Raw genomic sequence first — 88,592 nt, 5'->3', positions numbered from 1 at the left:
GTACGAAAGCAGCTGCTTGACGACGTGCATGCAAATCACCACGTTTACCTAGAGTAATCATTTTTTCAACAGTTTTATTCTTGCTATTGCGCTAGCATCTATTATTTTCCGAACGATTGAACTTATCTGCAAGCAAACAGAAATTGTCAGCTTTAAAGATTCTCTTCGTGGCTTTCAAAGTGATTTGATCGGAAAGATCTTTGTAACAGTTCTTGTTAAATCATTATTACTTTTTCTATGGGGTCTAATATGGGCGCTGTCCATTATGACTTTCACCTTCGGGGTATTAATCTATGTACTGATGTGGTACATCGTAGTAGCTAATGGAGGAATTGAACACTGGGGTATAATAGTTAGTGAATCTTTTGAGCAGCTCCCTAATGCATTTAATAATGAGTACCTGCTAAACAACGGGTTGATCACCGTAGCAATCATTGCAATCATTGTTAGTATTCCCCTCGGTATCATTGGACTATCTATCTACCTGCCTAAATATTATGCATATTCTCAAACAGAGTGGGTTCTTTACGATCAGATTACTGAGAGACGTTATGCAGGGCCGCTTGGAGTTATTCGCGAGAGTAAATCATTGATGAAAGGCTACAAGTGGAAACGTTTCTGTTAGAAAAATAGATAAGTTATCTGGTTCCACCTTTTCCTTTAGCATCTCACGCCGGACAAGATCCTGCGAAATCACAAGCGTCCTACGACCAAAATGATTTTGTAATTTTTTAGCTAGGCTGGTTTCCCCAAAACCGGAATTACCCCGAATGATGACTAGTTGCGCCATTAGTCAATCTCCTTCACCAAACGATTGTACTCGCGCTTGATACAACGGTTCATGACGATATGATTGCGACCTGTCGCCCTCAAAAGCTCTTCCGCCTCTTGACTTTGAAGTCCCAACTGCGCCCAAAAAATCTTAGCATCTGTCTCAATAAAATCACGCGCCACACCCGGTAAAAATTCGCTCAGCCGAAAGACATTGACAATATCCACGGAAACAGGAATATCCTGTAAACGCGCATAAGCCGTCTCGCCTAAAATCTTTTGACCCACTAACTTGGGATTGACCGGAATGATCTAATAATCCAGCTCCTGCATGACCCTTGAAATACGATTGCTAGCCGTTTCTTCGCGGTCAGAAAGTCCAACTACTGCAATCACTTTACTCGTCTCCAAATAGGTCTGAATCATGTAATCACTAGGATTTTGAAATTCGTACATAAAACGCCTCACTTATTTCCTTATGACCAGTATAGCATTTTTTGAAAAAGGAGGTAAAGATTGGAGCTGGGATTTTTTTAGTAACGAATCAGCAAATAGAACCGCTATTTATGATATAATGGTTAAGTAGATAAAAATATAATAATCTTACCAGCGACAAAAATAACTGCTAACATCAAAGGAATATAATGAAAAAATTTTTTAATTTATTGACAAACTTAACGATTATAGCCGGTATCCTCATCATCAGTTACCCTGTTATTAGCCAAATTTATTACAATTACCAGACCAAACAAGAGGTTAAGGACTTTGATTCGTCTGCACAAAAATTAACTTCTGAAGACGTGACGGAACGGATAAAACTAGCTACTGCTTACAACCGCTCTTTACAAAATTTGACAATAACAGATCCCTATACCAAAGAAGAAAACGCTAAAGGGCAAGCAGAATATGCTCGAATGCTGACTGTTCATGAAAAAATAGGTAGAATCTCCATTCCTAAAATTGATGTTGACCTGCCTATTTATGCCGGTTCAAGTGAAGAAGTCTTACAAAAAGGGGTGGGGCACCTTGAAGGAACCAGTTTGCCGATTGGTGGTCAGAACACCCACACTGTTCTAACTGCCCACACGGGCTTGCCCAATAATCGCCTTTTTACCGACTTGGATAAAATGAAGGTAGGCGATAAATTTTTCATTCAAAATATCGCTGAAACACTTGCCTACGAGGTTGATTCCATAACGGTGATTGAACCGACTCAATTTGATTCCTTAAATATCGTACCTGACAAAGATTATGTGACTTTGCTGACTTGTACTCCTTATATGATCAATTCACACCGTTTACTTGTGCGAGGCCACCGGATCCCTTACAAACCAAGTGAAGAAAAAGTGAAAAGTCCGATTAGTCATATCTCTATTCCACCGCTTTATCTAGTCGTTTTCGCAATTCTATTCCTCATTTTCATTATTTTGGCTTGGAATAAGTGGAAATCGAAAAAAGCATAGAAAGAGCTATCATGTCAAGAAAAAAGAAAAACAAAAAATGGTTACAACTAAGCCATAAGATACTTACCATTCTGGGTTGCTTGATAATCTGTTATCCCTTTGTCAGTCAGATTTATTACCAATATGTGACTATGCAAGAGACAAAGCAATTTGATGACGAGAAAGGTAAATTAGTTGACCAAGATGTTGAAAATCGTATTGAACTCGCCAAAGCCTATAATAGCACCTTGTCCCCAGAAAAAATAGGAGACCCTTTCTCAAGCAGAAAAAAAGAGGAAGGTGTAGCTGAATATGCTCGCATGTTGCAACTGCAAGAAAAAATTGGTTATGTCACTATCCCTTCTATCAATCAAAAAATTCCCATCCGGGCAGGGTCATCTGAGAATGTCTTGCAAAACGGAGCAGGCCACTTAGAAGGAACCAGCCTACCCGTCGGTGGAGTTAGCACCCATACGGTCATCACCGCCCACAGAGGACTTCCCACAGCCAGACTTTTCACCGACTTGGATAAGGTAAAGGTCGGAGATGTCTTTTACATCACCAATATCAAGGAAACCTTGGCTTATCAGGTAGATAAGATTTTAACCGTTGAGCCTACCGATTTCAAACCAATACTGGTTAAAGAAGACGAAGATCGTGCCACTCTTTTGACTTGCACACCTTATATGATCAATTCTCATCGCCTACTCGTTCAAGGCAAACGCATACCTTTCCACGAAGCTGAAAAGGAGAAAAAAACAAAGATTGACTTTTTTGCCCAATACAAATGGTTTATCCTTCTTGCTACCGGACTCATCCTCCTACTCTTAGGCTATCTACTCTTTAAAATGTTAAGAAAGAAAGGAAAAGAAACATCACTTTCATGAAAAAGAAAAAACAATTACTTGGGCTGAGCCTCCTGTTAATTGGAATTGCGCTCTTCCTCTTTCCTTTTTTATCTATGATTAAAGAGGACATTTGGCAATCCAATGCTCAGCGCACCTATCAGCAGACCAGCGAGGAAACATTCCAAAAACTACGAACAGCCTTAGAACAAACCACTGTCACCGGAGCTATCCAAGATATTTTCCTAACAAAAAAAGAGACCGACGCCAAGCAAAAAACGCCCTACTCAGATCTGCTAGATACCAATCAAGTCGCTGGACGCATGACCATTCCTGCTTTAGGACAGCATTTCGACCTCTATCTTGACGCTGACTATGATAAGCTCCTAAAGGGCGTAGCGACTCTCGTCGGAACATCTGCTCCTCTGGGTATAAAAGGGCAACGACCGATTATCGCAGGACATAGAATTAATTATAATGACGTGTCTTTCTACTTTCTCCCCTCTCTCAAAAAAGGAGATAAAATTTATTTCGATATTCTTGGAAAAAATCTAGAATACGAAGTGACCGATAGCGAGATCATTGATGAATACGAAGGCGAAAAACTTAAACCAATCGAAAATGAAGACATGGTTACGCTCATGACCTGTATGAACGAACCAAGATATGACAAACGGCTCCTTGTCAATGCAAAAAGAGTTGTTTCAGATAGTGAAAAAAAGCAAAATGTATCTACTAATCCCTTGATTCCCTTTGTTAGCAACCAACATATTAAACTTGGTTTCAAATTACAAAGGCTTGCCCCTTATTTGATTGTGATTGTCGGAACAGCAATCTTTCTCTTTTTCAGCAAACGGCTATGGAATATCATAAAAAAACACTGATTCATCAGTGTTTTTTCTCGCTTTTATAAAGCTTATATCCTAGTCCGATTAAAACGACGGCAAATCCTAAAAACCAATAAATGGCTAAGGTTCCCGTTTTGATAATCGGTGTTCTTGGCGTAGTCGGTGGCACCAATGTATTGGTAATCACAGTGCCAGTTTTATCTGCCATGTTTTGATAAGTTGCTGTATAGCCATTAGGAACATCTTCTTCAGCTGTGTAGGTGTAATCTTTCCCTGCCGCATCTGTTTTTTCTAAATTCATAAAGGTATGTTCCCAGTTGTTGCTGTCATTCAGCTCAATTTCATCAATGACTTGCCCATTTTGTTTGAGATGAACAGTGATACTGTTTAGCTTTTTACCTTTCCATTCTTTCCGAACTTTAAAACTCGTCTTGTCTTCTCTCTGTTTTAAAACTTGCTTGGGATAGACATGAACGGCGTCATTTCCTACCGTGAAATAGCTGCCATCGGGTTTTGTCACAGGCAGTTCTACTTCTAATGGAACTGGTGTCGTATCACCCAACATCTGATTTCCTGCTAACTTTGATTTTTCTTTATTGACAACAATATAGTACTTACCTGCCTTCAAACCGCTAAAGATGAGACGACCACCATTTTCAGTTATCTTTGTTTGAACAAGCTCTCCATCCGCCTTATCCTTGTGAATATCAAAGGCAACGCCATCAATGGTTGAGGCCTCACCACCAAAATAATTCTCAATGTCTAAAGGTTGTCCAGAATAACTATCTTTTCCTCCACCTTTGGGCCAACCATTCAAATCTTTTAACTTAACCAAGGTTAACACAATATCGTAGGTTGCATCTGACGAGGCTTGATTTTCCTGAGATGAGACGGTTGTAAATGGCCGCAAAGCTACCAAAATAACAATGGCCGTAAGTATGGATAGCAGACTGCTCAATATACTTTTTCTTGTCATAGTATCCTCCTAAAACATAGCACTTGCACTCTTCACTAGGATATTCAACTCTTTTAAATACCCTAGTGAAGAGGTAAGGATTGTCCTTACTTCTTCATTTTATTACTTAGCTGAACGACGTTTCGCAATGAAACCTAAACCAACAACCAAGACACCCGCTGCAATCACGAGAGCAGAACCGATACCACCTGTTTGTGGAATTGTTACCTTGTTGTTGTTAACTTGGTTAATTCTACCTGTGTAAGTTGTTGAAGAGATGGTGAACTCAACTGGTTGTTGCAACAAAGCATAACCATTTGGTGCTTCAACTTCGACCAATTTGTACTTAGTTTCACCAGTGGTGTTGGCATCTCCTTTTTTACCATAAGGAAGCCCCTTAACTTCAAAAGTACCATCAGAAGCTGAAGTGAAGACTTTCGCACCTGCATTAACAGCAGCCTTAGCATCTGTAGCTTCAATCCACTCGTTTTTCGCAATAGTTGTTGCGGTTGCATCAGTCACTTTCAAATATTTGCCTTCTGCATTTGTAACAACAAACTTAGCCCCTGCAAGTTTAGCTGATGTCGCTTTGTCAATTTTTTCAAACTTAGCACCACCAGTGTGGAGTTCTGGAGTTTCATTAGGTTTAACTTCTTTTGTTGAATCTGGGTTAGTACCATAAGTCAACTTAACATCATTGGGGTTGGCTGCACCCATAACTGCTTCTTCATTGATGACTGCGTCATAAGTAATAGTGATAACATCTTTTGGAGATAGTGTTTTGATGTAATCTTCTTTGAAGGCAACATTGATTGCTGCGGCTTTTGTACCAGCTACAGACGTACCATCAGTTGAATAGTTAGAAGGATCTACAACAGTGTCACCTTTTTTTACAACAAGTTTACCTGTGTAAGTCAAACCTGCTGAGAACTTATCGGTGAATTTTAAAACTTTATAGTCTTTAATACCTTCTGGCATTGTAGAAGTGACCTTGAAGGTCTTTGTTTCACCAACAAGAGCAGTATCGTGTTTAGCGTCTTCGCTAACTACTTTGTCAATACTTGGTTTGTCAACGGTATTTTTGGGATAAACATGAACAGCGTCAGTACCAGTTGTGTACCATCCACCTGTAGCCTTAAAGACTGGAAGATTGATTTCCACAGGAACAGCAGCTGAGTTAGCCAATTGTTCATCTGAAGTAAGTGTTGATTTTGCTTTGTTTTCAACGATATAGTATTTACCAGCTTTGAGACCAGTAAATGTAACAGTACCATCAGCTCCTGTTGCTGCTCCAGCTACATGAGTACCTGTTGGAGTGTCTTTGTAGACATCAAACCAAACATTTGCCAATGTTTTAGCTCCAGAACCAAAATAGTCTGTCACATTCAATTTTTGACCAGTGTAATCTTCATTGTTTACACCAGTTTGTTTTGGCCAACCTGTCAAGTCTGACAGTTTAACCTTTGTCAAAACAACATCGTAGGTATCGTTTTCGCCAGGTGCGTTGTCTTGCGCAAAAGCTTTAACTGCTCCAAATGCTAAAAGCACGATACTAAGAGCTGCTAAGAACGAGAGGAAATATCGTTTTACGTTTTTCATTGTTTTGCCTCCTAAAAAGCCTTTCTGTTTTTTTGCATATAATGTAAAATTACTGCCAATGTTAATGTTAAAGTTCCCATCAAGATATATGGTAGGATACCTGAGCCACCTGTGTTTGGATAAGTCGGGTTCACCTTGTTTTTCACCGTCAGGGTTGCCGTTTCACTGATATTTGTATCTGTAAAGGTAACTTTCTTTTCAGAGGCATTACTGATTTCCAAATAATACTTTGGAACAACCTCCTCGATGTAGTAGGTGTAGTACTTACCGGTGGTCTTATCCTTAGGTGGGTAGCGTTTTGTAGCTTCCCATAGATATGGAGTTGTTGCAGTTCGTTCCAACTGAATTTTCTCAACAAGCTCTCCATTTTGAGTTTGCCCGTCCGTTGTCCGGTACAACTTAACCTCTAGTTTCTTCGGTAGCTGGTCATTGGCAATCGGATTGCTGTCCTTGTCATACCAGAGTTTCTGGATCTTGATTGACGGATACCTCGTGTTGGTGATGACAAAGCCATTTTGAGCGTCACCACTGTAATCGACATCATATTCAGGCGGAATCTCCTTTTCCCTGACCACGTATTTAAAGTCGGTGATTTTCTTCTCTGCTGCTTCTTTTTGTAATAATTTAGCGGCAGATTCTTCATCTGGTAGCGGACTAAAGGTATCTTTCCAGTTATTGTTTTCAGAGAGCTCTTTTTCTTCTTTAAGCTTTTCTCTTGCAACACCGTCTTCCTTCCAAGTCGCGTAGAGCTGTGCCGTTATTTTAGAATGTGTTGTTTCAGTGTCACGCCACTTCTTCTCAACCGGAATGGTAATCCGCTTGTTAACCCTGTTGGTAACTGCATTGGACTCACCAAAGTTTGGTCCGTTATTATACTTCACTTGGAAAGTATTGATAGCAATCTTGCCACCGATATTATTATCCTTATCATAAGCCGGAACTTTCATATCAAGAAGAGCATGGAGCAAGTTATCTTGAGGAATAACAGTGCCCGTTTTAGAAACAATCTTGATTGCGGTGACATCCTCCCAGTGAGTTGGAGTATTTGTCCAATTTGGACTATTCATCTCCGTAGCGGCGTTCATGCTCGGATATTTATCTGTCCGGTAATAAATATCAAACTGATTTGTTACGTCGTTTCCTGCCATTTCCAGCTTGACCGGTCCAGTCAAAGTATTGGAGAAGGCCGTACTCTCGGTTCCCTTCGTTCTACCATCACCGACATGGGGAAGAACATCATAAAACTCAACTTTAGTCAAAGATTCATTGATATAATTTTGAATTTGTAGGTCATATTGGAAGTGACCTGAATTAGTCGTTACACCACTATAATCTGTTTCAATCTCAGCTTTGGTGAAAGACCTGCCATAGTACAAAGCTCCACCTTCAACCAGTGGTTCTATACTACGGATATATTTGAAACTTTGTCGACTTGATACTGTATTCCCCAAAACTTTTGAAGTTGTTTTTAAGATTTTATCTGTCGTTTCGCCATTCATGTTGATATCTTTGTCGTCATCCACAATCTGACCCGAATCTGCTTGAATAGCACTTGGGAACGGTTCCCCATTGTCTTGGTAGAAATAAAGTTCATTATTGTTGTTAAAAGTTGTTGTCTCCGATGTTGATTTAATGATTTCATCGTTAATGACAAAATTCTTTAATTTAAAGCTGTAACCCGTACCATTATTTAAGTCTTTTACTAAACCTGATTTTAGCCTTATCTTTATAGCTGTACGACCCGTACCACCATAGTTTTCAATGACTGAAAATTTATCAATCATGCTCAGATTTGCTAGCCCGATTGCTTCAAGCATATCTTCTGCTTTTGTTGTGTCTACACCTGATGCAATACTAACCCCCTTAGGAAGAAGATCAACAAGCGTTGGATTCTTTAGATAGCGCGCTTTGGAAAGATTTTCTAACCCTAGACTTATTGCAAAGGTCAAAGATTCTCCTACTAAACCTGCTTTACCTGCTTGGTCAGTCGTTTTTGAAAGTTTAATCTTTTCTTGAAACGGTACGAATTGCTTACTCCATTTAGCGGATGTATTAATTGAAACATCTTGATTTTTAAAGTTCGTTACTTTAGCATCAAGGCTTACCACATTTTCAATGTTTTTTTCAGGAGAGTAGGAAACATGATAAGGGTCTTTGAAAGCCATATAGACGAAACCATCAATGTACTTTCCAACTGGTAATTCATATCCGTTAATAAAGTGGATAGTTATTTTAGTGTATTTTGGAGTGACAGCCGGCGCTTCCGATTCTGTCATTTCTCCATTTTGGATCTTTTGGGCAGCGGCATTTAGCTCATTTTGTGCTTCTTCATTAATCTGCTGTCCTGGCTTAAAAGTATCATAATTACCATCGCTCTTATAGGCACGGATTTCTATCTTGTCATTACTGATAGGAACATCCCCTGTTGAACCTCTTTCAAAGAAAGAACTGACACTAGTCAAATAAAGCCTTTTGTCGAATTTACTAGCATCTTCAGTCAGCACAATTTCTTTAAGTGGTTTTGACAGTTTATTTTCTACCTTAACTGTATAGTCTAGTCGCTGTGCATAAAGTCCCAGCACATCATAGTTTACTGTTTCATGTTCTGTTCTTTTTGCAAGAATCCCTGTTCCATCAAAATTGTCCGCAATGAGATTAAAAGTGATGTTGTCACTGGCAGTATATTGCTCATTTGATGATGGGTTAAAAGGAGTTGCTGTGATTTCTGCCTGATTTGTAAAATCAGGTTTGTCTCCATTATCCTTTTTGTATTGAGCATCTGGGAAAGACAGGTACAATGTAGCCTTGCTGACATCAATATTATGACGGAAATCTGTATCAAATTCACTTTCTGAAAAAGTCTTTGTATAGGTGACTGTCCCATCACCGTTATCTGTCCAATCCGGATTCAGACTCGGATCAAATTTAGCGGTAACCTGATGACCATGACTATCTATATAAGTTGGCAACTTGTCCTTGATGACAACTTTTTGCATCATCCGCTGCTGACCTGAGTTTGGCTGTACAGTGTAAGTAAAATTAAATGCTATTGGTTCTGCGCCTGTTTCAGAAATCCTAGTTGAATCCCCAATCTTAGCCGTCCCACCGTAGAAAAGTTGACCATCTTGATCGCTAACACCAACCACCTTCCTTAGGTTCATATCTGGATAGGTTGGAGTATACTCTTTATCCGTTGCCGTAGCTAAAATGTTCCCTTTCTTATTCTTTAGCGTAACTTTAGGTTGCAGTTTATAGTCTTTTGGAACTAGACCCTTAGTGAATCTGAAAACATAGGGCATGCTGATTTGAGCGGTTGAAGAGATCGGATTGAAATAAACACGAAAAATAGTTTTGTCGTTTTTCTTAATCAGTTCTGTATTTTTCACCAGACCCGGGTCAGCTGCATTCCCGCTCTTAGCGTCTCCTATGGCAATATCCTCTATATAAGCGTTGGTCTCTAACACCTTTCCTTTTGGATACAAAGCTGTTGGAATCTCAATATCTAGGTAAGCCCCCTCTAACGGTGTTGAGGAGCCTATCGTAGAGCCATCAATGTTAACGTAAGAGGTAATTGCTTCACCTGTTCGATAGGCTGACGGAGGGTTGGGAGTTATTGTTACTTTAGGAGCACCTGATATTGCCGTTGGCGTAGGAGGAGGGCCCGGTGGTAATGCATCGTCATCATCTTCTGATGTAGTCGCAGCTGGAGTTGTTTGACTCGTTGAGCTGCTACTTTCTTGACTAGAACTACTAGGGGTTTCCTGACTCACGTTGACAGTGCTTTTCTGAGTTTCACTACTAGAACTTTCCGAGCCTTCTTTTTTGGCAGTTTCAGCAGGATTACTTACTAGAGCAGAAGACGGGCTGGTCTGTTCTTGTGCGAAAGCAAGAGAAACACCACTCACTCCTTGTAAAATTGTGTTCATAAGCAGAATCAGAACTAAAAATATACTGCCTTTTTTCTTCATTGCCTCTCCTTTTCTAAAATTATTTCACCTTCCGGATGAAATTCATTTCTGTATGGAAGTTATGCTATTCCCTCTAGGACCTTGATTTAACGAAGCCCAAAAGAAAATCCCAACAAATGAGAGTCCCTCATGGTGTTTGTTAGCTGAAACAAGTTAACGCTTTCTTACACACTGGACACTTTCAATCATTGGTTGTGTTACATACTTATACAAGTGTGAAATCTTGATAAATATAACTCTAATTGCATTTTAGCACATTTATTTAATTAAGACAAGTCAAAAAAATTTAATCTTCAAATTATTTCTATATAATAAAAACGCCTGCTTACGAAGTTGTTCTTAAACAAAAAAACAATTTCGTAAACAAGCGTCTACCCTATCAAATGATGATGAGTGTTCCCGCTAGGACCGAAGTCCCAGCGGTAGACCAGAGCTAGACTAAGAGCACAAGACTCCATCATCATAACACTCAACAAAATTGATGATTTTATACTAATTCGATGATCGCCATTGGCGCAGCATCCCCACGGCGTGGTTCAGTTTTAAGGATACGAGTGTATCCACCGTTACGTTCAGCATAACGAGGTGCGATTTCTGAGAACAATTTTTGAAGTGCTGTAGTAGAAGTGTACTTATCAGTTGCTTCATCATAGTTTTCAGATGCGATTTCATTACGTACGAAAGCAGCTGCTTGACGACGTGCATGCAAATCACCACGTTTACCTAGAGTAATCATTTTTTCAACAGTTTTACGGATTTCTTTAGCACGAGCTTCAGTTGTCACGATTGATTCGTTGATCAAAAGGTCAGTTGTCAAATCGCGAAGCATTGCTTTACGTTGTGAGCTAGTGCGTCCTAGTTTACGGTAAGCCATGTATTCCTCCTTTATTTATCTTTTAATCCAAGACCCAAGTCAATGAGTTTGAATTTCACTTCTTCCAAACTCTTGCGTCCAAGATTTCGTACTTTCATCATCTCTGCTTCAGATTTTTCTGTCAAATCATGCACCGTATTGATACCGGCACGTTTCAAACAGTTATATGAACGCACAGACAAGTCCAGTTCCTCAATCGTACGATCCAAAATACGGTCATCCGATTCAGTATCAGCTTCTTTCATCACTTCTGCAGATTTAGCAATCTCTGTAAGATTTGTAAACAAATCAAGATGTTCTGTCAAGATACGTGCTGAAAGCCCTAAAGCATCTTCTGGAATAATTGTTCCATTAGTCAAGATTTCAAGGGTTAATTTGTCAAATCCATCATTGCTACCTACACGAGCAGGTTCAACTTGATAGTTGACTTTTGTAACTGGTGTATAAATAGAATCTACAGCAAGTGTTCCAACTGGTGCATTATCTTTTTTGTTTTCATCAGCAGGTACATATCCACGACCACTGTTAACAGTCATTGTCGCTTTTAGGGAAGAACCTTCACCGATTGTAAAGAGATAATGATCTGGATTTACAATCTCAATATCACTGTCAGTCAAAATATCTCCAGCTGTAATTTCAGCAGGACCTTCAACGTCAAGTTCAATGATTTTTTCGTCTTCAACGTATGATTTCACTGCAATCCCTTTAATGTTCAGAATGATTTGCATCACGTCTTCACGAACACCTGGAACTGTGTCGAACTCATGCAAGACACCTTCAATATTGATAGATGTCACTGCTGCTCCTGGTAGAGAAGCTAGTAGTACACGACGAAGAGAGTTACCAAGAGTTGTCCCGTAGCCACGTTCAAGTGGTTCGATTACAAACTTGCCATAATCTTTATTTTCATCAATTTTTGTTATATTTGGTTTTTCAAACTCAATCATTTAGTTACTCCCTCTTAAACGAAAAGCAGTGTAATGCGATGATTATACACGGCGACGTTTTGGAGGACGAGCACCATTGTGTGGCACTGGAGTCACATCACGAATTGCTGTTACTTCAAGACCAGCGGCAGCAAGCGCACGAATAGCTGACTCACGACCAGAACCTGGACCTTTTACAGTAACTTCAACTGATTTAAGACCGTGTTCTTGTGCAGATTTAGCAGCAGCTTCTGAAGCCATTTGAGCAGCGAATGGTGTAGATTTACGAGAACCTTTGAAACCAAGAGCACCAGCTGATGACCAAGCAATTGCATTACCATGCACATCAGTAATCATAACAATAGTGTTATTAAATGTAGCGTGAATATGAGCAATACCAGATTCGATATTCTTTTTCACACGACGTTTACGTGTTGGTTTAGCCAAGACTTTTACCTCCTATATTATTTTTTCTTACCAGCAATCGCAACAGCTTTACCTTTACGAGTGCGAGCGTTGTTTTTAGTGTTTTGTCCACGGACAGGAAGTCCACGACGGTGACGAATACCACGGTAAGAACCGATTTCCATCAAACGTTTGATGTTCAAGTTTACTTCACGACGAAGGTCACCTTCAACTTTGATTGCATCCACTTCACGACGGATAGCATCTTCTTGATCTGATGTAAGGTCACGTACACGAACATCTTCTGAGATTCCAGCAGCAGCCAAAATTTTCTTAGATGTTGAAAGTCCGATACCATAAACGTAAGTCAATGAGATTACTACGCGTTTGTCATTTGGAATGTCAACTCCAGCAATACGAGCCATGTTTTCTCCTTTCTATCTTATCCTTGACGTTGTTTGTGTTTTGGATTTGCTGGGCAAATTACCATAACACGACCATTACGACGAATTACTTTACAGTATTCGCAAATTGGTTTGACCGATGGTCTTACTTTCATTTCTTATCCCTCCAAGTTTTTCGATTATTTAAAGCGGTAAGTGATACGTCCACGTGTCAAGTCATATGGACTCATCTCGACAGTAACACGATCTCCCGCTAAAATACGAATATAGTTTTTACGAATTTTACCAGAAACTGTTGCTAAAATCTGATGTCCATTTTCAAGTTCAACCGTAAACATTGCGTTCGGCATTGTATCGACTACTTTGCCTTCAACTTCAATCACATCGTCTTTTGCCACGCAAAAGCACCTCCATAAATTTCGATTCGATGCCTCAAGACACAGAGGCAACAATTATAAGTCAGACTATCTCAGTATAACATTTGTCGCGATTTTTTGCAAGTATGAAAAACGCTTTATTTCAAATTTGTCAATACTTTTTCGATGTCTTTGAACACATCATTGATATCTTGATTTCCTTCGATATCATGAACTAAACCTTTAGCACGATAGTGAGCAATGATTGGTTCACCTTGTGCAATATTCACATCCAAACGACGTTTAACTGTCTCAGGTTTATCATCTTCACGTTGGTAGTAATCCTCTTCTTTGTAGTCAACTGGTGGATTGAAAACTTTGTGGAAAGTTTCACCTGTTTTGCGGTGAATGATACGACCACTCAAGCGTTCCAAGAGACAGTCTGGATTCACTTCGATGTTGATTACTCCTTCAAGTTCAATACCAAGTTCAGCCAATGTTTCATCCAAGGCATGAGCTTGTTCAATCGTACGTGGGTAACCATCTAACAAGAAACCTGTTTCTTTGATATCGTCCTGTGAAAGGCGTTCTTTAACAATACCATTTGTAACTTCATCTGGGACCAACTCGCCTTTGTCAATGTATGACTTTGCAAGTACACCCATTTCAGTTTGATTTGCCATTGCAGCACGGAACATATCGCCTGTTGAGATATGTGCAACATGGAATTTCTCCACAATTTTAGCTGCTTGCGTTCCCTTACCTGCTCCAGGTAAGCCCATAATCAAAAGATTCATGATAGGATCTCCTTATTTTGTATTTAAATAGAAGCAGAAATTTGTTTCAACCCCTATTTAAAAACAAAATAGAAGAGGGGAGACGAAAATCTCTCTAATCGATAGACCTTCATACTCCACTCTCTAAGCAAAAGTAATCTTGCTTTTATTCTGTTTTGTCCATGAAACCAACATACTTACGTTTCAATAGGTAACCTTCTAATTGTTTGATTCCTTCGATACCTGTCGAGATAATGATCAAAAGACTAGTTCCCCCAAAAGCAACTGCTTCTGAAAGTCCAAAGACATCTTTTGCCACAATCGGCAAAATTGAAATCACACCAAGGAAGAGTGATCCGACTGTCGCGAGACGACGAAGAAGCTTCGACATGAATTCTTCAGTACCCTTACCAGGACGGACCCCATGAATGTAGGCCCCACTCTTTTGCAAGTTTTCTGCTGCTTTCTCTGGATTGATCTGTACAAATGTATAGAAGAATGTAAAGAGAATGATTAGCAAGGCATACATAGCAACACCTATTGGAGATGTTGTAGATAACATTTCCTGTGCTGTACGTACCCAAGCCCAATCGTGACCTGTAGCACTCAAAAATTGAAGAATGGCTGCAGGTGCTGCTGTAATGGAGCTTGCAAAGATAACTGGGATAACCCCCGCTGGGTTCACCTTCAATGGAAGGTATGAACTAGATGGGGCACCTTGAGCAACTTTTGTATATTGGATTGGAATTTTATATTCTGCCTGTTGAACATAGGTTGTAAAGTAAACAATCAACAAGACAGCGATAATCAAAATAACGACAAAGATAATGGATGAAGTCAAACGGCTACTTGGAATATTGACGAAGTAGTCAACATAGATGCCTTTAATCATCTCAGGGATTGAAGCGACAATACCTGCAAAGATGATCATAGACACACCATTTCCGTATCCTTTATCCGTAATTTGTTCTCCAAGCCAAGTTACAATCATACTACCTGCTGTGAGGATAATACCAATGGTAACAAAAACCTGTGGAGTTAAAGCTGTCGTTAATAATTTCGCTCCAGATAGGGTATTAAACCCTGCTGTAATCCCGATAGATTGAACGAATGCAAGCACAAGTGCAATATATCGAGTAGCTTGGTTTAGTTTTCTCCGTCCTACTTCTCCTTGTTTGCCCCATTCTACAAACTTCGGTAAAATATCCATTTGTAGCAATTGAACAACGATGGAAGCAGTGATATACGGACTTACTCCGAGTGCGAAAACGGAGAAGTTCTTCATGGCATTCCCTGAAACAAGACTAAGCATGTTCAAGAAAGATAATCCGCTGAGAGCTTCCAAACTTTTCGCATTCACACCTGGAACAGTAATACTTGTCCCAATACGGAAAACAAGAATGATAAAAATCGTAAAGAGAATTTTTGATCGAACTTGTTTAACCTTGAGCGCTTCTTTTAATAATTTAAAAAACATGGGTCACCTCTCTTAGATGACTTCTACAGAACCACCTTTAGCAGTGATAGCTTCCTCAGCTGATTTAGAGAATTTAGCTGCTTTAACAGTCAATTTCTTAGTCAATTCACCGTTACCAAGAATTTTAACGCCTGATTTTTCAGCTTTCACAATTCCTGATTCGATAAGCACAACTGGAGTCACTTCAGCACCATCTTCAAAGACGTTCAATTGGTCAAGGTTTACAATTGCGTATTCTTTAGCGTTGATGTTAGTGAATCCACGTTTTGGAAGACGACGGAACAATGGAGTTTGTCCACCTTCAAAACCAAGGCGAACTCCGCCACCGCTACGAGCTTTTTGACCTTTTTGACCGCGACCAGATGTTTTACCGTTACCTGATGAAGTACCACGACCAACACGGTTACGTACTTTACGAGAACCTTCTGCAGGTTTCAATTCATGAAGTTTCATTTTTATTTTCTCCTCTTTTGTAAAATGCTAGCGCCGATAAGGGAGAAAAGGTTGTCTCCCTTATCAACTCGCCTATACGATGTCATCATAGATGACTATATCCAGTTTTAGGGGATGGTATACTGCACATCCCCTAAAAATCATTAGTTTACTTCTTCAACTGTTACCAAGTGAGATACTGCAGTGATCATACCACGGATAGCAGCGTTGTCTTCTTTGATAACAGAGCTGTTCAATTTGCCAAGTCCAAGTGCTACAACAGTTTTACGTTGTGATGGAATGCGTCCGATTGGAGACTTAGTCAAAGTAATTTTAATTTGAGCCATTTTATCCCCTTTCTTATGCCAAATCAGAAACTGAAATACCACGAAGGGCAGCAACTTCTTCAGCGCGTTTCAATTGTTTCAAACCTTCAACAGTTGCGCGAACAATGTTGATTGGAGTGTTAGAACCAAGTGATTTAGATGTAATATCTGCCACACCTGCCAATTCCACAACGGCACGAACCGCACCACCAGCGGCAACTCCAGAACCTTCTACAGCAGGTTTCAACAATACTTTAGCTCCACCGAATTCTGAAAGAACTTCGTGTGGGATTGTTGTTCCAACCATAGGAACTTCAATCAAGTTTTTCTTAGCATCTTCTACTGCTTTGCGGATTGCTTCTGGAACTTCTTGAGCCTTACCAGTACCAAATCCTACACGACCGTTGTGGTCACCGACAACAACAAGAGCTGCGAAACGAAGACGACGTCCACCTTTAACAACTTTTGTAACACGGTTGACAGCAACTACGCGTTCTTCTAATTCAACTGCATTGTCTTTAAATGCCATTTTCTAGTGTCCTCCTATTAGAATTTCAATCCGTTTTCACGAGCTGCATCAGCCAAAGCTTTCACACGTCCGTGATATAGATATCCACCGCGGTCGAACACCACTTCTGAAATACCTTTAGCGTTTGCACGTTCTGCAACGAGTTTACCGACAGCAACGGCTTGTTCAGTTTTAGTTCCTTTTGAAACTTCTTTGTCAAGAGTTGAAGCACTTGCGAGCGTTACACCCGCTACGTCATCAATCACTTGAGCGTAGATGCCTGTATTAGAACGGAATACGTTCAAACGTGGGCGATCAGCAGTTCCAGAGAGTTTTCCGCGAACGCGACGGTGGCGTTTTTGACGGAGTTTGTTTTTATCTGGTTTAGAAATCACAGTTTTCACCTCTTTAGTTTTAAATCGCGTGCTATGCACAAAGTTGGAAAATAGGTTGGTGGTTAAAAATCAACCACTCAACATTATTTACCTGTTTTACCTTCTTTAAGACGAACGTACTCTCCAACGTAACGAATACCTTTACCTTTGTAAGGTTCTGGTGAACGAAGGCTACGTACGTAAGCAGCTGTTTGACCAACCACTTCTTTTGAAATTCCGCTAACAACGATTGTTGTTGGGTTTGGAAGTTCAAAAGTAATCCCTTCTGGAGCTTCAACTTCATCTGGATGAGATTTACCAACAGCCAAAACAAGTTTTGATCCTTGAAGTTGTGCACGGTAACCAACCCCACGCATTTCAAGTTCTTTCTTGAATCCTTCTGATACACCAATTACCATGTTGTTCAAAAGGGCACGAGTAGTTCCGTGGATAGTTTTCATTTCTTTTGAATCGTTTGGACGGTGAAGAGTTACTTCAGTACCTTCCACGCGAATTTCAATATCTTTTGAGAACTTACGAGTAAGTTCTCCTTTAGGTCCTTTTACAGTTACTACGTTGTCATTGTTAGTGACTTCAACACCAGCAGGCAACACGATAACTTTATTACCAATACGTGACATGTTTATTTTCTCCTGTTAAATTGTCAGGCCTTGACGGCCAGTTTTCACGGGGTTAAATCGATTTCTCGATTTAAAGGAACATTTAGGTTTCAATTTCAAAGTGAATCTAGGCATCGTCTCGCAGGCATAACTTTTTGGGTTAGGCAAGAGACGATAACGAAGAGTCACAAAGAAATTGGGAGCTAAATATTACCAAACGTAAGCGATAACTTCCCCACCAACGTTCTTTTGACGAGCTTCTTTATCAGTAAGCAAACCTTCAGAAGTTGAAAGGATAGCAATTCCAAGTCCGTTAAGAACTTTTGGAAGATCTTCACGTTTTTTGTAGACACGAAGTCCTGGTTTAGAAACACGTTTCAAGTTAGTGATAACTTTTTCACCGTTTGGTCCGTATTTAAGGAATACACGGATGATGCCTTGTTTGTCATCTTCGATGATTTCAACGTTTTTTACAAAACCTTCGCGTTTAAGGATTTCAGCAATCCCTTTTTTGATATTTGATGCAGGTACTTCAAGTACTTCGTGTTTCGCTTGGTTAGCGTTACGAATACGAGTTAGGAAGTCTGCGATTGGGTCAGTCATAACCATTTTGTTTTTCTCCTCTTACTAGTAGTTTGCAAGTTGCACTTGCTAGTTAATGATTGAGCTAGGCTCAGATAGTATTGATACATTCAAATGAGAGAACTCTTATTTGAACACGAGCTACAACCTGTGCAAAAAAGATAAATTTGTTTTGGAGCATCGCTCCTTCACCAAATTTCCTATTTTTGCTGTGGTTGTTACGCTCTTTATATCATGATATTACCAAGATGCTTTTGTTACACCAGGAATTTGTCCTTTGTAAGCTAATTCACGGAAGCAAACACGGCAAAGTTTAAATTTGCGGTAAACTGAATGTGGACGACCACATTTTTCACAACGAGTATAAGCTTGAGTAGAGAACTTCGCTGGACGTTTGTTCTTAGCAATCATTGATTTTTTAGCCATTAGATTTACCTCCTATATTATTTTGCAAAAGGCATTCCAAGGCCTGTAAGCAATGCACGTGACTCTTCGTCAGTATTAGCAGTTGTTACGATAACGATGTCAAGACCACGAGTTTTGTCAACGTCATCAAAGTTGATTTCTGGGAAGATCAATTGTTCTTTCACACCAAGAGTGTAGTTTCCGCGTCCATCAAATGATTTTGTTGGAACACCATGGAAGTCACGCACACGTGGAAGTGAAACTGAAACCAATTTATCCAAGAATTCGTACATACGTTCACCACGAAGGGTAACTTTTGCACCGATCGCTACACCTTCACGAAGACGGAAGCCGGCGATTGATTTTTTAGCTTTAGTGATAAGTGGTTTTTGACCTGAGATAAGTGCCAATTCTTCAGCAGCTTTTTCAAGGCTTTTAGCGTTTGATACAGCTTCACCAACACCCATGTTCAAAACGATCTTATCTACTTTAGGTACAGCCATCACTGATGAGTAGTTAAATTGTTCTGTCAAAGCAGGAACTACTTCATTAAGATATTTTTCTTTTAAACGATTTGCCATTATACTTCTCCTTTCCTTCGTGATTAATCAAGCACTTCGCCTGATTTTTTGTTGTAGCGAACTTTTTTACCGTCTACAAATTTGTAACCAACACGACCAGCTACACCGTTTTTGTCCAAAACTTGAACGTTTGATACGTGGATAGCTGCTTCTTTCTCGATGATACCACCTTGAGGAAGCTCGTTAGTTGGACGTTGGTGTTTCTTAACGATGTTAACACCTTCAACGATAACTTTGTTTACTTTTGGAAGGGCAGTAAGGACAACAGCTTCTGTTCCCTTATCTTTACCAGCGATTACGCGAACTTTGTCGCCTTTTTTTACAAACATTAGGTTTCTCCTTGATTTTTCTTACGCCCACAAGGGCACCCTAGCTTGAAGCTAGGGGACTAGTTTGTTTCTAAAAATTAAAGTACTTCTGGAGCAAGTGACACGATCTTCATGAAGCCACCTTCACGCAATTCACGTGCAACTGGGCCAAAGATACGTGTTCCGCGAGGAGTTTTATCATCACGGATGATAACAGCTGCATTTTCGTCAAACTTGATGTATGAACCATCAGCGCGACGAGCACCTGATTTAGTGCGAACGATAACAGCTTTTACAACGTCACCTTTTTTAACCGCACCACCAGGAGTAGCTTGTTTTACAGATGCCACAATGACATCACCGATGTTCGCAAATTTACGTTTAGAACCACCAAGAACTTTGATAGTCAAGATTTCGCGTGCACCGCTGTTGTCTGCGACTTTCAAACGAGTTTCTGTTTGAATCATTTCAGTTTTCTCCTTTCAGGCTTGATTAGATGATAACCGCTTCTTCAACAACTTCTACAAGACGGAAACGTTTTGTAGCTGAAAGCGGGCGAGTTTCCATGATACGTACGATATCGCCTTCTTTGGCAACATTGTTTTCATCATGTGCTTTGTATTTCTTAGAGTAGTTAATACGTTTACCATAGACTGGGTGGTTACGTTTTGTTTCAACTACAACTGTGATTGTCTTGTCCATTTTGTCAGATACAACACGTCCAACAAGAACTTTACGATTATTGCGTTCCATTGAAATTTCTCCTTCCCTAGTCTATTATTTCGCTTCAGATTGAACTGTTTTGATACGAGCGATTTGTTTTTTAACTTCTTTCAAGCGAGCTGTTTGTTCCAATTGACCAGTAGCAGCTTGGAAACGAAGTTCAAACAATTCTTTTTTCAATTCGTTTTCGCGCTTCGCGAGTTCTTCTTGAGAAAGACCACGAAGTTCTTTAACAAATTCTTTTACTTCATTAAGTTTCATGCCTTCTCCTTATTCTGCTTCACGTTTTACGAATTTAGTTTTAACTGGCAATTTGTGGCTAGCAAGACGAAGCGCTTCACGTGCAATCTCTTCAGATACACCAGCGATTTCGAACATCACTTTACCGCGTTTAACTGGTGCAACCCAACCTTCAGGTGCCCCTTTACCAGATCCCATACGCACACCGATAGCTTTAGCAGTGTATGATTTGTGTGGGAAGATTTTAATCCAAACTTTACCACCACGTTTCATGTAACGAGTCATGGCGATACGAGCAGCTTCGATTTGGCGGTTAGTAATCCAGTGGCTAGTTGTAGCTTGAAGACCGTATTCACCGAATGCTACTTCTTTTCCACCTTTTGCTTCACCGCGCATTTTCCCACGGAATTCACGACGGTGTTTAACACGTTTAGGTACTAACATTGGTTATTTACCTCCTTTAGTGTTTTTACGAGCTGGAAGAACTTCACCACGGTAGATCCATACTTTAACACCAAGTTTACCGTATGTAGTATCTGCTTCTTCCCAAGCGTAATCGATATCTGCACGAAGTGTGTGGAGTGGAACAGTTCCTTCTGAGTATCCTTCAGCACGGGCAATATCTGCACCGTTCAAACGACCTGATACTTGAGTTTTGATTCCTTTAGCTCCGGCACGCATTGCGCGTTGGATTGCTTGTTTTTGTGCACGACGGAAAGCAACACGTTGCTCCAATTGACGAGCAATGCCTTCACCTACAAGGTGAGCATCCAAATCAGGTTGTTTGATTTCGATGATGTTGATGTGTACTTGTTTTCCAGTCAATTTGTTAAGTTTTGCACGGAGTGCATCAACGTTAGCGCCACCTTTACCGATAACCATACCTGGTTTAGCAGTGTGAAGTGAAACGTTAACTTTGTTCACTGCGCGTTCGATTTCGATAGTTGAAACTGCTGCGTCAGCAAGTTCTTTTTGAACGAATTTACGGATTGCAAGATCTTCATGAAGGTAATCCGCGTATTCTTTTTCAGCATACCATTTGGCATCCCAATCACGGATGATGCCGACACGCATACCAATTGGATGTACTTTTTGACCCACGATGTTACCTCCTTATTTTTCTGCAACAGCTACAGTGATGTGAGCTGTACGTTTGTTGATTGGTGAAGCTGAACCTTTCGCACGTGGACGGAAACGTTTCATAGTTGGTCCTTCGTTTGCGAATGCTTCAGATACTACCAAGTTAGCTTTGTCCAAACCAAAGTTGTTTTCAGCGTTAGCTACAGCTGAGTTCAAAACTTTCAAGATGATTTCAGCAGCTTTGTTTGGTGTGAATGTCAAGATTGCAATAGCGTCGGCTACGCTTTTACCACGAATATTGTCAAGAACAAGACGTGATTTACGAGGTGAAACACGTACTGTACGAGCCATTGCTTTAGCTGAAGTAATTTCTGCCATTTATGTTCTCCTTATTTTCTACGTGTTTTCTTGTCGTCTGCAGCGTGACCTTTGTAAGTACGAGTCGGTGCGAATTCACCAAGTTTGTGACCTACCATGTCTTCTTGGATGTAAACAGGTACGTGTTTACGTCCGTCATAAACTGCAATAGTGTAACCAATGAAACTTGGGAAGATCGTTGAACGACGTGACCAAGTTTTGATAACTTTTTTCTTTTCGTCGTTAGCTTGAGCTTCAACTTTTTTCATCAAATGCTCATCGACGAAAGGTCCTTTTTTAAGACTGCGTCCCATTTTTATGTTTTCTCCTTTAAATATTGTACCACAGCGGCTTGCGCTCACATGGAGCGCTACCGAGCTGGCGGATTTCCTAGTTGCTTAAGCGACTAGTTTACTATTATTTCTCGTTGCGACGACGAACGATAAGTTTGTCAGATTTCGCTTTCTTGTTACGAGTTTTAAGACCAAGAGCAGGTTTGCCCCATGGAGTAGATGGCGCTTTACGACCAACTGGTGCTTTACCTTCACCACCACCGTGTGGGTGATCGTTAGGGTTCATTACAGAACCACGAACTGTTGGGCGGATACCTTTCCAACGGCTACGTCCTGCTTTACCAAGGTTTACAAGTCCATGTTGTTCGTTTCCGACAACACCAACTGTAGCACGACAAGTTCCAAGAATCATACGAACTTCGCCAGATTGAAGACGAACAAGAACGTATTTACCTTCTTGACCCAATACTTGAGCAGAAGCTCCAGCTGCACGGACCAATTCTCCACCACGACCTGGTTTCAACTCGATGTTGTGGATCAAAGTACCAACTGGGATGTTAGCAAGTGGAAGAGCGTTTCCGACTTTGATATCTGCTTCTGGGCCTGAAACGATACGTTGACCAACTTCAAGACCTTTTGGAGCGATGATGTATGCTTTCACACCGTCTGTATAGTGTACAAGAGCGATGTTTGCAGAACGGTTTGGATCGTACTCGATTGTTTTAACAACTGCTTCAACGTTGTCCTTGTTGCGTTTGAAGTCAACTAAACGGTAGAAGCGTTTGTGCCCACCACCTTGGTGACGAACAGTGATACGACCGTTGTTGTTACGACCAGCCTTGTTCTTCAAAGCAACAAGCAATGATTTTTCAGGAGTGCTTGTTGTGATTTCAGCGAAATCCAAAGAAGTCATATTACGGCGACCGTTTGTTGTTGGTTTATAAACACGAATTCCCACGATATTTCCTCCTTAGATTATTCAGCTTCAGCAGCGAACAACTCGATTGCTTTTGAATCAGCTGTAAGTGTGATGATAGCTTTTTTAGTTTTGTTAGTAAAACCAGTGTAACGTCCAACACGTTTCGCTTTTGGTTTTACGTTGATTGTGTTAACGTTGGCAACTTTAACACCTTCAAAAGCAGCTTCAACAGCTTGCTTGATCAAAAGTTTGTGTGCACGAGTGTCAACTTCAAATACATACTTTCCTGCTTCAAGTTGAGCCATTGAGCTTTCAGTGATAACAGGTTTTTTGATAACATCATACAAATTCATTATGCAAGAACCTCCTCGATTTTAGAGATAGCTGCTTGAGTAACAAGAAGTTTGTCACTATTTGCGATGTCAAGAACACTTGCAGTTGTAGCAGTCGCAACTTTCACGTTTGGAAGGTTACGAGCTGAAAGAGCTGCGAATTCGTTTCCTTCTTCAAGAATAACAAGGACTTTAGAATCGATGCTCAAAGCTGCAAGAACTTTTGCAAATTCAGCAGTTTTTGGAGCTGTAAATTCAAGAGAATCAACGGCTACAAATTTGTTTTCAGCAACTTTTTCTGAGTAAACAGATTTAAGCGCAAGGCGACGAACTTTTTGAGGAAGTTTGTACGCATAGCTACGTGGAGTTGGTCCGAAGACAGTTCCACCACCACGCCATTGTGGAGAGCGGATAGAACCTTGACGAGCACGTCCAGTTCCTTTTTGACGCCATGGTTTGCGTCCGCCACCTGAAACAGCTGAGCGATTTTTAACTGCGTGAGTTCCCTGACGAAGGCTAGCACGTTGGCTGATGATCACATCAAACACAACAGATTGGTTTGGTTCAATACCAAAGATTGCATCGTTAAGAACAACTTCGCCAGCTTGTTTACCAGTTTGGTCGAATAATGTTACATTTGCCATTTTGACTGTATTCCCCTTTCCTTATTATTTACCAGCTTTAACTGCTGACTTGATAGTGATAAGAGATTTCTTAGCACCTGGTACGTTACCTTTGATAAGGATAACGTTCTTTTCTGGAACAACTTGTACAACTTCAAGGTTTTGAATTGTCACGCGGTCGCCACCCATACGTCCTGCAAGGTTTTTACCTTTGAACACGCGGTTAGGTGCAACAGGTCCCATAGAACCTGGACGACGGTGGTAACGAGAACCGTGAGCCATTGGTCCACGTGATTGTCCGTGGCGTTTGATAACACCTTGGAAACCTTTACCTTTAGAAGTACCAGTTACGTCAACAACGTCTCCAGCTGCGAATGTTTCAACTGTGATTTCAGCACCAACTTCCAAGCCTTCAACGTTTTTGAATTCACGAATGAAGCGCTTAGGAGCCGTGTTAGCTTTCGCTACATGTCCTTTAGCAGGTTTGTTGCTCAATACTTCGCGTTTGTCATCAAAACCAACTTGAATAGCGTTGTAACCATCTGTTTCTACAGTTTTAACTTGAAGAACAACGTTTGGAGTTGCTTCAATAACTGTTACAGGGATCAATTCGCCAGCTTCAGTGAAGATTTGAGTCATTCCCACTTTTTTCCCTAAGATTCCTTTTGTCATGAGAAAATAGTTCCTTTTCTATATTTTTTATTCAAAAAGTTTTTAACGAGCGTTTTTCATGCTCAAGGTATCATGCTTTAGATTAAAGCTTGATTTCTACGTTTACACCACTTGGAAGATCCAATTTCATCAAGGCATCAACTGTTTTTTGAGTTGGGTTAACGATATCGATCAAACGTTTGTGTGTACGCATTTCAAATTGTTCGCGAGAGTCTTTGTATTTGTGAGTCGCACGAATAATTGTGTAGAGGCTACGCTCAGTTGGAAGTGGGATTGGCCCCGCAACTTGTGCACCTGTACGAGTAGCTGATTCTACGATTTTTGCAGCCGCTGTGTCAAGCGTACGGTGTTCGTAAGCTTTCAAACGGATACGGATTTTTTTGTTTGCCATCTTTTTCTCCTTTTCGTCTATTTAAGATAATAGGCTAGCTCCACAAGAAAACCGACGCGCGTTGCGTGGCAATGCAACCGAGCGTGTCGCAACCTCTTGCATCAAAGCTAAGGCTGTATTTTACAGCACCATAATAGAATAACACAAAGCCCCTGCGATTGCAAGGGATTTGTTAGGTTTTTTCGTTTTTTTGGGATGAAACTGTTTTCTATTTTTATCTTTCCGAGATTACGGATTTACGTCTATAAAAACCAATCTTTTCTTCTATATAATACGAGTCATTTTGACTTTGAATTTGTCTTGCGATTGATCCACTAAGATATCTGCTTTAGACTCGGTTTCTCTATAGTAACGCAGATACTGCTCCCGTCTCATCTGATGGCTAGCTAACACAACGGAAGCATCTCGATTTCTCATCATCGTATCTCGAGCTAGACGCCTTTTTATTTCTGTTTCTTCGTCCGCGTAGAAGCAGATGGTTTTGTCAAAGAGTTCCTTGGGTAGAAAACCCACAGACATCCCTTCGACTATCAAAATCGGTTTTAAACCAGATAAGACTTCGCTTGGCTTCCAAGGTTCATCAATCGTCAAGATGTCCATACCTGCCTTTAAAGCTACAATATCTCTTTCTAAACTTGCCAGTTCATGCGCCACTGGCAGACAAGCTGTCACCTTTTGATCAGGTGCTTGCTTTGGTACTACCAGGTGACGTTCTGAGGTGATATAGGGATCTGTTTCTAGCAAATTTACTGTAGTAGAATCTAGGGCCTGATATAATTCCTGAGCGAAGGTTGACTTGCCTGAAGCTCCATGACCGTAAATCCCCAGCGTCCTAACCCTTCCCGTTTCAATCTCTGAAACCAGTTGTTCTATCAGGTCTTTTTTCTTCATTCTCTCTTCACCTGTTCATAGCTTTCTTTTCCGTCATTAAGCTTGTCCCAAATCACCACTTTCCCACTTTTGAGAGATTTTTGCACATCAATAATCCGTTGATTGGACGAACCTCGAAACTGGAGCATAAGATTGCGCTTGCTTTTATCATACCGTCCATCGACAAGGATGTCAATCAATGATAAGAGTTCCAGTTTATCTGGAGTTTCCAGCATCATTTCTTCCCACGTGTAGCCCGTCCAGGACCAGATGTCTTTGTCTGGCAATTCCTTTCGAATGCGTTTAACGAGAGGCAAGAGAATGCCTGTATTAAGAAAGGGTTCTCCTCCCAGCAGGGTCAATCCTTGAACATAAGGTTGAGCGAGATCTTCCATGATCTGTTCTTCTAATTCTGCCGTATAGGGAATGCCTGCGTTGAAAGACCAAGTCGCAACATTATAGCACCCCTCGCAGTGAAACATGCAACCTGATACATAGAGAGAGTTGCGCACACCTTCTCCATCGACAAAGTTAAAGGCCTTGTAATCAATAATCCGCCCTTTACTAAGTTCCTCACTTTTCCATTCACCTGGTTTTGGTGTATTCCATGTCATCCTTTTACTCCAAATCTATCCAGTAACGTTCTACGCCATTACGAACATCCTCAAACACCCCGCCATTTGCTACAATCACTGCTCTACTAGCAGGGTTTTCTGTGCTACAGGTCACAAGTGCTTTTTTGATGTTCTTCTCCTTGGCAACTTGCAGGCCTTGTCTGAGGGCTTCTTTGGCATAACCTTTACCTCTTTCAGAAGGGCAGATGGAGTAGCCAATATGTCCCCCATTTTCTAGTAAGTAGTCATTTAATCGGAGACGAAGGTTGAGAAAGCCAAGAGCCTGGCCTGCTACGTCAAAACTAACCAGCTGGATAGCAGGAACCCAGTTTTCAGGAATATTGAGTCCCGCTTCCGCTTGAAGATTTTCTTCTAACCACTCTTCATAAACAAAATTCTCAGCATCCCAAAATCCGCCATCATGGGCTGATTGAGTCTGTTCAAACTCTGCCATCATCTCTAAAACAGCTTCCTTATCCGCCAATATCGGTCTGCGTAGTTCCATATTCCCCTCCCACCTAAGAGAAAAGTGAGAGCAGACTCTCACTTTTATTTTTTCTTGTTCTTGTTTAAAAACTGTTCTCTGAGGTTGAGCAAGCGTTCTTTTTTACCTGTTCCACCTTTCGAGTGTTTCTCGTGATAACGGGTCACTTGTGCGCGTCCCTTATCGTCTAATTGGTATTTCCCCATTCCGTCTCTTTCTAGTTTGTTACTTTATGTCCAGGTGTCTTAATGGTTGAACCATTCATATGTTTCACACGCGCAGCGATTTCCTTGTGGCGTCCATTAACCATCGGACGCGCTTGAGGATTTCCCAGATAACCACACGTACGTTTGACCACATCTACTGTTTTAGGGTCGCTATTGCCACAGTTTGGACAAGCAAATCCTCGCTCAGTCGGTTCAAAATCCCCTTCAAAGTCACACTTGTAGCAACGATCAATCGGAGTATTGGTCCCTAGATAGCCGACACGGTCATAGGCATAGTCCCAAACAGCTTCCAAGGCTTTAGGGTTTTGTTGAAGAACTGGATACTCACAATAATGGATGAAACCACCTGACGCACCTGCTTCTGGATAAACTTTCTCAAAGTCTAATTTTTCAAACGGTGTTGGATTTTTACGAACATCGTAGTGGAAAGAGTTGGTGTAGTATTCCTTGTCCGTGATGTCCGGAATAGAGCCGAACTTCTCTGTATCCAAGCGACAGAAGCGGTCTGTCAGACTTTCAGACGGTGTGGAGTAGATAGAGAAATGGTAACCATATTGGTCAGACCACTCTTCCACACGACGTTTCATATCGCGAATGATATCCAATGTGAATTCCTTGGCTTCAGGATTGCTTTCCCAGCTATTTCCAAAGAAGACTGTAGCCACTTCATACAAACCGATGTAGCCCAGCGAAACTGTCGCGCGGCGATTCTTAAAGAGTTGATCTACACTTTCTTCTTTTCCGAGACGGCGACCGAAGGCTCCGTACTGATAAAGGATAGGGGCATTCGCTGGTGTTGCTTCCTTGGTCCGTTCAACACGGTAAACCAGAGCATCTTCTGCGATATTCATCCGCTCATTGAAGATTTCCCAGAACTTATTCATGTCGCCCTCAGACTCAAGGGCAATGCGAGGAAGGTTGACCGTCACAACACCTAAATTCATCCGACCAGAATTGACTTCTACACCATTCTCATCCTTCCATCCTTGAAGGAAAGAACGGCAGCCCATAGGTACCTTGAAAGAACCAGTCAACTCGATAATCTTATCATAGGATAAGACATCCGGGTACATCCGTTTGGTTGCACACTCGAGGGCCAACTGTTTGATGTCATAGTTTGGAGTTCCTTCTTCCAAGTTAAGGCCTCTTTTAAGCGTAAAGATGAGTTTAGGGAAGATGGCTGTGCGGTGTTCTGAACCAAGCCCCTTGATACGAATGGTCAAGATAGCTTTTTGAATTTCCCGTTCAAAACGACTAGTTCCCAGACCAAAACCTAGTGAAGTAAAAGGTGTTTGTCCATTTGAAGTGAAGAGGGTGTTGATTTCATACTCAAGAGATTGCATGGCATCATAGATGTCTTTTTGGGTTTTCTTCCAAGCATAATCATCCCGTTTTTCAGGCAAGACCCATTCTTCCGCATCTTTGAGGTGCTTTTGGTAATTCTTCTCTGCATAAGGTGCCAAGACTTCATCGATACGGTCAGCTGAACAGCCCCCGTACTGGCTAGAAGCAACGTTGGCGATGATTTGTGAAATCTGAGCGGTCGCAGTCTGGATAGACTTGGGACTCTCTACCTCTGCATTACCAATTTTAAAGCCATTTTCCAACATGCCTTTAAAATCAATCAAACAGCAGTTGGTCATAGGTGTATAGGGACTATAGTCCAAATCATGATAGTGGATATCCCCTTTTTGGTGAGCATTGGCTACGTGCTTAGGAAGCATTTGCAATCCGATTGATTTCCCCACAATCCCTGCTGTCAAATCACGTTGAGTGTTAAAGACATCGCTGTCTTTATTGGCATTTTCATTGACAACTGCCTGATCTTTATTGAGAAGTTTATGAATGCTAAAGTTGATATCTGTCGCTTTTGAGCGCTCAAAATCCCTCTGTGTCCGATAAGTGATATACTCTTCAGCCAAGGCATATTCTTTGGCTTCGAGAAGTTCATGTTCTACGATATTCTGAATCTCATAAATCTTCACACCTTTAGGGAAACGACTATGAATTTCGGTAACGATTCTTTCAACTAGACCATTTAGGCGTTTTTCTACTAGAGGCGTAACGTCCATAACCTTTTCCGCCGCCTTGTGGAGAGCCTTGTCAATCTTGTCTACATCAAATACTACACGTCTACCATCTCGTTTTTCAACGAACAAGGTGGGAACGGTTGCAAGCTTTTCTTCTAATACAATCATATCCATGCTCTTTTCTAAAATGTTGTTCTATGAAGTATTATACCACTCTAAAAATAAAAATCAACATCTTGTGTTAAAAATCCCGATTTTTTTAAAATTCCACAAGATATTGATTTTGTTATTTGAATTTATAAAGCTTCAACTCGCTAGTATCTGTCTGAACAAGCTCATAGTTTTCACTGAGCCAGCTCTCTACATCTGACCACAAGGCAACTTTTTGATTGACCATAATCATCTTCGGTTCATTCTCTTTCAGGTCATTCATCAGTTTGGTTTTATTTTCGTCACTTGCAGTATAAAGTGTTGGCGTCACTAGAGAGGTCGGTGCCAAGCGTTCGCTTGTACGATAGAAATCTGGACGATCATCCCATGCATAGACACGATCTTCAGAACTCGTTTGTTGCTTGACTACGCTAGCAAGTCGCTCTCTCTCCTGATAAGTCACCGGGTGCGAAAGGTAGCGACTCGCGATAGGGAGAACGATGAGGTAGACAAGGGCAATCAGTGGTAGATAGAAATTTCTTTTGAGGAAAGAGGCTTTTTTCTCACGTCTTCTTCTACGACGACCGCCTCCCTCAGAAACATTTTCTTTAATCCCTGTCAGAAGGAGCAGGGTCAAGAAAGGAAGGAGAGCAACGAGGTGAGTACCGTTGACAGGTTCTTTTGAGAAAATCAAGAGCCCCAAAGAAAGCAATAAGCCTAAACTAGCAGCAATTGATAGGGAATACTGCTTAGCTGGTTTTGACTGGAACAAACCAGAAAAGAGCAAAGTAAGGGAACCTAGCCCAATGGCAAGTAAGCCGTAGAAGGCTGCATTTTCAAGCAAATGCGCATTTAAAAAGAGGCTAAGAGTATTTACCGGATACAAGGTCTGGCTAATGGCATCCCCAAAACTACCTGTTAATACTGTATAGTAGCCCAAAGGATAGAATAAGAGTGAGAACCCTAAGGCTGACGCAAAAAATTGATATAAACCATGAACAAAGTGACCTTTGCCTAAGTTAAAGCCGATAATTCCCAAGGCTAGTGTAGCTGCAAATAAGGCTGTTGGGATTGGCGCAAGGAAGAAAGCAAGTGCAAGGCTCATACCAACACGTAAAAATCCTTTGTCATCGTTTGGATAAGCTAGATAGTTCGTAACAATGCTAAGTGAATAAAATAGGAAAGGCAAGGCTAGCAAGAGAGCATAGCCACCACCAAAAGCGAGACCTGCTACCAACAAATTAAACACAAACACAAGCTGCTTGGCTTCTTCTACACAGCCTGTAAGAGTATCCGCAGATTTAAAAAGAAAAACGCCTGCTCCAAACAAGGCCAACCACTCAACCAAAGCAATCAGAATACTGCCTTGTGAAAGATAGGTAAGCAGGTAATAGAGCAATCCCTCCGTCCCAAAATAATCTGTATACATTTGACCATTTTGATGCAAAGCCCAACCGGTATAAAGATCCTGAGTTTGTCGCGGACTTACTAAACCAAAAATAAGGGGGATAACCACAGAAATAGCTGTAGCCACTAAACTCCAAAGCAAGATACTAAAAAAGGGAATCGGAGCTCCTTCTCGCTTTTCTGGAACGGACCAGTCTTGGTACTGAGATTCTTCTTGTTTCTCATCTATTTTCCCGTATACATTCATTCAATTTCTCCTCTAAGTTTATCTGTTTTAGTATATCAAAATCTTACAGGAATGTCAGCTTGGGATTGATATTTGCTGAATTTCTTATCCAATATCGCAAAGCGTTCGATTTCACGAAAACGGTGGAATCGGCTGTTTCTATACTCTCTGATAAAATCATCATCTTCTAGATTAAGCATGGTTTTCTCCTTTACTTATCTATTCGTAAGAAGACAAAAAAGATCCAGCCTTGGGCTAGATCTTGATGGATAGTTAGAGCATAGGCGCAAACAACTGGACAATTTCCTTGATCAGGCTTTGATACCAGCTTGTTTTGATGGTGTGGGGATAAATTTCTTGAGAAACTTTAAAAATCTCTTCGAAATCCCTTTCAATAGCGATGATGGACTGCGTCCTATAAAGCAAGACGGCATTTTCATAGTGGTGAAGCAAACTCCGATAGTCAAAATTGATGGTTCCCACAGTAGCTGCCTCTCCATCGACAAGCATTTGCTTGCTATGAAGGAATCCCGGACTGTACTCATAAATACGAACCCCCGCAGATAACAAGTCTGGGTAGGCTCCCCGAGTAACTAACTGAATAACCTTCTTATCTGGGATACAAGGCGTCACAATTCGCACATCTACCCCTCTCAGAGCTGCATTTTTGATACTTTCTGTTAAATCATAGTCAGCAATCAGGTAGGGAGTCGTGATGTAAACATAATCTGTAGCTTGATTGATAAGATTTTGATAGACCGTTTTTCCAACCTGGGCTCGGTAGATAGGTTTTGGCCCGCTACTGTAGGGAATACAGAGCCCCATTCCATCTTTTGGTTGATTTTCGAGATGGTATTGGTCAAAGTCGCTAATTTCCCCACGGTTGATATACCAGGTTGACAAAAAGAGTCTAGTAAAAGCCTTAACCGCTGATCCATCTAGGCGAATACCGCTATCCTTCCAATAACCAAAGCGTTCGATATGGTTGATATACTCATCTGCCAGATTGACACCACCTGTATAGGCAATTTGACCATCGATAATCATGATTTTACGGTGGTCACGGTTGTTATAGGCGACGGTTAAGCGCGGAATCACCTTGTTAAATTTATGGGCTTCAATCCCTCGACCGCGAAGATGAATGGTATAATCACCAGGCAAGGTTGCCATACAACCAATATCATCATAAAGGAGCTTCACTTCTACCCCTTGAGCCGCCTTTTCTTCCAAAATCTCTAAAATACTATTCCACATCAATCCTTCTTCGATGATATAGTATTCGAGAAATATAAATTTCTCGGCTTTTTTGAGATCCTCTAGCATCTGGCGCCACATGCTTTCCCCTGAAGGAAAAAAATGGGTATCCGTTCGATTATAGACATCGGCATTCGTGTCCATGCTGAGGAGAGATTTGATAACCCCGTAAGCCGACTTGTCTTGTTCCTTTAACTCCAAACGGAGAGCTCTGCTATTATCCTCTCGGTCAACCATTGATTGGAGCTGCTTTAGTTGCTTCATTTCTTTTTTAGATAAACGGCGTTCTCCAAACATGATATAGAGCAAGGGACCAAATACTGGAACAAAGGCTACTAACAGCCAAGTTACCTTGCTTTCTGGATTCATAGAACGATTGACAATCGATACAATGGTCGCCATACTCATCAAAATAACTAGGATAATCCAGAGAATTGGAGCCATCTGACCTAAATAGAGAAACAAACCAAAGACGATAAACAACTCCGCCAACATGATGGTAATACTAAATCCATACTTGGACATGAGTAGCTGCATTTTTCTAGCTGTCATACATCCCCTTTCTTTTCTAACATTCTCCTTAACTGCTTGATAAACTAATCTTTCTACTAGTATACCTCAGTTCAGGGGTAGATAGCAACCTTTTACTCTTGCCCTTCCATTTTCAGATGTGTATTACAGTTTGAGAGCCAACATATTGACTGTCATACCTGCTGCAGTTCCCATAAGGTAGACGGTATCTCCTTCTTTAACCAATCCATGGTCCAATGAATAGGCCAAGCCAAATGGCACAGAGACTGACACCATATTTCCATAGTCCGTGACGAGATTGAGGTATTGATTCTCAGCCACACCTAGCTTTTCCATAACCAAAGGAAGAGCACGACTTGCTTGGTGAGGAATGATATAGTCCACGTCTGCCAAGGCTAGCTGGGTCTTTTCTTGAAACTCTTCAAACATGACTGGGATTTTACGAGCTGACAAGAGGAGGATTTTCTTTCCCTTCATATCAAACATATAGTTGGTCTTAGTCGCTTCAGAGTACTCTTTTGGTTGAAAAGAAGTCAGACCTCCACGAATTTCCGTATCGTGAGCTCCTTCTGACCAAGTACGTTGGAGACTAGCAATGACCCCTTTTTCCTGATGGCTTTTTTGGAAAATAAAGGCTGCCGCCCCATCACTAAAGAGTTCAAAACTTTCTTTTTGCTTGGGATTGAGCCCTAAACTACCAACCTCACTAGACACGATCAGAACACGATTGTATTCGCCCGCCTCAATCAAGTGGGACATGGTCGATAGGGCAGAAATAAAGCTGGTACAGGTCGTATTGATATCCATAGCTGGAATAGAGAGTCCTTTTGCTACGCGTTCATGAATCAAGGCAGCTGTACATGGAATAGGCTGAACACCAACCGCACTTGCCGAAACCAGACAATCAATGTCTTCTATTTTCAAATTTGCATTTTCGAGTGCCTGCTGGATAGCTGCTTCTGCCAAATCTAGTTGGGTTTCTTCGTTTTCAACCACACGATAACGAGTTTGATCTTTAAATTGGACAGTATGCTTTGGAAGGCAAACACCATAACCTGCGATTTCTACATGTCTTGTTACTTCTGTCATTGTCTTTTGTCCTTTCATAAACGTTGGATACGTTTGAGTTTACGGCTAGTATCCCAGTGATAATCTGAAAATTGGATTGCTGGGGCTTTGAACTGTTTTTGCTGAGCCAAGAGTTGGAACTGTGCTAGAATAGCTGCATCTAAATCCTCATCTCGTCGGCTTAGGCAAACTTCCACTAACTTCTCGGAATGTTGCTTGACTTGGTAATCTCCTACATTCTCCACAAAAAGGATGCAGCGCCTGATAAAGTCTGGATAGATAGTTACCTGTCCCCCATCCAGTCCTTCAAAATAGAAGATGTCGTCAGAGCGTCCTTCGACCTTGTCAATCCGTGTATAGCAGGAGCCACAGGGACAAGGCTCCGGATTTTCAACCAAGATATCATTGAGCTGGTAGCGATAAACAGGCTGACTACTTCGCTTAAAGTCCGTAATCACTGGATAGAAACGGCGGTCATCCAGATACCGCTTTTCCACAAAGATAATGTCTTCGTTGAGATGCAGATTGCCAGCTGGGCAAGTGCAGGCTAAGAAACCTTCAGTCGCCTGATAAACTTGGTCAATAATGGATAGAGAAAAGGCCTCTGCGATGCGTTCTCTATCACTATCTTCCAAGATTTCTGCCACCGAAACGATTTTTTGTGGATGGATGGCTAACTGTCCAGCTTTTAGTCGCTTGCTCAATTCAATCAACATAGAGGCTGGCGCCACAATAATCGTCGGTTGGTAGCTATTGAGACGCTCGATATGGTCATCTGTATGTTTGAAAATATCAAAGTACTCTAAACGAATGAGCACCGTATTGATGGTCTGATAGAGTTCATTATCAGCTCTCAGGAAAAAGGCAATGCGTTGTCCAAAAAGCTGGCCTTTGGGCAACATCTTGGCTAAGATAGCCGCTGCCCACATACTTCGCTCTTTCTCTGTTGTGATAAAGAGCCCCCGATGTCCAGATGTCCCTGAAGACAGACCGACAGCTATTTCTCCTTTAAGTTCAGTGAAATCACGGGTCTTCTCACTTTCAATAGCCAAGGCCAAGGCTTCATCTCGATCCACTCCTTGGGTGTTAAGCTCGTTGAAATGTTCCATCATAAAGGCTTTGTCCATATGGTCAAAGTCGCTAGGCACCCCATTTTTAAAGTAAGGAGACTCTCGCTTTAAAAAATCCATATAGTTGGCTAATTGCTTTTTCTGATAGCTCTCTACAGCCTCTCGAGATTTGAAGTTATGAAGCCAGCGAGTTTGGATAAAGGTTTTAAGAAAGGTTAGTTTTTTCATATAAGATTGACTCTATCCTTTCTACAGGGTCATGACTAACAAGCACCTCAATTCCGTCTTTCAAGACTTCCTCCAGAAACTCCGTCCCCTTGATATAGTCCACCTTGTTATCTTGAACCAAGGAAGGAATCAGGTGCATCTGTTTGGTGTAAGGCAAGAGGTCAATTCCCCAGCAAAGATCTGCTGCAATGAGGAGATTAAGGTCTGGAAGATACAGACAGGCTTGCCCCCTAGCATGCCCATCAACAGAAGCTACTAGGATACTGCTATCTCCAAAGAGGTCACAAATCGGACCATAGGGAAAGTTTGAATAGCGCTGATTTGCCTTGATAACGGTCAGTCTTTTCTCAAAATCAACTGGTAAAAACTCTTTAAAGACCAAATCCTTGAGCTTGGGTTTCTGGTAAACTTCAAAAACCTCTTGAGTCAGGATAAATTGAGCGTTCGGGAAAAAACTTGCCCCTCCTAAATGGTCTGGATGGAGATGAGACAACATGACATAGGTAATCTCTTCTGGTCTAATTCCTTTTGCCTTCAATAAGTATGAAATCTGATCCTTTTCCGTCATCTGAACAGGAGTTCCTAGACGGTAAAAACCATAGCGTAGCTTCGTCTTAATGTTATAGTGATAACCCGTATCATATAGTAGATAGCCCTTGTCTCTGTGCTTAATCAGAAAGACGCCAGCTGGGAAGGTCATCTTTTTATTCTTGACTCCTTTAAATAGCAAACCCGCATAACTAGTACAATATCCGGCAGGGAAATAATCAATACTTTCGATAATCTTGGACATATTGTTCAATCCCTTCCGAAATACTGATTTGAGGGCGATACCCCAAGTCTCGCTCCGCCTTGCTGATGTCCAACGTCTGGCTATAACGGAGCAGATAATAGGTATAGCGTGTCAGAGCCGGTTCACCTTTGAGTTTCAAGACCCTATATAGAAACTCTAAACTACTGGCAATAACTGAAAGAAGAGGAGCTGGCACTTTTCTGTATGTTATTGGATAGCCCAACCCTCTTAAGGTTTCTTCTATCAAATCCTTAAAGGCTCTTGGTTCCCCATTGGTAATATTATAAACTTCGCCACTAGCTTGAGGGGCCTCTAGAGCCAAACGAATGGCCAGAGCAACATTTTCCACACAGGTCATATCCATGAGCTGACGGCCATCTCCTATCAAGGGAATGCCAATCCTCTGACTGAGTTTGAGAACTCGGGGCAAGATACTGGTATCCCCAATTCCAAAAAGTCCACGAGGTCGTAAGATAATGCTCGGAACATCGGGATAATCCTTAAACAGCTTCTCCGAAGCCAGTTTACTACGGATATAGTTGTTAAGCTTGTTTTCCTGCGGAGCTTCGCTTTCTTTGATAGCAAGCTGATCTCGAGGCGCAGCATAGATGCTCGGCGATGATACATAAACTAAATGCTGAATACCGGCCTCTCGACAAGCATCCAGAACATACTTGGTTCCCAAGACATTTGTCTGGTAGAAATCCTCCCAAGGACCCCAAACGGTAGAAAGAGCACCCGCATGCACAACCATGTCCATCCCCTGACAAGCCTGAGCCAAATCCTCTTGCTTGGTCAAATCTCCCTGAAAAAATGTTACTAAGGAATTTTCCAAAGACTGACCTGCCTTGGGATTGCGTCCAAAAGCGCGTACCTGATAGCCCTGCTGACTGAGCTCTTCAACAACATACTTGCCTAGAAAGCCCGTAGCACCTGTTACCAATACTTTCTTCATTTTTTACTTCTCCTTGTCCCCTAAGAGCCGATGTATTTCGCTCTTCAGAATCTCTGTTGGCTGATAGATTTGAGCCGCACGACTGAGGTTCTTCAAATCTGGCCAGTTCTCCCGAGCCAATAATTCATCAAAAGCTCGCCCAATCGCTTCCGTATCCTCTCGTTTAGCGGTCAAAGCAATCCCTGCCTCTAAGCCACGAACCGCATAGTCATACTGATCATAGTCATGGGGGAGAATCAAGGCAGGCTTGTCATAGATAATACATTGGTAAAAAATGCCCGCACCGCCATGATGAATCACATAGTCCATCTGGGGAATGTATTCCTTATAGGGAAGATAAGATACCACAGAAACATTGTCCATGATCTCCTCACATTGGAAGTCTTGTCCGCCAAACCCCAGAGTCACAAAGAAGTGACAGTCTGGATGGGCTTTAGCCAATTGTTGTGTCTGATAGAGGAGATTGTCTTTGGCCCATGCTAGCTGAGTGCCGCAGGATACAAGGACCTTCTTATACCCTGCATAAGGAGCCAAATCGAGGAGGTAATTCTCTGCCCTCTCAATCGAAGAGCCAAAAGGTCCCACCCAAAGGTAATGCTCTGGAAAACCACTTTTCAGCTCCAACTCTTTCATCCCAATCCCTAAGATAGAATAGGGGGAATAGATAGTTTCTTGACCTTTCTGATTGTAGAGCTTAAAATCGTAACGTTTTAAGCGTTCTCTCAATAAAAAGGTTACGATTCGTTTCCCTAAACGAGTCACTTTTCTCCCCAGCCATTGCTGGACAGATTGGAACGGTGTCTTTGGACTGCCCATTCCTCCAAAGAAACAAGGCGGTCCATCTGTCGTTTCAATGGCAAATTGCGTCGCCATGGTTGTTATCCAAGGAATTCCCAACTGTTCCGCTACTAACCCCCCAGATAAGGTGATGAAGTCGGCAATCACAATATCAGGTCGATTTTCCTGCCACTCTTGCACTAGTTGGTCAGACACCACATCGATCAAATCAAGACTAGCTGACAACTGTCGATAAGCAGAAATAAGGTTTAATTGCCCTTCATTGTTGGCTACGCGCTCAAATTCATCTACAGAATTTTCTAAAATGGGAATCACCTGGAATTCCATCTCCTCTGCGACAGCTTTTCGTTGCGGTCCTGTAAATAATCGAATCTCATACAAGGGATCCTTCAACAAGGGTGCGAGTAGATTCAAGGTTGGGAAGAGATGCCCACTTAAGGGCACTACAACCACATCAATTTTGATTTTTCTCATATGTCTAGGATAGCAAATTTTTAAAAAAAGAACTACCAAAATGATAGTTCTTTCCAGCATTATTTAGTTTCTTTTTCACTTTAAAAATTAGAAGAGTTCTTTGTAGAGAGCAATGGTTTCTTCTAAAGTTGGCATAAATGGATTGCCTGGCGCACATGCATCGATCAAAGCATTCTTAGAAAGGTAGTCAAAGTCAAAATCTTTTTCTTCGATACCGAGTTCAGTGAGTTTCTTCGGAATCCCTACTGTTTCAGACAGTTTTTCAATCTCAGAAATAGCGTAAGCTGCGCACTCTTCATCCGTTTTGCCTGCCACTTGCAAGCCTAGCGCCTTAGCAACGTTGCGGAAGGCAGCAGGTACGCGCTTCGCATTTTCACGTTCTACAACTGGGAGCAGCATGGCACAGCAGACACCATGTGGTAAGTTATACACTGCACCGAGTTGGTGAGCCATTGAGTGAACGTAGCCCAAACCAGCGTTGTTAAAACTCATACCACCGAGGAAGATAGCATTAACCATCGCCTCACGCGCTTCGATATCTTGTCCATTAGCTACAGCACGAGGGAGGTACTCCTTGATGAGTTCAATCGCTCCGATAGAGAGTTTCTTGGTCACATCATAAGCGCCCGGTGTTACCAAGGCTTCGACAGCGTGGGTAAGAGCATCCATACCTGTCGCTGCTGTGAGCGCTTGCGGTTTTGATACCATAAGTTCTGGATCATTGACAGAGATGAGGGCAAGGCTGTTCTTATCTACCATTACCATCTTGACCTTTCGTTCTTCGTCAGTAATGACATAGTTGATGGTGATTTCTGCAGAAGTTCCAGCTGTTGTATTGACCGCAACCACTGGCAATCCTTTTTTAGCAGACTTGTGGAGGCCTTCGTAGTCCTGTGGTTTGCCACCATTTGTAGCAATGATAGAGATACAACTAGCCGCATCCTGAGGAGATCCTCCCCCAAGACTGATGATGAAGTCACATCCATGCTCTTTCAAGGCAGCCACTCCGTCTGTGACGTTCTTGCAAGTAGGATTTGGCTCCACATCACTAAAGATCACATATTCGATCCCTTCAGCATCTAATGGTTTTAGGACCTTAGGTAAAATATCACTTCCCTCGATGAACTTGTCTGTCACCAAAAGAGCCTTCTTATACCCCAATTCCTTGATATACGGGCCTACTTCATTTACAACACCTTTACCGATAAGGTTAACTGATGGAACGTAAAATGTAGCCATATGCTTTTCCTCCTGCGCTTCTGCGCTATTTGATTATTTACTATAAGTATACGACCTTATAAGAAGTTTTACAAATTTTTGTAAGCGTTTTAAGTAAAAAGTTAGTAAAGAACAGCCAGCCACTTTTTCAAGAAAAAAGCTCCAAAAAGATAGATTTCATCTCATTGGAACTTTTACTGAATGATTATTGCTTAGTTAATACCACTCGGTCAGATGGCTCTCGGTCCATATCATCGATAATCAATTGATTACCATTAACCGTGTAAATTTTGACATCATCTCCGATAATGACACGTTGATTTTCTGGCTCAAAGCTGACTTGCTTGATTTCCTTATCTCCATCTGGCTCGACCTCAGTCCATGTACCAGTTTTACCTGTTACAACTAGAGTGATCTGATCATTCTCATCTTTTCCAGTATAGGTACCATCGATGTTAGTAGGTTGAGCTACAGTAGTGTCCTGACTTGAGGACGCCTGTGGTTGGCTGGCACTTGTAGCAGCACTAGAAGATGATTCTTGTTGAGTAGATGGTTGTTGAGCAGATTGCTGGGTAGGGGCTTGTGTCTTAGATCCACAAGCTGCTAAAAGACTAAGAATTGCTAAAGAAGCAATAGAAAGTGTGAATGTCTTCGTTTTCATAGCGACTTCCTTTCTTTTGTGCTAATGTTGTTTCTGAAATCGTTTTCAAGTTTTCCTATCCCCAGTATAGCAACTTAAACCTAGAAGGTCAACTAATCTCACGCTTTCCCACCAAACCCGCTCGCACTTCCGAGATAAAGTAGAGGGAGCCCGTCACGAAAAGCAGGTCCTGATCATTGGCATTTTCTTCAAATTCGCTGATAAAATCACGATAAGAGTCAACAAGTTTATAACCAGAAACATCGCTTTCTTCTAAAGAGCCTTGGTAATCAAAGCCAGTCACCTTGACTTCCGCCTCTGGCAAAGCATCTGTTAAATAACCTAGCATCCCTTGATAATCCTTACGTTTAAGGGCGCCAAAAAGGATTTGAACTTGGAAGCCTTGCTGAATTTTTTCCTGAATAAACTCAACTAAACGACTTAAAGCTGGAAGATTGTGAGCCCCGTCTAGGTAGATATGCGGACGAATCCGTTCCAATCGACCGGCCCAGTGGGTCTCTTTCAAGGCCTGTCTGACAAGCTCTTCTTCGACACCTTCCTCTCTTGACGCCATAAACAGAAGAAAAGTTTGTAAAGCCAAGGAGGCATTTTCTTGCTGATAGGTACCTTCCAACCCGATTTCAAGCCGTGAAAAACTTGCTAGCTTACTTAAAAAATCCCCCGCATTTAAGGTGAAGTCTTGCCCGGTTTGATAAAGGTCTACGTCTAACTCTCTCGCTTTACTTTGGCAGACAAGCTCTGCTTCTGGAGAAAGCTTAGCAATGACCGCCTTCTTGCCAGACTTGAAAATACCAGCTTTCTGATCTGCTATTTCCTCCAGACTATCGCCCAAGGTCTCCTGATGATCTAGACCAATCGAAGTAATAACTGCAATCTCGCCTGTTACGACATTAGTCGTGTCAAGCAATCCACCAATCCCCACTTCTAGAAGAACCAGATCCACTTCCTGCTCTTTAAAGTAAAGCAAGGCAATCAGGGTCAACAACTCAAAGAAAGACAAGTGGTCATGTGTTTCTAAAAGAGTTTTCTCCATCTCCTTGACTTGGTTAGCTATACGGATAAAGTCTTCATCTGCGATCGGTTGTCCATTGATACAGATTCGATCATGGATACTAATGATATGAGGAGAGGTAAAAGTACCAACTTTTTTACCATGGACGACAAACAACTCCCTCATAAAGGCAATAGTTGACCCTTTACCGTTAGTCCCTGTTACGTGGATAATGGGATAAGTCTTCTCAGGATTCCCCAACAAATCCACAGCTCGCTGCATTCGTCCAAGACCAGATCTAAAGTTTAAACCAATCCGACTATGAAGCCATTCTTCTACTTCAAACATACATGTCTCCTTAACAAAAGTCCAATCAACTACCGCATCAAAGTATGATTACAAATAAAAAGCGAGGTCAGGACAAAAATTCCAACCTCTTACCTGGTTAGCTAATCACTAGCTACTATGAATTTCAACGTGGGGTAAAAATAACCACTGGACTTACCAGTTCTCTCCTATTTAAAGGAACTGGGGTAAAAATATCCCCCGGACGTTCCTGCGTTTCTAATTTCTGGCGCAGGGCCAAAAACATCCCCCGGACTTACTTACGGTCTTTATTTTTAGCGTAAGGGTAAAAATGTTCACTGAACATTTTTACTCCTCCATAAAGCTGTTGAAGACTTCTTCAATCATGTTCCATTCGTCTTCTGAGTCTTCTGGGATTGGTTGCAATTCGCCTTCTGTTCCATCTTCATTTTCGATGAATGAGTAGGCTTGGATTTCAACTTCACCATTTTCATCTTCTTCTGCGTTAACTGGCACTAGAAGAACATAATTTTTACCAAATTCTTCTTTCCCGTCGATGGTCAAAAGAATTTCAAACAAGGTTTCATTTCCTTGCTCATCTACTAGTGTAATCAATTCACGTTCTTCGTGGTCATGGTTGTGATCGTGTGACATAGTTTCTCCTCTGTCTTAAAATTTTCTATCTAAATAATTTTGCAAAATTAGCTGAGCAGCCAACTTATCAATAACTTTCTTGCGTTTGTTACGACTGATATCTGCTTGTTCAATCAACATACGCTCCGCAGCGACCGTTGTCAAACGCTCATCCTGATAGTCTACTGGCAAACCAAAGAGTTCTTCTAGCTTGGCACCATAGGCTTGACTGGCTTCTACTCGCGGACCGCTGGTATTGTTCATGTTTTTAGGCAGACCTACTACAAAGCGTTCCACCTTATAGCTGTCAACCAATTCCTTGATACGGTCAAAACCAAACTGGCCCTGATCCTCATTAATCTGGATGATTTCAAGGCCTTGAGCAGTGAAGCCTAGGGGATCGCTAATGGCAACACCCACTGTTTTTGAACCGACGTCCAATCCCATAATTCTCATAGATTATAGATCGACTCCTTGTCCTTTAAGGTAGTAGCGTACCAATTCTTCAACAATTTCATCGCGCTCATACTTACGGATTTGATTTCGTGCATTGTTGTAACGAGGAACATAGGCAGGGTCTCCACTCAATACATAACCGACGATTTGATTTATCGGATTATAACCCTTTTCATTCAAAGAAGCATAGACATCTGTCAACGTCTCGCTAATCTCTTTCTTATTGGAATCATCCAATTTAAACCGTACAGTTTCTTCAGTAAATCCCATTCTAACACCCTCTTTCCTTAGAATAGTACTATTATAGCACATTCCCTGACGTTCTACAAATAAGTCAGTCTATTAATTTGGATTTTCTATTGTTCTGTCGCCCCATTTGCCACTCTATCTGCAATATATTGGCTAGGTTCGTTTTTTAAGAGATTTTCAAGACCGATATTTTTTAAATATTCCATCTGAGATGCCTTTTTGACATCCAATACTTGAAAATCATAAGTTGTTGTGGTCTGGATTTCTGTCTCGCTGAGTAGCTTGGTTTCCAGTGTAAATCCTGCTAGTTTGCGTGCCTCTTGGATGGTCTCATCCTTCTCTTCAGCTTCTTGAAGCGCTTTTTTCGTCTCCTCTAGTCCATTTTCAGAGATAAAGTTCTTGAGTTCATCCCCGACAGGTCGTTTTTGCTGAATGGTCAAGGTCAAAAATTGATTGCCTTTATAGGTAATGGTCTGAATCTGCTGCGTTCCATTTTCTGACTTCGGCATCAACAAGGTCTTGGTGACAACCGTATTCTTTTCGGCATTGTCCAAAACGGGAAGGTTTGATTGGATGGGGTCAGATGCTGTTGTGGAAGCAGCAGGGGTTTCCTTTTTTTGCCCACATCCCGCAAGCAAAAAGAGAATAGCAAAACTAGCAATTAGTAACTTTTTCATAATTCCTCACATGATTTCAAAACAAAAGAGCAAACAAGGCCAGGAGTCACTCCCAGCCTTGATGTTTTATAGAGCTGCACGTAGACGTGCTTCTGCATTTTCTACATTACGGACAGAGCGTGGCAAGAAGGCACGGATATCATCTTCTTTATAGCCGACTTGCAGGCGCTTCTCGTCAACGAGAATCGGACTCTTTAAGATCCGTGGTGTTTCCATGATTAAGTTGAGCACTTCATTGACACTCAAATCCTCGATGTCAACTCCAAGTGCCTTAGCGTAGCGGTTTTTTGACGAAACGATACTGGCAATTCCATTATCTGTTTTCGTGAGAATATCTAATAACTCTTCTCTTGTAATTCCTTCTTTACCGAGATTTTGTTCTTTATAACTTAACTGGTGGGCATTGAGCCAGGTTTTCGCTTTTTTACAGCTAGTACAACTTGAGACTGTATAAATTTTGATCATGTACCTACCCCTTTCGCTACATGTTACTATCAGTTTAGTCTATTATACCATAAAAAGCATCCGACTTGCGACCTATTTTTAAAAAAATTTAACTTTTTTCGCAATTTTCGTACTTTTTTCTTGACAAATTCAATTTATAACCAACTTCTAAATTTTTTGATATAGATTCGTTTCACAATTGTAACACTTATCATATAAAGAATAATTATCAAAAGCAAAAAGAGGAAATAAATTGGTTTCAAAGGGGTTAAACGAAGGAGGTTAGCAATTGCAGAATAGGGAAGGAAGGTCACAAAACTAGCTGCTAGCAAGGTTGTCCCAAGAACCAACCATGACGGACGGCTTTGTAAGAAAGGGAGTTTTGCTGAACGAAGCATATGGATAACCATGGTTTGGGACCACATGGATTCAATGAACCAACCTGTCTGGAACAAAATGATAAAGCCCGTTGCAGACTCTGCTCCGTGAGCATAAGCTTGACCTGTCGCCATTGGAACAATGACAAAATAGAGCAAGATAAAGGTCAAAATATCAAAGGCAGAAGAAATCGGACCCATCCAAATCATAAAGCGAGTAATGGACTTGGCTTCCCACTTATGAGGATGCTTCAAAAAGTCTTCATCCACATTATCAAATGGCAAGGCGATGCAAGAAAGATCATAGACTAGGTTTAACACAATCAAGTGAATCGGAGCCATAGGGAGGAAAGGTAAAAAGATACCAGACACTAAGAGTGAAAGAATATTCCCGAAATTAGAGCTGACCGTCATCTTGATATATTTGGTCATATTGGCATAGACTTTGCGTCCTTCAACCAGACCTTTTTCAAGCACCATCAAATCCTTATCCAGCAAAATGACATCAGCTGTCTCTTTGGCAATATCTACTGCTGTATCAACAGAAATCCCAACATCTGCTACTTTCATAGAAGGGGCATCATTGATCCCATCTCCCATATAGCCGACACAGTGTCCATTAGATTTAATTTGCAAAATGATTCGTGCTTTTTGATCCGGAGAGAGTTTGGCAAAGACCGTCACCTTCTCAACTGCTTGGGACAACTCTTCGTCCGTCATGGCATCAATATCAGAACCCAACAAGATTTGATCAACGTCTAAACCAACTTTTTCGCATACTGCTTGGGTTACCTTCTCATTATCCCCAGTCAAGATCTTGGTTTGAACACCATACTCTAATAAAGCTTGGATAGCAGGGGCTGCAGATGGTTTTGGTGGATCTAGGAAGGCAAGATATCCTGTTAGAATCATCTCCTTTTCATCTTCAACAGAGTAAGCAAAACCTTCCTTTAAGCCTGTTTTATAGGCGACTCCCAAGACTCGTAAGCCCTGTTGATTGAGTTGGTCCACTTCTTTTAAGATTTCCACTCGGATATCATCCGTCAGAGGGCTAATCTGATCTTGATATTCCACATGGGTTGAAATCGCAAGCATTTCCTCTAGGGCACCCTTGGTTACCAAACTAACAACTTCGTTCTCATCCTTGACGATGACACTCATCCGTCTGCGTTCAAAATCAAAGGGCAATTCATCTATTTTTTGAAAGGTTTGATCTAGTTTTTGCAAGAGTGCGTGTTCTTTAGCTTCTTTTTCCGTACGTTTAATGATCGCTCTGTCCATTAAATTTTTCAAACCAGTTTGAAAATAGGAATTGAGATAGGCACGTCTCAACACAGATAAATCCAAATCTCCATGTATATCCAAAGGATATTCAAGGACAATTTCGTCTTGGGTAAGGGTTCCAGTTTTATCCGTACACAGGATATCAATAGCACCTAGATCTTGTATGGCATTGAGTTTTTTGATGACAACTTTTTCCTTGGCCATGATAATGGAGCCTTTTGCTAGACTGGCCGTGATGATCATGGGAAGCATCTCAGGTGTAAGCCCGACTCCTACGCTCAAAGCAAATACGCCAGCCTCTAACCAATCTCCATCCGTCAAGCCATTGGAAAGAAATACGATGGGAACCATGACCAACATCAAACGGATTAAGAGCCAAGAGATACTGTTCATATCCCGTTCGAAAGAGGTGGGCTCGTCATAAGTATTGAGAGTCTGCTCTATTTCCCCCATCATGGTGTCATCACCGACCGCTAGAATCAAAGCCTTGGCGCTTCCTGATATCACGTTGGTTCCCATGAAGGCGAGCGCTTCTGCTTCTAGCAGACTATCAAAATTTGACTGACTCATTTTTGACAAAGCCAATTTTTCAACCGAATCACTTTCGCCCGTCAAACCAGACTGTTGAACAAAGAAATCACGTGATTCAATTAAAAGGAGGTCTGCTGGAATCATATCCCCAGCACTCAACTTGACCATATCTCCAACGACTAAATCCTCAATCGCGACCTCTAAACTCTGGCCTTCGCGAATAACCGTGGCTGTATTCACAATCATTTTTGAAAGATTGGTCGCAGCTTTGTCACTTCGCAGTTCTTGGACAAATCGAATGCCACCAGAAATGAGGACTAGGACAACGATGATGATAGAGGTCGTCGGATCTTCTTGCCCAGGCTTCGCCAACCAGACGTTGGTCACCATGGAGATCATAGCGATGACCAGGAGGATGATTGTAAATGGATTGATAATAGATTCGTAAATTTTTTTGAGGATACTGTCTTCCTGACCCTTGGTGATGGTGTTTTCACCATATAAATCACGATTCTTTTCTATCTGTTCCTCAGTTAAGCCTGTTAGACTTGTCTTGTAAAAAGATAGAGTTTCGTTTAAAGGTGTATGAATAGCTGCTGCTAATCTTTCTTTTGTAGTTTTCATTGGTTTCTCCTATCTGTATGAATGATGTGTTTCATACACAGAGACCAATCACTTTATAAGGGCAGAACGACACAAATCAGCGATTGGCTGTGTATGTGCGGTTCTGGGTGGTCGTCAATTTGCATCGTCTGTCTCCTTTCCCTGTTCTAAAACAGTAGAAAATCCTGCCATAAAATGGCAGGATTAAAAAACTAATTATCTGTTTTTCGTTCAAGCTTTAACTCCATAGGGCAATGAAATGAGCTTAGTTTTGGCCTTCGCGACCAGGACTGTTGACCAACGAGTAGTGTCTCCACTGCTTTGCGGTAGTCATCCGTATCCCTATGGTAGCCTCACCTACCGTTTTCGTCTATCAGTATAAACCTTTAAAATATAAAAGTCAATGATTTATCTCATTTTTTAGATAACAATCAATTCTTTTGGAGCAAGTGTCAATAACTCACAACCGTTATCTGTAATCAGGATATCATCCTCGATACGAACCCCGTATTTACCTTCAATATAAATGCCCGGTTCATCAGTCAAGACCATACCAGATTTAATGACTTCTTTCGAAGTTTGGCTAAAGTAAGGTTCTTCGTGAATATCCAGTCCGATACCGTGTCCAATACCGTGAGTAAAGTAGTCACCATAGCCTGCCTCGATGATAATATCACGAGGGATTTTGTCAAAGTCACAGAAACCTAGACCTGCCTTGGCTTGATCAATCAGAGCTTGGTTGGCTTTCAAAACTGTGTTGTAGATTTCTTCTTGCTCGTCACTGACATGACCTAGATAAATGGTCCGTGTCATATCACTCACATAGTGGTCGTAGAGACAGCCGAAGTCCATGGTGATGGCTTCTCCCAGCTCTACTGGTTTATGCATAGGATGGGCATGTGGTTTAGAAGAGTTGATACCACTCGCTAAAATGGTATCAAAAGACAAACCTGCCGCTCCTAACTCACGCATACGGAAGTCAAGGAAGTTAGCAATCTCAATTTCAGTCTTTCCTGGTTTGATAAAGTCAAGGGCATCGCGGAAAGCTTGGTCTGAGATAGAACAAGCCTTGCGAATAGTCGCAATCTCCTTCTCATCCTTAATCATACGAAGCGCTTCAACAAACTGAGTCTGCGGAAGTAAGTCCAAACCTGCAAAAGCTGCCTGCATACGGTGGTAATAAGAAACTGAAATCTCGTCCTCAAAACCAATGCGAGACAAGCCCATATCCTTAACAATGCCTGCAATAACAGCCAATTCATCACGATCAGCCACAATTTCAAAACCTGTTACTTCTTGCTTAGCTGCAATGATATAGCGAGAGTCTGTCACCAAGACCTGACGATCACGGCTGATGAAGACTGTTCCATTTGAGCCCCAAAATCCTGTCAAATAGTAGACATTTTTAAGGTTGTTGATAATGATTCCATCTAGTTCTTTTTCTTGCATTTTAGCTAGAAATGCTTGTACACGTTTATTCATGATGTAACTTTCCTTTCAAATAGTGTCCTGTGTAGCTGGCTTCATTGGCCGCTACTTCCTCTGGTGTTCCTGTTGCGATGATGGTTCCACCACCGACACCGCCCTCAGGTCCCAAATCAATAATATGGTCTGCCGTCTTGATGACATCCAGATTGTGCTCGATAACGAGGACGGTATTGCCATCGTCAACAAAGCGAGCCAAGACTTTAAGCAAGCGAGCGATATCCTCAGTATGAAGCCCTGTCGTCGGCTCATCCAGAATGTAGAAAGATTTTCCTGTCGAGCGTTTATGGAGTTCGCTAGCCAACTTCATACGCTGAGCTTCTCCTCCAGAAAGGGTAGTAGCCGGTTGCCCTAGCGTTACATAGCCCAACCCCACATCCTTGATAGTCTGAAGTTTGCGTTGAATTTTCGGAATATGTTGGAAGAATTCCACCGCATCGTTGACGGTCATGTCCAAAACCTGCGAAATATTTTTTTCCTTGTAGTGAACTTCAAGGGTTTCACTGTTGTAGCGGGTTCCGTGGCAGACTTCACAAGCCACGTAAACATCTGGTAAGAAGTGCATCTCGATCTTGATGATTCCGTCACCTGAGCAGGCTTCACAACGGCCTCCCTTAACGTTGAAACTAAAGCGGCCCTTCTTATAGCCTCGTATCTTAGCTTCATTTGTCTGGGCAAAGAGGTCACGTATATCGTCAAAAACTCCCGTATAGGTAGCAGGGTTAGACCTTGGAGTCCGTCCGATCGGGCTCTGGTCAATATCAATCAAGCGGTCTACATGCTCAATCCCTGTAATCGTCTTAAACTTACCAGGCTTGTCTGAATTGCGGTTGAGCTTCTGAGCAATGGCTTTTTTGAGGATGCTGTTGATTAAGGTCGACTTCCCTGAACCTGACACCCCTGTCACTGCGATGAATTTCCCTAGCGGGAAGCGAGCAGTGATATTTTGCAAGTTGTTCTCACGCGCTCCCGTCACCTCGATAAAGCGACCATTTCCAGAACGGCGCTCTGCTGGCACTGGAATCGCACGTTTCCCTGATAAGTACTGGCCTGTGATAGACTTGCCGTTGCGAGCCACCTGCTTGGGTGTTCCTGCAGCAACAATCTCTCCACCAAAAACACCGGCACCCGGACCAACGTCAATCAGATAATCCGCCTCGCGCATGGTATCTTCGTCGTGTTCCACCACGATGAGAGTATTGCCCAAGTCACGCATCTTTTTCAGACTGGCAATCAGGCGGTCATTATCCCTCTGGTGAAGACCGATGGACGGCTCATCCAGGATATATAGGACACCTGATAGGTTGGATCCAATCTGGGTCGCCAAGCGAATACGCTGACTCTCCCCACCCGAAAGGGTTCCTGCCGAACGTGACAGAGTCAAATAGTTAAGCCCCACGTTATTGAGGAAGGTCAAGCGATCCTTGATTTCCTTGAGAATGGGACGGGCGATAATGGCTTCATTTTCAGACAGAGTCAACTGGCTCACCAAAGCCAAGTGGTCTGCGATAGACAGGTCTGAGATTTCACCGATATGTGGCCCTTGCTCACCACCCACACGGACAGACAAGGCCTGGTCATTGAGACGGTAGCCATGGCAAGTTCCGCAGGTCAGCTCATTCATGTAGAGACGCATCTGGGTGCGCGTGTAGTCACTGTTAGTCTCATGGTAACGACGTTTGATATTCTTGACAACTCCCTCAAAAGGAATGTCGATATCACGCACACCACCAAATTCATTCTCATAGTGAAAATGGAATTCCTTGCCATCCGAGCCGTAGAGAATCAAGTTCTTATCTTCTTCTGACAAGTCCTCAAAGGGCTTATCCATATCCACTCCAAAGGCTGTCATGGCCTGCTCTAGCATATTTGGATAGTAGTTAGAAGAGATAGGATTCCAAGGTGCCAAAGCCCCCTCACGTAGCGTTTTGCTGGCATCTGGCACTACCAAGTCAGTATCAACCTCCAGCTTGATGCCCAAACCGTCACACTCACTACAAGAACCAAAAGGAGCATTGAAGGAGAAGAGACGAGGCTCTAACTCTGGTACGGTAAAACCACAAACTGGACAGGCATAGTGCTCAGAGAATAGCGACTCAGAATCGTCCATAGTGTCGATAATGACATAACCTTCTGCGATACGAAGGGCAGCCTCAATGGAATCAAAGAGACGGCTACGAATGCCCTCCTTGATGACAATACGGTCGACCACAACATCGATATTGTGTTGCTTGCTCTTAGACAACTCTGGCACTTCGGTCACATCATAAACCTCCCCATCCACTCGAACGCGGACATAGCCGTCTTTCTGAACCTTTTCAATGACGCTCTTATGTTGCCCTTTTTTCTTACGAATGACCGGAGCTAAAATTTGCAGACGTTGGCGTTCTGGCAATTCCAAAACCTTATCCACGATTTGCTCTACTGAAGAAGCCTTAATAGCCCCATGCCCATTGATACAGTAAGGCGTCCCCACACGTGCGTAGAGGAGACGCAGATAATCATTGATTTCAGTCGTAGTTCCCACGGTCGAGCGAGGGTTTTTGCTAGTCGTTTTTTGGTCGATGGAAATAGCTGGGCTGAGACCATCAATGGCATCCACGTCTGGTTTTTCCATATTGCCCAAGAACTGGCGAGCATAGGCTGATAAACTCTCTACATAGCGACGTTGCCCCTCAGCATAGAGGGTATCAAAGGCCAGACTGGATTTCCCAGACCCAGACAAACCAGTCACAACAACCAGCTTGTCTCGCGGAATCTCCACATCAATATTTTTTAAGTTATGGGCACGCGCCCCATGAATCACAATTTTATCTTGCATCTTTGTTCTTTCTAGTCCATTATTGCTTTCCATTATACCAAAAAATGTGAAATTCTATTACCCAAAAAGCTGTTTTTATAGTATAATAGTACGGTGCAAAAAATGAATCACTGAATAGTAGGAAAGGATAGGGGATATGAAACAAGTTTTTCTCTCAACAACAACTGAATTTAAAGAGATCGACACGCTTGAACCGGGCACTTGGATCAACCTCGTCAATCCTACACAAAATGAATCATTGGAAATTGCTAATGCCTTTGACATTGATATTGCCGACCTTCGAGCACCACTCGATGCGGAAGAAATGTCCCGTATTACCATCGAAGACGAGTATACTTTGATCATCGTGGACGTCCCCATCACAGAGGAGAGAAACAACCGCACCTACTATGTAACGATTCCGCTGGGAATTATCATCACCGAGGAAACCATTATCACTACCTGCTTGGAATCCCTCCCTGTTCTCGATGTCTTCATCAACCGCAAACTGCGTAACTTCTACACTTTCATGCGGTCACGCTTTATCTTTCAACTCCTTTATCGCAATGCTGAGCTTTACCTAACTGCCCTTCGTTCGATTGACCGTAAGAGTGAACAAATTGAAAGTCAACTTCACAAATCCACTCGAAACGAAGAGCTAATCGAGCTCATGGAATTGGAAAAGACCATCGTCTATTTCAAGGCCTCACTTAAGACAAACGAGCGTGTGATTAAGAAATTGACCAGCGCAACCAGCAATATCAAGAAATACCTAGAAGACGAAGACCTACTCGAAGACACCCTGATTGAAACCCAACAGGCCATCGAGATGGCAGATATCTATGGAAACGTCCTTCACTCTATGACAGAGACCTTTGCCTCTATCATTTCCAATAACCAGAACAACATCATGAAAACTCTGGCTCTCGTGACCATTGTCATGTCTGTCCCAACCATGATCTTCTCAGCCTACGGGATGAACTTCAAGGATAATGAAATCCCTTTGAACGGTGAGCCACATGCCTTCTGGTTAATCGTCTTTATCGCCTTTGCTATGAGTGTCTCGCTCACTCTCTATCTCATCCATAAAAAATGGTTCTAAGAGGAATCCCTATGTCTCAGATTGATTTACAAAAACTAACCAAAAAAAACCAAGAGTTTATCCACATCGCTACCCAACAATTCATCAAAGATGGTAAAACAGACGCTGAAATCAAGGCTGTCTTTGAGGAAGTCATTCCCCAAATCCTTGAAGAGCAAGCTAAAGGGACGACAGCTCGCTCTCTCTACGGAGCTCCAACCCACTGGGCTCACAGCTTCACTGTCAAGGAGCAATATGAAAAAGAGCATCCAAAAGAAAATGACGATCCAAAACTCATGATTATGGACTCAGCCCTTTTCATCACCAGCCTCTTTGCATTGATTAGCGCTCTAACTACCTTCTTCTCTACAGATCAGGCTATTGGCTATGGGGTGATTACCCTCTTGTTGGTTGGACTTGTAGGAGGTGTTGCCTTCTACTTGATGTACTACTTTGTCTACCAGTACTATGGACCAGACACAGACCGTAGCCAACGTCCTCCATTCTGGAAATCAATCCTCGTAATTTTGGCTTCTATGGTCCTCTGGTTGGCTGTCTTCTTTGCAACAAGTTTCCTACCAGCCAACCTCAATCCAGTCCTTGCTCCACTGCCTTTGGCTATCCTAGGGGCTGCCCTTCTCGCACTTCGCTTCTATCTCAAGAAGCGTTTCAATATCCGAAGTGCGAGCGCAGGTCCATCACGCTACTAATAAAATAAATAAGCAACTGCACCGGCGGTTGCTTATTTGCTTGCTTTCTTGATATCAAATAGCACTTCTGACTCTAATCCCTATCGTTTTCTCTCATCTTTTATGATAAAATAGGCACAATCAATTTCAAGGAGGATGAGATATGGTTTCTACTATTGGTATTGTTAGTTTGTCTAGTGGTGTTATCGGAGAGGATTTTGTCAAACACGAAGTGGACCTAGGTGTCCAACGTCTCAAGGATCTGGGACTCAATCCTATCTTTTTGCCCCATTCGTTAAAAGGTTTAGACTTTATCAAGGACCATCCTGAGGCGCGTGCAGAGGATTTGATGCAGGCCTTTTCGGACGATAGCATCGACATGATCCTCTGCGCCATCGGTGGGGATGATACCTATCGCTTGCTACCTTATCTTTTTGAAAACGACCAGCTTCAAAAGGTTATCAAACCAAAGATTTTTCTTGGTTTCTCGGATACCACTATGAACCACCTTATGTTGCATAAACTAGGAATCAAGACTTTTTATGGACAATCCTTTCTAGCAGACATTTGTGAATTAGACAAGGAGATGTTGCCCTATAGCTTTCACTACTTTAAAGAAGTGATCAAGACAGGAAGAATCTCAGAAATCCGCCCTAGCGACGTTTGGTATGAGGAACGGACTGATTTTAGTCCCAAGGCTCTGGGAACAGCTCGTATCAGTCAGGTAAATACAGGTTTTGACTTGTTGCAAGGAAATGCCCAGTTCGAGGGAGAAATCCTCGGTGGTTGCATCGAGTCTCTCTATGATATCTTTGATAACTCTCGATACGCAGACAGCACAGTTCTCTGCCAAAAGTACAAACTCTTCCCTGACTTATCCGACTGGAAAGGAAAGATCCTCTTGTTAGAGACAAGTGAAGAAAAACCTGAACCTGATGATTTCAAAAAAATGTTGCAGGCTTTGAAAGAAACTGGGATATTTGAGGTCGTCAGTGGACTCTTGGTCGGGAAACCTATGGATGAAACCTTCTATAACGACTATAAAGAGGCGCTAATGAACATTATTGACAGCAATATCCCGATTGTCTATAATCTGAATGTCGGCCACGCAACTCCAAGAGCCATTGTGCCCTTTGGCGTTCACGCTTATGTGGATGCACAGGATCAAGTCATTCGCTTTGACTATAACAAAAAATAAACGATTTCTCCATTTTTGTGCTTTGGTATTGATTTTCGTTACAATTTGTGTCTGAATTTATTGCATTTTGCTTATTTCTATGATATCTTTTTGAAGGAGGTATATATGACTAAACAAAAAATAAATCAAATTGTCGGTTCAATCGGGGCCTTTATCGGGATTGTTGTATTTATCGCCTACATCCCACAAATTTTTGCCAATTTACAAGGCAACAAAGCTCAACCATTCCAGCCTTTATCCGCAGCAGTATCTTGTTTAATTTGGGTTATTTACGGATGGACAAAAGAGCCTAAGAAGGATTGGATACTAATTATTCCAAACTCAGCTGGTGTTGTCTTAGGTGGACTGACATTTCTTACTGCACTATAAAAGTTACTAGCATATAATAATCAAAAAGCTGAGATAATTTTCTCAGCTTTTTCTATTTTCTCAGATAGTTAGACGCTTGGACTCACTAATTTCCGTTTTTCCACTCGCAATCATTCTCGTGGTCATCAACCAGGCCTGCCGCCTGTAGAAAAGACAAAACTGCGACTGGACCTGTGAACTTGAAGCCTTGTTTTTTGAGATCTTGAGACAACTTTTCAGACAAGGCTGTTTTAGCAGGTGCTAGGTGATAGTCAGGAACATCATTCACGATCGTTTTTCCCTCAACAAAGGACCAGAGATAAGCGTCAAAAGAGCCGTAGGTTTTCTGGACTTGCAAAAATGCTTGGGCGTTGGCACGTGTCGCAAAGAGCTTGGAACGATTTCGAATGATGGCTGGATTCTCTAACAAGGCTTCCAACTCGCCATCTGTCATTTCCGCGACTGCCTGAATTTGATAGCCATGAAATGCTTCTCGGAAAGCTTGGCGTTTGTTGAGTACCGTTTCCCAAGATAGACCCGACTGGTAAGTTTCCAAACAAAGCAACTCAAAAAGAGCACGATCATCATGAAGGGGTTGGCCCCACTCTTCATCATGATAGGCTACATATAAAGGGTTGTTCATTTTAACCCAACCACAGCGTTTTGTCATAAAAATCTCCTATTTCACCAACATCTTAAGGGCCAACTTGATATAGTTCTCAGCTGTATCTGTCGTTCCTTCAAAGAATTTCTTGATTTTCTTGAGCTCAGTCGCCTTGTAGCCCAGTGCCAACATGGCTTCCATAGCTTCTTCCAGTTCTTGGTTTTCAACGCTGGTTTGCACTGCTACCTTGGCAGGAAGGTCATCACTAGCCACAACTACCTTTCCTTCCAAGTCCAGCACCATCTGCTGGGCAGTTTTCTTACCGATTTTAGGGAACTTGGTCAAGTAGGTGATGTTCTTAGTCTCGATCGCCTGAACCAAGCCAGCATTGTCATCGGCAGCGATAATAGCAAGAGCTGACACAGGACCAATCCCAGAAACCGAAATCAGACTAAGAAAGAGTTTTTTCTCATCTTCTGATCGAAAACCGTAGAGCAGATGCGCGTCCTCACGGACAACTTGGTGCACATAAATTTGAGTTTCTTGATTGACCTGACCTGAGTAAGCATAGGGATTGGCTACATGCAAGATATAACCGATACCGTTGGTTTCAAGAACAATGTATTTAGCAGTAATTTTGGTAATGATTCCTTTTAAATATTCGTACATAGTTTTCCTTTTCTCTTATTTCGTTTATCTAGTATATCATATTTTCTTTATCCGAGGAGTGAGAATCGACTATCACAAATACAGTATATCAAAAATAATTTATGCTTATCTATTGACATATTGAAAATTAAGTACTATAATCATTTGTAATTGAATAACTATCTTCAGGGCAGGGTGCAATTCCCTACCGGTGGTATAGCCCACGAGCCGAAAGGCATGATTTGGTGAAATTCCAAAGCCGACAGTATAGTCTGGATGAAAGAAGATAAAAGTATATTTGTGCTTTTTGCGTGCTCTGAAATGATTACTTGTCATTTCAGAGCATTTTTGTTAATCGCATAAGTTTTCTTTTGTATGCCTTGAATAGTCCCCTATTCAAGGTATTTTTTTTTGGAGGTAGTGAGATGAGCGACTCAAAATATATGAAATTAGCAATAAAATTGGCACAAAAAGGAGCTGGTTACGTCAATCCCAATCCTATGGTTGGCGCAGTTATTGTAAAAGATAATCACATTATCGGACAAGGTTATCATGAGTTTTTTGGTGGCCCACATGCTGAGAGAAATGCTCTAAAAAACTGTAGAGAATCCCCTGTCGGAGCGACGCTTTATGTAACACTTGAACCCTGTTGTCACTTCGGGAAAACACCTCCTTGTATAGACGCTATAATCGATAGTGGTATTACAAGAGTAGTCATTGGAAGCCTAGACTGTAACCCTATTGTATCTGGAAAAGGAGTAAAGATACTTGAGGAAAATAATCTTCAAGTTACTGTTGGAGTTTTAGAAAATGAGTGTCTTAACTTAATAAAAAGTTTTAGAAAGTATATTACCCAGCATGTACCCTATGTTTTTATGAAATATGCAATGACAATGGATGGAAAAATAGCCACTAAAACAAATCAATCCAAATGGATTACTGGAGAAGAGGCAAGAAAGCATGTACATCAGTTACGACACCATGTTAGTGCGATTATGGTGGGAGTCAATACTGTTATTCAAGACGATCCTTTGCTGACATGTAGATTGGAGGAAGGGAAAAATCCTATCCGTATCATATGCGATACACATTTACGAACTCCTCTTACCTCTAAAATCGTAAAAACAGCAAATGATATTAAAACTTACATTGCCACTTCCTCTGAAGACAAAAATAAAATGAAGCTATATCAAAATCATGGCTGTGAAATACTTTCCATAAAGAAAAAAGGCAATCATATAGACTTATCAAGTTTAATGCAACATCTAGGAAACATGCAGATTGATAGCCTACTTCTGGAAGGGGGCAGTCTAATGAATTGGAGTGCTTTAGAACAACAAATTGTTGATGAGCTGAAAATATATATTGCACCAAAAATTTTTGGAGGCAATGCCAAGTTTCCTGTCGGAGGTGAAGGTATTTCTTTGCCAAATGACGCTATTAGCTTGAAACCTTATGCTTTTTCTCAAATAGGAGATGACTATCTCATAGAAAGTGAAGTGATTTATCCATGTTCACAGGAATAATTGAAGAAATCGGAAAAGTTGAAAGAATACAGAAAGACTCTCGTAATTGCAAACTATCAATTAAAGCCTCAAAAGTATTAACGGATATCCATTTAGGCGATAGTATAGCAGTAAATGGTATCTGTCTTACAGTTACTCATTTCAATCATCAATCCTTTACAGTTGATGTAATGAATGAAACATGGAGCCGAACAGCTCTTACACTATTAAAACATGGAAGTGAGGTAAATCTAGAAAGAGCCTTATCTGTCAACAGTCGACTTGGAGGTCACGTCGTTACAGGACACATTGATGGTACAGGAAAAATCTCGTCAATAAAAAAAGATGATAATGCTGTATGGTATCAAATCAACACACAAAAAGAAATTTTAGATTTAATAGTTGAAAAAGGATCTATTACAATTGACGGCATTAGTCTGACTGTCGCTAAAGTCTCCAAACTAAACTTTTCAGTATCTGTTATCCCTCATACTTTGGAACAAACTATTCTTAAGAGTAAACAAGTCGGATGTACAGTAAATCTTGAAAATGATATATTAGGTAAATATGTGCAAAAACTAATGGATAACTCTCCGAAGTCAGAGATATCTAAGGAACTATTATACCAAAATGGATTTTAGCAGAAAGGATGATCAGTCAATGGAATATCGAAAAATACAAGAATCATTAGAAGCATTGCAGAAGGGACGACTTGTTCTTGTTATAGACGACAAGGATAGAGAAAACGAAGGAGACTTAATTTGTTCCGCACAAGCAGCTACAACAGAAAATGTTAATTTCATGGCTACTTATGCCAAAGGATTAATTTGTATGCCTATGAGCGAAAGTTTAGCTAATCAATTAATGCTTTCACCTATGGTTGAAAACAATACAGATAATCATAAGACTGCTTTTACAGTTTCAATTGATTATAAGGAAACGACCACAGGTATTTCTGCCGAGGAAAGAGGATTGACCGCACGTATGTGTGTCTCCGAAGATATAAGACCCTCTGATTTTCGCAGGCCAGGACACATGTTTCCTTTAATTGCGAAAAACGGTGGTGTTCTAGAAAGAAATGGACACACAGAAGCAACTGTTGATCTATTAAAATTAGCAGGACTAAAAGAGTGTGGCCTATGTTGTGAAATAATGAATCATGATGGCAAAATGATGAGAACAGATGATTTAATTCAGTTCTCTAAGAAACACAACATTCCATTAATTACCATCAAAGAATTACAAGAATATAGAAAAGTATATGATCAGCTGGTAGAACGAGTTTCAACTGTCAATATGCCTACTAGATACGGTAATTTTAAAGCAATTAGCTATATAGATAAACTAAATGGGGAACATCACCTTGCTCTTATTATGGGAAATATAGAGGATGGAACCAATGTATTATGTCGGGTCCACTCTGAATGTTTAACAGGAGATGTTTTAGGCTCTTTACGGTGCGATTGTGGACAGCAATTTGATAAAGCTATGAAAATGATTGCTGAGAATGGTTCGGGTGTCTTACTTTACTTGCGACAGGAGGGACGAGGAATTGGACTTATCAATAAATTAAAAGCCTATCATTTACAAGATCAAGGAATGGATACGCTTGATGCCAATCTTGCGTTAGGATTTGAAGGTGATTTAAGAGAATATCACATTGGAGCACAAATGATTAAAGACCTGGGACTACAGTCACTGCATTTACTGACAAATAATCCTGACAAGGTTGAACAGTTAGAAAAATATGGAATTACCATTTCCAGTAGAATACCAATCGAAATAGAAGCTAATCCTTACGACAGTTTTTATTTAAAGACAAAGAAAAATCGAATGGGGCACATTTTAAATATGGAGGAAAAATAAATGAAGACTTATGAAGGTAATTTAGTAGCGAACAATATTAAAATAGGCATTGTTGTAGCGAGATTTAATGAATTTATAACTTCAAAATTATTATCTGGAGCACTAGATAATCTCAAAAGAGAGAATGTAAACGAGAAAGATATCGAGGTAGCCTGGGTTCCAGGAGCTTTTGAAATACCACTGATTGCATCAAAAATGGCAAAAAGTAACAAATATGATGCAATTATCTGCTTGGGAGCTGTCATTAGAGGTAGTACAAGTCATTATGATTATGTATGTAGCGAGGTATCTAAGGGAATCGCCCAAATCAGTTTAAATAGCGAAATCCCAGTTATGTTTGGTGTGCTAACGACAGATACAATTGAACAAGCCATAGAACGAGCTGGCACCAAAGCAGGAAATAAGGGTTCTGAGTGTGCACAAGCAGCTATTGAAATGGTCAACCTAATTCGTACGTTAGACGCTTAGAACAGACTCTACTTTTAAGTGAATAAAGAAACTTGGCAAAATCGCAATTTAATACCCTATAAAAATCATAGAGCAAACTAGGAAGCCAGTCGCAGATTGGTAAAACACAGCTTCGATGTTACAGACAAAACTGACAAAATTAGCTCAAAACACTATTTTGAGATTACTGATAAAACTGACGTGGTTTAAAGAGATTTTTGACGAGTATTCGGAAGAAAAAAGTAAATATTTCTATGATAAAACGCATAGAATCAAGGTTTTTGAATACCTGATTTTATGCGTTTTTCTGATTTTGAAAATTTCCCCCAGATTTTTTTGTATTTTTATACTCAATGAAAATCAAAGAGCAAACTAGGAAACTAGCCGCAGGTTGCTCAAAACACTGTTTTGAGGTTGCAGATAGAACTGACGAAGTCAGCTCAAAGCACTGCTTTGAGGTTGTAGATAAAACTGACGAAGTCAGTTATCTATATATATACGGCAAGGCGACGTTGACGTGGTTTGAAGAGATTTTCGAAGAGTATTAATATTTCCCCAACTCTCGGAGGCTGGTATGATTCTCCTGAATACGTCGGAACATCTTTTCCATGTCTGACTTGGTGAAATGCACCAAAACAGGACGTCCATGGGGACAGTTATAGGGGTTATCACATTGAGAGAGCTGATAGAGGAGCTGTCTGGCTGAATGGTCATCGATACGATGGTTGGCCTTGATTGACCGCTTGCAGGACATCATGATGGCTAGCTCTGCTCGGTATTTCTTAATCGAAACTTCCTTGGTCAAGAGCAGCATGTCACACATTTCATAGATACCAGATTCGATTTCTTCCTCTGCCATCCAAATAGGATGTTCACGCAGGATGAATTGATTTTCTCCGTACTCTGCTAGAAAGACGCCCACTTCCTCCAAAAGAGGCATTCTTTCCCTGAGACGCAGGGCATCATCCGCAGGAAATTCAAAGATATAGGGAACTAGGAGTTGTTGCTGGCTCTGGTCAACATTCCCAATACTTTCTCGATATTCCTCATATTTGACCCGTTCCTGAGCGGCGTGCTGGTCTATGATGTAGAGCCCATCTCGACCTTGGGCAAAGAGATAGGTCCCGTGCATTTGCCCGAAAAATTCCAATTCTGGAAAGCTTGACGATTCTTCTCGCTCCAGCTTATCATAAGCCTTATCGAGACTAGCAAGGTCCAACTCTGGATGGTCTAATTGGTCATAGTTAGCAGGCTTTCTCTCTGCAAAATGCAGTTTTACTGGCTTAGTCAACTGGTCCAAGGTTTCCTTAGCAAACAGGGTTAAATCCTGCCCTTCCTCAGTTAATTCAACCTGATGATCAGCAACCTCAGCTTGACTAGGTCTTGAGAGTTCTGTTTTTTCATAGTAAAGCGTATTTTCTTTGAGTGGGAGAATGGTCTGCTCTACCTTTTGACGATTGCGCACGGTCGACTTGGCAAGATTTTCCAAGGCATCAGGTATCAAGGTTTGTTCCTTAAGACTCTTTGCGATGGCTTCTGAGACAAGTGCCATCAGTTCTCTTTCCTTAGAAATCCGCACTTCTTGCTTGGTTGGATGAACATTGACATCAGCTAGATAGGGGTCGATATGGATGTGAATGACAGCCAGTGGAAAACGCCCTACCATGAGCTTGCTTCCGTAACCGTCAAGAATAGCGCGATTTAGTAGAAAGTTCTTGATATAACGGCCATTGATGAAGAGGCTGATATAGTTGCGATTAGCTCGAGTTAACTCAGGCAGAGACACAAAACCTGTAATTTCGAAATCTAAGTCAGAGTTCTCAATTTCAATCATCTTCTTGGCACTCGCCAAACCGTAAATCCCTGCGATGGCTTGGCGTAGTTGACCAGTCCCTGCTGTCCGCGTCATTTCCTTGCCATCACTGATTAAACTAAAAGAAATCTCAGGATGAGCCAATCCCAGACGGTTGACAATATCAATGATATGAGACAGCTCCGCTTGCTGGCTCTTCATATACTTGAGGCGGGCAGGTGTGTTGAAAAAGAGGTCCTCTACACAAACCTTAGTCCCCACAGGACTAGTCGCTGGGATGACTTCCTCAACTTCTCCCCCACGCGCAACGAGCTTGGTCCCATGACTCGCACCATCCACCGCCGTCAACAAAGTCAAAACACTGACAGACGCGATAGAAGGCAGGGCTTCACCACGAAAACCAAGCGTCCGAATCCGAAAGAGATCTGCTTGATTTTTTATCTTACTGGTCGCATGGCGACGCAAGGCCAATTCCACCTCATCGTGGGCAATTCCATGACCATTATCGGTGATTTGAATTTTCTTGAGACCGGCTTCCTCGATCTCAATGATAATCTGGCTAGAACCCGCGTCAATGGCATTTTCTACCAACTCTTTGACCACACTAGCAGGACGTTCGATAACCTCTCCTGCCGCTATCTGGTTTGCCAGCACCTCTGGCAATTCAATAATATGAGACATCTTTCAGCCCCTTTCTGTATCTATTTTCCTAGAAATTGATTAGTGCTATTATACCACATTTCAGATAGGACCGAAAAATCAAGCGCCACATAGACTCCAAATCCCTCCACATAGACAAAGTCCCTTGCCATGGGTAGTAAAATAGTGTTTAATAAAGGTGTACAGGAAGTGATCACAATTTTGTATGAAATGTAAGGAGAGAAATTTATGAAAGTAGAACTACAGATTAGCGAGTTTTACGAGGAGGAAAAACTGATTGTCCAAGCACCTCAAGAAACCAAAAAAGTCCAAAAAGTCATCGAATTTGCTGAAAATCTTGACCAAAAAGAAACAATCAAAGGAAAGATTGATGGTCAGGTCTATCTAGTTGAAATTGGCAAGATTCAGCGCTTCTATATCGAGAATCGAAAGGTTCTAGCAGAAACGTCGAGTCAGACCTACAGCATTGATTTGCGACTCTATCAAGTTCTTGAAATTCTACCGACCACTTTTATCCAAATTTCCCAATCTGAAATCGTCAATATCAACTCCATCTCTCATCTCAAGCTCACCCCCAACGGTCTGGTAGAAATCTTTCTAAAAAATGAAAGATTCACCTACTCTTCACGGCGTTACCTAAAAACCATCAAGGAGAAATTAGAACTATGAAAAAACAAATCTTTCACGATGCTGCTGCTGGTGTTCTTATCGGCCTCATCCTCTCTATCCTCTTTTCACTCATGTATGCACCAAATACCTATGCCCCACTGAGTCCCGAGTCTCTTATCGGCCAAGTGATGGTTCAACATCAGGTTCATGGTGCCCTGGTCTTGCTCTACTGCACGATTATCTGGTCAGCTATCGGCGTTCTCTTTAGCTTTGGCAGCCGCTTATTCAACCGTGACTGGAGCCTGCTCCGTGCCACACTTTCCCATTTCTTCCTCATGCTGGCTGGCTTTGTCCCACTGGCAACTCTGGCTGGTTGGTTCCCCTTCCACTGGACCTTCTATCTCCAGCTCATTCCAGAGTTTGCGATTGTCTACCTCATCATCTGGACTATTCTCTATAAAAGAGAAGCTAGAAAAGTAGACCACATCAATCAACTCTTGGCCCATAAAAAGTAATAGAGAAAACCCCACTCACAAATGCATGAGTGGGATTCTTTTTATAATTTTTGTTTGAACTCGACCAAGACATTCATAGCCTGCATAGGTGTCATGTTGTACACATCCAGTTGAGCTAATTCTGCTAGGATAGGATGTTCTTCAGGCGTATCAAAGAGAGAAATCTGTTCCGTGACGGCGCTAGTTTGCCTCATCGGAGCAGGACTTTCCGTTCCTTGATTCTCCAGTTGCGTTAAAATCTTATCTGCCCTTGCTAAAAGTTCGGCTGGTAAGCCAGCGATCTTAGCAACATGGATACCGTAGGATTTGTCAGCTGGTCCGGGTTCAATCTTGTGAAGGAAGGTCACCTGCCCATCCTGCTCTAAGGTTGCTACGTGGACATTGACCAAGTGTTCCAAACTGGATCCCAGACTGGTCAACTCATGATAGTGGGTCGCAAAGAGGGTCTTGGCTCCGATATGCTCATGGATGTATTCGATGATGGACTGAGCAAGAGCCATCCCGTCATAAGTTGCAGTTCCTCGCCCCAATTCATCAAAAAGAATGAGAGAGTTCTCGGTCGCATGCGAAATGGCATTGTTAGCCTCCATCATCTCTACCATGAAGGTTGATTGACCTGAAACCAAGTCATCTGCTGCTCCAATACGAGTAAAGATAGCATCAAAAATCGGCAAATGGGCGCTTTCTGCCGGCACATAAGAACCCAGCTGGGCCATAACCGCCGTCATAGCTAGCTGGCGCATGTAGGTAGACTTCCCGCTCATGTTGGGACCTGTAATCAGTTGAATACTCGTATCTTCTGCCATCTGAATCGTATTTGGAATATAAGTCTGAGCCCCCATAACCTTTTCAACGACCGCATGGCGCCCTTTCTGGATATTGATTTGTGAATCATCCCCAAACTCTGGTCGAATCAAATGCTGGGTTTCGGCCACAACTGCTAGACTTTGCAAGACATCAACTGTCGCAATACCTTGGGCTAGAGCCTGCAAACGCTGGATGTACTTACCGACTTCCTCACGGATACGCATAAAGATTTCGTACTCTAGGTTGGCTGACTTCTCACGCGCCTCCAGCATATCTCCCTCGATACGGGCTAATTCCTCAGTACCGAAGCGTTCTGAGTTTTTCAGCGTCGCCTTGCGGAAAAAGTGGGCTGGCACATTCCCCAGTTGCGAATTGGTCACATGGAAATAGTAGCCATCTTTTTTATTGTAGTCAATCTTAAGCGTACTGATACCAGAGTGTTCTCTCTCCTTAGCTTCAATCTCAGCAATCCAGCTAGTCCCTTCTCTGAGCACACGACGGTACTTGTCTAAGGTCTCATCAAATCCCGTACGGATAATGCCACCTTCCATAATCACGTGAGGAGCTTCAGGAGCAATCGCTGCGCTAATCAAGCTCTCCAACTCAGGAATGGCATCCAACTGTGCGATAAGATAGCCCAGAGCAGGTTGCTCCATGCCTTCTAAAATCGCACGAATCCGTGGTACACTGGATAAGGTGGTCGCCAATTGCAAGAGATCCTTAGGATTGGTCTTGCCAAAAGAAACCCGACTAGCCAAGCGTTCGATATCATAAACACCCTTGAGACTGTCCGTTAAATCACTACGCTCAAAGAAGTGGTCAAGAAAGACCTGCACCACCTCTTGACGTTGGACGATTCGCTCCTTATCAATCAAAGGACGATGAATCCAAGAACGCAAGAGTCGCATACCCATAGCTGTTTTGGTTTCATCCAAAAGCCAGAAAAGACTGCCTTGCTTCTTACCTGAACGGGCATTCTCAACCAAATCCAGACTAGCCTTGGTCGCATAGTCCATCTGTAAGAAATCTTTGATTTCATAGCGGATAACTGGTTTGAGGTGGTTCAATTCCCGCATCTGGGTCCGGTGAACATACTGGAGGAGCTTACTAGCTGCCGCTTGCTCCACAGCTGCTAAACGTGAATCCAGTAAATGAAGGTCCTCAAAGCCTTCTTTTTCATAAGAAAGTACCAGATTCATCTGACGGCTGAGGATTTGTTCTTCTTCCTCAGACAAGTCATAACCCAGCACCACTTCTCGAGCCTTGAGGTTGCGAATTTCCCCACAAACCAGCGTAAAATCCAATAAACCTGTCACATAAAAATCACCTGTCACTAGATCCATATAAGCCAGGCCAAATTGATTGCCATCACGATCCAGAGCAACGAGGAAGTTATTCTGACTATCGGGCTTACTGCTATCGACTACTGTACCAGGTGTGATGACCTGAACCACCTCTCGCTTGACAACCCCAACTGCTTGTTTGGGATCTTCCATCTGTTCAGCTATAGCAACTTTATAGCCCTGCTCAATCAGAACATCGATATACTGTTGGGCAGAATGATAGGGGACGCCCGCCATGGGTATCGGATTTTCTGCATTTTTATTCCGACTCGTTAAGGAAATTTCTAAAATTTGCGCTGCATTAATTGCATCTTCATAGAACAACTCGTAAAAATCACCCATTCGAAAAAGCAAAAAAGCATCTGGGTATTGTTTCTTAATATCCACATACTGTTGCATGCCGGGTGATAGCTTTTCTGTTGCCATTTTTCGTCTCTCCTTGCTAAAAATAAGTCTTGAGAGCAACTCCCAAGACCTTATTTATCTTTCATCAAATCTAGCAAACGATCTTCCATCAGCTTGGCAACGTGCTGGTCTCGACAAATAACCAATAAGGTATTAGCACCAGCAACCGTTCCTAAAATCCATTCATCCTTGTTTGCATCTACAATGTTTGCTAAGACTGCAGCTTCCCCAAGTTTGGTATGAAGTACCAAGGTGAACTCTGCTCTTGCAACACCTTCTAAATGATGAGACAAAAACTCAACTAAATCAATCTTATCTGTCTCATTTGCTAGTACATAATACACCATATCATTTTTCTTAACCTTGGTCAAGCCGATTTCACGCAAATCACGCGACAAAGTCGTTTGTGTCACATAAACATTACGAGCTTCTAAACGATCTTGAATCTCTTTTTGTGTCCCAAGTTTTTCTTCGGTGATCATCTTTTTAATCAATTGATGCCGTTCTCTTTTTCTCATATTATCCTCTTAAGTGAATATTTATAACAAATTTTACATTTATTTTATAACTATATTATACCAAAAAAACTAGATAATTCAAAAAAATTCTTTTCTTTCTCAAAAAATGTAGTAAATTGTGTTAAAATAGTAAAAAAGCCCAAAAGGAGCCCTTATGAATACAAAAGAATTGATTGCTAGCGAGTTGGCTAGCGTCATTGATAGCCTGGATCAAGAGGCTATTTTAAATTTACTGGAAACACCTAAAAACTCAGAAATGGGAGACATCGCCTTCCCTGCCTTTTCTCTAGCAAAGGTCGAGCGTAAAGCTCCGCAAATGATTGCAGCAGATATTGCTGAAAAAATCAATAGTCAAGCCTTTGAAAAGGTTGTTGCTACAGGACCTTACGTCAACTTTTTCCTTGATAAATCTGCTATTTCGGCTCAAGTATTGCAGAATGTTATCACTGAAAAAGAGCACTATGCCGACCAAACCATTGGCAAGCAAGAAAATGTCGTTATCGATATGTCTAGTCCGAACATCGCAAAACCATTCTCTATTGGGCACTTGCGTTCAACCGTTATCGGTGATAGCTTGTCACATATTTTCCAAAAGATCGGCTATCAAACGGTCAAGGTCAACCATCTGGGAGACTGGGGCAAACAGTTTGGAATGTTGATCGTTGCCTACAAGAAATGGGGAAATGAGGAAGCCGTTAAAGCGCATCCAATCGATGAACTTCTTAAACTCTACGTTCGCATCAATGCTGAAGCTGAAAAAGACCCTAGCTTGGATGAAGAAGCACGCGAATGGTTCCGCAAACTGGAAAATGGAGATGAGGAAGCCCTAGCTCTCTGGCAATGGTTCCGTGATGAAAGTTTAGTGGAATTCAACCGCCTTTACAATGAATTGCAAGTCGAATTTGATAGCTACAACGGAGAAGCCTTTTACAATGATAAGATGGATGCTGTTGTAGACATTCTTGCTGAAAAAGGACTTCTTGTTGAGTCAGAGGGAGCCCAAGTTGTCAATCTTGAGAAATATGGAATTGAACATCCAGCCCTTATCAAAAAATCTGATGGTGCAACTCTCTATATCACACGTGACTTGGCTGCAGCCCTTTACCGTAAAAACGAATACCAATTTGCAAAATCCATCTATGTTGTTGGTCAAGAGCAATCTGCCCACTTCAAACAACTCAAGGCAGTACTACAAGAGATGGGCTACGATTGGAGCCAAGACATTGTCCATGTTCCGTTTGGATTGGTAACAAAAGAAGGGAAAAAACTCTCTACTCGTAAAGGAAATGTCATCTTGCTAGAGCCTACTATTGCAGAGGCTGTTAGTCGTGCCAAGGCCCAAATCGAAGCGAAAAATCCTGAGTTAGAAAATAAAGACCAAGTTGCCCACGCTGTTGGAGTTGGGGCTATCAAGTTCTATGATCTTAAGACCGACCGTACAAATGGATATGACTTCGACCTTGAAGCTATGGTATCCTTTGAAGGAGAAACTGGACCTTACGTTCAATACGCCTACGCTCGTATCCAATCTATCTTGCGCAAAGCCGATTTCAAACCAGATACAGCTGGCAACTACAGCTTGAATGATGCTGAAAGCTGGGAAATCATAAAACTACTCCAAGACTTTCCACGTATTATCAATCGTGCAGCAGATAACTTTGAACCTTCTATCATTGCGAAATTTGCGATTAGTTTGGCTCAAGCCTTTAATAAATATTATGCACATACACGCATCTTGGATGAAAGCCCAAAACGGAACAGCCGTCTAGCCCTCAGCTACGCAACTGCAGTCGTTCTCAAAGAAGCTCTTCGTTTGCTCGGAGTAGAAGCGCCGGAAAAGATGTGATTCAGTACTAACAATTGGAACTAAAGTTCCTAATTGTTAGACGCTAGCCGCTATATGCGGACTAGCTAACTGCTTCACTAGTCATAGCCCCTAAATATAATTGATTTAGAGTCCATGACGTCGTAACTACGGTGATTTGGCTTGGCGCTTCACTAATTCGATCTATTCACTACTATTTCTTTATCATATGGGAGATTCCTTATGAGCCAATATGCTTATATCCTCGTTATAATTAGCTTGGTTTTCCTTTTTCTGCTCAATAAGTACGAGAAGGAAAGATTGCAAAAACTCTACCAAGAGCAACTCTTGAAGGACGAGACATTTAGGTCTGACATCAAAGAGAAAATTCACACGACTGAAAATATCAATGATGTTATTGCACATATCAATAAAACTTACCATTTGGGAATGTTGCTCTCAAAAGACGTTACAGATCAATTGAAATAATCAAAATCCGAGAAGCTTTCTTCTCGGATTTTTTAGGCTTACCATATTCTCCTTGGAGAAATTTCATTAATGCATGTAAAGTTTTCTGTAATTTTCTGTATTTTTTCAAAATATTCTTGCATTTCTTTTAAGTTTTTTGTAAAATAGAAGCTACCTATTCAGATTATTCTGAAAATTCAAAAATAGGAGCGTTTATTATGTCACAAGTTACGTTATCAAACCAGTCAACCTGGGCAAGCAAACTAAAGGCAATGGGGCCAGGAATCCTAATGGCTTCTGCCGCCGTTGGAGGTTCTCACATCGTATCCTCCACTCAAGCTGGTGGTTCTTATGGTTGGTCACTACTCCTCTTAGTTATCTTGGCCAATGTCTTTAAATATCCATTTTTCCGTTTTGGTGCCGAATATACTGCCGACACTGGCAAAACCTTGGTCGAAGGCTATGCTGAAAAAGGAAAACTCTATCTCTGGATTTTCTTTGTCCTCAATGTTTTCTCTGCTATGGTCAATACAGCTGGAGTCGCTATCCTTTGCTCAGCCATCATCGCTAGCGCTTTTCCAATGATCGGTCTTAGCATCACTCAATGGTCCCTCATCCTTGTTGCAGTCATTTGGGCCATGCTACTCTTTGGTGGCTACAAACTGTTGGATGGTATGGCAAAATGGATTATGTCTGCTTTGACCATTGCAACAGTTCTTGCAGTTATCATTGCAGCAATTAAGCATCCAGAATACAGCTCTGATTTTGTCGAGAAGACACCTTGGCAAATGGCAGCCCTCCCTTTTATCGTTTCCCTCTTAGGATGGATGCCTGCCCCTATTGAAATTTCAGCCATCAACTCACTCTGGTCTGCTGAAAAGAAAAAGACTGTCAACTTTAATACAGAGGACGCCCTTTTCGACTTTAACGTTGGTTACATCGGAACTGCTATCCTGGCTGTATTCTTTGTAGCACTCGGAGCACTCATTCAGTATCCTACAGGACAAGCAGTTGAAGCCGCTTCAGCCAAATACATCTCTCAATTCGTGGGTATGTATGCCTCTGTTCTTGGAGAATGGTCCCGTTATTTGATCACCTTCATCGCCTTTCTCTGTATCTTTGGAACAGTCATTACTGTTATTGATGGCTATTCTCGCGTTAATCAGGTTTCCCTACGACTCTTGCTAAGTCAAAAAGAGGATGATAGCAAATCTTTGAACATCTGGATGACCCTCACAGCTATTATCGGTATTGTCATCATCAAGTTCTTTGCTGGTCAAGTTTCAACCATGCTTCGCTTTGCCATGATCGGTTCTTTCCTGACAACACCATTCTTCGCTCTTTTGAACTATGTATTGGTGACACGTGAGAATAAAAATCTTCCTTCCTGGCTAAAACTCCTCGCTATCGCAGGATTGATTTTCCTCTTTGGCTTCGCTATCTTCTTTATCTATGCACTTGCTATCGGCAAAGCAGGATAGTTTATAAAATGGCACCCTTACGGGGTGCTTTTTGTATACACAAAAAGCAGTTGAAAATCTCAACTGCCTCTCAGTACTACTTTATTTTTCTGTTTCTAACTCATACAAATCTGCAATGATTGCTGCGACCTTTTTAATATCTCCCAGCATACCACGCATTTCAAAGTCAGCCAAAACTGGGAAACCAAAGCGCTGACTATACTGCTTGGCTGTCAGGCAGTATTGATTGTTAAAATTGCGATTACCAGATCCCACTACCCCAAAACACTTACTAGCATTGTCCCCATAGGCGATAAAGTCGCCCACTGGAGTCGTTAGAATCTCAACATCGCCGTTATCGACGCCGTTCCCACCTTCTAGATAGGTCGGCAAAAAAGCGATATAGGGATGTTCCATTTCAAAGAATTCTTGACCTTCCTTGACTAGGTCCTTGATATGGATTTTTTGGACCTCAATCCCTTCGTACTGGGACAAGAGATAGTCCTTGAGTCGGGTTACAAAACTTTCTGTATTCCCACTCAGACTGATATACACTAAGGATATTTTTTTCATGTTGACCTCGATTTTTATGTTTACGATATAAAAAGAACTACCAAAATTGTAACTTGATAGTTCTTTTTTGTCAATACTTAGGCAGCTTCTTCTGCTTCAACTTCCTCAGCCAAGTCCTTTTGTTGGCGCCACATCTTGTAAAAGACTAAGGCTAAAAAGAGAACATTGATGATGATGAACAAAATATTCGTTCCTTTTGCTAATGCTCCCATTCCTAAGCCAAGGGCACTATCTTTGATTAATTGGACTGCATCTTGAACGTTCATATAGCTATAAACCAAACCAACAATAGCTAGTAGAACATAGCCAACATAAGTATAGTTTGCGAATTGTACGTTTTTACGTACGAGAAACACAAAGGCTACTACAACTAAAATTGCAGATAAAACAATCAACAACATATTAAAAATAGAGTGAGAGGATTCTGACACTTTGTAAGTATAGTTGACCGTGTCTTCTAATTGCTGGGCAGTAAGCGTCCCGCTATTCGCCAGGCTAGCACGAAGAGCATCTTTACTTGGCAATGGACTCAAGATTCCAAATAGTGACATAGATGAAATGAGGGCTGATAGGACTAACAAAACCCAAAGATAAATAGGATTCTTTTTCATGTTTTCCTCCATAAGATATTTTGAACATTATAGCATTTTTTGTACAGGAATACAACTTTTACAAACTGGTTTCAACTTGTTTCCGATAGGCTTTCGGTGATTTTCCGCACAATTTACGGAAAACCTTGTAGAAATATCCAACATTACTATAGCCAACTGCATAGCAAATATCTTCGATGCTATCACTAGTCGAAAGTAAGAGCTGTTGCGCCGCCTTAATTCGCTGTTTATTGAGCAATTCCGCAAAGGTTGAGTTAGTTTCTCTCTTGATTAGCTGACCGAGATAGACAGGATTGATAAAGAGATCCTTGCTGATATCCTTAAGCGAGAGCTCTTTCTGATAATCACGCCCAATCACCTCCAGAACGCTCACCACATTTTCATTCATGCGGTACTGGCCAAAGAACTTGGTCAAGGTTTCTTTGATATAGGCAACCAATTCTTCAAAGGAGTTAATGGCATGGATGGCTTTGACAATCTCCGTCATATCATCTGCTTTTAGGTGTTCAAATAAATGAAAGACATCCATGACAAACTGGGTGAAGAGCTGCTTCGTGATGGCCACGCGCGGAGTATTCTTCAAAACAACCTTCTCCAGCAGGGTTAATTCCTCGATGATTTGATTGATATTTCCTTGGATAATCACGCGATAAATCGGTTCGTAATAAGCAAATAGACTCTCGGATTTTTCTAGATTGACAGAACCGTAGAAGAGGGCTTTTTCAGCATTGATCTTCCAATTCTCAAAGGACTGCTGGTAGGGTGCTTCAAATGGTGTCACGACGATGCCATCGAGCGGTTGATCAGAGATGAAAATCTGCCAGTCTTGCCCCAAAACATAGTAAGGAATGGTAAAAGAGCCCTGCTTTTCCTTGGATAGACCAATCCACCAGCTGTCTTTACCTGATAGGTAGTTCGTAAATCCTGTCTCATCCAATTCTTGACTGAGGGTCTGACTTTGCTCCACCTTTTCCTGAAGCTGATGCGCAATCTTTTCTAATAAATGGCCCAACTCCACCTTGTCTACTGGCTTGACCAGATAATCCACGACACTAAGGTTCATGGCTTTCTTGACGTAGTCAAACTCCTGATAACCAGACAGCAAGATATAATAGGTATCTGGAAGTAGCTCTTTCATTTCCCTAATCATCTCAAGTCCGGTCTTATCTGGCATGTTGACATCGGAAATGACCACATCTACTGGATTTTTCTTAACATAGTCCAAAGCATCATCTGCGTGATTAGCTGTTGCGACGACTTGCATATCCCATTTTTCAAAGGGGATTAATCGCTTGAGCCCCTCTGTCACCATGTACTCATCGTCTACTAATAAAACTTTATACATTTCTACCCTTTCTATTCATCCTGGATAGTGATATGGTAACGAACGCCTTCTTGCTCAGCTGACTCTACACTGATTTGGTAGCGATCCCCAAAGTAGAGAACAAAGCGTTCGTGTACATTTACTATTCCAATTGATTGCCGCTCTCCACTATAGCTTGCTTCGTGTTCAAAACTTCGTTGAGCTAATTTTTCTTGCAAGCTAGCTAATTTCTCAGCGGGCATTCCTCGACCATTATCTACTACTAGGATTTCAACGAATCCTTGGCCCTTCAAGGCTTTGATACTGATGACATTATCTGTTCTGCGATGGTCAACACCATGGGCAAAGTAGTTTTCCACTAATGGTTGGAGTGTAAATTTTGGAATTCTCATTTCTTCCAATTCTGGTGCAATCTTGAAACCATAGGCAATGGATTTAGGATAACGCACCATACAGAGATAGCTATATTTTCGACAAAATTCCAACTCTTGCTTCAACGTCGTTTCCCGCTCGTCGGAGATATTGTTGCGTAACAAGCTACTAAATTCATAGATAATATCTGCCAGTTCATCCTGACTTGCCATGACGGCATACATCCGTAAAAACTCCAGAGTATTGTACATAAAGTGAGGATTAATTTGAGCTTGTAGAGCTCGCATATTGGCATCCTTTTGACTGAGCTCTAGCTGATAGATATCGTGGATATTTTTTTCCAGACGATCCAACATATCATTGGTTGTTTCTGCAATGAGAAGCAACTCTTGGTCTTTTTCAGAGGTATCGATTCGAAGGCCTTCTTCTCCTTGAGCAATCACCTCTATCGAATCTACTAGGTCTACGACTTGTTTTTGGTAATTTGAAAAAGTCTGTCTAAGAGTCACGTACAAAATGATGATAAAGAGGATACTTAGCCCAATAATGATAGCTGAACTCGTCAAAGTTCCTGTAAGAACAAAATTTTTAGGAACAGCAGCTCGAACCTGATAACCGTGAGAGGTGACACCTACAAACCAGTTCTCCCTCTCGGCTGATACCTTCTCCCCAATATGGAACATCTCGGTCTCAAAAGGAGAAGTTACTGTTACAGCCATCGGGATATGGCCCCTTGTATTGTCAATAGCTCCATGAAGAACATTTGGCGATAAGGAGATATAGATCACTCCTAAATCCTTGTCAGACACAGGATCGGAAACAGGAATGGCAAAACTGTTGGCTGTCGGCTTAAAATCCTCCGCAGGAACTTTCTCTCCGCTGCGTTTTTCTCTAGTCGAAACATACACTTCCTTATAGTCCTGAAGGACAATAGCCACTCCAGTCACAAAATCATTCCGAACATAGATATTATCAATATTTTCATACAGGGATACAGAAATATAAGGCGAAGTTTTACGCTCTAATTGCCAATAGAAGTAGTCTGGTGTGCTGAGACTGAAATACTTGTAAATCCCTTCAATTCGGGCTTGATTTTCAACCAAAGACTGAGCAAGTCGGGTTGACTCTCTGTGATAGTATTCCACTTCACTCACTGTCCGAGTGGTCACACGTTCTGCAACCCGTTGGGCCTCTTTCTCACGCGAGTCCCAGTCAGCATACGATAGCATAATCGCAAAACTGGCAATGACCACGATCATAACCAAACTATAAATCCGTAAAAGAGAGTGAAGCCAGAACTGCTTCATTCTATTTTGTCGCCAATTTTTCATGGATACTTTCATAAATAGGTTCCAACATATCACTGATAAAGAAATGCCACATTCCAATTCCTACAAAAAAGAGCAAGGCAGGCATATAATAACCAACTCCTACAAGGAGAGCGGACCCGAGTAAAGCCTTGGCAATCGCAGGTAAGCTCATAAAAATCCCGATAAGGGATAGTTTCAAAGTGTTTTGGTAGGATAAATCAAAGTACACCTGAAGTTTCAAGGAAACAGTGTAGGCTAGAAAAACAAGAGCAACTACAAGGACATTGAGAAAGGTCGCCAAGAGATGGAAAATCGTCTGGTGGGGCAATTGAACTAGAAGATACAAACCATAAACTAGGACAAGATCAACAAACACAAAACTATAGAAAGCCAGATTACTCTTGACAAAATTGCTCTTATACAATTCCCAAGCTTCCTTCAAATGGTATGCTCGATAGGTATACCCATGCTCCGCATACAAACTCATAAGGGTGGCACTAGCTGGTGCCAAACCAAAGACTACTCCTCCTGCTAATGTTAATAGCCAGAAATAAGCTGTCGCCATCATTCCCAAAAAAATACGATTAAAGACGAATTCTAGAAATTTTCCCATGCTACTCTCCTTAAACTAACGATGTAACTATTATATCATATTTCAAACGTTTTCAAAAATATAGAACTCCCATTTACAATCCTCAAAAAGCGTGATACAATTGGTTTTGTTAATTCGCATCAAGGAGGTTCTCATGAAGAAAAATATCTTAACCACCCTCTTGGCCGCCGTCCTCTACTTTCTCTGTGTAGGGATTGGAGTCTTACTAGGACACTTGGTCGACCAAACAGGCAATATGTTCTACGCACCTGCCTTTTCTGCACTTGTCGGTGGCAGTGTCTACATGCTTCTTTTGACGAAGGTCCCGCGTTTTGGCGCTATCACCACTCTGGGACTTTTTATGGCACTTTTCTTCCTAGCTAGCAAGCATGGCGCTGGTGCCTTTCTCCCAGGACTCGCTTGTGGTCTTGCAGCAGACGCCATCGCTCGTCTCGGAAACTACAAAGACCGAATCAAAAACACCCTCTCCTTCCTCGTCTTTGCTTTTAGCACAAGTGGCCCTATCTTCCTCATGTGGATCCGTCCCAAAGCTTACATGGCCACCTTACTTGCGCGTGGGAAATCCCAAGAATACATTGACCGTATCATGGTCGCTCCAGAGTTGGACAAAATCCTTCTCTTTGTCGTAAGCATCCTCCTAGGCGCCTTGATGGGTGCTTTGATTGGGCAATTTCTAAGTCAAAAAATTGCCGATAAACTATAAGCTAAAAGCCCTGAAGACTAGCAATGCCTAGTTCCAGGGCCTTTTTGTATACAATCTTAGAATTCACTATAGATAAATTCTTGAATATTCGAAAAATCGGTCACAAAACAGTAAATCACGATGCTCAAGATAACCGTATAGAAAAATAGTGTCCACAAGATTAAACGATGTGTGTTAGTTAGCTTGGTTTGCAAATTTGTAAAGTTCTTTTTCAACTTCCATCCATCCTTTCACCCCAACGTGCATCACGTCAAATAAAAAGTAATCATCATACTCTCTGTTTCCATAGTTTAGTACCGTTGCACCATGGCTTTTTGCGACATCTTCTATTTTTTTATAAGTTTTTTCTCGCATCTCTCTTGAGACTCCTGTGTAGTCATTCCATTTCCCGTTTACTGGGAAAATAATAACCTCAACTTCAATGCCCAATTCTTTGGCAACTGTCAAGAAGAGTTCCATATCTGAATATTCTGGTGACTCCAGATAGCTCAAATCTTTATTGGAATCTTTCAGCGATGCATAGCGATCTTTTAAGTAAGTATTGTAGTAGTTATTATCAACAGCATAGTCATTATTGTCTGTTTTCTTTTTGACCTCTTCCACAAACTGATCCGTCATCTTCTGCCAATCATAGTCTGGGGTTTTGTCTCCTAGTGAAGGATAATCTGATTTAGCATGTTTTTGGTAAAAAGTCTGTTTGAGCTTAAAGGAATACATCGCGTTATCTAACTCTAATAGTTTTTTATCAACAATGGTTCCTTTCCCATCTATGAAATAACTTTTGTATTTTTTGTAGATATCATTTTGTTGCTTGTTCCCCTTGGTAATCTCGATAATGCGATTGATTAGTTTTTCTTTCGTTTCCTTACTAATCTTGTCATTATCTAGCATGTGGAAAATATGTTCCTGAGAAGCCTTGTTCAAAAAAGCATCTTGATGGGTCCCATCTTTTTCAAACCACTGAACCGACTCTACTATAGCCACTTTTCGCTTACTCATAGATCCTTCAATAGAGGCTAAAGTAGAAGCCTGAATGATGTTTTGAGAATAACTAGTCCCAATCTGCATGATATTAAAATCGTTGTAGTTAAAAATTTTATTTGGATGATAGTCTTCATTTATCGTCGCAACCAACTCTGAAGAACCCATTAGAACCAATGTATTGGGAGTAATATTGCTTGTTAAAATATCTCTACTTTTATATTTTTCATACGAGGTGCTATAACGAATACTGTTATCCTTGACTTTATAATAATCATCAATCTTCTTGACATATGTCACATTTAAAAGGGCAAGCGTCGCAATTACGAGCACAAGCGATAGTAAAAATGCTTTTAATTTAATCATCTCGTTTTATCCTATCCCTTCGATCTGTCCGATTTCTTTTCAATCTCTTATCTCTTTAAAATCGTAAGTAAGATTTTATAGGGTTCACCTGAAAAGATAAAGAAACCAATCATAACCAAATTCATGGTCACAAACCAACTTAGTAGCTTATACCAATTTTTGTTTTTATTTTTCTTATAAAAATTGCTTTTCTTTTGATACACTTCAAATCCAGCCATCAAGACACCATGGTAAAAACCATAAACAATGTAGCTAACGCTAAGACCATGCCAAAAACCCATGACCAACATATTGACCATATAGGCATAGGTTGCATTGTGTAGTCTATTTTTAAACCATTTTTTCCTGATAACCTGCATCAATACTCTTGAAAATACAAAATCTCTCAGCCAGGTCGACAAGGTGATATGCCATCTGGTCCAAAAATCCTTGATATCAACACTCAAGAAAGGTTTGTTAAAGTTCATCGGTGTCTGAATACCTAGGATGTTGCTACTTCCAACGGCCATTAGACTATAGCCTGCAAAGTCAAAGAACAGATACAAGGTATAGAGGTACATATACTTGATTGAGTAAACGACTGTGCCAGTATTATTTAGAGCAAGTAACATCTGGTAAACATAGGTTGATAAAACAACCTTGTAAAAAAGGCCTAGAACGATACGATACACACCGTCCCCTGCTAACTCTAGATACTCTTTTCGGGGCATGACCTCGTTTATCTCTTTTAAAAATCTCCTACTCCGATCAATTGGACCAGCACTAACTGTTGGGAAAAAGAGCAAAAACTGTAGATAATCTTTTACACTGATTTTTTCTTTGATCAAGCCATCCGATATTTCTAGCATGATCTGAATGGTCTTAAAGGACATGTAAGAAATTCCAATAAAGGCCAACAAATGCAGAGAAGTCAGGGCAAAGACTTTATTGATTACCAAAGGAAGAATGGAAAGGAAAACCAGTGGTTTCAGCCTCTTTGCCTCTATCCTCTGCGCTAGAAAAACCAGAAAATACTGGTAAACGATAAAGGAGAGTAAATAGACAATCATCGCTCGACTCTTACCATAGATAGCTCCTGCAAATAAGAGGGAGAGCGTCAAAATATAGTAGTCCTTACGTTTTTCAAAAAAGTTTACCACAAAACCAATCAGTAAAACTACAAACAAGAGAAGGAAGAAATCATTCCCCTCGAAATAATTCATACCAGCCAAACTCCTTTACATTATCATCCCTTCGACAGCAAACTTTCTGATTTGCTAATTGAGGGACCTTTCTTTATTATAGCATATTTCTAAAAAGAAGCTTTACTCTTCTTGCATTTTGGTGAGAAAACAAAAAGGAGTCCCGTTGGGCTCCTTCCATTATTTATGACTTAGTTTCTTGGTCAAGAAATCTCCCAAGAACTGGATTGTAAAGATAATCAAGATGATAATGATGGTTGCCAAGATGGTCACATCGTGATTGTAACGGTTAAATCCATAAGCAATGGCTACGTTACCGATACCACCAGCACCAACTGCTCCCGCCATAGCCGTTTCCCCAACAAGGGAAATCAAGGTCACTGTCGTCACACGAATCAAATCTGGAAGACCTTCTGATAGATAAACACCCACGATGTCCCAGAAGGTCGCTCCGCTCGCTTGAGCCGCCTCAATGACACCGCCATCCAGCTCAGCCAAGACCACCTGCACCTGACGGGCAAAGAAGGCAAAGACTGCAAAAGAAAGTGGGACAAGGGCTGCATTTGGCCCGATACTCGTCTTCACAATCAAGTGAGAAAGTGGCGACATGATTGCCAAGAGGATGATGAAAGGAACCGCACGGAAAATGGAGGTGATCTTGTCTAAAATCCAAAAGATAACCTTATTTTCCAAGACACCGCCTGGCGCTGTCAAGACAAGGAAGAGACCTGCTACCAGCCCCAAGAACCCTCCGATGATGAAGGAAAGAACTGTCATATAAAGAGTTAGGTAGATAGCCGTTCCCCAGCCTGCCTGACCAGCCCAGCCCATCTTATAGACATTTGGTAAATAAGTTTGAATCAACTCTGTCATCTTACTGTCCTCCCTTCAATACTTTTAACTGCACACCAGCCTGACGGATGGCATCTTGAGCACCTGCTAGTGCTGCTTTTTCACCTGACAAGACCACAACCAATTCTCCAACAGGAGTCCCATCGAGAATTTCGATATTTCCATAGAGGATATTAGCCGTTACTTGGTAACGCTTGTACAATTCATTCAAAAGTGGTTCGTCTGTCGAAGCACCTGCATACTTGAGCTGCACTAAGATACTGTTCTCAGATAAATGCTCTACGATTTCTTGCTTCTCAATCTTGACCATGGCTTCATCAATACCTGTCGCAGTTGAGATAAAGTCCTGGGTCAAAGGCTGTTTAGGATCTGAGAAGATTTCAAGGACACTGCCCTCTTCAATCAAATGCCCATCCTGCATGACTGCCACACGGTTGGCAATGTCTTTGACAATCTGCATTTCGTGTGTAATCAGAACAACGGTCAAGCCTAATTTTTGGTTCAAGTCTTGTAACAAGGCCAAAATCTGCTTGGTTGTCTTAGGGTCAAGGGCAGACGTTGACTCATCTGAAATCAAAATTTTCGGATCATTTGCCAAGGCACGCGCAATAGCTACACGCTGTTTTTGCCCTCCAGATAGTTGTGAAGGGTAGTTTTCAGCACGATCTGCAAGGCCAACTAAGTCTAACAACTTAGCTACTTTGGCCTTCTTTTCTTCCTTGCTGAGTCCAGAGTGTTTAAGGGCAAAGGCTACATTTTCCTCTGCTGTCTTTTGACTCATCAGGTTAAAATGCTGGAAAATCATCCCGATATCCTGACGTTTACGACGCAGCTGCTCTGCCGTCAAGGTCACCTTGCCATCAAAAATGACGTCGTTATCAATGGTAATTTTTCCTGCAGATGGCTTTTGCAAGAGGTTAATCACCCGTACAAGGGTTGATTTCCCTGCTCCAGAATATCCAACGATTCCGTAGATATCCCCTTCTTGGATGTGAATAGTCACATCCTTAACCGCTGTGATGGTTCTTTTCTTTTGGTGAAAAGTCACATCGATCTGATCTAACTTGATAATATCTCTACTCATAGCTTCTAATCAGCTCCTCTACTAATTCAATATGGGTGTAGTAATCGGCGATTCGCACATTTTCATCTCCACCGTGGTCTCGGCTATTGGCATTTCCCAGACCGAAGGCCACCATAGGTACCTCTAGGGCGTCAAAGACCGTATGCATAGGTCCTGTTCCCGCTGTTGTCGGTAAGACCGATACGCCCTGAGGGTAGAATTTCTTGGCCAATTCGATCACATTGAGAATGGCTGGCGCACTCATATCGCTTCGATAGCTCATCTCTCCCAAGGTATAATATAATTCTACCTTATCAAAACCATTTTTGTCTAGCTGTTTCCGAATTTTTTCCAGAACATCATGCGGTTCTAAGCCAGGAACCAGACGAACTTCTAACTTGGCATTAGCTTCTGCTGGCAAAATCGTTTTAACCCCTTGCCCTTGATAACCAGACTGGAATCCTTCTATATTGAGGGCGGGCTCGAAAAAGAAACGTTTGAGAAAGGCAGCGCGCTCCTCTTGTAAGAGAGGCAATTCCAAGCCGTAAATGCGACTGATTTCCTCTGGATTGCCCTGTGCATAGGTATCAACCAAGGCTAACTCCCGTTCATTTGGCTCTTGCACATCCTCGTACAAGCCTTCAACCAAGATACGGCCATCTGCAGCGCGTAGGCTACTTAAGGCCTGGATAAGATACCATGGTGCTGACTCCACGACACCACCATAACTCGAGTGAATGTCCACATCCGCACTTTTCACCTTGGCATCAAAGGTTACGATTCCCTTGTTCCCACCAGAAATTTCTAATTGCTCTAAGGCATTTTTAGTTCCTTGCTCCCAAACTAGCAAATCTGCTCCACGAAGTTTGTCTGCGTGTTTCTCTAAATACTTATCTAAATCCATAGAAGCGGATTCCTCCGCTCCCTCCATGATAAAGCTGATATTGACAGGCAGGTCATCATGGTGCTGCATATATTTTCTCAGAGCGCTCAAACGAGCCGTGATATGGCCCTTGTCGTCGTCAACCCCACGCCCATACATAAAGCCATTTCGAACAGAAAGTGTAAAGGGATCCTCTGTCCAGATCTGATCTCCATCCGCTGGTACGGTGTCATAGTGGTTATAGAAGATCAAGGTCTTAGCATCTGGACGCGAACTCTTGAAATGCGCCATGACAAAAGGCGCCGTGTAGCTCTCATCAATCTCGACTTCAGCTCCCACATGCTTGAAAATCTCACCCAGATAGTTTGCGACTTCCCTGAGCCCGACCTGCTGGGCAAAGACTGATTTCTTGGAAATCAAGGTACGCAAAACTTCAAAATAATGTTGGGCTACATGATCCTTTTCAAATTTTTCAATCTGTTCTTGTTCGCTAGGAAAAACCATTTTTTCTCTCACTTTCTACTGAGGACTTGTGTCTATGGACGGACTACAAGATCATCTTCTTCAAAACCAACAATCTAGACAAAAGCAAGAGGTGGAATTTTCTCTCCCACCTCCCTGTTTCTTATTACCAAACTGGTTGGTCCAAACCGTCTGATGTTTCTTCGATAACTTTTTTCACTTCATCAGTGTGGTAAGCCGCGATCACTTTCTTGATAGCATCAGCCTTAGGCGATGATTCCCAATCTTTTTTCGCAACGATGATGTTGTACCATTGTTTTGAATTTTCATCAGCCTGTTCTTTGAAGAGTGCTTTCTTGTAGTCCAATTTTGCTTCTGTAACGAAGGTATTGTTTACAACAGCAGCATCAACTGATGACAATGAACGAGCTGTTTGGCTAGCGTCCAATTCAGTAATTTTCAAGTTCTTTGGATTTTCTGTGATGTTCGCAACTGTTGCAAGTGCAGTTCCAGAAACATCCAATTTGATCAAGCCAGCTGATTGAAGCAAGTAAAGCGCACGGCTTTCGTTTGTTGCATCGTTTGGTACGGCAATTTCACCGTTATCTGGGATTTCTTCCACTTTGGTGTACTTGTTTTCTTCTCCATTTTTACCTGAGTAAAGGCGGATTGGTGAGATGTACGTATCTGCAATCGCTACAAGATCTTTCCCGTTTTCTTTGTTCCAGTTGTTCAAGAAGTTGTAGTGTTGGAAAGCGTTCAAGTCAACTTCACCGTCAGCAGTTGCCTTGTTTGGTTGTGAGTAGTCTGTGAACTCTGTGAATTCCAATTTAATGCCATCTTTTTCAACCAATTCTTGGACTTTGTCCCAACGCGCTTCTTCAGAACCGCTACGGTTAACTGTTGCAATTTTGACAACTGTTTCGTTGTCTGCTTTCTTTTCTGAATTTCCGCAAGCTGCAAGAGTCAAACCTGCGACTGTAGCGATAGCTGCTACGCCTAACCATTTTTTGATTTTCATGATTCTTTCTCCTTTAAAAATAATACCGTAATAGTATCTCATACTTTATTTGATTTCGCAAATTGTTAATAGATAGGAAGACCTATAGTTTGAAACTATATACCTACAGAATGGAAAATCATCCATCTACCAGAGAATGGATGATTTAAAAATTTATTTAATATCAGCTTCTGCTGGCAGATAAGAACCGCCAAAGAACTGTTGAGATAGCTTTTCAAGGGTTCCATCTTTATATAATTCTTGGATGCGTTTGTCCACAAATGCCTTCAACTCATCTTGACCTTTGGCAAGAAGTGGGTATACGTAAGGTTGTTGGTCGCTTGGAAGTTCGATAACTTTCAAGTTATCCAAACCTTGGTCCTTGATGACTGTCTCTACACCGATTTTATCAAAAATCTTGTAGTCAAATCGGCCATCACTCAAACGTACCATGATTTGTTGGAAGTCCCCTTTAACGTAGTTAAGGATAGTTGGGTTATCTGAGTGTTGTTTGTTGTAGTCTTCTAGCTGTTTAGCAGATGTTGTTCCTTGAACAACTTCTGTTGATTTTCCACCGATATCATCAAACGATTTGATGCTAGAGTCATCTTTTTTCACTACAAGAACGTTAGGGTTTTTAGCAGTTGGAGCTGCATAAAGGTATTTTTCAGCACGTTCTTTAGTGTAGCTGATGTTGCTAACAGCCATTTGGTAACGATCAGCATCAAGTCCTGCAAAAACACCTGACCACTCTGTCTTCTCAAACTTGACAGTATACTTGTCAGAATCTTTAAAGATAGCGCGAACCACTTCAATCTCGTAACCAGTCAATTCGCCATTTTCTTCATAGTTGAATGGTTTTGGTGTAGCATTGGTTACAACGATAATTTCTTTTTTACTAGATGTTGCTTCACCAGATGCAGCATCTTTCTTTTCACCGCCTGAGCAAGCTACCAATACACCTGCGGCAACAAGTCCTAGGGCAGCAAGTGATGAATACTTAACGATTTTTTTCATGATATTTCCTCCAAAATAGAATACAATCTTATCTTAACAGAAAATATTTTTTTTCGCCATTATATGATACCTATCTCGGTGATAGGTTTTTTTTATGGCTGACTAAAAGACCAGACGCAAGACTGCAATCAAGACCACTCCAAAAAGAACCGTACCCACTAGATTGCGGTAGCGAAAGGCTACCCAAGCCGTTGGAAAGACTGCTAAAAAGTCCAGCCATTTGATTTGAGGAAGACTCCCAACCTTGCCAGTCACTACGCTTGAAAGGATCAAGGCAAAGATAATGGAAACAGGCAAAAACTTCAAAAAACGCTCGACGATAGCTGGCAATCCCTTGTACTTAACCAATATGAAGGGAATCATACGGGGAATCCAAGTCACTAGTCCTGAAAAGATAACGGCTAACAAAAGATATTTACTGACCATCTAAGACCACCCCCATAGTACAACCTAGCAAGGTCGCAAACAAAACAGCTAGCGACTGAGACACTACTGTCAAGAGCAAAAAGAAGGACACCGCAACAACGGCTAGGATCCACAGCAAATTCCGTACAGGAACCCGTCTTTGCATAATCTGAAATTGCGAAGTAAAAATCCCGATAAACATTCCGACAAGGGCAAAGTCCAAGCCAAAGACTTCAGGATTTGGAAGAAGCCCACCTAAAGCTGTCCCCGCAACTGTCCCAATAAACCAGGCTACATAACTATTGAGATTATTCCCGTGCATCCACATAGGATGGACCTTATCTGTATGGGCTAATTCTCCCATCAAAACCCCATAGGTCTCATCTGTCAGGAGACTGGACATACCGATATTTTGCCAGAGACTAGTATGACGGAAATAGGTCGATGCATGCAAGCTCAGCAAAAAGAGTCGCAAGTTGATCAAAAAGACAGTCATAGCAATAGCTGCCACAGGCGCTTGTACTGCAATCAGTGCCAACATGGCAAACTGGGCGCTCCCAGCATAAACAAAGAGGCTCATCAAGCCCATCTCAACAGGTGTCACATAAGGCGCACCAATAATCCCACAGGCTAGACCAATGCTGACATAGCCAAGAGCAGTCGGCATGGCCGCCTGAACACCTTCCCAAAATCCTTTTTCTTTCATCCTTCTCCTCATATTCTCTCCAATTGAGGCTGTTCGTCATCACAGCCACAGCACGGACTATTATAACATATTCAAAGAAGAGAAAAAAGTTTCGGATTCGAAACCTATTGCCAGAAAAAGTGCTGAAGAGGAAGCATCATGGATACATGAGAAATTAATCCACTCGGATAGTATACTTATCGGTTTCTGTGTCTGTAGCATATTTATTTTCTGTTGGATAGACATCAACCCAGAGTTCCCACTGTTGTCCTTTTAACTTGACCTTGTAGCGATAACCGTCATCATAGATGCCTACTGTCTCAGTTGTCATGGACTGGTAATCTGGGAGTTCTTCAAGCTCTTTTTTTACAGTCTGGGATAAGTTATCGAGCAATGCTTGCTGCTCAGCTTTTGAGGCAACGGGGAAATAAGCCGCTACTGTTTCCAAGCGATGCGTTTTTGAAAATGTAAAGGTTGCTCGACCAGTATAGCCTTTCAAATTAATCTGCTCATAGTGATAGAAAAGGCGACCTGTTTTATAGAAATACGGATCTTCTGCGCGCCAAGTGTCGCGATAGGCCGTTTCCTCTTCTTCCTCCACCTCGCTTACCTTTCCAAATACTTCTTCAACAGATTTAGGAGAAATACCGAACGAAAGGGATTCAAACAAGACCAGTGGTGTCTTTTTGATATTCTGGCAAGCTGATAAAAGCATGAGTAAAGCTCCAAGAGCAAGCAAACTACTGATTATTTTTGTATTTTTCATATATCTACTATACAAAAAAACTCTATGATTGACAAACTTTGATAGAGTCGGATGCTGTGAAGGGTAAGTGACAAACCGCCATAATAAGAAAAAGACTGAGAAGCCAGTCTTATTTATACGATGTTAAAAATTCTGCTAAACCTAATACCCAAACACCAGTAAACTGACAATGATTAAGAAGCTATTCCACAAGATGTGGAGTGCTATTGACCAATAAACTGAACGTGTATAACGAAAAAATATACAGAGTAGCAGACCTGCTCCAGCATAAATGATGAAGTCTGTTAACACCCATCCATACTGCAAAACATGAATGAGACTAAAGAGAGTAGGGGAAACGATGACATCTATATAGTACTTTTTCAATTTAGATAGTGCTGTCATCAGAAGCCCACGAAAGACCAATTCTTCAACTATCGGAGCAATGAGACTGCCATAGAGAATGCGCGTTACAAAGTAACTAATTCCTGTCAAATTAGCTGCTTCTTTCACTATTGCACTCCCATTTTGCGTACTGGGGAAGATCTGAGTCGTTATATTTACCCACAAAAACATCAATATAAAGGAAAGAAAGAAGATAACTAGATAGGGCCAACGAAACTCGAAGCGACCATAATCTTTCCAACGTTGACTCTTGACAAGAACCATAGTAGCAGTAATTCCCTCAATTACTATAAGTAAAATTTGAATCCCATAAAATCCAAAATCGGATAACTGGTTCACTGAGTCTAATTTTGCTACAAGATTAAAAATCGAGTAATAGGACACGAGTACCAAAATTGTCCCTAAATAAAATTTCGTTTCTTTCCTTTTCATAGTCGATCCTTTTAAGTTTTATTTACGTCTTCTTTCAGCCAAGCCTGCCCAGAGTCCTTTCATCCAATCAAAAGCTCCGTAAGGGCTTGGTCCAATACCTCCACCTCCCCAAATCGGTAGAGCAGTTCCACCACCTCCTCCTGGGATATTGGCAGTATACACAAAATCTCCACCGTAAACCTTCTCCAACTCAGCTTCTGTCAGTTCCATTGTTTCTGCATATTGTAAATTCAACATCATTTACACTCCTTCAATTATTTTTATTTGTAAACCACTCCTGCGACCTAGGATTTGCTTCAAATGATTTACAAGGATAGTATAACACGGAAATCACCACATTTTAGAAAATCGCATATTTGATATTTTTTCTTATAGAAATTTCACATTTGCGATTTTTATAGAATTGACTCTTTCACTGATATAATATGGTTACTATTAGATAGGAGGATACAAAATGAAGAAACAAGTCTTAACATTATTGACAATCGTTGCTGATATTATTATCATTTCACCTTTTCTAACTAATCGATAAGCTCTTTGTATTGTTGGAAGCGTAATTCAAAAAGAGCGGTTAATTGTGGATTTTCTAATACTTGCAGAGATTGGAGATAGCTTTCAATCTCTTTTTGATTGCTCCCCTTAGTTTGAAGGAAAATGCTCATCTTCTTTAAAAACTGCCACAATAATTTCTCAAAAACATCGTATGGACGCAGTATACTCTCCAACTCGGCTTCAAAGATTGGGATGTAGGAGAAAAGCTTGCGCTCCATGAGTTCTGATATAATATTCAGAAATCCACTTTTCATATACAATCGATTGTGTACTAACTCTTTAAATTCCTTGGATTTTTCAAGTAAAGAGGTTGATAAAAAGATTAGATCTTGGTTGCTCAAGAAGGGCATGGTATTGCAAAAAATATAGAGTTCAAACCAGGTCCAAGACTCGATAGCATAGAGGTAAGTAGTTAAAAACTCGCTATCCTCCTCTTCTAGCGGATAGTTTTTATCTAAGGAATGGATGGCATCTTTGATTACAATAGCGTTTAAACGACGATAGGTCTGCGCCATCTGTTCTTGTTTGACTTCCTCCAACAGTTGCTCTAAACCCGCTATATCTTGATGGGCAAAACGATTTACAACCTTTCGACCGATTCGCATATGTGGGGATTCCTGATAGTTATTAAGCTTGTGTCCAAACTCATCGAAGGTCACATTTATCCCTTGGATAGCTAGTATCAGTTTATCTGCAGACAGCATAGACTGTCCCAGTTCAAACTTGGATAACTGGGATGCTGTCAGGCCCTCACAAGCCACATCTGACTGCTTGAGTTTTCTCGCCAAACGTAATTCCTTGTAAAATTCTCCCAATTCCATTCTCTCAATCATCTGACCACCTCCTAATTTTTACATATTATATCATATTATATCATCATTTTTACAGTTTTGTCAAAATATTCTGACATTTTCTGGAGTTAAAAAGCCAGCTTCAAGCTGACTCTTTATTCCATGATATCAAAGGCGAGACTCGGCTTAGCATTTAGATCCAAGCCTGCAAAGTTTTCTTTATTCCACTCGCTGACACTGGCATAGGCAATCATACCGGCATTGTCTCCACAAAGGCGCAGGGGTGGGATGATGACCTTGACATCTGTGATTTCAGCTGCTAGGCGTTCTCTGAGACCTTTATTGGCTGCCACGCCACCGGCTACGACTAGGGTTTTAACAGGGTATTTTTCTATGGCTTTCTTGGTTTTGGCCATAAGAATATCCATGACTGCTGCTTGGAAGGACGCTGACAGGTCTTCCTTGGACAAGCTTTCTCCCTTTTGCTCGGCATTGTGGTGAAGATTGATAAAGGCAGACTTCAAACCTGAGAATGAGAACTCCAGATTGTCTTCCTTAATCATAGCACGAGGAAAGTCATAAATATCCTGCCCCTGATGAGCTAGCTCATCAATCTCGCGACCTGCTGGATAGGTCAAGCCCATGACACGGCCGACCTTATCATAGGCCTCACCAACTGCATCATCCCGCGTTTCCCCAACAATCTTATAATCCCCAGCCTCAGAAACATAGACCAACTCTGTGTGCCCACCACTGACTAAGAGGGTTAACAAGGGAAACTCCAACGGCTCCACACTCTGAGCTGCCATGAGGTGCCCAGCCATGTGGTTAACGGGAATCAGCGGAAGTCCATGAGCCCAAGCAAAGGCCTTGGCAGCTGACAAACCAACTAGCAGTGCTCCGACCAATCCTGGTCCGTAGGTGACCGCAACAGCTGTTACATCCTCTTCGGTAATCCCTGCTTCTGCTAATGCCTCCTCGATGCAGGCTGTAATAACCTCGACATGGTGACGACTGGCCACTTCTGGCACTACGCCCCCAAAACGTTTGTGACTCTCAATTTGACTCGCAATGACATTGGACAAGAGCTCATCGTCATTTTTCAGTACGGCGACACTGGTCTCATCACAAGATGTCTCAAATGCTAAAATATATCTATCCTTCATCTACTT

General features: G+C 41.5%; 99 protein-coding genes, 3 pseudogenes and 2 riboswitches (1 of these 104 cut by a window edge). Of the genes and pseudogenes, 18 read left to right on the top strand and 84 right to left on the bottom strand.

Features of this window, described 5'->3' with window-relative positions; all coding sequences use genetic code 11:
* A pseudogene (locus tag M1F74_RS06810) lies at positions 1-76 on the bottom strand (50S ribosomal protein L17); the annotation flags it as partial.
* On the opposite strand from M1F74_RS06810, the gene M1F74_RS06805 reads away from it, so the two are divergent.
* Positions 77-625, top strand: a complete 549-nt coding sequence (locus M1F74_RS06805; RefSeq protein WP_348771763.1) for a DUF975 family protein — start codon at positions 77-79, stop codon at positions 623-625. It begins immediately after the preceding pseudogene.
* Here the strand turns inward: M1F74_RS06805 and M1F74_RS06800 are convergent.
* Both M1F74_RS06800 and M1F74_RS06795 read right to left on the bottom strand, forming a co-directional pair.
* Positions 614-790, bottom strand: a pseudogene (locus tag M1F74_RS06800) (kinase); the annotation flags it as partial. The gene M1F74_RS06805 and the pseudogene M1F74_RS06800 overlap by 12 nt on opposite strands.
* A pseudogene (locus tag M1F74_RS06795) lies at positions 790-1,227 on the bottom strand (CoA-binding protein). The pseudogenes M1F74_RS06800 and M1F74_RS06795, both read right to left, overlap by 1 nt.
* A gap of 188 nt (positions 1,228-1,415) precedes the next feature.
* On the opposite strand from M1F74_RS06795, the gene M1F74_RS06790 reads away from it, so the two are divergent.
* From M1F74_RS06790 to M1F74_RS06780, 3 genes are read left to right on the top strand one after another with little or no spacing between them, the layout of a single operon-like run.
* Positions 1,416-2,234: a class C sortase gene (locus M1F74_RS06790; protein ID WP_000713118.1), complete on the top strand. Its 819-nt coding sequence runs from the start codon at positions 1,416-1,418 to the stop codon at positions 2,232-2,234.
* An 11-nt stretch (positions 2,235-2,245) separates the two neighbouring features.
* Complete coding sequence (locus M1F74_RS06785) at positions 2,246-3,100, top strand: class C sortase (protein WP_247946640.1); 855 nt, start codon at positions 2,246-2,248, stop codon at positions 3,098-3,100.
* The gene (locus M1F74_RS06780; RefSeq protein ID WP_000727545.1) at positions 3,097-3,942 is read left to right on the top strand and encodes a class C sortase; all 846 of its coding nucleotides are present in this window, start codon (positions 3,097-3,099) and stop codon (positions 3,940-3,942) included. Before M1F74_RS06785 ends, M1F74_RS06780 begins: the two co-directional genes overlap by 4 nt.
* A gap of 4 nt (positions 3,943-3,946) precedes the next feature.
* Here M1F74_RS06780 and M1F74_RS06775 read toward each other — a convergent pair whose 3' ends face one another.
* The 56 genes from M1F74_RS06775 to uvrA form a co-directional block, all read right to left on the bottom strand.
* Positions 3,947-4,882 carry a Cna B-type domain-containing protein gene (locus M1F74_RS06775; RefSeq protein WP_247946639.1) on the bottom strand — a complete coding sequence of 312 codons (936 nt, stop codon included), beginning with the start codon at positions 4,880-4,882 and terminating at the stop codon, positions 3,947-3,949.
* A 102-nt stretch (positions 4,883-4,984) separates the two neighbouring features.
* Positions 4,985-6,460, bottom strand: a complete 1,476-nt coding sequence (locus tag M1F74_RS06770; RefSeq protein WP_247946638.1) for a SpaH/EbpB family LPXTG-anchored major pilin — start codon at positions 6,458-6,460, stop codon at positions 4,985-4,987.
* Positions 6,461-6,471: 11 nt separating this feature from the next.
* Complete coding sequence (locus M1F74_RS06765) at positions 6,472-10,428, bottom strand: Cna B-type domain-containing protein (RefSeq protein ID WP_009729692.1); 3,957 nt, start codon at positions 10,426-10,428, stop codon at positions 6,472-6,474.
* A 487-nt stretch (positions 10,429-10,915) separates the two neighbouring features.
* Positions 10,916-11,302 (bottom strand): 50S ribosomal protein L17, encoded by a 387-nt coding sequence (gene rplQ, locus M1F74_RS06760; protein WP_000331493.1) that lies wholly within the window; start codon positions 11,300-11,302, stop codon positions 10,916-10,918.
* An 11-nt stretch (positions 11,303-11,313) separates the two neighbouring features.
* Entirely contained in the window at positions 11,314-12,249 is a 936-nt protein-coding gene (locus tag M1F74_RS06755; RefSeq protein WP_247946637.1) for a DNA-directed RNA polymerase subunit alpha, read from the bottom strand.
* A 42-nt stretch (positions 12,250-12,291) separates the two neighbouring features.
* Positions 12,292-12,675, bottom strand: a complete 384-nt coding sequence (gene rpsK / locus M1F74_RS06750; protein WP_001118385.1) for a 30S ribosomal protein S11 — start codon at positions 12,673-12,675, stop codon at positions 12,292-12,294.
* Positions 12,676-12,692: 17 nt separating this feature from the next.
* The gene (gene rpsM, locus M1F74_RS06745; protein WP_000090786.1) at positions 12,693-13,058 is read right to left on the bottom strand and encodes a 30S ribosomal protein S13; all 366 of its coding nucleotides are present in this window, start codon (positions 13,056-13,058) and stop codon (positions 12,693-12,695) included.
* A gap of 17 nt (positions 13,059-13,075) precedes the next feature.
* The gene (gene rpmJ / locus M1F74_RS06740; RefSeq protein ID WP_001808836.1) at positions 13,076-13,192 is read right to left on the bottom strand and encodes a 50S ribosomal protein L36; all 117 of its coding nucleotides are present in this window, start codon (positions 13,190-13,192) and stop codon (positions 13,076-13,078) included.
* Between the two features lie 24 nt (positions 13,193-13,216).
* A complete protein-coding gene (infA, locus tag M1F74_RS06735; RefSeq protein ID WP_001029883.1) occupies positions 13,217-13,435 on the bottom strand; it encodes a translation initiation factor IF-1 in 219 nt (72 codons plus the stop codon).
* A gap of 116 nt (positions 13,436-13,551) precedes the next feature.
* A complete protein-coding gene (locus tag M1F74_RS06730; RefSeq protein WP_001050426.1) occupies positions 13,552-14,190 on the bottom strand; it encodes an adenylate kinase in 639 nt (212 codons plus the stop codon).
* A gap of 145 nt (positions 14,191-14,335) precedes the next feature.
* A complete protein-coding gene (gene secY, locus M1F74_RS06725; protein WP_247946636.1) occupies positions 14,336-15,646 on the bottom strand; it encodes a preprotein translocase subunit SecY in 1,311 nt (436 codons plus the stop codon).
* A 12-nt stretch (positions 15,647-15,658) separates the two neighbouring features.
* Entirely contained in the window at positions 15,659-16,099 is a 441-nt protein-coding gene (gene rplO / locus M1F74_RS06720) for a 50S ribosomal protein L15 (RefSeq protein WP_000766091.1), read from the bottom strand.
* Positions 16,100-16,242: 143 nt separating this feature from the next.
* Positions 16,243-16,425, bottom strand: coding sequence for a 50S ribosomal protein L30 (rpmD, locus tag M1F74_RS06715; protein WP_000057241.1), 183 nt, complete (start codon positions 16,423-16,425; stop codon positions 16,243-16,245).
* Between the two features lie 13 nt (positions 16,426-16,438).
* Positions 16,439-16,933, bottom strand: coding sequence for a 30S ribosomal protein S5 (gene rpsE / locus M1F74_RS06710; protein WP_000874204.1), 495 nt, complete (start codon positions 16,931-16,933; stop codon positions 16,439-16,441).
* Positions 16,934-16,950: 17 nt separating this feature from the next.
* Positions 16,951-17,307, bottom strand: a complete 357-nt coding sequence (gene rplR, locus M1F74_RS06705; protein ID WP_000624044.1) for a 50S ribosomal protein L18 — start codon at positions 17,305-17,307, stop codon at positions 16,951-16,953.
* 83 nt (positions 17,308-17,390) lie between these two features.
* Entirely contained in the window at positions 17,391-17,927 is a 537-nt protein-coding gene (rplF, locus tag M1F74_RS06700; RefSeq protein ID WP_000086642.1) for a 50S ribosomal protein L6, read from the bottom strand.
* Between the two features lie 189 nt (positions 17,928-18,116).
* Complete coding sequence (gene rpsH, locus M1F74_RS06695; protein ID WP_000245504.1) at positions 18,117-18,515, bottom strand: 30S ribosomal protein S8; 399 nt, start codon at positions 18,513-18,515, stop codon at positions 18,117-18,119.
* A 213-nt stretch (positions 18,516-18,728) separates the two neighbouring features.
* Positions 18,729-18,914, bottom strand: coding sequence for a type Z 30S ribosomal protein S14 (locus M1F74_RS06690; protein WP_001085697.1), 186 nt, complete (start codon positions 18,912-18,914; stop codon positions 18,729-18,731).
* A gap of 17 nt (positions 18,915-18,931) precedes the next feature.
* Positions 18,932-19,474: a 50S ribosomal protein L5 gene (rplE, locus tag M1F74_RS06685; RefSeq protein ID WP_000013542.1), complete on the bottom strand. Its 543-nt coding sequence runs from the start codon at positions 19,472-19,474 to the stop codon at positions 18,932-18,934.
* A gap of 23 nt (positions 19,475-19,497) precedes the next feature.
* A complete protein-coding gene (gene rplX, locus M1F74_RS06680) occupies positions 19,498-19,803 on the bottom strand; it encodes a 50S ribosomal protein L24 (RefSeq protein ID WP_000497691.1) in 306 nt (101 codons plus the stop codon).
* A gap of 77 nt (positions 19,804-19,880) precedes the next feature.
* Positions 19,881-20,249 (bottom strand): 50S ribosomal protein L14, encoded by a 369-nt coding sequence (rplN, locus tag M1F74_RS06675; RefSeq protein WP_000616547.1) that lies wholly within the window; start codon positions 20,247-20,249, stop codon positions 19,881-19,883.
* A 25-nt stretch (positions 20,250-20,274) separates the two neighbouring features.
* Complete coding sequence (gene rpsQ / locus M1F74_RS06670; RefSeq protein WP_000440801.1) at positions 20,275-20,535, bottom strand: 30S ribosomal protein S17; 261 nt, start codon at positions 20,533-20,535, stop codon at positions 20,275-20,277.
* Positions 20,536-20,559: 24 nt separating this feature from the next.
* A complete protein-coding gene (gene rpmC / locus M1F74_RS06665; protein ID WP_000772918.1) occupies positions 20,560-20,766 on the bottom strand; it encodes a 50S ribosomal protein L29 in 207 nt (68 codons plus the stop codon).
* 9 nt (positions 20,767-20,775) lie between these two features.
* Positions 20,776-21,189: a 50S ribosomal protein L16 gene (gene rplP / locus M1F74_RS06660; RefSeq protein ID WP_000960947.1), complete on the bottom strand. Its 414-nt coding sequence runs from the start codon at positions 21,187-21,189 to the stop codon at positions 20,776-20,778.
* Between the two features lie 3 nt (positions 21,190-21,192).
* Entirely contained in the window at positions 21,193-21,846 is a 654-nt protein-coding gene (gene rpsC / locus M1F74_RS06655) for a 30S ribosomal protein S3 (RefSeq protein ID WP_000529936.1), read from the bottom strand.
* A gap of 12 nt (positions 21,847-21,858) precedes the next feature.
* Positions 21,859-22,203, bottom strand: coding sequence for a 50S ribosomal protein L22 (rplV, locus tag M1F74_RS06650; RefSeq protein ID WP_000818137.1), 345 nt, complete (start codon positions 22,201-22,203; stop codon positions 21,859-21,861).
* 11 nt (positions 22,204-22,214) lie between these two features.
* Positions 22,215-22,496: a 30S ribosomal protein S19 gene (gene rpsS / locus M1F74_RS06645; protein WP_000533766.1), complete on the bottom strand. Its 282-nt coding sequence runs from the start codon at positions 22,494-22,496 to the stop codon at positions 22,215-22,217.
* Between the two features lie 103 nt (positions 22,497-22,599).
* On the bottom strand, positions 22,600-23,433 hold the full coding sequence (gene rplB, locus M1F74_RS06640; protein WP_000512905.1) for a 50S ribosomal protein L2: 834 nt from the start codon (positions 23,431-23,433) through the stop codon (positions 22,600-22,602).
* Between the two features lie 17 nt (positions 23,434-23,450).
* Complete coding sequence (locus M1F74_RS06635) at positions 23,451-23,747, bottom strand: 50S ribosomal protein L23 (protein WP_001055347.1); 297 nt, start codon at positions 23,745-23,747, stop codon at positions 23,451-23,453.
* Positions 23,747-24,370 (bottom strand): 50S ribosomal protein L4, encoded by a 624-nt coding sequence (gene rplD / locus M1F74_RS06630; RefSeq protein ID WP_000024550.1) that lies wholly within the window; start codon positions 24,368-24,370, stop codon positions 23,747-23,749. Before rplD ends, M1F74_RS06635 begins: the two co-directional genes overlap by 1 nt.
* Before the next feature lie 24 nt (positions 24,371-24,394).
* Positions 24,395-25,021, bottom strand: a complete 627-nt coding sequence (gene rplC, locus M1F74_RS06625; RefSeq protein WP_000160197.1) for a 50S ribosomal protein L3 — start codon at positions 25,019-25,021, stop codon at positions 24,395-24,397.
* Positions 25,022-25,103: 82 nt separating this feature from the next.
* Positions 25,104-25,412, bottom strand: coding sequence for a 30S ribosomal protein S10 (gene rpsJ / locus M1F74_RS06620; RefSeq protein ID WP_001284513.1), 309 nt, complete (start codon positions 25,410-25,412; stop codon positions 25,104-25,106).
* A 264-nt stretch (positions 25,413-25,676) separates the two neighbouring features.
* Positions 25,677-26,303, bottom strand: a complete 627-nt coding sequence (locus M1F74_RS06615) for a uridine kinase family protein (RefSeq protein WP_432654178.1) — start codon at positions 26,301-26,303, stop codon at positions 25,677-25,679.
* Positions 26,300-26,896, bottom strand: a complete 597-nt coding sequence (gene nrdG, locus M1F74_RS06610; RefSeq protein ID WP_220106732.1) for an anaerobic ribonucleoside-triphosphate reductase activating protein — start codon at positions 26,894-26,896, stop codon at positions 26,300-26,302. The genes M1F74_RS06615 and nrdG overlap by 4 nt, the downstream gene beginning before the upstream one ends.
* 4 nt (positions 26,897-26,900) lie before the next feature.
* Complete coding sequence (locus M1F74_RS06605) at positions 26,901-27,401, bottom strand: GNAT family N-acetyltransferase (RefSeq protein WP_247946635.1); 501 nt, start codon at positions 27,399-27,401, stop codon at positions 26,901-26,903.
* 44 nt (positions 27,402-27,445) lie between these two features.
* Positions 27,446-27,586: a hypothetical protein gene (locus M1F74_RS06600; protein WP_000521625.1), complete on the bottom strand. Its 141-nt coding sequence runs from the start codon at positions 27,584-27,586 to the stop codon at positions 27,446-27,448.
* Between the two features lie 11 nt (positions 27,587-27,597).
* Positions 27,598-29,805 carry an anaerobic ribonucleoside-triphosphate reductase gene (gene nrdD / locus M1F74_RS06595; RefSeq protein WP_167265806.1) on the bottom strand — a complete coding sequence of 736 codons (2,208 nt, stop codon included), beginning with the start codon at positions 29,803-29,805 and terminating at the stop codon, positions 27,598-27,600.
* Between the two features lie 118 nt (positions 29,806-29,923).
* On the bottom strand, positions 29,924-31,441 hold the full coding sequence (locus M1F74_RS06590; protein ID WP_247946634.1) for a damage-inducible protein CinA: 1,518 nt from the start codon (positions 31,439-31,441) through the stop codon (positions 29,924-29,926).
* Between the two features lie 35 nt (positions 31,442-31,476).
* Entirely contained in the window at positions 31,477-31,620 is a 144-nt protein-coding gene (locus M1F74_RS06585) for a hypothetical protein (protein WP_000933182.1), read from the bottom strand.
* 73 nt (positions 31,621-31,693) lie between these two features.
* A complete protein-coding gene (gene cls, locus M1F74_RS06580) occupies positions 31,694-33,226 on the bottom strand; it encodes a cardiolipin synthase (protein WP_007520812.1) in 1,533 nt (510 codons plus the stop codon).
* A 123-nt stretch (positions 33,227-33,349) separates the two neighbouring features.
* Complete coding sequence (locus M1F74_RS06575; protein WP_247946633.1) at positions 33,350-34,294, bottom strand: 3-oxoacyl-[acyl-carrier-protein] synthase III C-terminal domain-containing protein; 945 nt, start codon at positions 34,292-34,294, stop codon at positions 33,350-33,352.
* A gap of 14 nt (positions 34,295-34,308) precedes the next feature.
* On the bottom strand, positions 34,309-35,571 hold the full coding sequence (locus M1F74_RS06570; RefSeq protein ID WP_247946632.1) for a F390 synthetase-related protein: 1,263 nt from the start codon (positions 35,569-35,571) through the stop codon (positions 34,309-34,311).
* Complete coding sequence (locus tag M1F74_RS06565; protein WP_247946631.1) at positions 35,549-36,364, bottom strand: MBL fold metallo-hydrolase; 816 nt, start codon at positions 36,362-36,364, stop codon at positions 35,549-35,551. Before M1F74_RS06565 ends, M1F74_RS06570 begins: the two co-directional genes overlap by 23 nt.
* The gene (locus M1F74_RS06560; RefSeq protein WP_247946630.1) at positions 36,339-37,319 is read right to left on the bottom strand and encodes an NAD-dependent epimerase/dehydratase family protein; all 981 of its coding nucleotides are present in this window, start codon (positions 37,317-37,319) and stop codon (positions 36,339-36,341) included. Before M1F74_RS06560 ends, M1F74_RS06565 begins: the two co-directional genes overlap by 26 nt.
* Positions 37,320-37,322: 3 nt before the next feature.
* Entirely contained in the window at positions 37,323-38,591 is a 1,269-nt protein-coding gene (locus M1F74_RS06555; protein ID WP_247946629.1) for a glycosyltransferase, read from the bottom strand.
* An 87-nt stretch (positions 38,592-38,678) separates the two neighbouring features.
* A complete protein-coding gene (locus M1F74_RS06550; protein ID WP_247946628.1) occupies positions 38,679-39,830 on the bottom strand; it encodes an iron-containing alcohol dehydrogenase in 1,152 nt (383 codons plus the stop codon).
* 184 nt (positions 39,831-40,014) lie between these two features.
* Positions 40,015-40,470: an SP_0198 family lipoprotein gene (locus tag M1F74_RS06545; protein ID WP_247946627.1), complete on the bottom strand. Its 456-nt coding sequence runs from the start codon at positions 40,468-40,470 to the stop codon at positions 40,015-40,017.
* A gap of 88 nt (positions 40,471-40,558) precedes the next feature.
* Positions 40,559-41,809, bottom strand: coding sequence for a bifunctional folylpolyglutamate synthase/dihydrofolate synthase (locus M1F74_RS06540; RefSeq protein ID WP_247946626.1), 1,251 nt, complete (start codon positions 41,807-41,809; stop codon positions 40,559-40,561).
* 306 nt (positions 41,810-42,115) lie between these two features.
* The gene (locus M1F74_RS06535; RefSeq protein WP_000017624.1) at positions 42,116-42,421 is read right to left on the bottom strand and encodes a DUF1292 domain-containing protein; all 306 of its coding nucleotides are present in this window, start codon (positions 42,419-42,421) and stop codon (positions 42,116-42,118) included.
* Between the two features lie 15 nt (positions 42,422-42,436).
* Positions 42,437-42,856 (bottom strand): Holliday junction resolvase RuvX, encoded by a 420-nt coding sequence (ruvX, locus tag M1F74_RS06530; protein WP_002876031.1) that lies wholly within the window; start codon positions 42,854-42,856, stop codon positions 42,437-42,439.
* Positions 42,857-42,859: 3 nt separating this feature from the next.
* Positions 42,860-43,126, bottom strand: coding sequence for an IreB family regulatory phosphoprotein (locus M1F74_RS06525; protein ID WP_000507060.1), 267 nt, complete (start codon positions 43,124-43,126; stop codon positions 42,860-42,862).
* An 86-nt stretch (positions 43,127-43,212) separates the two neighbouring features.
* Positions 43,213-43,782 (bottom strand): SP0191 family lipoprotein, encoded by a 570-nt coding sequence (locus M1F74_RS06520; RefSeq protein WP_000734682.1) that lies wholly within the window; start codon positions 43,780-43,782, stop codon positions 43,213-43,215.
* Positions 43,783-43,848: 66 nt separating this feature from the next.
* Positions 43,849-44,247 (bottom strand): transcriptional regulator Spx, encoded by a 399-nt coding sequence (gene spx, locus M1F74_RS06515; protein ID WP_000591165.1) that lies wholly within the window; start codon positions 44,245-44,247, stop codon positions 43,849-43,851.
* Between the two features lie 134 nt (positions 44,248-44,381).
* On the bottom strand, positions 44,382-47,042 hold the full coding sequence (gene mgtA / locus M1F74_RS06510; protein WP_247946625.1) for a magnesium-translocating P-type ATPase: 2,661 nt from the start codon (positions 47,040-47,042) through the stop codon (positions 44,382-44,384).
* A gap of 195 nt (positions 47,043-47,237) precedes the next feature.
* Positions 47,238-47,388, bottom strand: a riboswitch (M-box (ykoK) riboswitch).
* A 53-nt stretch (positions 47,389-47,441) separates the two neighbouring features.
* Positions 47,442-48,503 carry a M24 family metallopeptidase gene (locus M1F74_RS06505; protein WP_247946624.1) on the bottom strand — a complete coding sequence of 354 codons (1,062 nt, stop codon included), beginning with the start codon at positions 48,501-48,503 and terminating at the stop codon, positions 47,442-47,444.
* A complete protein-coding gene (uvrA, locus tag M1F74_RS06500) occupies positions 48,496-51,327 on the bottom strand; it encodes an excinuclease ABC subunit UvrA (RefSeq protein ID WP_247946623.1) in 2,832 nt (943 codons plus the stop codon). Before uvrA ends, M1F74_RS06505 begins: the two co-directional genes overlap by 8 nt.
* A gap of 136 nt (positions 51,328-51,463) precedes the next feature.
* Here uvrA and M1F74_RS06495 point away from each other — a divergent pair, with 136 nt between their 5' ends.
* The 4 genes from M1F74_RS06495 to M1F74_RS06480 all read left to right on the top strand — a co-directional run bounded on the left by M1F74_RS06495 (position 51,464) and on the right by M1F74_RS06480 (position 54,643).
* Entirely contained in the window at positions 51,464-52,408 is a 945-nt protein-coding gene (locus M1F74_RS06495; protein ID WP_000815618.1) for a magnesium transporter CorA family protein, read from the top strand.
* Positions 52,409-52,419: 11 nt separating this feature from the next.
* The gene (locus M1F74_RS06490; RefSeq protein WP_247946622.1) at positions 52,420-53,097 is read left to right on the top strand and encodes a DUF1129 domain-containing protein; all 678 of its coding nucleotides are present in this window, start codon (positions 52,420-52,422) and stop codon (positions 53,095-53,097) included.
* A gap of 142 nt (positions 53,098-53,239) precedes the next feature.
* Positions 53,240-54,274 (top strand): S66 family peptidase, encoded by a 1,035-nt coding sequence (locus M1F74_RS06485; protein WP_247946621.1) that lies wholly within the window; start codon positions 53,240-53,242, stop codon positions 54,272-54,274.
* Between the two features lie 105 nt (positions 54,275-54,379).
* Positions 54,380-54,643: a SemiSWEET family transporter gene (locus M1F74_RS06480; protein ID WP_000166113.1), complete on the top strand. Its 264-nt coding sequence runs from the start codon at positions 54,380-54,382 to the stop codon at positions 54,641-54,643.
* 85 nt (positions 54,644-54,728) lie between these two features.
* On the opposite strand, the gene M1F74_RS06475 is transcribed toward M1F74_RS06480, so the two are convergent.
* Both M1F74_RS06475 and ruvA read right to left on the bottom strand, forming a co-directional pair.
* Entirely contained in the window at positions 54,729-55,292 is a 564-nt protein-coding gene (locus M1F74_RS06475) for a DNA-3-methyladenine glycosylase I (protein WP_220106719.1), read from the bottom strand.
* A gap of 9 nt (positions 55,293-55,301) precedes the next feature.
* Positions 55,302-55,895, bottom strand: a complete 594-nt coding sequence (ruvA, locus tag M1F74_RS06470; protein ID WP_247946620.1) for a Holliday junction branch migration protein RuvA — start codon at positions 55,893-55,895, stop codon at positions 55,302-55,304.
* Positions 55,896-56,051: 156 nt separating this feature from the next.
* A riboswitch (FMN riboswitch) is annotated at positions 56,052-56,166 on the top strand.
* 133 nt (positions 56,167-56,299) lie between these two features.
* Between ruvA and ribD the strand changes: the two genes are divergently transcribed.
* The 4 genes from ribD to ribH are packed head-to-tail and all read left to right on the top strand — an operon-like array spanning position 56,300 to position 59,713.
* A complete protein-coding gene (ribD, locus tag M1F74_RS06465; protein ID WP_045617813.1) occupies positions 56,300-57,400 on the top strand; it encodes a bifunctional diaminohydroxyphosphoribosylaminopyrimidine deaminase/5-amino-6-(5-phosphoribosylamino)uracil reductase RibD in 1,101 nt (366 codons plus the stop codon).
* Positions 57,385-58,020 (top strand): riboflavin synthase, encoded by a 636-nt coding sequence (gene ribE / locus M1F74_RS06460; protein WP_061588592.1) that lies wholly within the window; start codon positions 57,385-57,387, stop codon positions 58,018-58,020. Before ribD ends, ribE begins: the two co-directional genes overlap by 16 nt.
* A 19-nt stretch (positions 58,021-58,039) precedes the next feature.
* Entirely contained in the window at positions 58,040-59,245 is a 1,206-nt protein-coding gene (locus M1F74_RS06455; protein ID WP_025169579.1) for a bifunctional 3,4-dihydroxy-2-butanone-4-phosphate synthase/GTP cyclohydrolase II, read from the top strand.
* Complete coding sequence (ribH, locus tag M1F74_RS06450; RefSeq protein WP_247946619.1) at positions 59,246-59,713, top strand: 6,7-dimethyl-8-ribityllumazine synthase; 468 nt, start codon at positions 59,246-59,248, stop codon at positions 59,711-59,713.
* 523 nt (positions 59,714-60,236) lie between these two features.
* Here ribH and mutL read toward each other — a convergent pair.
* On the bottom strand, positions 60,237-62,186 hold the full coding sequence (gene mutL / locus M1F74_RS06445) for a DNA mismatch repair endonuclease MutL (RefSeq protein ID WP_061598909.1): 1,950 nt from the start codon (positions 62,184-62,186) through the stop codon (positions 60,237-60,239).
* 207 nt (positions 62,187-62,393) lie between these two features.
* Between mutL and M1F74_RS06440 the strand changes: the two genes are divergently transcribed.
* Positions 62,394-62,834: a LytTR family DNA-binding domain-containing protein gene (locus tag M1F74_RS06440; RefSeq protein ID WP_061598912.1), complete on the top strand. Its 441-nt coding sequence runs from the start codon at positions 62,394-62,396 to the stop codon at positions 62,832-62,834.
* Positions 62,831-63,289 carry a DUF3021 domain-containing protein gene (locus M1F74_RS06435; RefSeq protein WP_247946618.1) on the top strand — a complete coding sequence of 153 codons (459 nt, stop codon included), beginning with the start codon at positions 62,831-62,833 and terminating at the stop codon, positions 63,287-63,289. Before M1F74_RS06440 ends, M1F74_RS06435 begins: the two co-directional genes overlap by 4 nt.
* Before the next feature lie 41 nt (positions 63,290-63,330).
* On the opposite strand, the gene mutS is transcribed toward M1F74_RS06435, so the two are convergent.
* Together mutS and argR are read right to left on the bottom strand one after the other, a co-directional pair.
* Positions 63,331-65,865 (bottom strand): DNA mismatch repair protein MutS, encoded by a 2,535-nt coding sequence (gene mutS / locus M1F74_RS06430; protein ID WP_247946617.1) that lies wholly within the window; start codon positions 65,863-65,865, stop codon positions 63,331-63,333.
* 50 nt (positions 65,866-65,915) lie between these two features.
* Positions 65,916-66,362: an arginine repressor gene (gene argR / locus M1F74_RS06425; RefSeq protein ID WP_001231483.1), complete on the bottom strand. Its 447-nt coding sequence runs from the start codon at positions 66,360-66,362 to the stop codon at positions 65,916-65,918.
* Positions 66,363-66,516: 154 nt separating this feature from the next.
* Here argR and argS point away from each other — a divergent pair, with 154 nt between their 5' ends.
* The 3 genes from argS to M1F74_RS06410 all read left to right on the top strand — a co-directional run bounded on the left by argS (position 66,517) and on the right by M1F74_RS06410 (position 70,115).
* Positions 66,517-68,208, top strand: coding sequence for an arginine--tRNA ligase (gene argS / locus M1F74_RS06420; protein WP_247946616.1), 1,692 nt, complete (start codon positions 66,517-66,519; stop codon positions 68,206-68,208).
* Between the two features lie 201 nt (positions 68,209-68,409).
* A complete protein-coding gene (locus M1F74_RS06415) occupies positions 68,410-68,655 on the top strand; it encodes a hypothetical protein (RefSeq protein ID WP_033584793.1) in 246 nt (81 codons plus the stop codon).
* Positions 68,656-68,852: 197 nt separating this feature from the next.
* Complete coding sequence (locus M1F74_RS06410; RefSeq protein WP_057488838.1) at positions 68,853-70,115, top strand: NRAMP family divalent metal transporter; 1,263 nt, start codon at positions 68,853-68,855, stop codon at positions 70,113-70,115.
* Positions 70,116-70,196: 81 nt separating this feature from the next.
* On the opposite strand, the gene nrdI is transcribed toward M1F74_RS06410, so the two are convergent.
* From nrdI to M1F74_RS06385, 5 genes are all read right to left on the bottom strand, one after another.
* Positions 70,197-70,667 (bottom strand): class Ib ribonucleoside-diphosphate reductase assembly flavoprotein NrdI, encoded by a 471-nt coding sequence (nrdI, locus tag M1F74_RS06405; RefSeq protein ID WP_000724242.1) that lies wholly within the window; start codon positions 70,665-70,667, stop codon positions 70,197-70,199.
* A gap of 77 nt (positions 70,668-70,744) precedes the next feature.
* Complete coding sequence (locus tag M1F74_RS06400; RefSeq protein WP_000740035.1) at positions 70,745-71,278, bottom strand: ABC transporter permease; 534 nt, start codon at positions 71,276-71,278, stop codon at positions 70,745-70,747.
* Between the two features lie 58 nt (positions 71,279-71,336).
* Positions 71,337-72,623 (bottom strand): response regulator transcription factor, encoded by a 1,287-nt coding sequence (locus M1F74_RS06395; protein WP_247946615.1) that lies wholly within the window; start codon positions 72,621-72,623, stop codon positions 71,337-71,339.
* Positions 72,624-72,634: 11 nt separating this feature from the next.
* A complete protein-coding gene (locus M1F74_RS06390; protein ID WP_247946614.1) occupies positions 72,635-74,305 on the bottom strand; it encodes a sensor histidine kinase in 1,671 nt (556 codons plus the stop codon).
* Positions 74,283-74,897 carry a YesL family protein gene (locus M1F74_RS06385; protein WP_247946613.1) on the bottom strand — a complete coding sequence of 205 codons (615 nt, stop codon included), beginning with the start codon at positions 74,895-74,897 and terminating at the stop codon, positions 74,283-74,285. The genes M1F74_RS06390 and M1F74_RS06385 overlap by 23 nt, the downstream gene beginning before the upstream one ends.
* Before the next feature lie 133 nt (positions 74,898-75,030).
* On the opposite strand from M1F74_RS06385, the gene M1F74_RS06380 reads away from it, so the two are divergent.
* Positions 75,031-75,600 (top strand): MptD family putative ECF transporter S component, encoded by a 570-nt coding sequence (locus M1F74_RS06380; RefSeq protein ID WP_000739514.1) that lies wholly within the window; start codon positions 75,031-75,033, stop codon positions 75,598-75,600.
* Positions 75,601-75,774: 174 nt separating this feature from the next.
* On the opposite strand, the gene dltD is transcribed toward M1F74_RS06380, so the two are convergent.
* The 15 genes from dltD to rimI all read right to left on the bottom strand — a co-directional run.
* Positions 75,775-76,947: a D-alanyl-lipoteichoic acid biosynthesis protein DltD gene (gene dltD, locus M1F74_RS06375; protein ID WP_057488843.1), complete on the bottom strand. Its 1,173-nt coding sequence runs from the start codon at positions 76,945-76,947 to the stop codon at positions 75,775-75,777.
* Between the two features lie 47 nt (positions 76,948-76,994).
* Positions 76,995-78,149, bottom strand: a complete 1,155-nt coding sequence (dltB, locus tag M1F74_RS06370) for a D-alanyl-lipoteichoic acid biosynthesis protein DltB (RefSeq protein WP_247946612.1) — start codon at positions 78,147-78,149, stop codon at positions 76,995-76,997.
* 159 nt (positions 78,150-78,308) lie between these two features.
* The gene (locus tag M1F74_RS06365) at positions 78,309-79,001 is read right to left on the bottom strand and encodes a methionine ABC transporter permease (RefSeq protein WP_000137507.1); all 693 of its coding nucleotides are present in this window, start codon (positions 78,999-79,001) and stop codon (positions 78,309-78,311) included.
* A 1-nt stretch (position 79,002) separates the two neighbouring features.
* Positions 79,003-80,064 (bottom strand): methionine ABC transporter ATP-binding protein, encoded by a 1,062-nt coding sequence (locus M1F74_RS06360; protein WP_247946611.1) that lies wholly within the window; start codon positions 80,062-80,064, stop codon positions 79,003-79,005.
* Positions 80,057-81,430: a M20 family metallopeptidase gene (locus M1F74_RS06355; protein ID WP_247946610.1), complete on the bottom strand. Its 1,374-nt coding sequence runs from the start codon at positions 81,428-81,430 to the stop codon at positions 80,057-80,059. Before M1F74_RS06355 ends, M1F74_RS06360 begins: the two co-directional genes overlap by 8 nt.
* Positions 81,431-81,554: 124 nt before the next feature.
* On the bottom strand, positions 81,555-82,409 hold the full coding sequence (locus tag M1F74_RS06350) for a MetQ/NlpA family ABC transporter substrate-binding protein (protein WP_247946609.1): 855 nt from the start codon (positions 82,407-82,409) through the stop codon (positions 81,555-81,557).
* A 153-nt stretch (positions 82,410-82,562) separates the two neighbouring features.
* On the bottom strand, positions 82,563-83,405 hold the full coding sequence (locus M1F74_RS06345) for an amino acid ABC transporter substrate-binding protein (RefSeq protein ID WP_049502808.1): 843 nt from the start codon (positions 83,403-83,405) through the stop codon (positions 82,563-82,565).
* A 102-nt stretch (positions 83,406-83,507) separates the two neighbouring features.
* On the bottom strand, positions 83,508-83,831 hold the full coding sequence (locus M1F74_RS06340) for an AzlD domain-containing protein (protein ID WP_000253936.1): 324 nt from the start codon (positions 83,829-83,831) through the stop codon (positions 83,508-83,510).
* Entirely contained in the window at positions 83,821-84,516 is a 696-nt protein-coding gene (locus M1F74_RS06335; RefSeq protein ID WP_081102826.1) for an AzlC family ABC transporter permease, read from the bottom strand. The genes M1F74_RS06340 and M1F74_RS06335 overlap by 11 nt, the downstream gene beginning before the upstream one ends.
* A 154-nt stretch (positions 84,517-84,670) precedes the next feature.
* Positions 84,671-85,261 (bottom strand): hypothetical protein, encoded by a 591-nt coding sequence (locus tag M1F74_RS06330; RefSeq protein WP_061588580.1) that lies wholly within the window; start codon positions 85,259-85,261, stop codon positions 84,671-84,673.
* A gap of 141 nt (positions 85,262-85,402) precedes the next feature.
* On the bottom strand, positions 85,403-86,077 hold the full coding sequence (locus M1F74_RS06325; protein ID WP_061588579.1) for a CPBP family intramembrane glutamic endopeptidase: 675 nt from the start codon (positions 86,075-86,077) through the stop codon (positions 85,403-85,405).
* 18 nt (positions 86,078-86,095) lie between these two features.
* Positions 86,096-86,314, bottom strand: coding sequence for a hypothetical protein (locus tag M1F74_RS06320; RefSeq protein WP_007520857.1), 219 nt, complete (start codon positions 86,312-86,314; stop codon positions 86,096-86,098).
* Positions 86,315-86,598: 284 nt separating this feature from the next.
* On the bottom strand, positions 86,599-87,462 hold the full coding sequence (locus M1F74_RS06315; RefSeq protein ID WP_061588578.1) for an XRE/MutR family transcriptional regulator: 864 nt from the start codon (positions 87,460-87,462) through the stop codon (positions 86,599-86,601).
* A 113-nt stretch (positions 87,463-87,575) separates the two neighbouring features.
* A complete protein-coding gene (gene tsaD / locus M1F74_RS06310; protein WP_247946608.1) occupies positions 87,576-88,586 on the bottom strand; it encodes a tRNA (adenosine(37)-N6)-threonylcarbamoyltransferase complex transferase subunit TsaD in 1,011 nt (336 codons plus the stop codon).
* A protein-coding gene (gene rimI, locus M1F74_RS06305) for a ribosomal protein S18-alanine N-acetyltransferase (protein WP_247946607.1) crosses the window boundary here: on the bottom strand, positions 88,576-88,592 show its 3' portion. The gene runs 421 nt beyond the window's last position; only the last 17 of its 438 coding nucleotides appear in the window; the start codon falls outside the window, past its right edge — the gene reads right to left on this strand; its stop codon occupies positions 88,576-88,578. Before rimI ends, tsaD begins: the two co-directional genes overlap by 11 nt.

This window comes from Streptococcus oralis (assembly GCF_023109315.1).
In the GTDB taxonomy this organism is placed as follows: Bacteria; Bacillota; Bacilli; order Lactobacillales; family Streptococcaceae; genus Streptococcus; species Streptococcus oralis_BS.
Note: the sequence above shows the minus strand (reverse complement) of the source record. Positions and strands in the feature narration are given on the sequence as shown.

What these genes read in the sequence shown, in the direction of transcription:
- rplP (WP_000960947.1), bottom strand. Translation starts at nt 21,189, where the DNA reads ATGTTAGTACCTAAACGTGTTAAACACCGTCGTGAATTCCGTGGGAAA.
- M1F74_RS06615 (WP_432654178.1), bottom strand. Translation starts at nt 26,303, where the DNA reads ATGAAGAAAAAAGACCTGATAGAACAACTGGTTTCAGAGATTGAAACG.
- rpmD (WP_000057241.1), bottom strand. Translation starts at nt 16,425, where the DNA reads ATGGCTCAAATTAAAATTACTTTGACTAAGTCTCCAATCGGACGCATT.
- rplF (WP_000086642.1), bottom strand. Translation starts at nt 17,927, where the DNA reads ATGTCACGTATTGGTAATAAAGTTATCGTGTTGCCTGCTGGTGTTGAA.
- rplC (WP_000160197.1), bottom strand. Translation starts at nt 25,021, where the DNA reads ATGACAAAAGGAATCTTAGGGAAAAAAGTGGGAATGACTCAAATCTTC.
- M1F74_RS06350 (WP_247946609.1), bottom strand. Translation starts at nt 82,409, where the DNA reads ATGAAAATCAAAAAATGGTTAGGCGTAGCAGCTATCGCTACAGTCGCA.
- ruvA (WP_247946620.1), bottom strand. Translation starts at nt 55,895, where the DNA reads ATGTACGAATATTTAAAAGGAATCATTACCAAAATTACTGCTAAATAC.
- M1F74_RS06325 (WP_061588579.1), bottom strand. Translation starts at nt 86,077, where the DNA reads ATGAAAAGGAAAGAAACGAAATTTTATTTAGGGACAATTTTGGTACTC.
- rplV (WP_000818137.1), bottom strand. Translation starts at nt 22,203, where the DNA reads ATGGCAGAAATTACTTCAGCTAAAGCAATGGCTCGTACAGTACGTGTT.
- M1F74_RS06775 (WP_247946639.1), bottom strand. Translation starts at nt 4,882, where the DNA reads ATGACAAGAAAAAGTATATTGAGCAGTCTGCTATCCATACTTACGGCC.
- rpsH (WP_000245504.1), bottom strand. Translation starts at nt 18,515, where the DNA reads ATGGTTATGACTGACCCAATCGCAGACTTCCTAACTCGTATTCGTAAC.
- M1F74_RS06525 (WP_000507060.1), bottom strand. Translation starts at nt 43,126, where the DNA reads ATGGGATTTACTGAAGAAACTGTACGGTTTAAATTGGATGATTCCAAT.
- M1F74_RS06520 (WP_000734682.1), bottom strand. Translation starts at nt 43,782, where the DNA reads ATGAAAAAGTTACTAATTGCTAGTTTTGCTATTCTCTTTTTGCTTGCG.
- cls (WP_007520812.1), bottom strand. Translation starts at nt 33,226, where the DNA reads ATGACAGCTAGAAAAATGCAGCTACTCATGTCCAAGTATGGATTTAGT.
- M1F74_RS06335 (WP_081102826.1), bottom strand. Translation starts at nt 84,516, where the DNA reads ATGAAAGAAAAAGGATTTTGGGAAGGTGTTCAGGCGGCCATGCCGACT.
- rpmJ (WP_001808836.1), bottom strand. Translation starts at nt 13,192, where the DNA reads ATGAAAGTAAGACCATCGGTCAAACCAATTTGCGAATACTGTAAAGTA.
- M1F74_RS06765 (WP_009729692.1), bottom strand. Translation starts at nt 10,428, where the DNA reads ATGAAGAAAAAAGGCAGTATATTTTTAGTTCTGATTCTGCTTATGAAC.
- M1F74_RS06590 (WP_247946634.1), bottom strand. Translation starts at nt 31,441, where the DNA reads ATGAATGTATACGGGAAAATAGATGAGAAACAAGAAGAATCTCAGTAC.
- secY (WP_247946636.1), bottom strand. Translation starts at nt 15,646, where the DNA reads ATGTTTTTTAAATTATTAAAAGAAGCGCTCAAGGTTAAACAAGTTCGA.
- M1F74_RS06785 (WP_247946640.1), top strand. Translation starts at nt 2,246, where the DNA reads ATGTCAAGAAAAAAGAAAAACAAAAAATGGTTACAACTAAGCCATAAG.
- M1F74_RS06495 (WP_000815618.1), top strand. Translation starts at nt 51,464, where the DNA reads ATGAAACAAGTTTTTCTCTCAACAACAACTGAATTTAAAGAGATCGAC.
- dltD (WP_057488843.1), bottom strand. Translation starts at nt 76,947, where the DNA reads ATGATTAAATTAAAAGCATTTTTACTATCGCTTGTGCTCGTAATTGCG.
- argR (WP_001231483.1), bottom strand. Translation starts at nt 66,362, where the DNA reads ATGAGAAAAAGAGAACGGCATCAATTGATTAAAAAGATGATCACCGAA.
- M1F74_RS06380 (WP_000739514.1), top strand. Translation starts at nt 75,031, where the DNA reads ATGAAGAAAAATATCTTAACCACCCTCTTGGCCGCCGTCCTCTACTTT.
- M1F74_RS06690 (WP_001085697.1), bottom strand. Translation starts at nt 18,914, where the DNA reads ATGGCTAAAAAATCAATGATTGCTAAGAACAAACGTCCAGCGAAGTTC.
- M1F74_RS06600 (WP_000521625.1), bottom strand. Translation starts at nt 27,586, where the DNA reads ATGGGGAAATACCAATTAGACGATAAGGGACGCGCACAAGTGACCCGT.
- mutS (WP_247946617.1), bottom strand. Translation starts at nt 65,865, where the DNA reads ATGGCAACAGAAAAGCTATCACCCGGCATGCAACAGTATGTGGATATT.
- M1F74_RS06565 (WP_247946631.1), bottom strand. Translation starts at nt 36,364, where the DNA reads ATGTCCAAGATTATCGAAAGTATTGATTATTTCCCTGCCGGATATTGT.
- M1F74_RS06410 (WP_057488838.1), top strand. Translation starts at nt 68,853, where the DNA reads ATGTCACAAGTTACGTTATCAAACCAGTCAACCTGGGCAAGCAAACTA.
- mgtA (WP_247946625.1), bottom strand. Translation starts at nt 47,042, where the DNA reads ATGAAAACTACAAAAGAAAGATTAGCAGCAGCTATTCATACACCTTTA.
- nrdI (WP_000724242.1), bottom strand. Translation starts at nt 70,667, where the DNA reads ATGAAAAAAATATCCTTAGTGTATATCAGTCTGAGTGGGAATACAGAA.
- M1F74_RS06485 (WP_247946621.1), top strand. Translation starts at nt 53,240, where the DNA reads ATGGTTTCTACTATTGGTATTGTTAGTTTGTCTAGTGGTGTTATCGGA.
- M1F74_RS06340 (WP_000253936.1), bottom strand. Translation starts at nt 83,831, where the DNA reads ATGGTCAGTAAATATCTTTTGTTAGCCGTTATCTTTTCAGGACTAGTG.
- M1F74_RS06545 (WP_247946627.1), bottom strand. Translation starts at nt 40,470, where the DNA reads ATGAAAACGAAGACATTCACACTTTCTATTGCTTCTTTAGCAATTCTT.
- M1F74_RS06315 (WP_061588578.1), bottom strand. Translation starts at nt 87,462, where the DNA reads ATGATTGAGAGAATGGAATTGGGAGAATTTTACAAGGAATTACGTTTG.
- rpsQ (WP_000440801.1), bottom strand. Translation starts at nt 20,535, where the DNA reads ATGGAACGCAATAATCGTAAAGTTCTTGTTGGACGTGTTGTATCTGAC.
- uvrA (WP_247946623.1), bottom strand. Translation starts at nt 51,327, where the DNA reads ATGCAAGATAAAATTGTGATTCATGGGGCGCGTGCCCATAACTTAAAA.
- M1F74_RS06475 (WP_220106719.1), bottom strand. Translation starts at nt 55,292, where the DNA reads ATGACAAAACGCTGTGGTTGGGTTAAAATGAACAACCCTTTATATGTA.
- M1F74_RS06365 (WP_000137507.1), bottom strand. Translation starts at nt 79,001, where the DNA reads ATGACAGAGTTGATTCAAACTTATTTACCAAATGTCTATAAGATGGGC.
- M1F74_RS06455 (WP_025169579.1), top strand. Translation starts at nt 58,040, where the DNA reads ATGGAATATCGAAAAATACAAGAATCATTAGAAGCATTGCAGAAGGGA.
- M1F74_RS06440 (WP_061598912.1), top strand. Translation starts at nt 62,394, where the DNA reads ATGAAAGTAGAACTACAGATTAGCGAGTTTTACGAGGAGGAAAAACTG.
- M1F74_RS06540 (WP_247946626.1), bottom strand. Translation starts at nt 41,809, where the DNA reads ATGTTTGAAGTAGAAGAATGGCTTCATAGTCGGATTGGTTTAAACTTT.
- nrdG (WP_220106732.1), bottom strand. Translation starts at nt 26,896, where the DNA reads ATGACATGGAATACACCAAAACCAGGTGAATGGAAAAGTGAGGAACTT.
- M1F74_RS06730 (WP_001050426.1), bottom strand. Translation starts at nt 14,190, where the DNA reads ATGAATCTTTTGATTATGGGCTTACCTGGAGCAGGTAAGGGAACGCAA.
- M1F74_RS06345 (WP_049502808.1), bottom strand. Translation starts at nt 83,405, where the DNA reads ATGAAAAAAATCGTTAAGTATTCATCACTTGCTGCCCTAGGACTTGTT.
- spx (WP_000591165.1), bottom strand. Translation starts at nt 44,247, where the DNA reads ATGATCAAAATTTATACAGTCTCAAGTTGTACTAGCTGTAAAAAAGCG.
- M1F74_RS06555 (WP_247946629.1), bottom strand. Translation starts at nt 38,591, where the DNA reads ATGAGAAAAATCAAAATTGATGTGGTTGTAGTGCCCTTAAGTGGGCAT.
- M1F74_RS06635 (WP_001055347.1), bottom strand. Translation starts at nt 23,747, where the DNA reads ATGAATTTGTATGATGTTATCAAAAAACCTGTTATCACTGAAAGCTCA.
- rpmC (WP_000772918.1), bottom strand. Translation starts at nt 20,766, where the DNA reads ATGAAACTTAATGAAGTAAAAGAATTTGTTAAAGAACTTCGTGGTCTT.
- rplQ (WP_000331493.1), bottom strand. Translation starts at nt 11,302, where the DNA reads ATGGCTTACCGTAAACTAGGACGCACTAGCTCACAACGTAAAGCAATG.
- M1F74_RS06605 (WP_247946635.1), bottom strand. Translation starts at nt 27,401, where the DNA reads ATGGAACTACGCAGACCGATATTGGCGGATAAGGAAGCTGTTTTAGAG.
- tsaD (WP_247946608.1), bottom strand. Translation starts at nt 88,586, where the DNA reads ATGAAGGATAGATATATTTTAGCATTTGAGACATCTTGTGATGAGACC.
- M1F74_RS06755 (WP_247946637.1), bottom strand. Translation starts at nt 12,249, where the DNA reads ATGATTGAGTTTGAAAAACCAAATATAACAAAAATTGATGAAAATAAA.
- rpsS (WP_000533766.1), bottom strand. Translation starts at nt 22,496, where the DNA reads ATGGGACGCAGTCTTAAAAAAGGACCTTTCGTCGATGAGCATTTGATG.
- M1F74_RS06360 (WP_247946611.1), bottom strand. Translation starts at nt 80,064, where the DNA reads ATGAGTAGAGATATTATCAAGTTAGATCAGATCGATGTGACTTTTCAC.
- M1F74_RS06415 (WP_033584793.1), top strand. Translation starts at nt 68,410, where the DNA reads ATGAGCCAATATGCTTATATCCTCGTTATAATTAGCTTGGTTTTCCTT.
- M1F74_RS06390 (WP_247946614.1), bottom strand. Translation starts at nt 74,305, where the DNA reads ATGAAAAATTGGCGACAAAATAGAATGAAGCAGTTCTGGCTTCACTCT.
- M1F74_RS06435 (WP_247946618.1), top strand. Translation starts at nt 62,831, where the DNA reads ATGAAAAAACAAATCTTTCACGATGCTGCTGCTGGTGTTCTTATCGGC.
- dltB (WP_247946612.1), bottom strand. Translation starts at nt 78,149, where the DNA reads ATGAATTATTTCGAGGGGAATGATTTCTTCCTTCTCTTGTTTGTAGTT.
- M1F74_RS06550 (WP_247946628.1), bottom strand. Translation starts at nt 39,830, where the DNA reads ATGGCTACATTTTACGTTCCATCAGTTAACCTTATCGGTAAAGGTGTT.
- M1F74_RS06505 (WP_247946624.1), bottom strand. Translation starts at nt 48,503, where the DNA reads ATGAATAAACGTGTACAAGCATTTCTAGCTAAAATGCAAGAAAAAGAA.
- ruvX (WP_002876031.1), bottom strand. Translation starts at nt 42,856, where the DNA reads ATGAGAATTATGGGATTGGACGTCGGTTCAAAAACAGTGGGTGTTGCC.
- M1F74_RS06535 (WP_000017624.1), bottom strand. Translation starts at nt 42,421, where the DNA reads ATGTCACACGATCACAACCATGACCACGAAGAACGTGAATTGATTACA.
- M1F74_RS06320 (WP_007520857.1), bottom strand. Translation starts at nt 86,314, where the DNA reads ATGTTGAATTTACAATATGCAGAAACAATGGAACTGACAGAAGCTGAG.
- M1F74_RS06480 (WP_000166113.1), top strand. Translation starts at nt 54,380, where the DNA reads ATGACTAAACAAAAAATAAATCAAATTGTCGGTTCAATCGGGGCCTTT.
- M1F74_RS06780 (WP_000727545.1), top strand. Translation starts at nt 3,097, where the DNA reads ATGAAAAAGAAAAAACAATTACTTGGGCTGAGCCTCCTGTTAATTGGA.
- rplD (WP_000024550.1), bottom strand. Translation starts at nt 24,370, where the DNA reads ATGGCAAATGTAACATTATTCGACCAAACTGGTAAACAAGCTGGCGAA.
- M1F74_RS06490 (WP_247946622.1), top strand. Translation starts at nt 52,420, where the DNA reads ATGTCTCAGATTGATTTACAAAAACTAACCAAAAAAAACCAAGAGTTT.
- ribD (WP_045617813.1), top strand. Translation starts at nt 56,300, where the DNA reads ATGAGCGACTCAAAATATATGAAATTAGCAATAAAATTGGCACAAAAA.
- rpsM (WP_000090786.1), bottom strand. Translation starts at nt 13,058, where the DNA reads ATGGCTCGTATTGCTGGAGTTGACATTCCAAATGACAAACGCGTAGTA.
- nrdD (WP_167265806.1), bottom strand. Translation starts at nt 29,805, where the DNA reads ATGATTGTATTAGAAGAAAAGCTTGCAACCGTTCCCACCTTGTTCGTT.
- M1F74_RS06770 (WP_247946638.1), bottom strand. Translation starts at nt 6,460, where the DNA reads ATGAAAAACGTAAAACGATATTTCCTCTCGTTCTTAGCAGCTCTTAGT.
- rplX (WP_000497691.1), bottom strand. Translation starts at nt 19,803, where the DNA reads ATGTTTGTAAAAAAAGGCGACAAAGTTCGCGTAATCGCTGGTAAAGAT.
- argS (WP_247946616.1), top strand. Translation starts at nt 66,517, where the DNA reads ATGAATACAAAAGAATTGATTGCTAGCGAGTTGGCTAGCGTCATTGAT.
- rplO (WP_000766091.1), bottom strand. Translation starts at nt 16,099, where the DNA reads ATGAAACTTCATGAATTGAAACCTGCAGAAGGTTCTCGTAAAGTACGT.
- M1F74_RS06570 (WP_247946632.1), bottom strand. Translation starts at nt 35,571, where the DNA reads ATGAAAAAACTAACCTTTCTTAAAACCTTTATCCAAACTCGCTGGCTT.
- M1F74_RS06585 (WP_000933182.1), bottom strand. Translation starts at nt 31,620, where the DNA reads ATGCTTAATCTAGAAGATGATGATTTTATCAGAGAGTATAGAAACAGC.
- rpsE (WP_000874204.1), bottom strand. Translation starts at nt 16,933, where the DNA reads ATGGCATTTAAAGACAATGCAGTTGAATTAGAAGAACGCGTAGTTGCT.
- M1F74_RS06560 (WP_247946630.1), bottom strand. Translation starts at nt 37,319, where the DNA reads ATGAAGAAAGTATTGGTAACAGGTGCTACGGGCTTTCTAGGCAAGTAT.
- ribE (WP_061588592.1), top strand. Translation starts at nt 57,385, where the DNA reads ATGTTCACAGGAATAATTGAAGAAATCGGAAAAGTTGAAAGAATACAG.
- ribH (WP_247946619.1), top strand. Translation starts at nt 59,246, where the DNA reads ATGAAGACTTATGAAGGTAATTTAGTAGCGAACAATATTAAAATAGGC.
- M1F74_RS06395 (WP_247946615.1), bottom strand. Translation starts at nt 72,623, where the DNA reads ATGTATAAAGTTTTATTAGTAGACGATGAGTACATGGTGACAGAGGGG.
- mutL (WP_061598909.1), bottom strand. Translation starts at nt 62,186, where the DNA reads ATGTCTCATATTATTGAATTGCCAGAGGTGCTGGCAAACCAGATAGCG.
- M1F74_RS06330 (WP_061588580.1), bottom strand. Translation starts at nt 85,261, where the DNA reads ATGAAAAATACAAAAATAATCAGTAGTTTGCTTGCTCTTGGAGCTTTA.
- rpsJ (WP_001284513.1), bottom strand. Translation starts at nt 25,412, where the DNA reads ATGGCAAACAAAAAAATCCGTATCCGTTTGAAAGCTTACGAACACCGT.
- rplN (WP_000616547.1), bottom strand. Translation starts at nt 20,249, where the DNA reads ATGATTCAAACAGAAACTCGTTTGAAAGTCGCAGACAACAGCGGTGCA.
- M1F74_RS06400 (WP_000740035.1), bottom strand. Translation starts at nt 71,278, where the DNA reads ATGAAAAAGAATCCTATTTATCTTTGGGTTTTGTTAGTCCTATCAGCC.
- rplE (WP_000013542.1), bottom strand. Translation starts at nt 19,474, where the DNA reads ATGGCAAATCGTTTAAAAGAAAAATATCTTAATGAAGTAGTTCCTGCT.
- M1F74_RS06790 (WP_000713118.1), top strand. Translation starts at nt 1,416, where the DNA reads ATGAAAAAATTTTTTAATTTATTGACAAACTTAACGATTATAGCCGGT.
- M1F74_RS06575 (WP_247946633.1), bottom strand. Translation starts at nt 34,294, where the DNA reads ATGACAGAAGTAACAAGACATGTAGAAATCGCAGGTTATGGTGTTTGC.
- M1F74_RS06355 (WP_247946610.1), bottom strand. Translation starts at nt 81,430, where the DNA reads ATGGTTTTTCCTAGCGAACAAGAACAGATTGAAAAATTTGAAAAGGAT.
- M1F74_RS06385 (WP_247946613.1), bottom strand. Translation starts at nt 74,897, where the DNA reads ATGGGAAAATTTCTAGAATTCGTCTTTAATCGTATTTTTTTGGGAATG.